Source organism: Vibrio sp. Vb0667 (assembly GCF_033391095.1).
On the sequence record NZ_JAWPOL010000020.1, the window covers coordinates 1 to 81,556 of the forward strand.

79 protein-coding genes, 1 riboswitch and 1 other annotated feature are annotated in these 81,556 nt (G+C 44.6%); of the genes, 37 read left to right on the forward strand and 42 right to left on the reverse strand.

Going from position 1 to position 81,556, the window contains the following annotated elements:
- Positions 1-121 precede the first annotated feature (121 nt).
- Positions 122-400 carry a 50S ribosomal protein L25 gene (gene rplY / locus R8269_RS16545; protein WP_005378066.1) on the forward strand — a complete coding sequence of 93 codons (279 nt, stop codon included), beginning with the start codon at positions 122-124 and terminating at the stop codon, positions 398-400.
- 147 nt (positions 401-547) lie between these two features.
- On the opposite strand, the gene R8269_RS16550 is transcribed toward rplY, so the two are convergent.
- Positions 548-1,063 (reverse strand): GNAT family N-acetyltransferase, encoded by a 516-nt coding sequence (locus R8269_RS16550; protein WP_033905116.1) that lies wholly within the window; start codon positions 1,061-1,063, stop codon positions 548-550.
- 751 nt (positions 1,064-1,814) lie between these two features.
- Between R8269_RS16550 and ushA the strand changes: the two genes are divergently transcribed.
- Together ushA and R8269_RS16560 are read left to right on the forward strand one after the other, a co-directional pair.
- A complete protein-coding gene (gene ushA, locus R8269_RS16555) occupies positions 1,815-3,503 on the forward strand; it encodes a bifunctional UDP-sugar hydrolase/5'-nucleotidase UshA (protein ID WP_042522004.1) in 1,689 nt (562 codons plus the stop codon).
- A 415-nt stretch (positions 3,504-3,918) separates the two neighbouring features.
- Positions 3,919-4,140 carry a hypothetical protein gene (locus R8269_RS16560; protein ID WP_005386686.1) on the forward strand — a complete coding sequence of 74 codons (222 nt, stop codon included), beginning with the start codon at positions 3,919-3,921 and terminating at the stop codon, positions 4,138-4,140.
- Between the two features lie 135 nt (positions 4,141-4,275).
- On the opposite strand, the gene R8269_RS16565 is transcribed toward R8269_RS16560, so the two are convergent.
- On the reverse strand, positions 4,276-4,524 hold the full coding sequence (locus tag R8269_RS16565; RefSeq protein ID WP_005378062.1) for a DUF1289 domain-containing protein: 249 nt from the start codon (positions 4,522-4,524) through the stop codon (positions 4,276-4,278).
- A 184-nt stretch (positions 4,525-4,708) separates the two neighbouring features.
- Between R8269_RS16565 and R8269_RS16570 the strand changes: the two genes are divergently transcribed.
- The 9 genes from R8269_RS16570 (at position 4,709) to R8269_RS16610 (ending at position 14,994) form a co-directional block, all read left to right on the forward strand.
- Positions 4,709-5,155, forward strand: a complete 447-nt coding sequence (locus R8269_RS16570; RefSeq protein WP_042522007.1) for an META domain-containing protein — start codon at positions 4,709-4,711, stop codon at positions 5,153-5,155.
- A 435-nt stretch (positions 5,156-5,590) separates the two neighbouring features.
- On the forward strand, positions 5,591-6,751 hold the full coding sequence (locus R8269_RS16575; RefSeq protein WP_042522009.1) for an ABC transporter substrate-binding protein: 1,161 nt from the start codon (positions 5,591-5,593) through the stop codon (positions 6,749-6,751).
- Between the two features lie 9 nt (positions 6,752-6,760).
- Positions 6,761-8,470 carry an ABC transporter permease gene (locus R8269_RS16580; RefSeq protein WP_186584331.1) on the forward strand — a complete coding sequence of 570 codons (1,710 nt, stop codon included), beginning with the start codon at positions 6,761-6,763 and terminating at the stop codon, positions 8,468-8,470.
- A complete protein-coding gene (locus R8269_RS16585) occupies positions 8,436-9,083 on the forward strand; it encodes an ATP-binding cassette domain-containing protein (RefSeq protein WP_186584333.1) in 648 nt (215 codons plus the stop codon). Before R8269_RS16580 ends, R8269_RS16585 begins: the two co-directional genes overlap by 35 nt.
- Positions 9,076-9,687, forward strand: coding sequence for a CDP-alcohol phosphatidyltransferase family protein (locus tag R8269_RS16590; protein ID WP_042522015.1), 612 nt, complete (start codon positions 9,076-9,078; stop codon positions 9,685-9,687). Before R8269_RS16585 ends, R8269_RS16590 begins: the two co-directional genes overlap by 8 nt.
- Before the next feature lie 123 nt (positions 9,688-9,810).
- On the forward strand, positions 9,811-10,290 hold the full coding sequence (locus R8269_RS16595; protein WP_005386695.1) for a glycine zipper 2TM domain-containing protein: 480 nt from the start codon (positions 9,811-9,813) through the stop codon (positions 10,288-10,290).
- 202 nt (positions 10,291-10,492) lie between these two features.
- A complete protein-coding gene (norR, locus tag R8269_RS16600; RefSeq protein WP_186584335.1) occupies positions 10,493-12,022 on the forward strand; it encodes a nitric oxide reductase transcriptional regulator NorR in 1,530 nt (509 codons plus the stop codon).
- A gap of 174 nt (positions 12,023-12,196) precedes the next feature.
- Complete coding sequence (gene hcp, locus R8269_RS16605; RefSeq protein WP_045626782.1) at positions 12,197-13,858, forward strand: hydroxylamine reductase; 1,662 nt, start codon at positions 12,197-12,199, stop codon at positions 13,856-13,858.
- 80 nt (positions 13,859-13,938) lie between these two features.
- Positions 13,939-14,994, forward strand: a complete 1,056-nt coding sequence (locus R8269_RS16610) for a hybrid-cluster NAD(P)-dependent oxidoreductase (RefSeq protein WP_104978993.1) — start codon at positions 13,939-13,941, stop codon at positions 14,992-14,994.
- Positions 14,995-15,207: 213 nt separating this feature from the next.
- Here R8269_RS16610 and R8269_RS16615 read toward each other — a convergent pair whose 3' ends face one another.
- From R8269_RS16615 to R8269_RS16625, 3 genes are all read right to left on the reverse strand, one after another.
- Positions 15,208-16,149: a class I SAM-dependent methyltransferase gene (locus R8269_RS16615; protein WP_054574036.1), complete on the reverse strand. Its 942-nt coding sequence runs from the start codon at positions 16,147-16,149 to the stop codon at positions 15,208-15,210.
- 31 nt (positions 16,150-16,180) lie between these two features.
- Positions 16,181-16,873, reverse strand: a complete 693-nt coding sequence (locus tag R8269_RS16620) for a TIGR01621 family pseudouridine synthase (RefSeq protein WP_054574035.1) — start codon at positions 16,871-16,873, stop codon at positions 16,181-16,183.
- An 82-nt stretch (positions 16,874-16,955) separates the two neighbouring features.
- Entirely contained in the window at positions 16,956-18,326 is a 1,371-nt protein-coding gene (locus R8269_RS16625) for a sodium-dependent transporter (protein ID WP_042522154.1), read from the reverse strand.
- 430 nt (positions 18,327-18,756) lie between these two features.
- Here R8269_RS16625 and cls point away from each other — a divergent pair, with 430 nt between their 5' ends.
- From cls to R8269_RS16645, 4 genes are all read left to right on the forward strand, one after another.
- Complete coding sequence (gene cls, locus R8269_RS16630) at positions 18,757-20,211, forward strand: cardiolipin synthase (RefSeq protein WP_017820861.1); 1,455 nt, start codon at positions 18,757-18,759, stop codon at positions 20,209-20,211.
- 211 nt (positions 20,212-20,422) lie between these two features.
- On the forward strand, positions 20,423-21,628 hold the full coding sequence (locus R8269_RS16635) for a cystathionine beta-lyase (protein WP_186584336.1): 1,206 nt from the start codon (positions 20,423-20,425) through the stop codon (positions 21,626-21,628).
- 248 nt (positions 21,629-21,876) lie between these two features.
- The gene (locus tag R8269_RS16640) at positions 21,877-22,782 is read left to right on the forward strand and encodes an esterase/lipase family protein (protein ID WP_005378107.1); all 906 of its coding nucleotides are present in this window, start codon (positions 21,877-21,879) and stop codon (positions 22,780-22,782) included.
- Between the two features lie 12 nt (positions 22,783-22,794).
- Complete coding sequence (locus R8269_RS16645) at positions 22,795-23,655, forward strand: lipase secretion chaperone (RefSeq protein ID WP_047100759.1); 861 nt, start codon at positions 22,795-22,797, stop codon at positions 23,653-23,655.
- 24 nt (positions 23,656-23,679) lie between these two features.
- Here the strand turns inward: R8269_RS16645 and R8269_RS16650 are convergent, their stop codons facing one another.
- The 7 genes from R8269_RS16650 to pspA all read right to left on the reverse strand — a co-directional run bounded on the left by R8269_RS16650 (position 23,680) and on the right by pspA (position 31,019).
- Entirely contained in the window at positions 23,680-24,246 is a 567-nt protein-coding gene (locus R8269_RS16650; RefSeq protein WP_017634671.1) for a DNA-3-methyladenine glycosylase I, read from the reverse strand.
- Between the two features lie 72 nt (positions 24,247-24,318).
- Positions 24,319-27,429: an efflux RND transporter permease subunit VmeI gene (gene vmeI, locus R8269_RS16655; RefSeq protein ID WP_017634672.1), complete on the reverse strand. Its 3,111-nt coding sequence runs from the start codon at positions 27,427-27,429 to the stop codon at positions 24,319-24,321.
- Positions 27,426-28,523 (reverse strand): efflux RND transporter periplasmic adaptor subunit, encoded by a 1,098-nt coding sequence (locus tag R8269_RS16660; RefSeq protein WP_005378112.1) that lies wholly within the window; start codon positions 28,521-28,523, stop codon positions 27,426-27,428. The genes vmeI and R8269_RS16660 overlap by 4 nt, the downstream gene beginning before the upstream one ends.
- 1 nt (position 28,524) lies before the next feature.
- Positions 28,525-29,556 (reverse strand): efflux RND transporter periplasmic adaptor subunit, encoded by a 1,032-nt coding sequence (locus tag R8269_RS16665; RefSeq protein ID WP_005378114.1) that lies wholly within the window; start codon positions 29,554-29,556, stop codon positions 28,525-28,527.
- Between the two features lie 161 nt (positions 29,557-29,717).
- Positions 29,718-30,107 (reverse strand): envelope stress response membrane protein PspC, encoded by a 390-nt coding sequence (gene pspC, locus R8269_RS16670; protein WP_017634673.1) that lies wholly within the window; start codon positions 30,105-30,107, stop codon positions 29,718-29,720.
- On the reverse strand, positions 30,100-30,333 hold the full coding sequence (gene pspB / locus R8269_RS16675) for an envelope stress response membrane protein PspB (RefSeq protein WP_005378117.1): 234 nt from the start codon (positions 30,331-30,333) through the stop codon (positions 30,100-30,102). The genes pspC and pspB overlap by 8 nt, the downstream gene beginning before the upstream one ends.
- A 14-nt stretch (positions 30,334-30,347) precedes the next feature.
- Complete coding sequence (pspA, locus tag R8269_RS16680; RefSeq protein WP_005378119.1) at positions 30,348-31,019, reverse strand: phage shock protein PspA; 672 nt, start codon at positions 31,017-31,019, stop codon at positions 30,348-30,350.
- A 232-nt stretch (positions 31,020-31,251) separates the two neighbouring features.
- Between pspA and pspF the strand changes: the two genes are divergently transcribed.
- The 6 genes from pspF (at position 31,252) to R8269_RS16710 (ending at position 37,703) form a co-directional block, all read left to right on the forward strand.
- A complete protein-coding gene (gene pspF, locus R8269_RS16685; protein WP_017820869.1) occupies positions 31,252-32,259 on the forward strand; it encodes a phage shock protein operon transcriptional activator in 1,008 nt (335 codons plus the stop codon).
- A gap of 205 nt (positions 32,260-32,464) precedes the next feature.
- Complete coding sequence (gene sapA, locus R8269_RS16690) at positions 32,465-34,084, forward strand: ABC transporter substrate-binding protein SapA (protein WP_033905101.1); 1,620 nt, start codon at positions 32,465-32,467, stop codon at positions 34,082-34,084.
- Complete coding sequence (locus tag R8269_RS16695; RefSeq protein ID WP_005378122.1) at positions 34,084-35,046, forward strand: ABC transporter permease; 963 nt, start codon at positions 34,084-34,086, stop codon at positions 35,044-35,046. The genes sapA and R8269_RS16695 overlap by 1 nt, the downstream gene beginning before the upstream one ends.
- Positions 35,033-35,920, forward strand: a complete 888-nt coding sequence (locus R8269_RS16700; protein WP_005378123.1) for an ABC transporter permease subunit — start codon at positions 35,033-35,035, stop codon at positions 35,918-35,920. Before R8269_RS16695 ends, R8269_RS16700 begins: the two co-directional genes overlap by 14 nt.
- Positions 35,920-36,915: an oligopeptide/dipeptide ABC transporter ATP-binding protein gene (locus R8269_RS16705; protein WP_005378126.1), complete on the forward strand. Its 996-nt coding sequence runs from the start codon at positions 35,920-35,922 to the stop codon at positions 36,913-36,915. Before R8269_RS16700 ends, R8269_RS16705 begins: the two co-directional genes overlap by 1 nt.
- Entirely contained in the window at positions 36,912-37,703 is a 792-nt protein-coding gene (locus R8269_RS16710) for an ATP-binding cassette domain-containing protein (protein WP_005393308.1), read from the forward strand. The genes R8269_RS16705 and R8269_RS16710 overlap by 4 nt, the downstream gene beginning before the upstream one ends.
- Before the next feature lie 82 nt (positions 37,704-37,785).
- On the opposite strand, the gene R8269_RS16715 is transcribed toward R8269_RS16710, so the two are convergent.
- Together R8269_RS16715 and R8269_RS16720 are read right to left on the reverse strand one after the other, a co-directional pair.
- The gene (locus tag R8269_RS16715; protein WP_005378129.1) at positions 37,786-38,175 is read right to left on the reverse strand and encodes a DUF2750 domain-containing protein; all 390 of its coding nucleotides are present in this window, start codon (positions 38,173-38,175) and stop codon (positions 37,786-37,788) included.
- Positions 38,176-38,243: 68 nt separating this feature from the next.
- Entirely contained in the window at positions 38,244-39,149 is a 906-nt protein-coding gene (locus tag R8269_RS16720) for a manganese-dependent inorganic pyrophosphatase (RefSeq protein ID WP_017634678.1), read from the reverse strand.
- 186 nt (positions 39,150-39,335) lie between these two features.
- On the opposite strand from R8269_RS16720, the gene R8269_RS16725 reads away from it, so the two are divergent.
- Entirely contained in the window at positions 39,336-40,550 is a 1,215-nt protein-coding gene (locus R8269_RS16725) for a putative manganese transporter (protein ID WP_005378133.1), read from the forward strand.
- A 77-nt stretch (positions 40,551-40,627) separates the two neighbouring features.
- Here R8269_RS16725 and R8269_RS16730 read toward each other — a convergent pair whose 3' ends face one another.
- The 4 genes from R8269_RS16730 to torE form a co-directional block, all read right to left on the reverse strand.
- Complete coding sequence (locus tag R8269_RS16730) at positions 40,628-42,367, reverse strand: glycoside hydrolase family 36 protein (protein ID WP_053303207.1); 1,740 nt, start codon at positions 42,365-42,367, stop codon at positions 40,628-40,630.
- A 198-nt stretch (positions 42,368-42,565) separates the two neighbouring features.
- Positions 42,566-45,028, reverse strand: coding sequence for a trimethylamine-N-oxide reductase TorA (gene torA, locus R8269_RS16735; protein ID WP_005378138.1), 2,463 nt, complete (start codon positions 45,026-45,028; stop codon positions 42,566-42,568).
- Positions 45,029-45,054: 26 nt separating this feature from the next.
- Entirely contained in the window at positions 45,055-46,239 is a 1,185-nt protein-coding gene (torC, locus tag R8269_RS16740) for a pentaheme c-type cytochrome TorC (protein WP_005378139.1), read from the reverse strand.
- A 50-nt stretch (positions 46,240-46,289) separates the two neighbouring features.
- A complete protein-coding gene (gene torE / locus R8269_RS16745) occupies positions 46,290-46,469 on the reverse strand; it encodes a trimethylamine N-oxide reductase system protein TorE (RefSeq protein WP_005378141.1) in 180 nt (59 codons plus the stop codon).
- Between the two features lie 462 nt (positions 46,470-46,931).
- Here torE and R8269_RS16750 point away from each other — a divergent pair, with 462 nt between their 5' ends.
- A complete protein-coding gene (locus tag R8269_RS16750) occupies positions 46,932-47,744 on the forward strand; it encodes an ABC transporter permease (RefSeq protein WP_137281860.1) in 813 nt (270 codons plus the stop codon).
- 366 nt (positions 47,745-48,110) lie between these two features.
- Positions 48,111-48,236, forward strand: coding sequence for a hypothetical protein (locus R8269_RS16755; protein ID WP_254903806.1), 126 nt, complete (start codon positions 48,111-48,113; stop codon positions 48,234-48,236).
- An 85-nt stretch (positions 48,237-48,321) separates the two neighbouring features.
- Here R8269_RS16755 and focA read toward each other — a convergent pair whose 3' ends face one another.
- A complete protein-coding gene (focA, locus tag R8269_RS16760) occupies positions 48,322-49,182 on the reverse strand; it encodes a formate transporter FocA (RefSeq protein WP_005378146.1) in 861 nt (286 codons plus the stop codon).
- A 299-nt stretch (positions 49,183-49,481) separates the two neighbouring features.
- Here focA and R8269_RS16765 point away from each other — a divergent pair, with 299 nt between their 5' ends.
- Positions 49,482-49,715, forward strand: a complete 234-nt coding sequence (locus R8269_RS16765) for a TIGR02647 family protein (protein WP_005387662.1) — start codon at positions 49,482-49,484, stop codon at positions 49,713-49,715.
- A 43-nt stretch (positions 49,716-49,758) separates the two neighbouring features.
- Here the strand turns inward: R8269_RS16765 and R8269_RS16770 are convergent, their stop codons facing one another.
- Positions 49,759-50,205, reverse strand: coding sequence for a PACE efflux transporter (locus R8269_RS16770; RefSeq protein WP_154204695.1), 447 nt, complete (start codon positions 50,203-50,205; stop codon positions 49,759-49,761).
- 89 nt (positions 50,206-50,294) lie between these two features.
- Here R8269_RS16770 and R8269_RS16775 point away from each other — a divergent pair, with 89 nt between their 5' ends.
- From R8269_RS16775 to R8269_RS16785, 3 genes are read left to right on the forward strand one after another with little or no spacing between them, the layout of a single operon-like run.
- Complete coding sequence (locus tag R8269_RS16775) at positions 50,295-51,173, forward strand: LysR family transcriptional regulator (protein WP_005378151.1); 879 nt, start codon at positions 50,295-50,297, stop codon at positions 51,171-51,173.
- 18 nt (positions 51,174-51,191) lie between these two features.
- Positions 51,192-52,019, forward strand: coding sequence for an NAD-dependent epimerase/dehydratase family protein (locus R8269_RS16780; RefSeq protein WP_017634682.1), 828 nt, complete (start codon positions 51,192-51,194; stop codon positions 52,017-52,019).
- Complete coding sequence (locus tag R8269_RS16785; RefSeq protein ID WP_104978978.1) at positions 52,016-52,654, forward strand: YdcF family protein; 639 nt, start codon at positions 52,016-52,018, stop codon at positions 52,652-52,654. The genes R8269_RS16780 and R8269_RS16785 overlap by 4 nt, the downstream gene beginning before the upstream one ends.
- 60 nt (positions 52,655-52,714) lie before the next feature.
- Here the strand turns inward: R8269_RS16785 and R8269_RS16790 are convergent, their stop codons facing one another.
- Both R8269_RS16790 and cysS read right to left on the reverse strand, forming a co-directional pair.
- Positions 52,715-53,293: a thymidine kinase gene (locus R8269_RS16790; RefSeq protein WP_042522050.1), complete on the reverse strand. Its 579-nt coding sequence runs from the start codon at positions 53,291-53,293 to the stop codon at positions 52,715-52,717.
- Between the two features lie 87 nt (positions 53,294-53,380).
- The gene (gene cysS, locus R8269_RS16795) at positions 53,381-54,763 is read right to left on the reverse strand and encodes a cysteine--tRNA ligase (protein ID WP_005378155.1); all 1,383 of its coding nucleotides are present in this window, start codon (positions 54,761-54,763) and stop codon (positions 53,381-53,383) included.
- Between the two features lie 202 nt (positions 54,764-54,965).
- Here cysS and R8269_RS16800 point away from each other — a divergent pair, with 202 nt between their 5' ends.
- From R8269_RS16800 to R8269_RS16815, 4 genes are all read left to right on the forward strand, one after another.
- Positions 54,966-55,460 carry a peptidylprolyl isomerase gene (locus R8269_RS16800; RefSeq protein WP_005378156.1) on the forward strand — a complete coding sequence of 165 codons (495 nt, stop codon included), beginning with the start codon at positions 54,966-54,968 and terminating at the stop codon, positions 55,458-55,460.
- A 60-nt stretch (positions 55,461-55,520) separates the two neighbouring features.
- Positions 55,521-56,258 carry a UDP-2,3-diacylglucosamine diphosphatase gene (lpxH, locus tag R8269_RS16805; RefSeq protein ID WP_005389817.1) on the forward strand — a complete coding sequence of 246 codons (738 nt, stop codon included), beginning with the start codon at positions 55,521-55,523 and terminating at the stop codon, positions 56,256-56,258.
- 98 nt (positions 56,259-56,356) lie between these two features.
- Positions 56,357-57,571, forward strand: a complete 1,215-nt coding sequence (locus R8269_RS16810; RefSeq protein WP_005378158.1) for an EAL and HDOD domain-containing protein — start codon at positions 56,357-56,359, stop codon at positions 57,569-57,571.
- Positions 57,572-57,651: 80 nt separating this feature from the next.
- Positions 57,652-58,167: a YchJ family protein gene (locus tag R8269_RS16815; protein WP_042522052.1), complete on the forward strand. Its 516-nt coding sequence runs from the start codon at positions 57,652-57,654 to the stop codon at positions 58,165-58,167.
- A 275-nt stretch (positions 58,168-58,442) separates the two neighbouring features.
- Here R8269_RS16815 and hisIE read toward each other — a convergent pair whose 3' ends face one another.
- The 9 genes from hisIE to tet(35) form a co-directional block, all read right to left on the reverse strand.
- Positions 58,443-59,078: a bifunctional phosphoribosyl-AMP cyclohydrolase/phosphoribosyl-ATP diphosphatase HisIE gene (gene hisIE, locus R8269_RS16820; RefSeq protein ID WP_005378160.1), complete on the reverse strand. Its 636-nt coding sequence runs from the start codon at positions 59,076-59,078 to the stop codon at positions 58,443-58,445.
- Positions 59,075-59,848, reverse strand: coding sequence for an imidazole glycerol phosphate synthase subunit HisF (hisF, locus tag R8269_RS16825; RefSeq protein ID WP_004749837.1), 774 nt, complete (start codon positions 59,846-59,848; stop codon positions 59,075-59,077). Before hisF ends, hisIE begins: the two co-directional genes overlap by 4 nt.
- Positions 59,830-60,567: a 1-(5-phosphoribosyl)-5-[(5-phosphoribosylamino)methylideneamino]imidazole-4-carboxamide isomerase gene (gene hisA, locus R8269_RS16830; protein ID WP_025766876.1), complete on the reverse strand. Its 738-nt coding sequence runs from the start codon at positions 60,565-60,567 to the stop codon at positions 59,830-59,832. The genes hisF and hisA overlap by 19 nt, the downstream gene beginning before the upstream one ends.
- Positions 60,568-60,579: 12 nt before the next feature.
- On the reverse strand, positions 60,580-61,194 hold the full coding sequence (gene hisH, locus R8269_RS16835; protein ID WP_017821716.1) for an imidazole glycerol phosphate synthase subunit HisH: 615 nt from the start codon (positions 61,192-61,194) through the stop codon (positions 60,580-60,582).
- Between the two features lie 26 nt (positions 61,195-61,220).
- Entirely contained in the window at positions 61,221-62,294 is a 1,074-nt protein-coding gene (gene hisB, locus R8269_RS16840) for a bifunctional histidinol-phosphatase/imidazoleglycerol-phosphate dehydratase HisB (protein WP_005378173.1), read from the reverse strand.
- A 69-nt stretch (positions 62,295-62,363) separates the two neighbouring features.
- A complete protein-coding gene (hisC, locus tag R8269_RS16845) occupies positions 62,364-63,404 on the reverse strand; it encodes a histidinol-phosphate transaminase (RefSeq protein ID WP_215810625.1) in 1,041 nt (346 codons plus the stop codon).
- Positions 63,405-63,422: 18 nt separating this feature from the next.
- A complete protein-coding gene (hisD, locus tag R8269_RS16850; protein ID WP_172563320.1) occupies positions 63,423-64,715 on the reverse strand; it encodes a histidinol dehydrogenase in 1,293 nt (430 codons plus the stop codon).
- A 5-nt stretch (positions 64,716-64,720) separates the two neighbouring features.
- Positions 64,721-65,617, reverse strand: coding sequence for an ATP phosphoribosyltransferase (hisG, locus tag R8269_RS16855; protein ID WP_005378180.1), 897 nt, complete (start codon positions 65,615-65,617; stop codon positions 64,721-64,723).
- Between the two features lie 53 nt (positions 65,618-65,670).
- Positions 65,671-65,808, reverse strand: a sequence feature (His leader region).
- Positions 65,809-65,988: 180 nt separating this feature from the next.
- On the reverse strand, positions 65,989-67,590 hold the full coding sequence (tet(35), locus tag R8269_RS16860; RefSeq protein WP_017634691.1) for a tetracycline efflux Na+/H+ antiporter family transporter Tet(35): 1,602 nt from the start codon (positions 67,588-67,590) through the stop codon (positions 65,989-65,991).
- Positions 67,591-67,699: 109 nt separating this feature from the next.
- Positions 67,700-67,882: riboswitch (Lysine riboswitch) on the reverse strand.
- A gap of 582 nt (positions 67,883-68,464) precedes the next feature.
- On the opposite strand from tet(35), the gene R8269_RS16865 reads away from it, so the two are divergent.
- Positions 68,465-68,872, forward strand: a complete 408-nt coding sequence (locus tag R8269_RS16865) for an H-NS family nucleoid-associated regulatory protein (protein ID WP_005378185.1) — start codon at positions 68,465-68,467, stop codon at positions 68,870-68,872.
- A 127-nt stretch (positions 68,873-68,999) separates the two neighbouring features.
- On the opposite strand, the gene R8269_RS16870 is transcribed toward R8269_RS16865, so the two are convergent.
- Complete coding sequence (locus tag R8269_RS16870; RefSeq protein ID WP_005378187.1) at positions 69,000-70,304, reverse strand: inosine/guanosine kinase; 1,305 nt, start codon at positions 70,302-70,304, stop codon at positions 69,000-69,002.
- Between the two features lie 117 nt (positions 70,305-70,421).
- Positions 70,422-70,691, reverse strand: a complete 270-nt coding sequence (locus R8269_RS16875) for a hypothetical protein (RefSeq protein ID WP_005378190.1) — start codon at positions 70,689-70,691, stop codon at positions 70,422-70,424.
- A 188-nt stretch (positions 70,692-70,879) separates the two neighbouring features.
- Here R8269_RS16875 and mnmA point away from each other — a divergent pair, with 188 nt between their 5' ends.
- The 3 genes from mnmA to purB all read left to right on the forward strand — a co-directional run bounded on the left by mnmA (position 70,880) and on the right by purB (position 74,156).
- Positions 70,880-72,004: a tRNA 2-thiouridine(34) synthase MnmA gene (gene mnmA, locus R8269_RS16880; protein ID WP_005378192.1), complete on the forward strand. Its 1,125-nt coding sequence runs from the start codon at positions 70,880-70,882 to the stop codon at positions 72,002-72,004.
- A gap of 10 nt (positions 72,005-72,014) precedes the next feature.
- Entirely contained in the window at positions 72,015-72,632 is a 618-nt protein-coding gene (hflD, locus tag R8269_RS16885; RefSeq protein ID WP_005378194.1) for a high frequency lysogenization protein HflD, read from the forward strand.
- A gap of 153 nt (positions 72,633-72,785) precedes the next feature.
- A complete protein-coding gene (purB, locus tag R8269_RS16890; RefSeq protein WP_186584338.1) occupies positions 72,786-74,156 on the forward strand; it encodes an adenylosuccinate lyase in 1,371 nt (456 codons plus the stop codon).
- Between the two features lie 133 nt (positions 74,157-74,289).
- Here the strand turns inward: purB and R8269_RS16895 are convergent, their stop codons facing one another.
- The 9 genes from R8269_RS16895 to htpX all read right to left on the reverse strand — a co-directional run bounded on the left by R8269_RS16895 (position 74,290) and on the right by htpX (position 81,508).
- A complete protein-coding gene (locus R8269_RS16895) occupies positions 74,290-74,823 on the reverse strand; it encodes a DUF3833 domain-containing protein (RefSeq protein ID WP_017821713.1) in 534 nt (177 codons plus the stop codon).
- Positions 74,823-75,416: a chalcone isomerase family protein gene (locus tag R8269_RS16900; RefSeq protein WP_017821712.1), complete on the reverse strand. Its 594-nt coding sequence runs from the start codon at positions 75,414-75,416 to the stop codon at positions 74,823-74,825. Before R8269_RS16900 ends, R8269_RS16895 begins: the two co-directional genes overlap by 1 nt.
- Complete coding sequence (locus R8269_RS16905; RefSeq protein WP_042522066.1) at positions 75,376-75,888, reverse strand: DUF2878 domain-containing protein; 513 nt, start codon at positions 75,886-75,888, stop codon at positions 75,376-75,378. The genes R8269_RS16900 and R8269_RS16905 overlap by 41 nt, the downstream gene beginning before the upstream one ends.
- 6 nt (positions 75,889-75,894) lie before the next feature.
- A complete protein-coding gene (locus R8269_RS16910) occupies positions 75,895-77,151 on the reverse strand; it encodes an SAM-dependent methyltransferase (RefSeq protein WP_042522068.1) in 1,257 nt (418 codons plus the stop codon).
- Positions 77,145-77,963 (reverse strand): DUF1365 domain-containing protein, encoded by an 819-nt coding sequence (locus R8269_RS16915; RefSeq protein WP_053307451.1) that lies wholly within the window; start codon positions 77,961-77,963, stop codon positions 77,145-77,147. Before R8269_RS16915 ends, R8269_RS16910 begins: the two co-directional genes overlap by 7 nt.
- Before the next feature lies 1 nt (position 77,964).
- Positions 77,965-79,275, reverse strand: a complete 1,311-nt coding sequence (locus R8269_RS16920; RefSeq protein WP_042522072.1) for an NAD(P)/FAD-dependent oxidoreductase — start codon at positions 79,273-79,275, stop codon at positions 77,965-77,967.
- A 12-nt stretch (positions 79,276-79,287) separates the two neighbouring features.
- Positions 79,288-80,013 (reverse strand): SDR family oxidoreductase, encoded by a 726-nt coding sequence (locus tag R8269_RS16925; RefSeq protein ID WP_186584340.1) that lies wholly within the window; start codon positions 80,011-80,013, stop codon positions 79,288-79,290.
- Positions 80,010-80,429, reverse strand: a complete 420-nt coding sequence (locus R8269_RS16930; protein WP_005378211.1) for a nuclear transport factor 2 family protein — start codon at positions 80,427-80,429, stop codon at positions 80,010-80,012. Before R8269_RS16930 ends, R8269_RS16925 begins: the two co-directional genes overlap by 4 nt.
- A 209-nt stretch (positions 80,430-80,638) precedes the next feature.
- Positions 80,639-81,508 (reverse strand): protease HtpX, encoded by an 870-nt coding sequence (htpX, locus tag R8269_RS16935; protein WP_005388085.1) that lies wholly within the window; start codon positions 81,506-81,508, stop codon positions 80,639-80,641.
- Positions 81,509-81,556 lie beyond the last annotated feature (48 nt).

An 81,556-nucleotide genomic window follows, 5' to 3' on the forward strand; every position in this document is an offset into this window, starting at 1 on the left:
TAAGTGGAATGATAGTATCCGCGCTCGCTTGAACAGTTCCTGTTTCAAGCTTTACCACGAACAACAAGGTCGCATTGTTGATTGTGAACATTTGATTTTTACTAATTTGAGAGTAAATACTATGAAATTCGAAGCAGTAGTACGTACTGAACTAGGTAAAGGTGCGAGCCGCCGCCTACGTCACGCTGGCAAATTCCCTGCAGTTGTATACGGCGGTGAAGAAGCAGCAGTAGCTATCGTTCTTAACCACGACGACATCGTAAACCAAATGGACAAGCCTGAATTCTACGAAGGCATCGTTCTAGTTATCGATGGCAAAGAAGTTAAAGTTAAGCCACAAGACGTTCAACGTCACGCGTTCAAGCCAAAAGTTGAACACATGGACTTCATCCGTATCTAATTCCCTACCAAGGAATTAATCGGATTAAATCCAAACCTTTTGCATAAAAGATAATCGGACTTACCAACCGAGACATCTACAAAATTTCAAAACCCCGGAGTCTTACCACCTCCGGGGTTTTACTATATTTGGCATATAGCATTTGATTTATGAACGGGCAATATACTTCACTAAAGTGAGATCGGTCAGCGTCATACTCTCAATCACTTCCGACTCTTCCTCTCCAGTACGCACAAAACCACACTTCTTGTAAAAGTTAAGCCCCTGTTGATTAGTATCCAGTGCTTTCAAACTGATCTGCATAACTGACGTAGAGAGCAAACGTGTCTCTAACTCATCTAACAGTGCACTTCCTGCTCCTTGCCCATAATGTAGCGGCGTAACGTAGCAACATGTCACTAATGCCGTTTTATCTTCGCTGGTGTGGTTAGGTAACTCGTAACTTAAAAAGCCAACAATTTCTCCTTGCCTCTCAACTACGATCAATTGGGCCAGTTGCTCCGTCATCACTCGCGCCCACATCCTTTCTCGACGCTCAATCGTAAACTGCTCTATGTAGCTCTTTGGCATTAATCCTTTATACGCCACCTGCCAAGAATCAACGTGTATCTTGGCGATTTGGGCTACCTCCTTTTTGAGTGCGTCCCTTACTGTGTATCTCATAAGCATCCTTTATTAGCGTTAACCATTTACAAATTCTTTTAACCCTACCCTTTAAACCAAAGCTCAAAGATTACAGCTACAGTCGCAACGCTTTACATTAATCCATTTCATTTTCATTAATTAAATGATAGTTCACATCATAATATTCGAAGAAGAACGATCCATTATTTACTTTTCATTTTGACTCATTAGGTTGAATCTATTTGTTTAAACACTCAAGTGTCAAATGCGGAATAAGCACGATAAGGTATCGGATGAGGATAAATAAACGATGCCTAAAGCATAAGGTTTCTAAACGATCGCAATTATAGTAAAGAGGTAAATACAATTTTTGATAGAGTTAGGCAGAATAAAGCCATGATCAAATGAGTTTAAGTTCTGTGCTGTTCATTATGCATACAAACCGAACCCCTCATCATTAGAGCGAAAATTTATAACGATTTGTGTCATACCTATTAGGGAAAACATAAACTTGGCAAAATTATCACCAAAATCAGCGTAATACTTCGCAAAAATGCGCATTGATTCACATAAACAACACACATTCAATTAACTACCTCACAAAAAATAGAGCTAGCTATATAAAATAAATACTAAATACCAATTCTGTTTATTTATAGACGTAGTTTGCAGGCTTATTAATTCATTGCTCCGATAGAAGTATAAATAAGAGATAGATCACTAAAGTTTCACATTAATTCCGTATATTTCACGCCGTAACAATAACAAAATCACAAAGAAAGGATCCCTTATGAAGTTTTCCAAATCTCTTTTGGTAGTGGCAGTGGGCGCTGCGCTAGCAGGATGCGGCTCAGACAGCGACAATTCTCCAGTAACCTGCGAGACTGCAGATTCTTGTACTAAGTTCACCGTTCTCCACACTAACGATAACCATGGTCGCTTTTGGCATAACAGCGACGGCGAATACGGCATGGCTGCGCGTCACACTTTAATCGAATCTATCCGCGCAGAAGTCGAAGCAAAAGGCGGTGAAACCATTCTTCTATCTGGCGGTGATATTAATACCGGTGTACCAGAATCAGACATGCAAGATGCGGTTCCAGACTTCGTAGGGATGAACCTACTTGGTTACGATGCAATGGCTGTCGGTAACCACGAATTTGATAACTCACTAGATATTCTCGATATGCAAGCCGAGCTAGCTGACTTCCCTATGCTGGCTGCGAATATCTATAAAAAAGATACAAACGAGCGTTACTTCGACCCTTACAAAGTATTTACTATCAACGGCCTTAAGATCGCTGTTATTGGTCTAACAACGCAAGACACTGCGAAGCTAGTCAATCCAGACAACGTATCAAACATCCACTTCGAAGACCCTCAAGTAGAAATCAAAAAGGTACTGAAGGAAATCGAAGAGAACGAAAAGGTAGACCTAGTATTTGCAACGACGCACATGGGTCACTACGAAGATGGTAAAAACGGTAGTGAAGCACCAGGTGACGTGAAACTCGCTCGCTCTCTTGAAGAAGGACAGCTAAACGCTATCATCGGTGGTCACTCGCAAAACCCTGTATGTATGGAACCAGGTACCAATGAGTATGCTGATTTCAAACCTGGGGATGATTGTGCCCCAGACCAACAAAAAGGCACTTGGATTATGCAAGCGCATGAGTGGGGTAAATATGTGGGTCGTGCTGACTTCGAATACTACGACGGCAAGCTTCACTTAGCGAACTACGCACTGATTCCTGTAAACCTTCTAGACGAAAACGATGAAGTTATCGGTGAACGAATTCAACAAGATGCAACAGTAAAAGCGTTACTACTGCCATACCAACAACAAGGTCAAGAGTTATTAGATGAGAAGATTTCTAATACGACGGGTAAGTTAGAAGGTGATCGTAACGTAGTTCGCTCTCAACAAACTAACCTAGGTCACCTACTCGGCGAGGCATACCGTACTTACAAAACGGTAAATGCTGACTTTGGTGTGATGAACTCTGGCGGCGTGCGTGATTCAATCCAAGATGGTGATATCACTTACCGTGACGTACTAACGGTTCAGCCATTTGGTAACTTCGTGACTAAAGCAACTATGACAGGTAAAGAAGTTAAAGAATACCTAGACGTGGTTGCGACGAAATCTGCAGGGTCTGGTGCTTACGCTCAACTAGATAACATCACTTTAGATGTAAATTGTGATGCTGGCTCAGTAACCATTACCGATATTAACAATAAAGGCTTCGATCTAAACGAAACGTACACATTCTCTGTAATCAGCTTCAGTGCTGCTGGTGGCGATAACTATCCAATCATCGATGTTCAATCTACACAGCTAACTGATGCATACGTTTTGCGCGAGTTCTTCGTAAACAACCCACAAATCTCTGCGGATAACTACGACAAGAACTTAGAGAACATCAAATACTTCAGTAATGGCCAACCAGTAAAAGGCTGTCCTGCAACTGGTAGCTAATACTCAACACCTTACCCCTGGCGCTAAGAGCTTTTACAAGCAATTTCGTCAGGGCTTTCCTTAAAACCGAAGCTTTGTGCTTCGGTTTTTTATTTTCGATAAATTACTGAAAACTCTCCACCTTCACAATATGTTCAAAAATTGTTCATTTGTGTTATTGACGCCCCTGTGTTGGGCTTCTATGTTTGATAAGGTCTTTTAAATATGCAGGTTCATCGGCTAAATTTCGCGAAACATTTTCAATCGCACAGTCAATGATTCTGAGAAAGATGTGAATGGCGTTACAAACACTGCTCTCAAACAATTTGTCTTTGGACTTCAAACGATGGTGATGTGCCTCCACGCGCACACTAATGAGCAGCGATCTGGACGTCAATGTGTTCAAACTGCTGCCATCGAGTTCTGGAGGTCAAAAATGAAACGAGCCAGCAATAGCTACAGACTCCAAATGATCAAAGAAGTAGTTACCCGTAGAGAGCGTGAAGCTTGTACGGATCCTATGGCGAGATACATTCATCAACTCATGGATGAACGCCCAACAAGTAAATTAGATGTTGAATTCAATCATCGATTTTCAGGAAATCACTTCGACGAACAAGCGGGAGGCTGGGTTAGCGACCGTTGGTCGATGAAATAACGCCAATTACCGCTTTATAGGGAAAATGGATAGGAGATTCCCGGTTCTTAAAGGACACCTTGCCGGACCGGGAATATGTAAAAGCCTAATCAGAACCGAAAGCGAAGGCGTAACCCCACAGACTGAACAAGAGTTCTAGAATAAGTCTTGTTGAGGCGATGACTCATCTTGAAGCTGTTCTGGCTTCGTCTTCCCTGCCAACATCTTTCTTCTGTACCTTTGACGACACAACTTAATAACGTGCAACTGCTGAGCGGGGGTTAAGTTAAGCCAATTAAACCTTTCCTCTCTCTTTCTCATACACCCCTTGCAATACCCTTTTTCATCGGAGGTACATACTCCAACACAAGGGCTTGGGACAGTAAAAAACTCCAGTTGCTCCATACTAAAACCGCTCTTTCCATATTAGGGCGTATTGGCCTAGTTTAAATAATGAGAAGATTAGTCAGCAACAAAACTTGCTATATGCTTCGTTATGTCAAAAACATACGAAACCATAACCTTATGCTGACAAAAACAGTGTTTTATTACTTATACTTACCGCGTTTATAAAAACGGAGTCTATAAAATGAAGCTTAGCCTAAAAACGTTAGTTACAGCAATCTCTCTCCCTGTTCTTATGACTGCTTGTGCTAGCAACGGTGATGATGTGAAAGAAATAACGGCTCAAGATTTGCAGCACCACAACTGGGAACTTGTTCAAGTTGATGGCAAAAATATCGTTCTAGACGAACACCAAAAAGCGGCTCGCCTAGAAATCGGTGAAAATCTAACCGCAAACGGCAACGCAGGTTGTAACAACTTCTTCGGTCAAGCCGAGCTGAAAAACAACCAACTACGCATCGAAAAAATGGGCATGACCATGAAGATGTGTATGGAAGATCAAATGAAGATCGAAAACGCAATGACACAAACACTATCTAACTGGAGCGATATCACGCTAACTACAGATGGTCTTGTTCTGAAAAGTGCCGATCACGAATTGACGTTTACACTACGTGACTGGGTAAACTAATCCCAACTAAGTAAACCAGATAGTATCTTAAAGCAGCCGAACGGCTGCTTTTTTTATATCGATGAATCGTTAGTCATGCATGCCAAAGTCATTTAAATGGCCAACTTTCTTTCTCTTTTCGCCCTCAATTCCATGCTTTAAACATCAATTTTGCTCTGTAAAACAACCTATTCATATCTCTGGGGACAATAATTTTCAATTACTTGAAAGAATATCCTCAAACAAACGGTCCGCTCCTAAAATGACACCAAATTTGTCCTTTCTTCGTTTTGCTTCACATTGAGAGTAATTCTTTGAATCAATGAGTGATTCCGTTTGGGATTGGCATTGATAATAGAGAGAGATGAATTACTATCCTTGTAACAGAGCGGAACGACTTGCGAAAACGTCAATAGAAACGAAAGCAAGCACCAAAAGACATAACACGGAATAGATATGAAAAAGCTACTCAGCAGCATTGGCATTTTAGCCACGACTTTTGCGACACCTTCTTTTGCCGATTCATCAGTGAATAGCGAATGGCAAAAAATCGAACAACAAGCCGACGGGCAATCCGTCTACTTTCATGCTTGGGGCGGAAGCCAAGAAATTAATCGCTACATACAGTGGGCGAGTAGAGAGCTAAAATCACGTTATAACGTGACGCTAAACCACGTTAAAGTAACTGATATTTCTGAGACCACTACTCGACTTATCGCAGAAAAAGCGGCAGGCAAAAACAGCGGTGGCAGTGTTGATATGGTTTGGATCAATGGCGAAAACTTCAAATCAATGAAGGACAACCAATTGCTATTTGGTCCTTTTGTCGAAGGTTTGCCAAGCTGGCAATATGTGGATAAATCTCTACCAATTGATGTGGACTTCTCCGAGCCAACAGAAGGTCTAGAAGCACCTTGGGGAGTAGGACAATTAGTGTTTATCCATGACGAGCAAACCCTCCATAACCCTCCAAAATCATTCGCAGAAATGCTGAGCTATGCAAAAGCGTTCCCGAATCGCCTGACTTACCCTCGACCACCAGAGTTTCATGGCACAAGCTTTATCAAAGCATTACTCATTGAACTGTCTAACAACGCCCCTGAGCTGCAACAACCAGTTACCGATGACACGTTTGAGCAAGTCACTCAACCGCTGTGGTCTTATCTAGATGAGTTCCATAAAGTCGCTTGGCGCGGTGGTAAGCAGTTTCCAGGCGGTACAGCAGAAACCCTTCAGCTACTAGATGATGGTCAGACTGACCTGGCGATTACCTTTAACCCGAACGCGGTTTTCTCTGCGCAGTCGAGCGGTAATCTTGCAGAGAGCACCAAAGCGTACGCAATGGACGCAGGAGCACTCTCAAATATCCACTTTTTAGCGATTCCTTGGAACGCAAATGCCAGTGCTGGTGCACAAGTTGCGATAAACTTTTTATTGAGCCCTGAAGCACAGTCTCGCAAAGGTAACCTAAACATCTGGGGCGACCCTTCGGTACTAAGCAACCAATACCTAACTGGTTCAGCCAAAAACACTCAACAATTCAAATCTATCGCTGAGCCACATCCAAGTTGGCAAGCGGCGTTAGAAAAAGAATGGTTGAAACGCTACGGGAATTAGTAAGAATCCATGTTAAGAGCGCTGTATTTAGTCATTATCGCAGTTTGTATTTTGCCTACCATTCCGGGACTACTTGGAGTGGTGGTCTCTGCGCTCGGTTATGTACCTCCTATCGGTCTACACCACTTTTCTTTTGATGGCTTCAATGCCGTCTTTGATTGGGAAGGTGTTTGGACATCCATCGGGCTTACTTTCTACTCCGCCATTTTCAGTAGCTACTTGGCTTGCTTCATCACGTTTGCCATTCTACAGGCGTCTTGGGGCAGCAAGTTTTGGCGAAAAATTGAAGTTAGCCTTTCCCCACTTCTCGCTATGCCGCACGTCGCGTTTGCAATTGGCTTTGCGTTCTTGTTTGCCCCAACTGGTATGGGCGTTCGTGTTCTCAACCAACTGTTTGGTTACGACCCGAATGCACAAACGGTGAATGACTTAGCATTGCTGATTAAAGACCCACATGCACTCGGTTTGGTCATCATGCTTGCGATTAAAGAAGTGCCGTTTTTATTGTTGATGAGTATTCCGATCCTTCAGCAATTGAAAGTCGATAAGGTTGAAAAAGTCAGTCACTCGATGGGCTACAGTTCGGCGCAAGTGTGGTGGAAATGCGTGTTCCCACAGTGGATAGCAAAACTGCGCTTTCCAATGCTGGCGGTATTGGCTTACAGTTTGTCCGTTGTCGATGTCGCCCTGATTATTGGCCCCACCAACCCGCCGACGTTTGCGGTTTTGGTATGGCAATGGTTTAACGATCCAGATTTATCGCTCCTACCAAGAGCGGCCGCTGGCGCAGTAATACTGTTTGCGATCGCAAGCCTTTTGATTGGATTTGCACGCTTAATGGAATGGTGTATTACCAAAGGCTTCAAACGCTGGCAGTACTCTGGTCGAAACGGGTTTCGTTTACCCGGTAAAACCCTATTTTCACTGGTCGCGCTACTTGCACTTCTAATGATTCCACTCATGGTGCTGTGGAGCTTTGCCCAACGTTGGCGCTTTCCAGATTTGCTCCCAAGCCGTTACAGCCTGCGTTTTTGGGAATACGAATGGCACAGTATTCTAGGGACTCTAGAACAAAGTATGTCAATCGCCCTAATCAGCGCGACTGTCGCGCTAGTTCTTGCTTTAATAGCACATGAGTATCGTCTCCGTTATCGCTGGCAGGTGCCCGGTTACATCATCGCCATCCCAATGCTGATTCCTCAGCTATCCGTGCTATTCGGTATGCAAGTAGTGACGCTGTACTTAAACAGTAATGCGTATTTCTTTTGGGTATGTTGGGCGCATATATTCTTTGCGTTCCCATTTATTTACCTCTCGCTAGACGGTCCGTGGCGCAGCTTCGATAACGGCTTAACTCGCGCCGCACTCAGCTTGGGTAAATCACCGATGCAAGCTTGGTTAAAAGTGAAACTGCCAATCCTCCTGCCTGCAATTGCATTCGCGTGGGCTGTCGGTATTAGTGTCAGCCTGGCGCAATACCTACCAACATTGGTGCTAGGGGCTGGGCGCATTAGTACCATCACAACCGAAGCCGTTGCACTATCCAGTGGTTTTGACCGACGTGTCACCGCTATTTACGCCATTTGGCAAGCTCTGCTGCCATTCTTGTTCTTTTCTTTTGCGATACTGCTTAGCCACTTGCACAGGAAGTATCGCCGCTTGTCTATAAAAGGTTTACTACTGAATGAGTCTTTGTCTCGAAAACCTCGCCATCCGTAAAACCAATGGCGACGCGCTTTTTTCAGCGTTCAACATGACCGTAGAAAAAGGTGAAATCGTTACCCTGATGGGGCCTAGCGGTTGTGGTAAATCCACTTTGTTGGATGCCATTGCCGGGCACCTATCCGCCGAGTTCAACTACTCTGGATCCATTACGCTTGATAACGAAAAGTTGGATGCCCTCCCTGCCCATAAGCGTCAGGTCGGTATTCTATTCCAAGAAGATTTGCTCTTCCCTCATTTAACGGTGTGGGAGAACCTTGCCTTCGCGCTACCAAACTCAATCAAAGGTGAAGAGCGTAAAGCTCACGCTATGCAAGCACTGAAGAACATTTCATTGACCAAACTAGCAGAGTCCTTTCCTGACCAAATTTCGGGAGGGCAACGTGCCCGTATCTCATTGACTCGTATGCTGCTAGCAAAGCCAAAAGTTGCGCTACTTGATGAGCCCTATAGCAAGCTGGATAAAAACCTGCGCGTGCAATTTCGCAATTGGGTGGTCGAACAATTGCAGCAAGCGAACATCCCTACTTTGATGGTAACGCACGATGAAGACGATATTCCTGATGGCAGCCGCTGCCTAAACTGGCCGTGGGAGACAAATCATGCTTGATAGCCTGAGTATAAAGCTCATCCGCAAACCGCTGGCACTCAGTGCGAAATATCTCGATAAATGTGGTATCACTGCAAATCAGACGACAGTGTTTGGTTTTGTACTTGGCTGTTTTGCCCTGCCGGCTTTGATCACCGAACAGTACTTGTTGGCGTTGCTGTTTATTTTGCTGAACAGAATCTGTGATGGGTTAGACGGTGCACTGGCGAGGATTCAAGGCATTACCGATGCGGGTGGTTTTCTTGATATCAGCTTAGATTTTTTGTTCTATTCGTTGATTCCTTTTGGCTTTGTGCTTGCCAACCCAGAGCACAATGCCGTTGCAGGCGCATTTTTGATTTTTTCCTTCATCGGCACTGGTAGTAGCTTTTTGGCTTTTGCCATCATGGCAGGAAAACAAGGCATCGATAATCCGGTATATAAAAACAAATCGCTTTACTACATGAGCGGCTTAACCGAAGGTACAGAAACCATTGGCTGCTTGGTTTTATTTTGTTTGCTACCGCAACACTTTGCCGTCATCGCGTATATCTTTGGCGCGGCATGCTGGTTTACTACTTTTACACGTATTTATTCAGGGTTTCATACGCTTAACGATCATTAATACTGCTTAGACAATCGCGTTTCCTTAAGGGACAGGCCGCTAAGCCACTGTTTTATAAAGCACCAAAACGCAGGTTAAATTGGGGTATATACTCTTTGAATGAAGAAACCATTCGGAGGCTATATGAAAAAACAGATCAATTTAGGCATGTTGCTCACCATTACTTGTGCGCTCGTGCTTGGCGGCTGTAGCTCACCTAACCCGTACGGAGATGCATACGGCTCATCCGACACTCGCAAAGTTCAGCAGGTTTACTACGGCACAGTAGAAAAAGTAGAACCCGTAACCATTGATGCCTCTACCCAATCCAATGCCATTGGCACCATCGCTGGTGCTGCCGTGGGCGGGATCTTAGGCTCAAAAGTTGGGGGCGGTTCTGGCTCGGATATCGCTGCCATTGGTGGTGGTCTATTGGGTGGCTATGCAGGCAGCAAAGCGGCTGAAGCAACCGCGAAAAGAAATGGCGTGAATCTGACCATTCGTTTAGAGGACGGAAAGATTATCTCTATTGTTCAAGAAGCAAATCCAAACATGATTTTCCAACCAGGCCAAGCGGTCCAAATCAATGTTTCTGGTAATGACGCCAGAGTCGTTCCTCGTTAATTCGGACGAACCAAACCTTTGGCCTGCTTTAATTCAAACACCTAATCCGCGCAAGCTTACATCACTGGCTTGTTAACTTGCGCGTTTCTTTTCGTATCAAACTTGATCGTCGTCAATGGAACATCAATCTCCCACACCTTTCGATGTTCAAATGACATCAAGTTGCTAGCATGAGCCCATTCCAGATAACTTTGGGCTTGTTATGACTCCGACTGTTGACCACGTATTCCTTAATATCGCGCTAAACCTCAGCTCAAATCGCTCTCACGAGCAGCAATATCAAAATCTCATTGATGGGGTCGCGCAAGTATTCCCATGTGATGCGAGCTGCCTGTTTATCTTCGATGAGGATGGGTTTCTAACTCCTGTCGCGGTAAAAGGCTTATCCAGCTCGGTCTTAGGTCGTCGCTATTTCCCCAAGGCGCACCCTCGCTTAGATGCCATTATTCATAGCCGTGAACCGGTGCGTTTCGATGCCGATTGTTCACTGCCGGATCCTTTCGACGGCACACTATTAACTGAAGACCAATGCATTGATGTTCACGATTGCATGGGCTTTAGCTTGTATGTCGAAGGCCAACTTGTTGGCGCACTAACGATGGATGCACTAACGGTGGGCGCGTTTGATGGCATCGATCCTGTCGCTATCGAAACCTTTGCGGCTTTGACCGCTGCGACATTGCGTAACATTGCTCAGTTAAAAGCGCTCAAAGCGCAAAACCAGAAGCAAAAAAGCGTCACTCAAACCCTTATCCAGCAAGCCCGTTCTCAACATGGTGAAATGGTGGGTTTGAGTCCACAGATCAACCAGTTACGAAACAACATTGCGACCGTTGCTCAATCAGATTACGCAGTACTTATCACAGGAGAGACCGGTACTGGTAAAGAACTGGTCGCGCACTCGGTACACGCGCAATCTCATCGTAGCGATAAGCCGATGATTTACGTAAACTGTGCGGCTTTACCAGAAGGTCTGGCTGAGAGTGAACTGTTTGGCCATGTCAAAGGCGCATTTACAGGTGCTAATAGCCACCGTGCCGGTAAGTTTGAACTGGCAGACGGTGGAACGATTTTCCTTGATGAAGTGGGCGAACTGCCTTTGATTTTGCAAGCAAAATTGCTGCGCGTAATTCAGCAAGGCGAGCTGCAACGTGTAGGTAGCGATCAGCATTTGATGGTCAATGTGCGCATCATCGCCGCGACCAATCGACAATTAGAAAAAGAGGTCGAATCTGGCACGTTTCGAGCTGACCTTTTCCACCGTTTGAACGTGTTCCCAATCCAAGTCCCCCCACTGCGTGCCCGTGACGGGGATATTCCCGTTTTAGCAGGATATTTGTTGGAAAAAGTACGCCAACAATTCAATGCACCCAATCTGCACGTTCATCCTAAAGTGTTGACTCAATTGGAATCTTCACCTTGGTACGGAAACGTGCGCGAGCTCGAACATACTTTAACGCGCGCGGCTTTGCACGCCATTCAACAAGGCGCAAGCACGATCATGCTTAACCATTTCGACACCTCATTGGCTCTCGGTGATGTAAAAAACACATCGCATTATTTACCCAAAGAAAGCCAACCAATGCGAGAACTGATAGAAAGCTATCAACGTGATTTAATTGAACATGCTTTAAGCCAAACTGGTGGCGTTTGGGCAAAAGCAGCGGAGTTTTTGCAAATGGATCGCGGGAACTTATATCGAATGGGTAAAAAGCTCGGGATCAATAAATAACCAACCACAAGAAGCCGATGTAATTAAGACATCAACCCCGTTGTCTTAATTACATCAACCACTCTCCTAAATCTGAAAAAATTCAATACAAATCAACAAGATAACAATTGGCACACATTCTGCTCTCTAGTGGTCAACATCACGACTATTAAAACAATCACTGGAGAACCCAATATGTTCTGTATTCAATGTGAACAGACAATTCAAACCCCTGCTGTTAAAGGTTGTTCTTTTGCACAAGGTATGTGTGGTAAAACTTCTGAAGTATCTGACCTTCAAGACGTGTTGGTTTACACACTGCAAGGGGTTTCTTTTTGGGCATCAAAAGCACTTGAATTCAACATCATTAACGATGAAATCAACCAATGGGCACCCAAGGCATTTTTCTCTACATTGACGAACGTAAACTTTGACCCTGAACGTGTCCTAGAGCTAACTTCTCAAGCGGCAACGTACAAAGCATTGCTAAAAGAGCAAGTAATGTCTGCTGCAACACTCGCCGATACCGAAGTTGCTGACATTCCTGCTGTTGCTCACTTTGAGCTACCAAATAGCGCAGAAGCGATCTTAGCTTTTGCTCCTCAAGTCGCGGTTAACCGTGGTAAGGACCAAGTACATGAAGATGTTATTGGCCTACGCCTACTTTGCCTATACGGCCTTAAGGGTGCCGCAGCATACATGGAGCACGCACGTGTTCTTGAGCAAACCAACAACGATATCTATGCCGAATACCATGAAATCATGGCGTGGTTGGGCACAGACCCTGAAGATCTTGGCGAACTACTTGATTGCTCAATGCGCATTGGCCTGATGAACTACAAAGTGATGGAAATGCTCGACCAAGGTGAAACAACGACCTTCGGCCATCCAGAACCAACCACGGTGAACGTCAAGCCAGTAAAAGGTAAATGTATTCTTGTTTCTGGCCATGATTTGCATGACCTAGAAAAAATCCTGCAACAGACTGAAGGCAAAGGTATTAACGTTTACACTAATGGTGAAATGCTGCCTGCACACGGCTACCCTGAGCTGAAGAAATACCCTCATCTCGTCGGTAACTACGGCAGCGCATGGCAAAACCAACAGAAAGAATTCGCAAACTTCCCTGGTGCAATCGTAATGACGTCAAACTGCTTGTTGAATCCAAATGTGGGTCAATACGCAGACCGTCTATTCACCCGCAGTATTGTTGGCTGGCCTGGAGTGGCTCACATCGAAGGTGATGATTTTAGCCAAGTGATTGAATGTGCTCTAGCGCAAGACGGTTTCCAACACGATGAAATCGAACACCACATCACGGTTGGTTTTGGTCGCAATGCACTGATGAACGCCGCCCCTGCGGTTATCGACCAAGTGAAGCAAGGCAACATCAAACACTTCTTCCTAGTCGGCGGCTGTGACGGCGATAAAGCAGAACGCAGCTACTACACCGATTTTACGGCTGAAGCGCCAGAAGACACGCTAATCCTGACCTTGGCGTGTGGTAAGTTCCGCTTCAACAAGAATACGTTCGGCGATATCAACGGCATCCCTCGCCTATTGGATGTGGGCCAATGTAACGATGCTTACTCTGCAATCCAGCTTGCACTTGCACTGGCGAAAGAGTTTGACTGTGACATCAATGAACTACCACTCACGCTTGTGCTTTCTTGGTTCGAGCAAAAAGCGATCGTTATCTTGCTAACGCTATTTGCATTGGGCGTGAAAGGCATTTACACAGGCCCTACTGCACCGGCATTCCTAACGCCAAACCTAATCGCCATCATCCAAGAGAAGTTCGATATGCGCAGTATTGGCAATGTTCAGGATGATCTAAAAGCCATCCTAGCAGCTTAATAAACTTGCTTGTTCGCGCCTCCTTACGCGGAGGCGCTCTCTATTTCGAACTAAAAATAGCCACAACCAAAGAGATTGTTATGTTTTTTGAATGGCAAGGTAACCAACCCGTCACACTCCGTTGCATCGACAAATACTTCGAAACACACGACACCGTCAGCATCAAATTGGCCGAACTAACCGAATCACTTCTGTTTCAGTTTAAGCCTGGCCAGTTTATTAACTTGGGCGTCGAAATTGATGGAAAAATGGAGTTTCGTGCCTATTCAATCAGCTCGATCAATGAAGACGATCACCTTCAACTCACCATCAAACGAGTATCTGGCGGTAAAGTATCGAACTACATCGTTGACTCGCTGCTGCTCGGTGATACCGTTCAAGCATTACCACCAACGGGCGAATTTAACTGCATTGACCATCCACCCGTTTTACGTGATGGCGAAACAAAAGCCTTGCTTATCAGTGCAGGTTGCGGCGTCACGCCCGTATTTTCGATGGCAAAACACTGGCTGAGTGAGCAAGATGAAAACGACAACGATGTGGACATCGCATTTCTTCATATCGCACGCAGCCCAGAAGAGACGATTTACTACGATCAGCTAGAAACGTTCGACGCTGTGTATCCCAACTTCCATTTAAAGCTGTTGCTTAAAAACCGCGAAGGAACGTCACACCCACAAGGTCGTTTGAATGCCGACTGGCTTAAAGAGCTTGTTCCTGATTTCAAACAGCGCACCGTTTACCTGTGTGGTCCAAGTCAGTTCATGCAAGATGTTCACGGCTATTTGAATGACCTTGGTTTTGACATGACGAACTTCTACCAAGAGAGTTTTACGCCAGCAACTGGCGCAGAAACATCGGTCTCCGATGAGACGGTTAACGTTTTTGTTCCTGATTTTGCTCAAAGCATCGATGCGCAAAAAGGTCAGGTACTGGCCGATGTGCTCGAAGGCGCAGGTTTACCATTAATCGTCGCTTGTCGAAGCGGAATTTGTGGCTCGTGCAAATGCAAGGTTCGTAAAGGCAACGTTTCTTCCACCAGCCTAGAAACATTGACGCCAGAAGAAATTGAACAAGGCTATGTGCTCGCCTGCTCATCAATCATCGAAGCGGATCTTGAAGTGCAGATCGGTTAATGCTGCTGGTATCGATCTTTTATTGTTTCCCGTCATTCCGACGAGCCTAGGCGAGGCCAGGAATCTAATATCAGCGTGTTAGGAATAACTCACTCTGATAATAGACTCTGAATCACACTCGCGTCTCGCTATTCAGATTGACGGGGTATCGCGGAGATGCCAGCCGTACTCAAACGGCTGGTATTATAGATAAGTACAACTTTCGTTTCGTCGTCATTGCTTCTCGCTAAACAGCAACACTTTCAATGCTGCTTCGCTGTCTACGTCCATAAACTCTGGTGGGTTATCCAGGCGCTCACGGAATGTCAACTCTGGCGCTTCTTCTTTCATGCTTTCAATCAAGAAGTCGCTTGTCACAGATGGTGAGTTCACACATGCCATCACTTGACCGCCTTCTGCCAACAAATCCGGCAATCGACGTAAAATCTTTTTGTAATCTTTAGTCAGCGCAAAGCTGCCTTTCTGGAACGAAGGCGGATCGATGATAATCAAGTCATACTGACCAGATTTCTTAATCTTACCCCACGATTTAAAGATATCGTGCCCCATAAAGCTTACCTGGTTGATGTTATGACCATTTAGCTTGTGGTTCTCACGACCTTTAGACAGCGACGCTTTTGCCATGTCGACGTTAACCACTTTATCTGCGCCACCCGCAATGGCAGCGACAGAAAAGCCACACGTGTAAGCAAACAAGTTAAGCACGTTTTTATGCTTCGCATTTTCCCGTACCCAATCACGACCGTAGCGCATGTCCAAAAACAGACCGAAGTTTTGGTTGCGGCCAATATCCAATTGGTATTTCAAACCGCTTTCTTCAACGACAGGGCGAGCGTCTAATTCACCGACAAGCACTTCTGAAGGCGCACCATCGGCATAACGGTGCTGAAGAACCATAGTACGACCTTGCTTGTCTGCCCACAGTGGTGATAGTGCCAACGCATTGAGGCCGCTTTTCAGCTCAGCGAGAAACGCGTCGTCGACTTCTTTAAACAAGTTGATGATCAACTGACCTTGTAACCAATCACAGGTAATTTGCTCTAAGCCCTCAAAACGACGGCCACGACCATGAAACAGTCGACGAATTTCGTTCGGAGCTTGCGCGAGCTCGGTTTCTAGATGCTGAAAAAACAGCGGAAGTTGTGATGCTTGCATCGAGTTCTCTTATTAGTTTTCTTTGTGACGGTTATTTGATCGTAGGCCAGTTCAGTTCCCAAGGGGAAAGCCAAGTATCCAAACCCTGAGAGACGATTTCACTGTGCCATTTGTTACCCAGCACTTGGTATTCTCGTGGGTCGCAAACAAAGCGATATTGCTCATCTCGGTATTGGAAGCAAAGTGAAAATGCATGCAGATAACCGCGATCAGCCTCATTGCCTGCATTGTAAATCGGGTCGCCAACAATACCTGAGCCAACCGATTTTAATGCCACGCGGATTTGATGCGTTTTACCAGTGTGTGGCTTACATAAAAATAGGCGCTCTCCGGGCTCTGCCGCAAGAGAGAAAAACTGGGTGACGGCTGGGTTATTTTTGCTGTTGACCAGCTTCCATGATGAACGGCGCGAACGCTCCATATCACCAACGACCAAACCTTGTTTCTTTTTCGGCTTTTTAGAGCCAATCGCCAGATAGAACTTTTCCACTTGGCGGTCAGCAAAAGCTTGCGATAACGCACTGGCCGCTTTGGCGTTGCGTCCGAGGAGCAGAATACCCGATGTCATTTTATCCAAGCGATGGATAAGATAGAGCTGCTGATCACCACTCTGCTTAGCCACTTCTTGCAGCAGCATTGTGTCGCCATCGTCTTTATGAACAGAGACGTTGGGATGCTTATTGATGATCAGAAAATCGGGATGGGTATGTAGAATATCGAACATAAAAAACTGGCTCCACGTTTGGAGCCAGCAGTATACATAAGTTATCGGACAAAGCTATCGAGGCTTGCCCCCAAGGTATTTGCTAAAGCTTCTTCGAGAAAATGCCAGCAAGACCAATGATTGCGATACCCAGCAGCATGATTTCACCTTTGCCACTATCAAAGCCAGACTTAATCCCCATGAAGGCAACAATAGCAATCGCAACAGGAATCAGGTATTTAACTAGGTTGTACCACAATCCAAATAGCGGGAAGGATACTTCGCCGTCATTAGTGATCTCTTTTTCTAGCTCAGCACGGCTTAGGCGCCATCCTGCAAAGATACAAACCAACATACCACCAACCGCTAAGAAGATTTTGTCCGTTAGCAAGTCGAAGATATCAAAGGCACCGGTACCAAACAGCGTTGGTCCCATTCCACCTAACGATAGTGACGCAAAAATACATAATGCCGCCATAACTGCACTTGCAGACAGAACTGCGTTAGAGCGCTTCATGCCTTTCTCGTCAATTAGGTAAGACACGACAACTTCCAATAGTGATACTGAAGAAGTTAATGCCGCCACCGTCAAACCGATGAAAAATAACAACGCGAATAGCAACCCAATCACACCGCCCATTTCAGCAAATAGCTGAGGAACGACAACGAATACAAGACCAGGGCCTGCCGCAGGCTCCATGCCAAAGGCAAACATTGCTGGGAACATAGCAACACCAGCAAGAATCGCGACACCAGTATCCATCGCTGTAACCATACCGGTTGTTTGAACTAGGTTCTCTTTCTTTTTCAGGTAAGAACCGTACGTCATCATACAACCCATACCTAAGCTAAGTGAGAAGAACGCTTGTCCTAGTGCAGCAAGAACCACGTTGCTGTCGACTTTAGAAAAGTCCGGCATGAATAAGAACTCAAGGCCAGCCATTGCACCTGGCAGCATCAAGCCTTTAACAGAAACAACGATTAGGATTAAGAACAGAAGCGGCATCAGAACCTTACCGGCTTTCTCAATACCACCCGAAATCCCTTTCATCACAATCATGACGTTAAGGAACAGGTAAACACCCATCCACATTAAAGGTTGAATCGGATCTGAGATGAAACCGCCAAAGCTGTCGCCAATTGCTTCTGGCGCGCTGAGTAGACCACCACCCACTTTAAAGATGTAGGCCAATGCCCAACCACCAACCACAGGGTAGAAGCCCATGATCAAAAGACCACTGAAGACTCCCATAACGCCAGTAAACGTCCAGCGTCGGTCAGTTGTTTTGAATGCACCTACGGCAGAAAGACCTGTCTTACGACCAATAGCGAACTCTGTCAGCATCACGCTAAAGCCGATAAAAATTACAAAGATAAGATAGATAGCAACGAATGCACCGCCGCCACTCTCACCTGCTGTGTAAGGGAATTTCCATATATTGCCTAAACCGACAGCGGAACCCGCTGCTGCCATTACGAAGCCTAGTTTAGACCCCCACGTATCACGTGGTGCTGCTGTATTAGTTGTAGCCACGCTTTTTCTCCAAAATTAGTTTGTTGTGTATGCATAGAGATAGGCGTCTAAAAAGTTTATGTAAAAATTATTGTACACTTATAAAATAAGCGTTCGACGCACTATGTCTAGAAAGTAAAGCAGCTCCCCTTTAAAATTGGAACCCCAAAAAAGTACATTTATCGCACAAGTGTCGAGTTACGCAGGTTAAATGCTGCTTTTTTGTTCAAAAGTTAAAGAATGACCTTATTTTTCACATTAAAATAACAGAATCAGCTGTTATGAAATTCGTTCCTCATATAAGGTCAATCCCACGTCTAAATGGGAAATCTATTCCCCCAACCCACTTTTATGCTTAATATCCTAGAAGGGCATATTACTCTGAGCGTATATGGACAAGTTTTATCACTTTCTTACTTTAGCTGGCATCGGGCTATATTGGTTACTGGTCGCAGGTGTGACCATTCGTGTCGTTTTAAAGCGCCGTGCAGTGAGCGTGTCTTTAGCTTGGCTAATGATCATTTATATCCTTCCCGTTCTGGGTGTCGCATGTTATTTCCTCTTCGGTGAACTGAACTTAGGCAGAAAACGAGCCGAACGTGCGAAAGAGATGTTTACACCATTCGAGAAGTGGTTCAGTCAGCTTAACGACTGTAACGCGCACAACCCAGAAACGATGGGAAGGCACATCTACCGAATTGATGAACTTTGTAACAACCGCCTTGGTCTTCCCGCATTGAGCGGTAATACATTGTCGCTGCAACAGTCACCTAATGAGATTTTGCATTCCATTATTGAAGACATCGAAAACGCGCAGAGCAGTATTCGAATGGTATTCTACATTTGGCATCCGGGTGGTTTGGCTGACTCTGTCGCTTCTGCACTTATCCAAGCGGCTAAACGCGGCGTAGATGTCAAACTATTGCTCGATTCAGCAGGTAGCCCGCGTTTTTTCAGAAGTCCTTGGTATCGAATGATGCAGGATGCTGGAATTGAAGTTATTCAAGCGCTAGAAGTGAAGATGTGGCGTATTTTCTTACGTCGTCTTGATCTTCGCCAACATCGCAAGATCATCGTAATTGATGATGAAATTGCTTATACAGGTTCAATGAACTTGGTTGACCCGGCTTACTTCAAGCAAAATAGTGGCGTTGGGCATTGGGTGGATATCATGGTTCGCATTACAGGACCAACGGTAAACGTATTGAGTGCCATCCACTGTTGGGATTGGGAAGTCGAAACTGGCGAACGTCATTTACCAAGACTACCTGAATGCAAGATCGATGAGAGTGAATTCCAACACCCTATTCAGGTTGTGCCTTCTGGCCCAGGTATGCCGGAATATCTGATCTATCAAGTATTAACATTGGCAATAAACCAAGCCAATCGCTCGGTACGAATCACAACACCATATTTCGTGCCCAATGCTGATTTACTCGAAACGTTAAAGATGACAGCACAACGAGGCATTAACGTTGAACTCATTATTCCCCATAAAAATGACTCTATGATGGTGCAATGGGCGTCACGCGCTTTTTATAGTGAGCTCTTGAGTGCAGGGGTCAAGATTTATGAGTTTTATGGTGGTTTGCTGCATACAAAATCTGTCGTAATTGACGACCAATTCTGTTTAGTTGGCACCGTAAACATGGATATGCGCAGCTTGTGGCTGAACTTCGAAGTGACCCTCGCCGTTGATGACGAAGAGTTCACCAAGCAAATGTCTTGGTTACAAGATAGCTATATTAAGCAATCTCACACTGTTGTATTGGAAGAATGGGAGAAAAGGAGCCTATTTTCTCGGTTCTTAGAGCGAGTGTTCTATCTCTTCAACCCACTCCTCTAATACCTCAAATACACAGGCTAAAAAACCTCCAGCGCAACATGCATCCTGCTGGAGGTTTGTTCTTTTAGCTCCCTATCTACACGATACCTCTCGACATCATTACCTGTTCATCTTGGCTGTTATTGGCTGATAGTTGACTTTTCCCTTGCATAACCTACGTCGTCCATGTTTTAAATATTCAAAACCGCAATATTTAAGACAGGGAACTTTTATGTCAGAGGGAAAAAAAACCAAACTCATTACCGCTGGCCGCGATAAAAAGTGGACAAATGGTGTTGTAAACCCACCCGTTCAACGCGCTTCAACCGTGGTATTCAATACCGTTGCAGAAAAGAACCAAGCCACCATTAATCGTGCAAACAAAACATTGTTTTATGGTCGCCGAGGCACCAACACGCACTTTGCTTTCCAAGACGCAATGGTTGAGATTGAAGGTGGAGCTGGTTGCGCGCTTTACCCTTGTGGAACGGCAGCAATTTCAAACGCCATCCTCTCTTTCGTTGAAACTGGCGATCACATTCTAATGGTGGACACTTGTTACGAACCAACTCGTGACTTTTGTAACACCATAATGAAGAAAATGGGCATCGAAACCACCTATTATGACCCAATGATCGGTGAAGGTATCCGAGACTTGATTCAGCCGAATACCAAAGTCCTTTTCTTGGAGTCTCCTGGTTCAATAACCATGGAAGTCCAAGATGTACCTACATTAGCGCGCATTGCCCACGAGCAAGATATCATCGTGATGCTTGACAACACATGGGGAGCAGGCGTGAACTTCTCTCCTTTCGAGCATGGCGTAGACATTTCCATTCAAGCGGCAACTAAGTATATTGTTGGACATTCAGATGTCATGCTAGGTACTGCTGTGGCTTCTGAAAAGTATTGGGATCAGCTTCGTGAACAAAGCTACCTGATGGGTCAGTGCGTTTCTCCTGACGACGCATACCTAGGTCTTCGAGGTATTCGCACGTTGGATGTTCGCCTAAGACAGCACGCAGAAAGCAGTTTAAAAGTCGCTCAGTGGCTCGCTTCTCGCCCAGAAGTTGATCATGTCCGCCATCCAGCTTTAGAAACAAGCCCTGGCCATGAGTTTTTCAAACGAGACTTCACAGGTGGAAACGGCTTGTTTTCATTTGTTCTCAAAACGTCTTATCCAAAAGCGACGACGGCTCTGCTTGATGGTATGAAACACTTCAGTATGGGTTACTCTTGGGGCGGTTATGAAAGCCTCATTCTAGCTAACGAACCTAAGAGCTTTAACAGCCTGAGAACCGTAGCTCACCCACACTTTGAAGGTACTTTGGTTCGTATTCATATTGGCTTAGAAGACGTAAATGACTTGATCGCTGATTTAGAGGCTGGTTTTGCGCGTTGTAATGCCTTAATGCTTGAAAAAGAAGCCTCTCTATAACAATGATTGAATCGCCCTGCATTGCGGGGCGTTTTTATAACCCTCTGACTTAATTAGAATTAACTAACATTCGCCCGAACCATTAATTAATGTTAATCATTTGTGTTGTTTTTCAATTGAGCAGTCACAGAATGAAATAATGTGCCATAAATAGGCTTTTCAAATTTAGAGTTTCTCTCCTACTTTTTATCATTCATAAGAGGTCATACCACAAGGAGATAGTTTTGAAACTCAAATTTATAGCGCTAATGCTTTTTACCTTAGTTACCGTCCCAATAACCTCCGTATACGCTGCAACAGGTTATACCCAAACCAAGTATCCGATTGTTCTGGTTCACGGTTTGTTTGGTTTTGATACCCTGGCAGGCGTTGATTACTTTTTCGGAATACCACATTCCTTAACAAAAGATGGTGCTAAAGTTTATGTTGCACAGGTATCCGCGACCAATAGCAGCGAAGTTCGAGGGGAGCAACTGCTTGCTCAAGTAGAAACCTTACTTGCAGCTACAGGCGCAGAGAAAGTCAATCTCATTGGTCACAGTCATGGTGGTCCAACAACGCGCTATGTTGCCTCTGTCCGTCCTGACCTAGTCGCATCAGTTACGAGTATAGGAGGCGTTAATAAAGGGTCTAAAGTAGCCGATTTAGTTCGTGGCACCGTATCTGAGGGTTCGGGGAGTGAGCAGCTCGCGGTAAAACTGGCGCAAGGTTTAACCACTCTTATTAATCTTCTATCAGGTGGTTCTGATCTCGACCAAGACCCTTTAGCCTCATTAGCAGCCTTGACCACGGAAGGATCATTGGCGTTTAACCAGCACTACCCAGAGGGAGTCCCTACCAGTGAATGTGGTAATGGCGACTTGCTAGCTTCAAATGGCGTTTATTACTACTCATGGACCGGATCATCCACTTTTACAAACGTTTTCGATCCGACTGACGCTGCCATGATGGTACTTGGCTTAGCCTTTGATGGGCCGAATGATGGCTTAGTTGGTGCGTGCAGCACACATTTAGGCAAAGTCATACGTGATGATTATCAAATGAACCATTTGGATGAAATTAACGGTCTACTCGGTATTCATCATCTTTTTGAAACCGATCCAGTCACGCTTTATCGCCAACATGCAAATCGTCTCAAACTTCAAGGTTTATAAGAGGTCATCACAATGAAGAAAGTCGCTCTCACCACTTTTATCCTGCTCTCGATATTTGGCGTGGGAGCGCTTTCTCTGTTGCAAAGCGACAAACAACAAGAGATAACCTCTAACCATTCGCCATCTCAGCAAGATATAGCCGCCGATGTCTCTTCCCCAAAAGATTTCTTCGAATATTCTCTTAGCCGGCTGGGCGAAGAAGATCTCGATACGATCAAAGCGGAAGTCAATGATGACACTTTAGCAAAGCAAACTCTGAATATTGATGCCAAACTTTTTCAAACCTACCTTTCCTACAAGCAAGCACTCTCTGCATTAGAGCCTTTTGAGCACAATCACCTAACGCTTGAACAGTTAACCATGCTGAATGAAGCAATACTGAACTTACAGCTTCAATACTTTAGCGAGGCGCAGATAACCCAATTGTTTGACGAAGAAAACCGACTTCGCCAACTTGCTTTAGAAAAGCTGACGATTAAAACACAGGCATCGGATATCGAGAGTCAAGAACACCTTCTCAATCAAGCGTTATCAGAACAACCGGATTACATACGAGAAAGTGAACGCAATAACGCATTAGCAAAGCAGCTCGAGCAAGCTTCTCAGCTTGATTCACAAGACAAGTACATCGCCCGTGTTGCTCTGGTAGGAGATGCCGGAGCGCAGAGGCTGCAAAAACTTGATGAGCAAAGAGAATCATTTGAGACTCAACTCGCCACTTACTTAAAGCAGCGTCAAAATATTCTGAATAGAGATTTTCTAGGGCAAGACGAAAAACAGGCAGAAATCATTGCTTTAAGAAAACAAAGCTTCGATGCCACTCAATGGCGTCGAATCGAAGCTTTGGAACGTATTCATGATAGCCAGAACTAACAACATTAGCTTAATAGCCAAACGTTACTTATTCTGCTTTTTAGGACATCCAACGATATGGTCATCCACCATGCCGACGGCTTGCATGAAAGCATAACAGATGGTTTCACCGACAAACTTGAAGCCTTTCTTTTTTAGGAATTTACTCATGGCTTTGGATTGCTCTGTCGAAACTGGCACGTCACTCATATGTTGCCATTGATTAATGATTGGTTCGCCGTCCACGAACTGCCACAACGCGTCTGATAAACTTCCGTATTCAGCAATTAACGCTTTGGCCGCTTTGGCATTACTGAAAACCGAGTTAATCTTTCCGCGATGCCTTACAACATCGAAGTTTTCCACGATGTATTCAGCGCGTTCTTCATTTCTTTGTTCCAACGCATCTAGATCGTAATTCTCGAACGCTTCTCTGTACCCTTCGCGCTTTTTAAGGATGGTGATCCAACTAAGACCAGCTTGCGCACCTTCCAAAGTAATAAATTCAAACAGGACTTGGTCGTCATATACTGGCACGCCCCATTCGGAATCATGATATTCGCGCTCTAATGGGTGATTCATCGCCCACGCACACGTTTTTTGTTCTGTCATTATTCTTCCTTAAAAAGCGCCTCTAACTGATGAGCTAGAGGCGCGATATTTTTCATCGTTATATCAGTAGCACTAAGCCTGTTTCGGTACTGCCACTTTATGGAACAAACGATACAACACTGGCACGACAATCAGTGTCAGGACTGTCGCAAAACCCAAACCAAACATAATCGTAACCGCCATTGGTTTGAAGAAAATATCTGGCAACAGTGGGATCATACCAAGGATCGTCGTGATAGCAGCCATACAAACGGGACGGACGCGACTTACCGCAGCATCAACGACCGCGTCATAAGCCTCTTTACCGGACTTCATTTCAATTTCAATTTGGTCCAGTAATACGATGCCATTTTTGAGCACCATTCCCGATAAGCTTAAGAAGCCGAGCAATGCCATAAAACCAAACGGCGTGTTGAGTGCCAACAAACCAGTGGTGACGCCAATTAACGCCAGCGGTACGGTAAGCCAAACAATGAGTGGCTCTTTGATAGAGTTAAATAGGAATACAGTGATCAAGAACATGAACAAGTACCCCATTGGCATAGTAGTAAACAGTGACTCTTGAGCATCACCTGAAGATTCGTATTCACCACCCCACTCTAAGGAATAACCTGGTGGTAATTGAATCGCTTCGATTTGGGGCTGTAAGCGTTTTTGCAATGTCGATGCGGTTTCTTCACCTAGAATATCAGGGTCTGCCATCACAGTGAGCATACGCTTACGGTTCTTACGTACGATGATAGGATCCTCCCAACGCATGTCGTAACCCATTGTGACTTGTTGAAGTGGGATAAACTCACTCTGTGCTGGACTCCATATTTTCATGCCTTCAATGTTACGAATATCAATACGTTCATCTTCAGGTAAACGAGCCACGATAGGCATGAGCGTCGTGCCGTCTCGGTAAAGGCCTATCGTCATTCCAGAGAATGACATGGACAAGAAGTCATCGACATCTGATTTGGTAATGCCATAGCGACGTGCCTGACTCTCGTTAAACTGAGGTTCAAGAACTTGGGTTCGTTCACGCCAATCATGCCTGATATTTGTTGCCTGAGGGTCGGCGTACATGATGTCCTTGACCTGAGCGGCTATCGTACGAAGGACGGTTGGATCTGAGCCAATAATGCGAGCTTCAATTTTTGCACCACCACCAGGGCCTAACTCAATCTGTTTGAGCTTGTAATTGATTTCTGGGTAGTTGGCTTTTAAATACTCTCGAAACTTCGCCATTAATGGTTTCAACGCTTCGTAATTTTCCATACGAGTGGTTATCTCACCATAAGCCGCATAACTTTTCTCTGGCGCGTACGTTAACATGAAGCGCTGTAAGCCTTTACCCGCGGTCGTCGTGATATGGTCAACATGCTCTTGCTTAGCTAACCAACTTTCTAACTCTTTAAGCGTTGTGTTGGTTGCTCGAATATCAGTTCCTTCTGGCATCCATACATCTAACTGAAAAATCGGCGTTGTCGAAGATGGGAAAAACGCTTGCTTCACAAAGGTGAACCCGTAAACACTTGCCGCTAATCCCGCAATCAGCACCACAACGGTAAACCAAGCACGACGCATACAAAACTGAAGAAACTTTTTATAAATAACGAAAATAACCCCGTTATATGGATCATTTTCTTCCCCTTCACCTTGTTTAATCTTCTGGCCTTTAAAGAAGATGTCAGCAAAGAATGGTGTCAACGAGATAGCGGTAAACCAGCTCAACATTAAAGAGATCAGCAGAACCGTAAATAAAGTGCCACAGTATTCGCCCGTCGAGTCTTCAGACAGTCCAATTGGCGCAAATGCAGTTACCGCAATCACAGTTGCCCCAAGTAATGGCCACTTTGTTTGGGTAACAATGTCGGTCGCTGCTTGGAGTCGAGTTCGCCCTTTTTGCGTACCAATCAAAATCCCCTCAACCACGACGATTGCATTGTCCACCAGCATACCTAACGCGATAACCAAGGCACCTAATGAAATCCGCTGCAAATCTATCGCGAGATACTTCATGAAAATGAACGTACCCAGCACCGTCAGCAGCAAGATTAAACCGATTAGTAGCCCAGAACGTAGCCCCATAAAGAACAGAAGTACGATAATGACGATACCGACAGCTTGAGCCAAGCTGACAACAAAACCGCTAACCGATTTATCCACCTCTTTAGGCTGACTGTAAATTTCCGAGATTTCGATACCGACAGGTTGTTGGTACTTTAGCTCGGCAAGGCGATGATCAAACGCTTTTCCGACTTCAACCACATTGACGCCTTCAGCAAAAGAAACACCCACGTTCAGTGCAAGGCTGCCGTTAAAATTAATAACATTACTCGGTACTTCTACATACCCGCGTTTTATTTCCGCCACATCTTTCAAGAAAATGAGCCCCTGAGCGCCCGACTCAGTAATCAACAAATCACCCAGCTCCTCCACACTCTGGAACTCGCCAGTCGGCTGAATTCTGATGTACTCGTCACCAATTCTGATCGCCCCTGCGTCAGAAACCACGTTTTGCGTCGAAAGAAGATTAAACACGGTATCCGGAGCAAGACCTATACTGCTCAGCTTTTTCATCGATACTTCGATGAAAACTTGCTCTTGCTGTTGCCCGGATACCGAAACTTTACTCACGCCATCAACCAGTTCGAGCTCTCGGCGTAAGTAATCGACGTAATCCAGTAGCTCTTTATAGCTATAACCGTCGCCAGTCACCGCTAACAAAATCCCGTAAACATCACCAAAATCATCGATCACTTGAGGTTCATTCACACCTGGAGGCAACGTCCCTTTAAGGTCGTTCACTTTACGGCGCAACTCATCCCAAATTTGTGGTAGATCATCAGGGCCATAATTGTTCTTCATCGTGACCGTGATTTGAGATAATCCCCGGCTAGAAATCGAATTTACTTCATCAACATAAGTAAGCTGCTGAATCGCTTTTTCGATTGGGTACGTCACTTCTTCTTCGACTTGTTGCGGTGTCGCACCAGGGTAAGAGGTCACTACCATCGCATCTTTAATAGTAAAAGCAGGGTCCTCAAGACGCCCTAAACCAAAGAATGCGGCGATACCACCAATCAAAAATATCAGTGCGACCATCCAACTGATGACGCGATTTCGGATGAAGTACGCAGCAATACCGGTCACATCATCATCACTTTGAGGCACTGATTTATTAAGATCGCTCATAGACCGGCCTCCTGCGTAGCCATTTCCTGTATCACTTCCACTTTCATGCCATCCCTTAATCGAGAAACACCGGCAATCACGACTTTGTCTTTGAGCATGAGACCATCAAGGATTTGAATGGACGTTTTAGATGCCTTACCTGCTCGCACCTGTTTGCGCGATACCGTATTGTCGTCATTCAGTACCCAAACAAATTTGTTTTCGCGCCCCAGCTCGTCACCATCCGCATTAAAAATGGCTTCGATAGGAACATTAATTCCTAGGTTGAGATCAAGCCCAACATTCTCGTCTTTAGAAGTTACCTCAACAGCCATACCATCTAGGATGTACTCTTCTTCCGGCATAGGAAGCGACAGTGTGACAGTAAACGTACCTGTTGTTGGGTCGGGTTCGGTTGTAAATTCTTTTACCGTCGCGTTATATTCGTTACCACTGGGCACGCGCACTAATGCTTTGATCGCGGTAAGCCTTTCTTCCGTTGGCGGTTGGTTCACATAGAGGCGGTCAGGAAGCTGAATCAACACTTCGACTCGCTCCAAGCTGTGAATATTAACGATATGCTGTCCGACTTGAACATTTTCGAATTGGTCGATATTAACTCGCGAAATAATCCCATCCACGGGCGCTTTTAAGGCAGTAAATGATAGACGAAGTTTGGCTAACTGAAGCTCAGCTAAGGCGATTTGTCGTTGTGCTGCAATTTCATCAAACTGAGACTTAGCTAATAGGCCTTTATCAACCAAAGGGCGTGAGCGGCGATACTGACTGTCGACAACAGAAAAACGCGCACTCGCATTATCTACATCCAACTCATAGTCAGTGGGATCTAGCGTTGCAATAACATCACCCTTCGTGACTTTGTCGCCCTCTTTTACCATGATGCGGCTGACTTCTCCTGCCACTCTGAAGCTCAAATGAGAGCGATCCGCTGCATTCGCAACCGCAGGGAAGTACAAGTTGTCATCCACCTTGTTTCCCGCTAATGACGTAACTCTAACTCGTGGCGTTTCGAGCTCTTTTTCTGGCGCCTTATCCCCACAGCCAACGAGAAAAAGCGTTGAAAGTAAAGTCGCTAGAGAGATGATTCCTTTCATATTACAACCCTCTTTCCTTAATCCACGCTCTTACCTTAATTCCGGGTTCAATTACACTGACACCCGAGATAATGATTTGGTCGCCATCGTTAAGCCCGGCTAACACTTGATTTTTGTCATTCATCTCAATTGCGGCTTTGGATACAATGCCTTGCTCATCGACACGCCAAACGTATGTTTTGCCGTTTTCTTCTAGCAACGCGGAGTTAGGAATCTTTGTCGCTCCTGCACTTTTGGACAGGAGGTAAGCATTGCCAGACATTCCCGGCAAAAGGCCAATTTCTGCTGGCCGCTCCATGACCATCGTGACTTTGTAACTGCCCGTTTTAGGGTCGGCTTCTGTATCGATTTCCTGAAAGGTTAAGTCAAAGGCTCGCTCGGGGAACGCATCAAATATCATTCTGGCAGAGACATCGCTCCCCTGCGTGTAACGATTTAGAAGATAGTCTGGGATTTGGAATATCACTTTGAGGAGTTGGTTGGACTGAATATTCATCACCCCTTCTTTCGCGGCAACATATTCATGGTTTTCTGCTGGAATGTACGAAATAGTTCCATCATATGGCGCGACAAGTTTGGTATACCTTAAGTTTGCCTTTGCTTGATTCCATTGAGCTTTTGCCGAGTTGTGGTTCGCTTTTGCCTCATCAAAATCTTGCTCAGATACTACTTGGTCTTTACGTAGCTTTTGGTATCGCTTGTATTGCACATCTGCGAGCAAAAAATTTGCCCGAGCTTGCTGTTCGAGCAGAGAATATTCATCTGGGTTTAATGACGCCAAAACATCACCTTTACTGACGACTTGACCTTCATTCACTTCTATCGTTTGAAGAAGCCCAGGAACTCGAAATGTCAGTACTGCTCTATCGCCAGCTTCCGTCGTGGCAGGAAAATGTCGCTCAAACTGGGCATTGCCAACAGATACTGTAAATAGCTTCGCAGGGCGCGATTCAGGTTCAGGAACAGGAGGAAGTTCTTTACCGCACCCCGACAAGACAGCCGAGATGGCAATAGGAATGAGCAATTTTCTCATTACATTCATCCATAAAAATTGGGGGATTATTTTTAAAGTAGATGAATTTTGAACGAACTTCCAGAGCAGAAAAGATTAATAGTGCTTTAAAATTAGTAATTTGTGATAAAAAAGCAGGCTTTATGCCTGCTTCAGTTAAATCTTCTTTGGATACAAAATGCCTAAAGTTTACTGAATTCTCTGTTCACCCTATATGTATCAGACGTAACATAAGCTTCCATGTTACGAATTTTGCCATCAAGACGGTCAAAATCCCTTTCCAACACACTGAGCAGTTGATCAGGGCTTTGCCCTTTCTGCCAAGGCTTACTTTTGAGCGTATGCTCTTGCTGCGCTCTGATATTTTCAGAATACGTTACTGGTTGCTTTTCTAACATAAACGCCATCGCGACGTACGCTAACAATACCAAAAACGTACCACCTAACAGCGCTGCAGAAATCACTACAATACGAATCAACCAAACTTCTGCACCAAAGTAGTTGGCAATACCGGCGCAAACACCGGAGATTTTGCCATTTACTGGATCACGATACAGTTCTCGATTATTCATACTTGCGTCTCCATGTTGGTGACTCAGCATCCAAGATGCGCTCCAATGTATCAACTCGGGACTGCATCGCTTCTGCTTTTTCAGATAGTACCTGAAGGCGCTCTAAATCCTGGCTCGACAGTGCACTATCTGTTTTGCGTTTGCTGCGATAGTGTAAGAAGAGCCATAGTGGAGCGACAAAGATTAAAAAGACAATCACTGGTCCTGCTATAAAAAATGCCGACATAAATGGCTCCTTTCTTATTTATCTTTCGATGACATCTGTTCTTTCAGTTTTGCCAACTCTTTTTCAATTTCGTCTTGTGCCTGCAACTCTGCAAACTCTTGTTCTAGCGATTTAGCATTACCGGTTTGAGCATACAGGTCTGCTTCCGCTTCCATTTCATCCACTTTACGTGAGTATTGCTCGAATTTCGCCATCGCTTCATTAGTACGGCTAGTGTGCAGGTGTTTTTGCACATCACGACGGTTAGATGCAGTTTGGTTACGAATTGCTAGTGCTTGCTGTTTTGCGCGCGTTTCAGCAATTTTGCTTTCCAACTTACCAATCTCGCCAGTAAGCTTATCGATCGTTTCTTCCACTAAGGTTTGCTCAGTGTGGAGGCCTTTAATCACTTGCTCTAGCTTTTGCTTTTCAATTAACGCTGCACGAGCTAGATCTTCACGCTCTTTAACTAATGCTAAGCTCGCTTTTTGGCCCCATTCGCCAATTTGCTCTTCTAACGTTTCAACCTTACGAGCCAACTCTTTCTTGTCTGCAATCGCTTTAGCCGAGTTAGTACGCACTTCAACAAGTGTGTCTTCCATTTCTTGAATGATAAGACGGATCATTTTTTCAGGATCTTCCGCCTTGTCCAGTAATGCACTGATGTTTGAGTTAACGATATCTGCAAATCGAGAAAAAATACCCATAACGGAACTCCTCTTTTTTCCTATTAAAACTCGACAAGGTGGTGATTAACCTTGTGTCTCCCTGAATATATAACAAGTAACGTGCCAACTTATAATTTTCTTTTAAATCAGAGTGTTATTCATTTTGTTGTCGTTACACACTATTGTGCTATGATGTTTTTCACCAACTGTTGGTGAAATTTACCAACTCTATCTCTAAATCATGGCTCGGCTGTTAAATAAGAAGGACTTTATGAAGCAAAACCTGATTGGTGAATCACCTGCTTTTCTCGCTGTACTAGATAAAGTATCACAACTTGCACCCATTGAGCGCCCTGTCCTCATCATTGGTGAACGAGGTACGGGTAAAGAACTCATCGCTCAGCGTTTGCATTATTTATCAAGACGTTGGGATAAACCACTACTATCACTCAACTGTGCGACATTAAGCGAAGGGCTAATAGATTCCGAATTGTTTGGACATGAATCCGGCTCCTTCACAGGCTCTAAAGGTAAGCATAAAGGGCGTTTCGAGCGTGCCGAGGGCGGTACTTTGTTTCTTGACGAGCTGGCGACCGCACCACTTTTAGTTCAAGAAAAGCTATTACGCGTCATCGAATATGGTGAATATGAGCGAGTTGGCGGTCATACCGCTCTCAATGCGGATGTTCGACTTGTTTGTGCAACCAATGCCGACCTACCAAAATTGGCAGAGCAAGGTGATTTTCGTGCAGATCTGCTCGACAGGCTAGCCTTCGATGTCATTATGTTACCGCCTCTTCGCGAGCGCAAAGAAGACATTCTCTCTTTAGCAGAGCACTACGCGATGAAAATGTGTCGTGAACTGCAACTGGAATACTTTGTCGGTTTTACCCCAAAAGCGCAGCAGTCGCTTATTGAATATGAATGGCCCGGTAACGTCCGCGAACTAAAAAACGTGATTGAACGTGCGATTTACCAACATGGTCTGAATGCTCACCCAATTGATGAACTGGTTTTCAATCCTTTTGAAACGGTTTGGCACAGCGCGCTTGGCCATAGTGCAAAACAAGCAGAACAACAAGAAGAGGAAGCATCAAGCAACACCATCCAATTCCCTCTAGACTATAAACAATGGCAAGAGGAACAAGATATCCATTTACTCAATCGTGCATTGGAAGAAGCCAAGTTTAATCAACGACAAGCAGCCGAGCTACTTGGCTTGAGCTATCACCAATTACGAGGGATGGTTAGAAAATATGGTTTGGTCGGACAAAGCTAACTTGACCGAGAGTACTCAATCAATACACGAGCTCGTGACTGCGCTCTAATTCGCATGCATTTATGGCATAACACCTTACAGTGTATGGATTTTATGTTTGGAGCGAGTTCACAAAGGTGATAAATTAGCGAGATCATTTTCGCTTGTTAGCTTTGAAAGAGTAAGATCAAACGAAACGAGCAAGATCCAATGAACATTTCATATTATGAATGCTTTTATAAGATTATCGCTGAGCCTTATTGGGATTAGCCTACTGACCGCTTGTGGCGATGAAATTGACCACAATGATATTCGCAAAGCTGGCTTTGTGTTTTGCGGACAAGGTAAGCCGACCACGTTTAACCCTCAGCTTATTGATAGCGGTATTACCGCAGAGGCTCTGAGCCCGCAGCTGTACGATACGCTGCTCACGCTCGATCCTAAATCACATCAGCCCGTGGCAAGCATCGCCGAGAGTTGGTCAGTAAATGAATCAGGGACGGAATACACGTTTAAGCTTAAACGTGGTGTTAAATTCCAAACCACACCTTGGTTCACACCCACTCGCCCATTGAATGCAAAAGATGTGGTATTTAGCTTCAAGCGAATCATCGATGTAGACCATCCTTTTCACCAAGTAGGTGGTGGTTTTTATCCATGGTTTGCAGGGTTAGATTTTCAAAACCTACTCCAAGACGTGGTTGCAATAGATGAGTATACGGTAAGGTTTACGTTATCTCAGCCAAACTTTTCTTTCTTGGCCAATATTGCCACCAGCCATGCGGTTATCTTGTCTGCGGAGTATGGACAGCAATTGGCAGCAAAAGATCATAAAGAAGAAATCGACCAACTTCCTATCGGTACCGGCCCTTATCAATTAAAAGAGTACCAAGTGAACGACTTGATTCGATTAGAGCGTCATTCAAATTACTGGAAGTCACCAGCAAAAATGGAACAAGTGGTGTTCGATATCTCTCACAGAGGGACGGGTACATTAGCTAAACTTTTAAGAAACGAGTGTGACGTACTCTCTTCACCTATTTCGAGCCAAATACCTGTCATTCAAGAAAATGACAACCTTGAGCTGACGGCTACACCAGCTAACAACGTTTCCTTTATTGCGATAAACACAGAAACCACCGCGCTGAGTGATGCTCGAGTTCGCCAAGCTCTTAACTTAGCGATCAACCGTCAAAATATTTTAGATTCGGTTTACTACGGAACTGGCTCCCAAGCTTATACCTTGCTACCACCTAATTCATGGGCTTATCAAAAAGACAGCGTAAAAATTCGTTATGACCGGAATTATGCATTGGCACTACTTCGAGATGCAGGCTACGAAGACGGCCTAGAATTGACCATGTGGGTACCACTTGAACCACGTGCTTTTAACCCAAGCCCTCGCAAGACCGCAGAGCTAATCCAAGCGAATTTTGCCGATATTGGGGTTAAATTAACGCTACTTACCGATGATAGGTTTGAACGTGTGGATTTGGAGAACATCAACGATATCGATTTACTTTTAACTGGTTGGATTGGTGATACCGGGGATCCTGACAACTTTTTCCGCCCTTTATTATCTTGCGAGTCTGACCGCGTTGGCCTTAACGTGTCCATGTGGTGTAACGATGACTTCGATTTCTTGCTCGATTTGGCTTTAGAAACTCAAGAACCGCGTTACCGTTTGAACCTATATCGCCAAGCACAGAACATTTTGAATCAAGAGTTCCCGGTTATTCCTCTGGCGCATGGCGTGCAGTTCCGTGTGCACGACAAATCGCTGACAGGCTTCAAATCAAGCCCTTTCAATGCCCAACCGTTTGATAGAGTTGAGAGAATTCACTGATGTTTTGGTATACCGTTCGACGCTTTAACCTATTTATCATCACTTTGATGATCCTTACATTAGTGGGTTTTTCTCTGCTGCGCCTTGACCCTCTCTCGCACTGGGCAAACGTTGATTTTTGGTCTGGCTGGCAAACTTACTTGATCAACCTTTCTCAACTCGATTTTGGCATAAGTAAAAACGGCAATGCGATTTACGACGAGCTCGCCGTTGTATTCCCAGCCACTTTGGAATTGTGTTTCTTTGCCTTTTTGGTGTCCCTTTTGATCGGCATTCCACTTGGAACCGTGGCTGGGATGAAGCAAGGTAAATGGCTCGATACCAGCATTTCATTCATGTCAATGTCTGGTTATTCCGCCCCAATCTTTTGGGTTGCTCTGTTACTTATCATGGTCTTTTCATTGGAATACCAACTCTTTCCCGTTGCGGGACGGTATGATTTACTTTACGAAATTGATCATGTAACCGGGTTTGCCATTATCGACGCATTCATGGCGAAAGGCGAATACCGCGCTCATGCACTGCAAAGCGTTATTGAGCATATGGTGCTGCCATGTTTGGTGCTCGCTTTGGCTCCAACCACCCAGGTTGTCGGACTAATGCGTTCCTCGGTAGCGGAAGTGATGAGCCAAAACTACATCCGTGCAGCGAGAATCAAAGGTCTTTCTAACCGCGAAATCGTAACTCAACATGTATTGCGGAATGCGATACCGCCTATCATTCCCAAAGTTGGTGTTCAACTTTCGAGTATGATTACCTTAGCTATCATCACGGAGTCTATTTTTAACTGGCCAGGTATTGGTCGTTGGCTTTTAGATGCGCTAGCAAGCCAAGACTATGCATCTATCCAAGCTGGCGTGATGGTACTTGCGACTTTGGTTCTTACCGCTAACATACTCTCGGATTTGATTGGCGCGATGATTAACCCTTTAGTTCGAAAGGAATGGTATGCTAACAAATAACGTTTATCAGGAAGAGCGTATTCCAACACAGTTTGAGCGTTTTTGGCGAAGCTACCGCGCCAACGGACTAGCCATGTTTGGCTTGTGGTGCTTGGTGTTTATCGTCCTTATTACCATTTTTGCCCCCCTACTTGCACCATTTGACGCCCAAGCACAGTCAGGTGAGTTGCTTGTGCCGCCATCATGGGCCCCAGCAGGAACGGTTGATTACTTTTTGGGGACCGATGACTTAGGTAGAGATATTCTTTCGCGCCTGATTATGGGCTCTCAGCTGACATTTGGCGCTGCTGTCGCCATCACCGCAATTGCTGCCGTTGTAGGCTGTTTAATTGGCGTATTGGCAGGTATGACGAAAGGCTTACTGTCGAGTACTCTCAACCACTTGCTCGATACCGTCATGTCGATCCCGTCGCTCTTATTAGCAATCATTTTTGTGGCATTTCTAGGCTTTGGTGGGTTCAATATTTTACTCGCAATCTGCTTGGCTTTGATTCCGCGTTTTATTCGCTCCGTTTATATAGCAGTCCACACCGAAGTTGAAAAAGACTACATAATGGCAGCACGCCTTGATGGCGCTAATGATTTCTACTTACTGTGGAGTTCAATTCTTCCTAACATTCTGACGGTCATTGCCGCTGAAATCACACTCGCGCTCTCTGCTGCGATTTTAGATATTACGGCACTGGGTTTTCTTGGCCTAGGCGCACAGGCACCAAGCACCGAGTGGGGAGCAATATTAGGTGACTCTGTCGAGCTTATTTATATTGCACCTTGGACAGTGACCCTACCCGGCCTGACCATCATGTTTACTGTTATTACCCTAAACTTAGTAGGTGAAGGTGTACGTCAAGCGCTTAATGCGGGGATCGAATAATGCCGTTGTTAGATATTCGACATTTGACCATTGAGATCGAAACACCTCAAGGGTTGGTCAAAGCCGTTGACCGAATGAGCCTAACTTTGAACGAAGGCGAAATTCGTGGTCTTGTAGGTGAGTCTGGTTCAGGGAAAAGCTTAGTTGCAAAAGCGATTGTCGGGGTAAGTAAAGATAACTGGCGCATCACCGCAGACCGTATGCGCCTTGGCAATATTGACTTGCTTCAGCTTACACCAAAAGAGCGTCGGCGCGTCATTGCTCGTGATATTGCGATGATTTTCCAAGAGCCTTCAACTTGTCTTGACCCTTCAGAGGAAGTCGGGCGTCAATTGATTGAATCCATTCCATCTCGCGCATTTGAAGGGAAATGGTGGGAGCGATTTAAATGGCGTAAAAAACAGGCCATCGCGCTTTTGCATAAAGTGGGTATTAAAGATCACAAGCGTTTAATGGGTAGCTACCCTTATGAACTGACTGATGGTGAGTGTCAAAAAGTCATGATTGCCATGGCGATAGCGACCAAACCAAAGTTGCTGATCGCAGATGAGCCAACCAACGACTTAGACCCGATTACTCAATCGCAAATTTTGCGTCTGTTGAGCCGCATGAACCAACTTAATAACACAACCATTTTGCTTATCGGCCACGACTTAGCGACCATAACACAGTGGGCAGGACGTATTACGGTAATGTATTGTGGTCAGTCGGTGGAGTCTGCCGATACCAGTAAAATCATTGCGGCACCCAAGCACCCGTACACCGATGCCTTGCTTAAAGCGATGCCTGACTTTAATGATTGGGTACCACACAAGCAAAAACTCCAATCCCTACCGGGCTCGATTCCGCCATTGCAGCATCTGCCTATCGGTTGTCGCCTCGGACCACGTTGCCCATATGCGCAGAAACAATGTGTAGAAATTCCACACACCAGACGAATTAAGAATCATAAATTTAACTGCCACTTTCCATTGAACACGGAGAAAAAGTCATGAGTGCGTTACTTGAAGTCGATAATTTATCGAAGCAATTTGTTACGCGCTCCCGTCTGTTCAAACGTCAGGTTAATGAGGCAGTTAAACCGGTAAGCTTTACTTTAGAGCCAGGACAAACTATTGGTTTTATTGGTCAAAACGGGTCAGGAAAATCCACACTAGCTCGTATGCTTGCTGGCGTTGTTGAACCAAGCTCCGGAGAGATCCGTGTGAATGGCGAACGATTGGAGCACAAAGATTACGCGACACGCTGCAAGCTCATCCGCATGATTTTCCAAGATCCAAACACATCGTTAAACCCACGTATCCAGATTGGTCGTATTTTAGAAGGTCCGCTAAAGCGAAATACCAACATGCCGCCAGATGCGCGCATGCAGCGTGTAAAGAACACCTTGCTCCGCGTAGGATTGCTGCCTGAGCACGCCTATTTTTATCCACAAATGCTAGCTGCCGGTCAAAAACAGCGCGTATGTTTGGCTCGTGCACTTATTCTTCAACCTTCCATCATTGTCGCTGATGAGGCGTTAAACGGTTTGGATATGGCAATGCGCTCGCAGATCATTAACTTATTCCTCGAGTTGCAAGAAGAGATGGGATTGTCATTTGTGTACGTGTCTCAGCATATTGGCATTGTTAAGCATATTACTGATAAAGTGATGGTGATGCATGAAGGTGAAGTGGTCGAGTTTGGCGAGACCAACCAAGTACTGACTCATCCCGAGCATCCTATTACTCAACGATTAGTCGAAAGCCACTTTTACAAAGCGCCAAGCCATCAAACAAAATAGCTTATCAAAGATGTAATCGTGCAAATGTAAAGAAGCCTGCTTTAACGCAGGCTTCTTTATTGCATGGGTACTAATCAAAAAACTAACGGCGGCTCGCTTGTTTGCGCAGTTCAAAATCAAACTCGTCAGGAAACAATACGACCCCTTCTTCATTTTGATTTGGGAATACAACAATCGATAGCTCGTCATCCTCTAGACCAGAGGTCCAACGGCTGTGCCACTTGTTTAGAGAGATCGCTTCTGGCTCGCAATCTTCCCAATCACCATTCGCCCATTGCAAAGCGAACTCTTCGTTTGGCCATACTGGTACACAATCATCATCTTCTGTATTTAACATGACACAGCCATGTTCGTCTTTCAGAATCCAAACCTTACGATTCGCCACAATCTCTTTTACGCAGTACTTTAAACGTTGCTCTTCGTTGTAGCGATTAATGGTATCCATCTGCTCTTGGGTCAGTTGCTCAGACATATTCGTCTCCTATTTCCCATAGAAAAATGCCCGCAGCTAGGCGGGCATTTAAAGTATATGCTAGAAAATTAAGCTAGCTCAGTTTGAAGCCAAGGCCAACCTTGCTTCTTACGACTTAGCGTGTTTTCCATCATTAGCATGCCGTCTTTTTCGTGCTTAACAAGCTTCTCAGCCCACTCACCTTTGTATAGAAGACGAGTTTGAGCAGTCGTGATGTCTGTTAGCATTACAGCAGCGAACGCTAGGTTATCTTTCTCACAACGAGATTCTAGGTCTGCTTCTAGTGCTTCGATCATACCGTCAACTTGCTCAAGAGTTGCAAGTTCAACTTGCCCAACCACTACGTCACGACCGTTGAATGGGTAACCTTTAAGGTCTTTCTCAACAAGCTCAGCCGCTGATAGACCTTCGATGTTTGTTTTAGCAATTAGAAGATCTTTAGTGAACGCGTCAACATCTTGTACGTCTGCGATTGCCGCTAGTTCAGCAACGGCATCTTTGTCTTTTTGTGTACAAGTTGGAGAAGCAAAACCTACTGTGTCAGATAGAATTGCTGACATCATTAGCTTAGCAATTTGTGGAGTAATCGCGTGACCTTCAATCTTGAACATGTTGAATAGAACAGTGTTGGTACAACCAACAGGCCAGATCCATGCTTCCATTGGGTTTACTGTCATCACGTCACCTAGACGGTGGTGGTCAACAATACCCGCAATTTCAGCTTCTGCGATATCGTCTGGTGCTTGTGCTAGATCTGAGTAATCTACTAGCCAAACGGTCTCACCCGCAACTGATGTGCGAAGCTCAGGAACTTCAGCGCCAGCAACTTCTAGGATGTGCTGAGTTTCACGGTTGATTTCGCCTTGGCGAATTGGCATAGCTTCAACGCCACGCGCTTTTAGAAGTTCAGTTGCAACGAGTGCACTACAAATACTGTCACTGTCTGGGTTCTTATGACCTACAACTAGAATCATGTTTCTTCCTATTCAAGTCAATTTTATACGCCGCCTAATACAGTTAATTAGGGCGTGTTTGCTCACAAAGGCCGATACTTTACCTGATTTCAGAGAGTTTGACACGAAGAAAAGTTCACAATGCTATTGCGAATAAATCTCATTTACATATAATGATAATTATTCCTATTTGCATTTGAGTAAACGATGAACGCGACCCAATTATTACACTCTGCACAACAGTTGTTTCAGCCTACTCAGTTTCGTTTAGCTTATAAGCGATTGCTGATCCCTATCGTCATGCTCATTTTGCTAGGCAATGAAAATACACGTGACGTAGCCGTACAGACGCTATCCGACTCATTCTGGGCAGTGTCATGCTATGTTGCTGCCACATTGGCTATTTATCATTATCTTTCAAACTTTATGTCGAAAACCAATCGAATTACCGAGCTCTACCATCGCTCGCGTAATCATCAGGTTTTCTTTGCTTCTTTATTGGGTGCTTTGCCTGGCTGTGGTGGCGCTATTGTTGTGACAACGCAATTTATTAGTGGCCGAGTGGGATTTGGTGCGATTGTCGCGGTACTTACTTCAACAATGGGTGACGCTGCCTTTTTACTTCTGGCCGCCAAACCAAGTGTTGGATTAGGCGTGGTTGGATTAGGCATTATCGTGGGTACTCTTTCAGGGTTAGTCGTTAATGCTTTTCATGCTGATAACTTTCTGCGACCAGAACCAAAAGAAGCACCTCAGACACATGCTTGTTGCCAACACCAGACAGACCGACACACGCCTCTTGAACAACGTGCAATCAATCTACAAGGCGCATTTTGGAAATGGCTTATTGTGCCTGCTAGTGTCGTTGCTGTGTTAATGTCTTTCCAAATAGATATTAATCAGTTGCTATCTTTGAAAGCCAACACCATTGAATGGCTGGGCGCTATCTTCGCGGTGATCACAATGTCATTATGGGCGATGACCAAAGAACTTGGCGATTATCAGTCAACGGTCTCTGAAGATGAAAAAATCGTGGACTCACACCCGATTCAAAAAGCAGCACAAGATACGAATTTCGTCAGTGCTTGGGTGATCGTTGCTTTTCTGGCGTTTGAGCTGACAACCTATTTTTCTGGACTCGACCTTGTAGAAACCTTTTCTCATTGGGGAATTTGGATGCCATTAGCTGGCCTAGCCATTGGTATGTTGCCTGGTTGCGGACCGCAAATTTTAGTCACTAGCCTATACATTTCTGGTGCAGCGCCACTTTCTGCGCAACTGGCCAATGCGATTTCTAACGATGGTGACGCCCTATTCCCCGCCATTGCAATGGCACCGAAAGCTGCTTTGGTCGCGACTATTTATTCGTCCATTCCTGCGTTTATTGTTGGATACGGGTATTACTTTTTATTCGAGTTCTAACGCCCAGAGCATCAAAACGAGAAAGGAGCCGCAATAGGCTCCTTTCTTGATCTTGGTATTGGGCGATTTACTTCACGTTATGCTGTAACGATCGCTTTCGCATTGAGCCCTTTATCCACGCTCACCATTAACAACTGGCAAGGTTCTTGGTTTAGCTTTTCCCCTGTCCAGTAATCATACCAGTCCACCGGTTGATCAGACGTCAGCGTAAATTCCATCGCTCCGTAACTCGCATAATTAAACAAACAATGGAGGTCATTCTTCGTCGTTAGTTTTAAAAACGCGTGATTTAAACTCAAAGCGGTAAACTTTGCAGATTGTTGGTTACGTTGTTGACGTAACATGAGCTTAGACAGTGTCTTCTTAGCAAACGGTGTAATCTCAGGGAGCGGGTCACCAGACAGCAGCAAACCACCACTCGCTAATAACACCGTGCGATGAAATTCATACTCTTCTCTGGATGCAGATTGATTAGCTAATGAAGTGAACGTGGCGCAATCCGGGTCAATTTGCCACAGTTTTCGGTGCTGCCAACTACGGTAAAAGGTTTCTTTGGCTATCTGTTCGAATCGACGACTATGACGCTCTACATCGTCAGAAACACGCATTGCATCCACAAGCCCCAGAGATGGCCACATTGGCGCGTTGCAACCTAAAAGCCACGCATCACCAGCGCCTTTGGCAATCGCTTCCATACCCATGCGGTAGGCTTCTACACCGGTGACACCCGATTGGCTTCGTTTACCTTTTAACGTGCCCCAGTAGTTTGCGTCTAATTTGAATAGCTCAACGCCCCACTCTTGACGCATAACAGAGACCACATGAGTTAGGTGATCTTGCACTTCAGGGTTTGAAGTATCGAGAATGTACCAAGGCGTGCATCGCCAACCACCGTATGTGACATCTTCTGCTTTAAGTAAGCTTCCATCTTTGTGGCGAACAAACCAATCTGGATGCTGTTTGAAGATCTCCGACTCAGGCTGAGCAATAAAGGGCGCCATCCAAATCGCCGGCTTTTTGCCTTTTGCACGGATACTATGAATGAGCTCTTTTACGCCACCAGAAAACTTATCTGATGGGGTTAACCAATCGCCCATAAAGGCTTGATAGCCATCATCCAGAAGTACCCACTCCAGGTCTTCGAGCTTATCTTGCATGCAATCAACGTTCTGCATGATGTTTTGCTCTGTCACGTCTGCGTAGTACGCGTACCACGAACACCAACCAACAGGCGCATCTTGTGTCACACCTTGGCGAACAGGATGATGCTTTGCAATCATCTCGCCATAGGTTTGATAAAGCTCGGACAGCGATTGACCACAGAGTACCGCCACGGATTCAAGTTGATTACTTTCCCAATCCGCCACTTGAGTCAACTCACCATCAATTGCGGCTGATAAAACCCAATGCCCATCACGCAGCACAACATCAAAATAGCCTGCAAAGCGATGACATGATGTGAAGCCAAATAATGTGTAGCCCGCTGAACCTTCCACCACTAAATAGTTGTAATAACGCTTAGGTGCATTTTTAGGGTAGATTCGATAAGAAGGATTATTGTCTGGGCAGCGACCAATATCAACGGGGTGATTGATCGTTCCCGCCGTTTGCGCCAACATTTGAAAACCATCCCCAATTACGTTGGCCTCGTGCTCGTACAAAAACGGCATTTCGAATAACACTTCACGGTCCGTAAAGGTTTTATTGTGAAGGCCAGCAAAAGAAAAATGTAATTGATTACCCTCGACTTCAACTTGGAAGTCATTGTTATTCACAGTGATCTCAGTGTGATTTGCTAATTGAATGCTCTGAGCCATAAAGAGTCTACTCACTTAATTATTATTGTTTAGCTTGGCGCATTATCTCCTGCTTGTCTCACCCAATTCGTTACCATCATCACGAATACCAGTCTCGTTTAACGTTATGAAGTTACTATTGAGACAACGCTCACTGAAATTTTGATAAAAAAATACCAGCCCTGAGGCTGGTATTTGGATTTATGCAAACTGCACTAATTAAGCAACTTCGATCGGACCACCAAATGAAGTGACTGGCGGCACTTTACCTGTGAACTTCTCGAAGTCTACGATACATGTGTTCGCAGAAGTCGCCTGTGCAAGCTCAGAAGAACCGATGTCTTGCGTTAGGGTGTTAGGATCACCGTAGGTACAGATTGCGCCTTCTTTCTCGTTTAGAGGACCGTACCATGCACCTTCTTCGATACGAATAACGCCACGTGGGTAGCTGTCAGTCAAAACAGCACCAGCTAACAGCTGACCACGACCGTTGAATACACGTACCAAATCACCATCTTTGATACCTTTTGCTTTGGCATCCGCTGGGTTGATGTAAACCGGCTCACGACCTTGTACCGCGTAAGTCGCGCGGAACTCTTCAGACTCACACATTTGAGAGTGCAGACGCTTGTCTGGGTGACAAGACTGCAACCAGAATGGGTATTTGTCTGAACCAGGGCCACCGTGTGAACGCTCTGATTTTTCGAACCACATTGGGTGCTCTTGACAGTGTTCGTAACCGTAACGGCCGATCTTACGTGATGTAATCTCGATGAAGCCAGACGGTGTACCTAGAGGGTTAAGCTCAGGGTCTTTACGGAAGTCCGCGTGACGAACCCAAGGTTTACCTTCACCGAAGTCTAGTACGCTCTTCTCCCAGAACTCATTGAATTCTGGCATTTCGAACTTACCTTCGTTCGCTTTCTTACAATCGTTGTATAGGCTTTCGATCCACTCCATCTCGCTCATACCACGAGTGTATTCTTCGCGGCGACCAAAACGCTGAGTTAGTTCACTCATGATTTGGAAGTCAGGCTTAGATTGGAACAATGGATCGACGAGACGATGCATCGCGATCAGACCTTTGTTCGAGTATGAACCGTATACGTCGATGTCGTTACGTTCCCATTGCGTACACGCCGGTAGAACGATATCTGAGAAACGACATGTCGCAGTCCAAGCAAACTCGATCGTTACAACCGTTTGAAGTTTGCGGAACGCTTTCTTCATGCGGTTACGATCTTGATGGTGGTGCCATGGGTTACAACCCGAGATAACCATCATCTTGAAGTCTGGCAGTTTCACTTTACCGCCGTTGTAGTTGATCTCTTTGCCAGGCTCTAGCAGACAGTCGATCCAACGTGCAACTGGGATAGTACGACTGTAGCCGTTAAAGTCGTTGTTATCCCACTTCGGTTTCATACCTTGGTCAAGGTTACGAGGGAAACCACCAGGGCCCGCGAAACCAGTAGAAGGCACACCGATACTTGAGTAGTGGTGACCGTAAGAGATACCACCGCCAGGTAGACCGATTTGACCAACCATTGCAGCAACCACAGCCGCTGCCCAGTATGGCTGCTCACCGTGCTCTTGACGCTGGATACACCAACCCATCAGGATCTGTGTACGACCGCTGACTAGCATGCGTGCGAATTCACGGATCTTGTCCGCTTTCACGCCACAAATCGCCGCTGCCCATTCAGGCGTCTTCTCTACTTTGTCTTTTGTCTTACCTTGAACGTATTGAATGAACTCTTCAAAGCCTAGACAGTAAGTATCAATGAACTTCTTATCGTACAGGTTTTCGTTGTACAACACGTGTGCCACAGCGAGCATGAACGCTACGTCTGTCAGCGGGTTGATGTACAAGTGATCGTTCTCTAAGTAGCGCTGAGTTTTGTTCTTCACTGGGTCTACAGATAGAACGTTGATCTCACCTTTCGCCACTTTTTCTTTTAGTTGTGCAAGGTACTTAAACGACTCATGCGTTTCACAGTTCCAACCTACTTGAAGGTTTTTCACTGGGTCGTTAGCCCAAAGAACGATGTTGTCAGAGTTTTCTAGGATCTCAGACCAAGACGTACCTTGTGCGTACACTTCGGTTGAACCTAGCACGTACGGCATAATGGTTTGGCCTGCACCCGTCGAGTAGTCACCTACTTTAGTGATGAAGTTGCCGTGCATACCTACTGCACGTTGCATGTGCGCTGTACAGTTGTTAAATGAACCCGTTTGGTTCCAACCTGTTTGACCTGCATGCAGCGCCCATGGGCCGTAGTCTTTTTGAATACGTTCTAGCTCACGGTAGAACAAGTCTAGCGCTTCATCCCAAGTTACTCGGATGAAACGGTTGTTACCGCGAGTATCTGCGCTGTATTTATGTTTCTTCAACCAATCTAGACGAACCATTGGGTAACGAACACGTGAAGGGCTGTAGATAATACCCTTAATGCCGTTCAACATTTCTGTTGGGTTTTTGTCTAGCTCTAGCGGCTTGATCTCTTGAACTTTACCCGCGTAGATGTGGGCGCGGAACGCGCCCCAGTGAGAACCGGTTACTTTCCAAGTACCTGTCGTCTCAACGGCATTTGCAGAGGCGGACGCCAATAAGCTAGGACCAATTACTGACGCTGCACTTGTGGTTGCTACACCTTTAAGAAAACTTCTTCGTGTAATAGCCATTTAAAATTACTCCAATCCGACGCTTATTAGTGGTGACCTTCAGCATAATCTGAAGAGTGTTTCTGTAGATACTTCAAGATCAGTGCTTCACTGTCTGTATCTAGGTTAACGAACGCCAACATACCGTCGAACATACCTGGCCAGGTGTTCGCGTCGAAGTGCGCTTCCGCAGGTTGAGTGTGACATACAGAACAATTGGTCTTGTAGGCTTCACGAGATTTTTCCCAAACAGGATTGATGTCGTTCAGCATAGACTCTTTCTTAATCCATACTTTCGCCGCTACTTTTTCCCAAGGAAGGCCTGTTAACTCATCCACTTTTTTCTCACCAGTCGTCACAATGTTGCTGTCTGTTGCTGCTTCTTTCATCAGAGACGCAGTCGCAATGTTCTTACCGAAGTCTTCTTGAATTACACGACCAAAACCTTTTGCTTTGCGCCAACCGTCAATTTCGATCTCAACAAACTCGCCTTTGTCTTCAAGAACTTTAACGGTCGATGCTGGATTAAGAAGACCAGCTTCTTTACTGCCTTGCGCATCAAAGTAAATTGGTAGGTGACGAACGCTCACGAGTTGCTGACCAACGCCGTAATCCGTGTTAGAAGTCATACCCTCTAGATCACCCACGATACCGCCAATGCTGTCCATGCCTGCTGGTAGGTTGTGCGCAATACCCTTGTGACAGTCAACACAGCTTTGATCTTTCTCAGCGGCTTGCTTCATTTGGATACGAGCGGTTGGAGACATTTGCTCGAAATCCATCGATTCGTAGTTGTGACAGTTTTTACACTCCAGAGATTTGTTTGCCGAGAAACGATCCCATTCGTGTTTAGCAAGTTCGATACGACGCTCTTCGAACACACCCGGTTCGTCGTAGTTGCCAAATACTTGTGCAAATACTTCTTTAGAAGCTTGCATCTTACGAGCGATCTTATCTGTCCAGTTATGTGGAACGTGACAATCAGGACAGGTAGCACGAACACCAGAGTGGTTTTTCCAGTGCACCGTTTCTTGTAGCTCAACGTACACGTTGTCACGCATTGTGTGACAACTAATACAGAATTCTTCTGTGTTGGTTGCTTCTAGAGCGGTGTTAAAGCCACCCCAAAAGATAACACCAGCAATAAAGCCGCCCATAGTCAGCACACCTAGGCTGATATGTACAGCTGGGCGCGTCATGGTACGCCACAGTTTAATGATTAATGATTTCATTATTTGCTCTCTTAAAATCTTTTCAAAAGTGTGGTTATGAGCTCACTGGCTTACATGCCGTGCGCGCCTGGAGGTCCAAAGAAGAAGACTTGCAACATCCAAACGATGAACCCGTAGCCGCCAACAAAGGCCACACTCAGAATTGGGAAGAGAACAACTGCAATGAAGAGGAACGACTTCCACTCCAGGGAGCGTTTTTCACCACTCTCAATTTTATTAACATCACTCATACATTTGCCTATTTTGTATCTAGTGTTATTGAAAAGCCCGCGTAACCAAGCTTAAGTTTTTTACAATCTCTAATGGAAAATGTTAGACCATACTAATAGTAGGGTTCAATCAAATAAGCGACCTCAGACCTTGTAATTCAACACTTTTTTGAGCTCATCCAGAGATATGATGGATTGATGTTATTTATTAAAAAACATGAACAGATGTGACAAAATAAGTCTTTTAAGGAGTTGTTAAATAACCAACATTTAAGAAACACCGATCACATTTAAATCGTAATTACCATGCCATAAATCGACTTAAAAACTCCGAAAAAGATAACCGTTTGTAAACAAAATGCTGCGTATTAATGTCTAAAATAGCACTCAAGGTTTACTTTAAGAACAGCAAAAAGTGCACATAGTGGTTCATATAAAGGGGAGGCTTAGATACAATTATTCGCGTATTTTCAAGGAGCGATTATGGATAACGTGGTGGATATAAGCTGGGTCAAACTGGCACTGTTTGGTTTGATTTTATTGGTCCCCTTCTTTATCAATGCCCGCTACAAATTAGGGATAGCAAAAGACACCATAATCAGTGTTATCCGAATGACACTTCAGCTCATATTGATTGGCGTGTATTTAGAATATCTTTTTCAATTGAACAGCTTACTTGTCAATATACTTTGGCTTGCCATCATGCTACTGATTGGTGCCAGCTCAATTGCGGGAAAAGCTCACTTACCTAAAAAGCCACTTATGCTTCCGCTACTAACGGGCCTTACCTGTGGTCTAATACCACTTCTGATAGCAATTACAGTAGGCTTAGTGCAACCATCCCCTATTTACAATGCGCAGTACATGATCCCACTTGCTGGTATGTTATTGGGTAACAGCTTGAGTAGTAATATCATCGCTCTTCAGAATTTGTTTACGGCTTTTGAGCAGAGACAAGCAGAATATGAGGCTGCAATCTCACTTGGAGCCTCTCCTCGCTACGCATCCTTCCCCTTCATTCAGGAGGCTCTTAGAAAGTCCCTTGCCCCGACTTTAGCTTCTATGGCCACTACAGGGCTGGTTACCTTACCGGGTATGATGACCGGTCAAATTCTAGGTGGCGCGAGCCCGATGGTTGCGATCAAATACCAGTTAGTAATTATGCTGGCTATTTTCGTCATGTTGAGTGCCTCCGTAACCATAACGTTAGAAATGACATTGCGCTGGGTACAAACCAAAGAAGGCCGAATCAAGATAAAAATCGAGCAACCCGAATCGACCAAAACTCATGGTTAGCTGGCGCTTGTGGGTAAAGACCGTTAAACAACTCATGTTGCCAAGTCGAACGTACTTATAACTGAATAACTCAACTATTCTTCGAGCACTCATCAAGACGCTTTCAGATGAAAAGTCAGGCAGAATTCTTTTTGATATAAGCCTCTAATTTTATGAAATTTTCTTTGCAAGTTTAGATACGCACGACCTTTGATACAGGTTATCCACAGAAAATGTGGATAAGCCCCCAAAACCCATACGCAACCAGAAACATAGCAACATAAGTGATCAATCGAATCGTCATGCATTGATCACGTGACTGACATGTTCTAATTTTATAGTAAAGGCAGTGACCACAAACTTGGAGAGACGTACATGGATGTCTTAATGATCAAAGAAAATTACGATGAACTCCTGTCCGATGCACCTCTGGATTGGCTCGTTCAAGAACCAAAGGAAGTAACTTCTCATTGGCTCCCAACCGATTTTGGCATCAACGAAGAGTTGATTTAGCATGACTCGACTTATTTGACATTTGCAGAGACAAATAAAAAGAAAGGCGAACCATCTGGTTCGCCTTTCTTGTGATCTTCTAAACTTATCGCAAATGGTTATCTTCATCGCGTAGATAAATCATCCAATACCACATGCCAACAAATACGCCACCACCAATAATGTTTCCTATCGTAACAGGAATTAGGTTGTTTACGATGAACCCCATCATGTTTAAGTCCGCGTAGTTTGCAATATCTGCCCCTGTCATTTGCCAAAACGCTTCTGGCGCAAAGTACTTAATACCAATCGCCATAGGTACTTGGAACATGTTCGCAATACAGTGCTCGAAACCTGCCGACACGAACATAGCTACTGGCAGAATCATGACCGCTATTTTGTCAGTTAATGTACGTCCACTAAACGTCATCCAAACTGCAATACAAACTAATACGTTACACATGATGCCAAGCGCAACAGCAGCAAAGAAACCATGATGTAATTTGTGTTGGGAGATCGCCATCGCGTTAAGACCAACTTGGCCATGATCAAACATATATTGCTTGGTAACTAGCATACAGGCCACGAGCAAAATGGCCCCAACCATATTGCCAAAGTAAACCACCAACCAGTTTTTGATAAGTGCTTGCCAAGAGATTTTTCCACTCGCACGCGCAACTAGTGTCAGCACAGAGCTAGTGAAAAGCTCGCCGCCAGTAACCACCACCAAAATCAAACCAAGGCTAAATGCCAGACCACCAATGAGTCGTGTAATGCCCCAAGGCAGCTCGCCTGCGCCTGTCGTTACTGTGGTATAGAAGATGAAAGCAATACCAATATGAAGCCCCGCAGAAATGGCGAGCAGAAAAGATTTGATTGGAGCTTTCGTTGCTTTGCCTACCCCCACTTCAGCCGCGCGTTCCGCAGCTTGTGGCGGTAATAGTGAGTCAAACTGATTAAAGTTCATTCTGGTGTAACATTTAGAAACATTTAAAGAGGCGCGGATAATCGCTCTATTTCCCTATTTTTTCAAGTGCTATTTGGCGTGTTTACTAAAATCGTTGTTATTGGGAGATCAAGCAATAAATAGCGCCTATCATTCGCTACCGTAAGTATCATTGATACTTAACAAGTATTCGGCCTTTCGAACAAAGATCCTGCGTTATATCAGCCTGATAGCGCCATACTTAACACTTCTTGTCGTTGAATGTTGCCCAACGCTACTTTTCAGACTAGCTTGGTAAAAAAAGCGCAAAGGAATCATTTATGAAATATTCAGCTGAACATATCGCCGAATTGAATCTACTTCTTCAGTTCGACCTAAGTAGTGCTGCAACTGGTATTAAAGTTCATACAGACGCGTCAGAAGAAATGCAGGCAGCCGTTGCTCGTCTATATAAGAAGCAACTTTGTACACAGCCTGACGGTGGTTATCTCACAGACGAAGGCATTGAAGTTGCAGAACATGCAGATAAGATTTTAAGAGTTTTGTCTGTGTAATTTGAACAAAAAACGCCACCGAACTCGGTGGCGTTTTTTAGTCCTATATTTTTCCTGTCGATGCCTGTGGCAATAATCGCTTTTTCATTTTGCTAAATGGTTGAACCTTGTCATACAACCAGTTAAAACCAGTGGCATAAAATAGGAAGAAAACGAGGAAGCCGGCTTCCAGCATTAGAGCTTGAAGAAGCGTAATTTCTAAGAACCAGGCAATCACAGGTAGAGAGATAAAGATCAATCCTCCCTCGAAACCAACAGTGTGTCCAAGCCGCATCGCTAAACTTCGCTCAGCTCGATTGTCACCAAACCACTTATCAAAATACAAGTTGTAGATGTAGTTCCATATCACGGTATACATGCTCAACCCGACCCCAACCAACGCGAGATCACTAGAACCCTTTCCAGTGATCAATGAAGCCGCTGGTACAATAATCGCGAGTGCGATTAACTCAAAAAGTACTGCATGAAAAATTCGTTCGTTACGAGTCATATTTCTCTGTCCAAATAGTTCTACTCAATGCTTAGAATTTTATCTACTATTTAGATAACCAAAAGTTAGATACCATCGGTTTAAGCGATATGTTTACCATCGAACAACTGCAAGCTTTCATTGCTACATCAGAAGCAGGATCATTTTCAGGAGCAGCTAGAAAACTGGGGCGAGCTCAATCTGTAGTGAGCCAGCACATCATGAATATGGAGATCGACTGTGGTGTTGAGCTTTTCGATCGATCAGGCAGGTACCCTAAATTAACTGAGAATGGCCTCGCGCTCGTACCTTATGCACAAGCAACAATCAGCCAACTCGACCGCCTAAACAATAGGGCATCGCAGCTCTTTTCCACGCCAACGAACAAATTAGTCTTAGCTATTGATGAAGGGATTCCTCTGACTCGCTTGCCGGATGTGCTAAAGAAGTTAGAGCAACGCTTTCCACACTTACAAGTTGAATGCTTAACGGCATCAAGCCCTGATATCATTGAATTGGTTAAGTCGGAACGCGCCACGACTGGGATTATTTTGAGTGATTTACAAATGCCAAGGCACATCGATTTCACCAATCTTGGCAATATTGCATTTGATGTCTATGTCTCTTCAACACATCCTTTAGCAAAGCAGCAAATCACTCACATTGATCAATTAAAACAACATCGTCAATTGGTCATACGATCCAAAAGTGCAGAGCCATGTGGTCTCAATCAAGCATTTAGCCCAGATATCTGGTACGCTGATAACTACTATATTTTGTTGGAATTGGCGAATAAAGGGTTTGGTTGGTGCTTTCTACCACAGCATTTAGTCGCGTATTCACCTAATACATTAAAAAAAGTTGGGGATGATTTCACAAAACTGGCTTGGCAAGTCAATGTTGACCTTATTCAGCACCAGAAATGGCATTCAGATCCCCTCCATCAACAAGCCAAAGCAGAACTGCTCAACCTATTCGGGCAGACATAAGTAAGTAGGAAGACCCAAATGGCAAATACATTGATCGTAGGTGCAGGCTGGCTCGGAACTCCGCTAGCAGAAACATTGATGAAAGATGGACACTATGTTGTCGTCACTCGTCGTAGCCAAACTCGATTAAAAGAGTTACCCACCTCATTAACTCACTCCGCATTGTTCGATTTCAATCAATTGAACGCCACAGCACGGCTAGATGAACTGCTCAAACAGCATCAAATTACGCACGTTATCGGCGCTTTTCCTCCAGGATTTCGTAAAGGACGCGGTCAAGAATATGCCCAGCAATGGCAAATACTTGCCAACGCAGCTAAGCAAAACAACGTTGAAAAACTTCTCATGATCAGCTCTACCACGGTTTACCCTAACCTTGCTTCCGATATGGAAGAAGCTGACGCGTCAATCTCTTTAGCAGCCGAAAGCCCTTATTTCTCTGACAATGCACGTATTATGCTTCAAGCAGAGCAGCATGTTATCGACTCGAATATTAGCTTTGTTATTCTGCGTTGTAGCGGATTAATCGGGCCAGATAGACACCCATCTCGCTTTGCAGCAAGGCTTCAACAAGTTAGTCGTAAAGCACCAGCTAATATGCTTCATCAAGATGATGCTGTCTCGGCTGCGAAATTTGCCTTAGGCAATTTAAGCAACCAAGTCATTAACGTTACGACACCTCATACTGTCAGCAAGGCTGAGTTCTACCAAGCTGCCATAAACAAAATCGGAAGTGAGATACCTCTTCCACCCGTCACAGAGCAAGCTGACAAGCGTATTCTTGCTGACAAACTACTCTCACTTGGTTATCGATTTCACTTCAATTCAACTTTGGATGCGCTATGAGACTCTATAGACATATAGAAACGCTTTGGGATTACATGCAACTCAAACATAAACTGAAGCCTGCGGACTGTTTGTTTGTGATGTGCAGTAATGATGTGCGTGTAGCGGAGCACGCTGCCAAGCTCTACCACCAAAAGTTGGCACCTTTGATTGTATTTTCAGGGGGTGAAGGTCGCTTCACAGATGGACTGTTTGAAAAAAGCGAAGCAGAAACCTTTGCCGAGATTGCAAAGATGTCGGGCGTTCCAAGTGAAGCAATTTTGCTCGAAACTGAATCCACAAACAGTGGAGAAAATGTTCGCTTTACTGAGCAACGATTAAAAGAGGAAGGAAAACAGTGTTCCTCGTTTATTCTGGTACAAAAACCGTTTATGGAGCGTAGAGCAATCGCGACATTTGAAAAACAGTGGCAGTCACCCTACACTCAGCTGCAAGTAAGCTCTGCGGCTCTTCCATTTTTTGAATACATTAATGAAGACATGCCATTAATGATGGTGCTAGAAGCACTAATGGAAGATTTCTCTCGCGTAAAAAGCTATCCAGAGAAAGGATTTCAAACCGAGCAGAACATCCCTCAGCAAGTCGAATCTTCTTACCAGGTTTTACTCGAGCGGTTTGGTTTTGACTTAGTCTAACTTTTTCTAACCGACAACAAAAAGCCACCAAGTTCGGTGGCTTTTCTGTATCAATACGGCTTATTTACCGAGCGCTTCTTTGTAATGTTGGCGGCATACGGAGACATACTTATCGTTACCGCCGATCGCAACTTGATCGCCTTCTTTAATTGCCACGCCGTGTTCATCGGTACGAATAACCATATTCGCTTTGCGGCCGCAATGGCAGATTGTTTTGAGCTCAACCAGCTTGTCTGCCCAAGATAATAGATACTTACTGCCTTCAAAAAGTTCGCCTAGAAAATCGGTGCGAAGGCCGTAACACAATACTGGAATATGCAACTTATCAACGACTTCAGTAAGTTGATAAACTTGTTCTTTCGACAAGAACTGACACTCATCAACAAGAATACAGTGACGTTTTTCAACCTCATTCAGATCTGCGATCTCTTGATACAAATTGGTATCCTGACGAAATAAATGTGCGTCAGATTGAAGACCAATACGAGAGCTCACTTTACCGACACCAAAACGATCATCTAGCGCAGCCGTAAAAATAACTGGCGTCATGCCGCGTTCTTGATAGTTGAAAGAGGATTGAAGAAGCGTTGTTGATTTACCCGCATTCATTGCTGAGTAATAGAAATACATCTGAGCCACAGAGCATTACCTAAAGTTAAAGTTTTAATTTATGGAAATGGAAAATAAAAGGGCTGAATTATCAGCCCTTTAAAAATGAAAATTCAATTACTTACGACGCCACGTTGTGCCTTCTGGACCATCTTCCAGAACAATGCCCATTTCGGTCAGCTTGTCACGAGCCATATCTGCATTCGCCCAATCTTTCGCAGCGCGAGAGTCATTACGCAGCTTGATCAGAGCTTCAATTTCAGCCACTTCATCATCGTTACCCGCATCACCTTTTAGGAAGGCTTCAGGATCTTGGTGAAGAATACCGATCACATCTGCTAGTTCACGCATTAGCGCACCGAGTTCGCTCGCTTTCTCTAGGTTTTCTGTCTTCAGACGGTTAACTTCTCGCGCCATGTCGAACAGTACTGAGTAAGCTTCTGGTGTGTTGAAGTCATCGTTCATCGCTGCTGTAAAGCGAGATACGTACTCTTCACCACCAGCAGGCGCAGCGTTTAGGTCTAAACCACGTAGAGATGTGTACAGGCGCTCAAGCGAAGCACGTGCTTGGTTTAGGTTATCTTCGCTGTAGTTTAACTGGCTACGGTAGTGACCAGACATTAGGAAGTAACGCACTGTTTCAGCATCGTAGTGACCAAGAACGTCACGGATAGTAAAGAAGTTACCTAGAGATTTAGACATCTTCTCACGGTCTACCATTACCATGCCGCTGTGCATCCATGTGTTCACGTATTGTGTATCGTGTGCACAGCATGATTGCGCGATTTCATTTTCATGGTGTGGGAACTGAAGGTCAGAACCGCCGCCGTGAATGTCGAAGTGGTTACCTAGGATTGAAGAGTTCATTGCTGAACACTCAATGTGCCAACCTGGACGACCAGGACCCCATGGTGACTCCCACGTTGGTTCACCCGGCTTAGACATCTTCCAAAGTACAAAGTCTAGAGGGCTGCGTTTTGCTGTTTCGATATCAACGCGCGCGCCAGCTTGAAGCTGATCAAGGTCTTGCTTAGAAAGCTTGCCGTATTCGTTGAACTTACCCACTTCAAACATTACGTCACCGTTATCTGCAACGTATGCAAAACCGCGCTCGATTAGCTTCTCAACCAATTCGATTATTTCAGCAATAAACTGTGTCGCACGAGGTTCAACGTCCGGACGTTTCATGTTCAGCGCATCAAAATCAGCGTGCATTTCACCAATTAAACGCTCAGTCAATGAATCGCAAGACTCACCATTTTCTGCGGCACGTTTGATGATCTTATCGTCGATATCTGTGATGTTACGTACAAACGTCAGATCGTAGCCCAAGTAGCGAAGGTAACGTGATACAACGTCAAAAGAGACGAAAGTACGACCATGACCAATGTGACAGAGATCGTAGATGGTAACTCCACAGACATACATACCGACTTTGCCAGCTGTAATTGGTTTGAATTCCTCTTTCTGTCTTGTGAGTGTGTTATATATCTTTAACATGATCTCTATCTATGATTGTGAATGAATAAAAGAAGATGAGTATATCAACTCCAACCTAGTTAGGTAATAGCAATTAACCGATAAAACGATAATCGGCTAAACTTCAAGCACAAAACGAAGAATTTCCTCTTCCTGAGTTTTTAAAGCACTAGAACTTAGGCTAGAATCTCGGGCCCAACACAACACAGTAAAGGAAAGTAGCATGATCACCCTTCACACTAATTTTGGTGACATCAAGATTCAACTAAACGAAGAGAAAGCGCCAGAGACAAGCGCAAACTTCCTTCAGTACTGCCGCGACGGTTTCTACGACAACACGCTTTTCCACCGTGTTATTGACGGCTTCATGATCCAAGGTGGTGGTATGGAGTCTGGTCTGCGTGAAAAAGCGACTCGTGCACCTATCAAGAACGAAGCAAACAACGGCCTAAGCAACAAAGTGGGTACACTTGCTATGGCACGTACTATGGAGCCGCATTCAGCAAGCTCTCAGTTCTTCATCAACGTAAACAACAACACATTCCTAGACTTCCGTAGCGAAAGCCTAGACGGTTGGGGTTACTGTGTGTTCGGTGAAGTAATCGAAGGCATGGACATCGTAAATAAGATCAAAGGCGTTAGCACTGGTTCTTACGGCATGCACCAAGACGTACCTCTAGAAGACGTAGTAATCACTGGTACAACAATTGAAGAGTAATTCTTAGGAATTATTTTTAAAAGATAAGTTAATGGGGAGGCATAGCTTCCCCTTATTTCTATGACGACATTATTTATTTCCGATCTTCACCTTACCCCATCACGTCCGGATATTACGGAATGTTTTGTGACGTTCATGCGAACAGAAGCAACAAAAGCTGATGCACTTTATGTACTCGGCGATCTGTTTGAATTCTGGATTGGTGACGATGACAACACCCCTTTTGCAGACCAAATCCGTGCAGAATTTAAAGCACTGACGGATGCGGGTGTGCCAACTTTTTTCATCCAAGGCAATCGAGATTTTTTACTCGGCAAACGCTTTTGCAAAGAAACCGGTATGACATTACTCGACGATGTCTGCACGATTGATCTTTATGGTCAAAAAGCCGTAATCCTACATGGCGATACGCTCTGCATTGACGATGTGAAATACCAAGAGTTTAGAAAAACCGTTCACAAGCCATGGCTACAATGGTTGTTTAACCGTATTCCTTGGTTCATTAAGAAGAAAATTGTCTCAAAAGTTCAATCCGATATTCGTGATGATAAAATGAGCAAGTCATTAGATATCATGGACGTCAACCAAAATGAGGTCGAGAAAGTAATGTCTCAGAACTGCGTCAACTTAATGATTCATGGTCACACACATCGCCCGAACACACATTTTTTTGACGTCGATGGCGTTAAAAAGACCCGAATTGTTTTAGGGGATTGGTATACGCAAGGCTCAGTTTTAAAAGTAAATTCTGATAGTTTTGACCTACAAACGAGACCGTTCATACAGAATTTGCGTTAAGCATGTAGAGCGTGTAGAAGATTCACGCTCAAGTCGTAGATATTTTGTAAAAAATCGCTATTATCATAATACTAAGTTAAACAGAACGAAGTACCTAATTGAAGTATTCTTACGTAGCTCGCCAACCGATTCTGGATAGAGAAAAACGAACCATAGGTTACGAACTCCTCTTTCGAGACGGCCCTAAAAATACCTTCCCTGAAGTAGAACCAGAGCTGGCTACTAGTCGACTGCTATCCGATCATTTTTTGTCGACGCATTACAACACATTAGGAAACAAACTTGGCTTTGTTAACTTTCCGCATCAAAGCTTGGTGAACTTGGTCCCAACTTTGTTCCCTAAAGAATCTCTCGTCATTGAAGTCCTTGAAGACTGCGAACCGACAGAAGAACTGTTAGAAGCCATCAAGCACCTTCATGAGTGCGGATACAAAATTGCTCTGGATGATTTTGTTCCGACGAAAGCTTGGAAGCGTTTTCTTCCATACGTTTCCATGATCAAGTTTGATATTAGACTTGTGCCGATTAAGAAAGCTGCCATTTTTATTCAGGCGTTGAGCCCATTTAAAATCGACTTTCTTGCGGAAAAGGTAGAGACCTATGAAGAGTTTGAGCAAGCCCTAGAAGCCGGTTTTAACTATTTTCAAGGGTATTTTTTTAGCAAACCTGAGATGATCCAGAAAAAACGGTTGAACCCCGCGTTTCTTACCGTCATCCAACTTTGTAAAGAGATTGCAGATAAGCCCATCGACTTCAATGAGGTTGAACGTCTGTTTTCGATTGATGTGACGCTGTCATACAAGCTGCTTACTTACGTAAATTCAGGCTATACATTAACGACTAAGATCAAATCGTTCAGACAGGCGCTTATTTATCTGGGTGAAGAGCGACTACGACGCTTTATTTCCTTAGTTGCAATTGCGTCCGTTCAAGAAGATAAACCTGACTCTCTTTACTCTTTAGCGATTCAGCGTGCACGAATGTGTGAACTGTTACTTAGTCAAATGAACACTAGGTATGACCCTGGGCAGGCTTTTTTGACAGGCATGTTTTCTTTACTCGGATCTTTGCTCGATCAACCGCTCTCTGATGTCATTGAAGATATCCCCGTTGACGAAGATATAAAACTCGCATTAACCAGTCGAAAAGGCGTACTTGGTCACTTACTTTCGATGACGATCGCCTATGAACAAGCGGACTGGGAGTTAGCCGAGCGATATTGCACCGTTCTTAAATTAACCGAACCTCAATTAGCAGACGCTTTTAATCAATCTACCGAGTGGGCTCAAGAACTGCTGTCTCAAACGCCCTAAATCGCTATAATGCCTCACCTCCAGCCTCGCAATTGTGAGGTTGTTTGTTTTTACCGCTTAATTAATCGAGATTTCATTTTATGGCTTCTTCTTGCCCTTGTGGATCTAACCGCACGTACCAACAGTGTTGTGAAATTGCCCACAACAACCATGCTGACGTCACCACTCCAGAGCAGTTAATGCGCTCTCGTTACAGTGCGCATGTGTTAGGTCTAGTCGATTACGTGGTCAACACTTATCATCCAATCTGTAATGCAGAAGAGCAACGTGAAGGCATTGCCCAATCTATCGACAGCGATTGGTGCAAACTTGAAGTTGTAAAAACAGAAGCTGGCAGTAATGACAATGAAGGCTTTGTAGAGTTTAGCGCTTATTTTGATGAAGACGGCAAACGCTACTGTATGACAGAGCGTTCCCGCTTTGTAAAAGAAAATGGGCTTTGGTACTACATTGACGGCACGTTTCCAGAAGAAGAGCTAGAAGAAGAACCAGAACAAGATCCTCGCCTAAACCAACCAGTGAGTAGCCTAAAAGTAGGTCGTAACGACCCGTGTATCTGTGGAAGCGGTAAGAAATTTAAGAAGTGTTGTGGGTAAGATCATCCACTCCTAGCTTATTGAGCTCGATTTAATTGGATTCTTGACTTCGCCTAGGTTCGTTGGAGTGACGTGAATATATGTACCTATTTGAAGTAAATAACTCTACTGCAAGTACCATTAGAAAATATACCGTCATTCTGAACAGCGAGGGACGAGCGTGATTCAGAATCTAATCGCCACCAGCACTGTTGCCGGTTTTTGCCCCGAATCAAGAACACTAAAGTAAAAAGCCCCTAGGCTCGAGAGCATAGGGGCTTTCACTTATCGCAAGCTTACTTATGACGCTCTTTCAGTTTATTCACTACGTCATTCATCGATAAGCCTTGGTCTTGAAGCAATACCATTAAGTGATAAATCAAATCTGCAGATTCACACACTAACTCCGCCTTATCGCCCGACGTCGCCGCAAGCGCGACTTCAACGCCTTCTTCGCCCACTTTTTGCGAAATACGCTTGGTGCCACGGGCATAAAGACTGGCAGTATAAGAGGAATCTGGGTCGGCACTCTTGCGGGCAGCCAATAGCTGCTCAAGTTGATGAAGCCACACCATTTGTGACTCCTCTTGAGGGTCCACATCCCAGCAAGTTGTGTTACCCAAGTGACACGTAGGACCAATGGGATTCACTTTCACCAGTAGCGTATCGTTGTCGCAATCGAGCTGCATGTTCACTAGTTGCAATACGTTGCCGGAGGTCTCACCTTTCGTCCAAAGACGCTGCTTGGTACGAGAGAAAAACGTCACTTGACCTGTTTCGCCCGTTTTTGCCAACGCATCTTGGTTCATATAACCCATCATCAGCACTTGGCTTGATTGGAAATCTTGTACGATAGCAGGTACCAGACCATCCACCTTTTCCCAGTTGATTCGCTCAACTAGCGAACTTACTTCGGCGGCTTTCACACTCATAGTCGTACCTCAATGCCTTGTTGTTTCAAATACTGCTTTAGTTCACCAATATTGATGACTTGTTTGTGGAATACCGATGCGGCAAGCGCGCCATCCACATTTGCTTTTTGGTATGCTTCCGCAAAGTGCTCCATAGCACCTGCCCCACCCGATGCAATCAATGGCACGTTACACACTTCACGCACCATGTTAAGTTGTTCAATATCGTAACCGTTACGTACGCCGTCTTGGTTCATCATGTTCAGTACGATTTCACCAGCGCCACGCTTTTGTACTTCTTGCACCCAATCACGTGTTTCCCATTGAGTTGCTTTGGTGCGTTCTTCATCGCCAGTAAACTGGTAAACCTGATACTTGCCTGTCTCTTTGTCGTAGTATGAATCGATACCAACGACGATACATTGCACACCAAACTTATCAGCAAGGTCAGTAATCAGTTGCGGGTTAGCCAATGCAGGTGAGTTAATAGACACTTTGTCTGCACCAAACTCAAGAATGCGCGCTGCATCTTCCGCTGATTTAATACCACCAGCGACACAGAAGGGAATATCAATCACTTCAGCAACGCGAGCGACCCAACTTTTGTCAACGACACGCCCATCACTTGAAGCGGTAATATCGTAGAACACAAGCTCGTCAGCGCCTTCTTCCGCATAACGCTGCGCCAGAGGAACGATGTCGCCAATGATTTCGTGGTTGCGGAACTGGACGCCCTTCACCACTTGTCCATCACGAACATCAAGACATGGAATTATTCGCTTTGCCAGCATGCAAATGCCTCCTCTGCTGTGAACTTACCATCTAACAGCGCACGACCAACAATCACGCCAGCAACACCGCTGCCTTTTAGCGCTTCGATATCTGCTAATGAACCGATGCCACCTGAAGATTGGAACTGCACTTGTGGGTATTGTTTACATAAGTCGATGTAAAGCTCAACGTTTGAGCCTTCTAGCGTACCGTCACGAGAAATGTCCGTACAAAGCACGTGCTGCAAACCTACCGTTAAGTAATCGTTGATCAGAGCTTCGATGGTCACGCCTGAGTCTTCTTGCCAACCAGAGATCGCCACTTTACGCGTACCGTCTTGATCGATGTTGATGTCTAGCGCGAGAACGATTTTCTCTGCGCCGTATTTTTCCATCCAACCTTTCACAAGCTCTGGCTGTTTTACTGCTGTTGAGCCAACGACAACACGCTGAGCCCCCGCTTCTAGCAGATCAATCACGTCTTGCTCTGTGCGCACTCCGCCACCGATTTGGATGTTCGCTGGCGTGCTTGCTAGTAGCTTTGCAATTAAATCAAGTTGACGTGCTGTCGTGTCTTTCGCGCCAGTTAAATCCACTAAGTGCAGCCAGTTAGCACCCGCTTGGTGGTACAAGTTGAACTGCTCTGCTGGGTCGACTTTGTACTCAGTTACTTGGCCGTAATCACCTTGATAAAGGCGAACCACCTGTCCTTCAATTAAATCAAGAGCTGGAATAATCACACTAAATCCCTTTTATAATTCTAAGAAGTTTTGAATAAGCTTCGCGCCCGCTTTTGAAGAACGCTCAGGGTGGAATTGCACGCCGTAATAGTTACCGCTTTGTACTGCTGCTGTGAACGGGTTGCCGTATTCACATTCCGCAATCGTGTAATCCCCAACAGGCATCGCAAAGCTGTGCACGAAGTAGAAATACTCTCCTTCTTCAATATCTTTGAAAAGTGGATTACCTGCTTTTGCAGAGACCGTGTTCCACCCCATATGCGGCAACGGCAAATCGCCAGTTTGTAGTAGCTTCACTTCGCCATCACAAAGTCCAAGACACTCAACTAACTCGTCGGCTTTCTGCCCTTTCTCTTGAGACACTTTGCCCAACAGTTGCATGCCTAAACAGATACCTAGTAATGGCTTTTCTACCTGTTTTACCAAGCTGATCAGATCGCGCTCTTCTAGGTTCTTCATCGCTTCGCTGGCGGTTCCCACACCCGGTAGGAATAGCTTATCTGCGGATAATACGACTTGCGGATCTTTTGAAATCGTTACGTCATAGCCTAGGCGTTCAATGGCAAACTTCACCGAAGAAACGTTGGCACAGCCAGTATCGATAATGACAACTTTCTGTTCTGTCACTGTTTTTCTCCTTGCTAACGTTAGCCTTAAAGCACGCCTTTACTACTTGGTAGCTCAGTGCCTTCTACTTTGATTGCTTGGCGTAACGTACGACCAAACGCTTTAAATAGACTTTCAATGATGTGGTGATCATTGTTGCCCGCAGAAGAAAGGTGCAACGTACACGCTAATGTGTCAGTCAGAGAGCGGAAGAAGTGAACCACCATCTCTGTTGAAAGATCACCCACTTGCTCACGACTAAACTGCGCGTCGAACTTAAGGTAAGGACGACCTGATAGGTCTAGTGCGCATTGCGCCAAACACTCATCCATTGGCAAGCTAAAGCCAAAGCGACCAATACCACGCTTGTCACTCAGTGCTTCCTTCAACGCTTGACCTAACGCAAGAGCGGTATCTTCCACTGTGTGGTGATCATCAATGTGCAGGTCACCTTCCACTTTGCACACCATTTGGAATCCACCGTGCGTCGCGATTTGATCCAGCATGTGGTCAAAAAAGCCAAGACCTGTAGAAATGTCATTACCGCCTTGCTCGTCAAGATTAACGAATACTTTGATGTCTGTTTCTTTTGTGGTGCGGACCACTTCAGCCACGCGCGCCTTCACTGTGAGATCTTTTAGGATCTGTTTCCAGCCCATGGTTTCTGGGTTGTATTGAATACCACGAATTGCCATGTTTTCTGCAAGTTGAAGATCGGTTTGACGATCGCCAATCACAACAGAGTTTTGGAAATCCACTTTGCCACCTTGAAGGTACTCTTTTACCAAGCCCAATTTAGGCTTACGGCAAGAGCAGTTGTCTTCATCAAAGTGAGGACAAATCAGCACATCATCAAATTTCACACCTTGAGATTCAAAGATCTCCATCATCATGTTGTGTGGTGCATCAAAATCAGCTTGTGGGTAACTGTCGGTACCCAAACCATCTTGGTTCGTGACCATCACTAGGCGGTATCCTGCATCCTGCAACGACAACAGGCTTGGGATAACAAATGGTTCCAGTTTTAGTTTATCTAAACGGTCTACTTGAAAATCAATCGGCGGCTCGACAATTAAGGTGCCATCACGATCAATAAAAAGGATTTTTTGTTGTTTGCTCACTCGAACTTCCTTATTGCTATTCTTTTGGCGCTCCCGCTATTGAGCGAGAGCGATAAATTCTGTCTCTATTTATGCGTAGTAGTTTCTGATAAATCCAAGCGTTTTTTCGCACTCGTCACGGTTACCCACACTGATACGCACACAGTTTTCAATTGGCGAGTTACGCAAAATAATGCCCGTATCCCAAGCCGCTTTGAAAAGGTCATCGCCATCTGGGAATTTCACCAATAGGTAGTTCCCCCACCCTTCAAACACTTCCAAACCCGGAATCATTGAAAGGCCAACTTGCAAGTAAGCACGGTTTGCATTCAAATCGAGAACTTGAAACTTCGCTCGTGCTAAACCAGCTTCCGAAAGCGCCTGAGTCGCAATTTCTGCCACTGGAACTGGGACTGGGTAAGGTGCGATAACTTTAAGAAGTACATTAATAAGCTCTTCGTTCGCAAGCGTAAATCCACAACGCAGACCTGCAAGCGCAAAAGCTTTCGACAGAGTACGCAGAATCGCAAGATTCGGGTATTGCGCCAGTAGGTCTAACGTTGACGCTTCTGGACAAAAATCGATGTACGCTTCATCCATCACCACGATTGCACGGTCTTTTGTCATCTCAAGCAGAGACACAATGTCCTCACGCTTAACCAAGTTACCCGTTGGGTTGTTTGGCGAACATACAAAAACCAGTTTCACGTTATCCAGATTAGCTTCGATGCCTGCAAGGTCTAGTTGCCAATCTGACGTTAGCGGCACGGTTTTGCGCTCTACACCGATGGTTTCTGCACTGATGGCGTACATACCGTAAGTTGGTGGGCAGTAAAGAATCGCATCTTCACCCGGCTCACAGAATGCACGAATTAATAACTCAATACCTTCGTCTGCGCCGCGAGAAGTCAGTGTTTGTTCTGGTTTCACACCAGCATACGCTGCGTAAGCGGAAATCAGTTCTTTCGGTTGGCATTCGCTGTAACGATTAAGACGAGCAAAGTCTGTTTTGTATTCATTGTTAAATGGTGATTCGTTGGCATTTAGCCATACGTCACCCGTACCACCGATTCGGCGAGCCGACATATAAGGGGTAAGCTGTTGGACTTGTTTACGCGCTAGCTTTTCCATCTCATTACTCTCTTATTCTTACTTACTTGCTAATTTTTCTACGCGGATAGTAACAGCACGTTTGTGAGCGTCCAGACCTTCCGCTTCAGCCATCGTGACTACCGTTGGTGCAAGGTTCTTTAAACCATCAGCAGAAAGCTCCTGAACCGTCATTCGTTTAGAGAAATCCGCCAAACCTAAGCTTGAATAAGTACGTGTGTAACCGTAAGTAGGAAGGACGTGGTTAGTCCCCGATGCGTAATCTCCCGCAGATTCAGGCGACCAATCCCCAAGGAAGATAGAGCCTGCATTATCAAGTAGAGGTAGAAGCTCACGAGGGTTCTTAGTCTGAACAATCAAGTGCTCAGGACCGTAGTAATTGGAAATAGAAACTGACTGCGTCATCGACTCGGAAATAATGATCAAGCTTGATGCCAGAGCCTTTTCTGCGATGTCTGCACGAGATAGCTCCTTAAGCTGACGTTGAACCGCATCCGTCACTTGATCAGCAATCACAGGAGAAGGAGTCACCAATACCACTTGAGAATCAGGACCGTGTTCTGCTTGGCTCAAAAGATCCGCAGCGATAAAGTCTGGATCTGCGGTTTCATCGGCAATCACAAGAACTTCTGATGGCCCTGCTGGCATATCAATCGCAGCACCGCGGAAATCATTGCTAACCTGTCGTTTTGCTTCGGTCACGTAAGCGTTGCCCGGACCAAAGATCTTATCTACTTTCGATACAGTCTCGGTGCCATAAGCCATTGCAGCAACTGCTTGGCCACCACCGACGTTATACACCTCATCAATGCCACACAGTTTCGCGACATAAAGGATCTCATCAGCGATTGGGGGTGGAGAACAAAGAACGACTTTACGACAACCTGCAATTTTTGCAGGAACGCCGAGCATCAAAACAGTCGATGGCAAAGGCGCACTGCCACCAGGAATGTACAAACCCACTTTTTGAATTGGGCGTGTTACTTGTTCACAAAGGACACCTGGCTGGGTTTCCACCTTGATCGGTTGCGGCTTTTGCGCTTTGTGGAACTTAGAAATATTGGCGTAAGCTTGCTCTAGTGCGCTCTTCATTGACTCTGACAAACGCTCTGACGCTGCCTTAATTTCCTGAGAAGAAACACGAATGGATTCAGGCTTAACACGGTCAAACTTTTCTGTCAGCTCAATAAGAGCAGAGTCACCTTCTTCTCGAACTTTAGCAATAACTTCGGCCACAGCAGTGGTGATATTGGCACCTTCTGCAATAGCAGGGCGCTCCAAAATAGAGTCTTGCTGATTCTCACTTAATGATTGCCAAACGACTGTTCTCATGATGCTTACTCCATCATTTTTTCAATTGGTAGAACGAGAATTGAACTTGCGCCCAACTCTTTCAGCTGTTCCATTGTTTCCCAGAATAGGTTTTCAGAACTCACTAAGTGAACAGCCATTTTCTGCTTATCTGCAGAAAGAGGAAGAACAGTTGGGTCTTCAGCACCTGGCAGTAGTGCTTTAATTTGATCTAACTTCTCTGCTGGGGCGTGAAGCATAATGTACTTAGATTCTTTCGCTTGCTGCACGCCTTGCATGCGAGTTAACAGCTTTTCGATTAGCGCCACTTTGTCTGCGTCGAACTCACCTGTGCGTTGAATCAATGTCGCTTTTGATTTGAAGATAATTTCAGCTTCTTTAAGGCCGTTCGCTTCCAGTGTTGCACCTGTAGAAACCAAATCAGCGATAGCATCAGCGAGACCCGCGCGAGGGGCAACTTCTACAGAGCCTGTCAGCATACATGTAGAGAATGGAACGCCGGCTTCATCCATGTACGCTTTTAGAAGTTGAGGATACGTTGTAGCAATACGCTTGCCAGCTAAGTCTTGTGGACCGTTGTACTCTTCGTCCTTGTCGATTGCGATAGATAAACGACAGCCACCAAAATCAAGTCGACGAAGCTGAACAAACTCGCAGGGTTCACCTAATGCTTTGCGGTCAAGGCGAACTTCTTCTAGTTCATTTTCGCCAATAAAGCCAAGGTCAACCACGCCATCCATAATTAAACCTGGGATGTCGTCGTCACGAACCAAGAGTAAATCAATTGGCATATTTTCAGAATGGACAACTAAACGCTCGCCCATTACGTTGAACTTTACGCCGCACTGTTTTAGTAGAGCTTGACTCTCTTTGCTAAGACGACCTTTTTTCTGAATTGCGATTCTTAAACGTTGTGTTTGCATTGCTTTGTCCCTATGCAAGATTTTGATATCTAAGTATTTTTCAAACTAATAAAACTAAAAAACCCTCGGGAGATTGAAGTCTCCCGAGGGTTTAAAATCTGCTTTTACTTTGATTTTACCTCCGGGAGTTTCCTGCCTCCCGGGTATGCGTACATCGCCCGAAAGACTAGATTGGGTGATGATGGTGATGAATGTTCATTACAAAATTACGCATACTTATTTCAAGGCTCTTCTCATTTGCTTTGTTACCAACAACACTAACCAAGCTGATTACTTTTTTCAACCCTTAATTTTAAAAAAATTCGAATTGTATAATACAAATAAAAAAGGAGGCCGAAGCCTCCTATAAATTTACTTTTTAAATCAGTGAATTACGCACTCTGGCAAGACGCTATTTTAGACTTTGAAAGCCATGACAAAATAGCGCAAACGATAATGAATGTTATCGACGCTGCAATGAACGAGAACGCTATTGAAGCAGTCATACCAAGGGCAATAAAGCCGACGCATGAAACAAGCGCGACTGATAATGCATAAGGTAGCTGTGTTGATACGTGATCAATGTGGTTACAACGTGCACCCGTCGATGACAAGATAGTCGTATCTGAGATTGGTGAACAATGGTCACCGAATACCGCACCAGCTAAAACCGCACTCAGCATCGGTAGCATTAGCGCTACGTCTGTTGCGCCAGCCATGTCTCCAGCGATTGGAAGCATGATGCCGAACGTACCCCATGAAGTACCTGTTGAGAACGCCATCAGGCCAGACAACAAGAATAGGATAACTGGGAGCCAATGAGGGTTGATATTGCCCTGCGCCATTGTCGAAAGGTAAGTACCAGTCTTCATATCACCGATAACAGAACCAATGGTCCAGGCAAATACTAAGATTAGAATCGCACCAAACATAGACTTAGCACCAATCCAAAGTGTACGTGCGATCTCAGCCATTGGTAGACCTTGCTTCACAACAGTAAACAGTGCAACTGCTAAGCCAAGCAAGCTACCGTAGATTAGTGATGTACCTACATCTGTATTTTCAAAAGCACCAAGAAGCGCAAACTCCTTACCATCAGCAGCCAATGCTTGGCCACCCGTGTAAAGCATTGAAGCGATAGTCGCGATAATCAGCGTCACGATAGGAAGTATCAAATCTGACACTTTACCCTTTTCACTTTCACGGATATCTAGCTCTTCGTTTAGGTCATGCGCTTCTTGCGAGTCATTTTCTTTGTCTTTATCAAAGCCACGACCTTGCGATGCAGAGATCTCATGCTCACGCATTTTACCAATATCAAGACCAAACCACGCAACAGCGAACACCATTAGCAGCGCAAAAACGGCGTAGAAGTTCATTGGGATAAGACGAACATATGCGCCAAGAGCCGAATACTCTGTGATCCCATGTGAGACTAAGATCCCGCCAATAATAGTAATAATGTAAGCACCCCAGCTAGAAGCAGGCATAATTACACACATTGGAGCAGCGGTTGAGTCTAGAATGTACGCAAGCTTAGCGCGAGACACATAAAAGCGATCGGTTACTGGGCGAGAGATCGCACCAACAGCAAGGCTATTAAAGTAATCATCGACAAAAATGAATACGCCTAAAAAGGCGGCAAGAAGTTTGGAGCCGCGTTTACTCTTCACTCGAGATTGTGCCCATTCAGCAAAAGCACGAGTACCGCCAGATAGCGTTAATAAAGCTGTTGTCATACCTAATAAGATTAGGAAACCAACAATGCTCATGTTCCAAGTGTTAATTCCGCCATCTTCAATAAAGACAGAAGAAACTTGAGAACTGACGTAACCTGCGGTGTCGCTGATAGACCAGCTATTAAGTAGCACCGCACCTAGCACGATACCTACACCCAAGGAAACTAATACACGTCGAGTCAAAATCGCCAAAGTCAAAGCGACAATAGGTGGCAATAATGAAACAGGAGAACTAGAAAAATCTATTAAATTCATGATCTTCAAAAACCAAAGTTTGGCTAGAGATCTACTGCAGACAAGTCACGTAGCATACGATACGTGCTCATGTTGAACTTAGCGACAGGGAAGCGAACACTCCACCCAACCCTACAGTAGCGCTCCATAGTTTAATGTGAATATATACTATGGCAGTGTTGTTCCTTTCAGATACAACCCCAGCAAGTAACTTTGATGAGTTACTTACTTCGGCAATCTTCGCCTTCCACTATTATTCATTGGCATCACCCCAATAATAGCTACTCTTCGAGACCGCGCCTCTACGGCAACAACAAACAATTAACCACTAACTGTACAAATTAACAACAAATTGTCTGCAATATTGCATCAGGTGGCAGCCATTGTACTTATGATGAGAGTCAATGCAACACATCAAACTAAATTAAACAAATAAATAATGACTGAGATAATTTATAAACCTTGCCTACTTCCATAAGTTTTGTGCAACTGAAATCACATCAATCATGTTATTTATGAAACATTATTACTACCTTAGAAATATCATGGTTTATCTTATATCAATAAATTAAGGATATATGACACAGCATTAAAGATGGATGCTTCATATTTTTAAGTAATAACTCAAATTTTTTTATAAAAAACCAAGCTGTCACTCTCTCTATACAATAATGATTGTTGATTTTAGTTCTCATCTAATAATGATTTATTTCGAGTGTAATAATATTAATTGCTTTAAAAAATAGTCAAATTTAAACAAAATCTTGATTTAGCATTTGCACATAAGGAAAAGATAAAGTTAAATATAAGGACTCTTTGTTTATTTATAGATTGGCATTATTTAATCGTAACGATAAAAAGTGCCCAACACATTAACCTTTTAATAGGAATCGTTATGTCAGAGCTGACTAAAACCCTTCTAAATATCCGTAGCCTTCGTGCATTTTCTCGTGAGCTGACTCTAGAACAATTGGAAGAAGCTCTAGATAAACTCACTACTGTCGTAGATGAGCGTCGTGAAGCAGAAGAAGCAGAACGCGCAGCACAAGCAGAGCAAGAAGCTAAGCTTGCAGAGATTGCTGAGAAAATCGCTCAAGACGGTATTGACGTAGAAGCACTTATTACTGCGCTATCTGGCGAAACTAAGACGAAAGGCAAAGCGAAGCGCGCACCTCGCCCTGCTAAATACAAATACACAGATTCAAACGGTAATGAGAAAACTTGGACTGGCCAAGGTCGTACACCTTCGGCGATTCAAGAGCAACTTGATGCAGGTAAATCTCTGGATGAGTTCCTAATCTAGATCCGTGCTATTTTTAAAAGGCTCCCATAGGGAGCCTTTTTTATTTAAACCATTACAAATAAAAAAGGCACGTTTCTTAATGTGCCTTTTACTTTAGTTACAGAATAGTTAATTAAATCGCTTCGTATTAACGTTCCCAGTATGCTTCTTCTAGGCTATCTTCTCGCTCAGGAAGTCCGCGCGACAATCGTGGTGAATGTTGCACGAGAACTTCGTAGCTCGCACGGTTTGCGTATTTGCAGACTTGAGAAAAAGAAGAGTAAGTTAAATACTCGTTACTGTGCTTGCTTGAATTAGGCACATTTTCTTTATGGTATTTATTTGCTGCCATATCATGAAGAACAGCAGATAACGCAGCATCACCTGCGCCATTTGTATTCTTAATTTTTTCTGGGCCACCCATATATGGCGAGATATGCGAGTACACTTTTATTGGCGTCTCGCATGAGTCTTTTTTCGCCGGACGACTGAATTCATAACGATTAAATTCAGCAATTGACCCTGGAAGTAATGGCAAAGAAGTTTCGCGCTTCGCGCTATCCTCCGTATACCCAGCCATAAATAGACCTACAGGACCCGCCGTGCACAATACTAGATCAGCCCACTCCAATGTTTTATCAGACGCAGCAAGTGGATCAGATTCCCCCGTCAGTGCTTCTGCTTCATCTTCATTCATCGCAACGACTGAAACGTTATCTCGAATGAATTCTTGCCAATATTTAGGGTCATCTTGAATAACAAACTTTGTGCCTAAAGTCAGAACAACAGGCACATCATTCTTTTTCGCGTACTCAATTGCTTTCATTGTTGCTTCCGGCATTGGGTCGCCGTCTTTGCAACGTACTAGATATGACGTCAGTACAAGTGCTGATGCATTTTTAAAGATTTTCTCTGGAATGCTATCAGGATGGAGTTGGTTCATTTGCCCTTCGCTGATAGCAAAAGTACGTTCACCGTCTTCTGTGATAAGAGCAAAACAACGGCCAATTGCACCATCTACACCTTGTAGGTAGTTCAAGTCCATGCGGCTTGATGTATTACAAAGATAACGGTAACCGTAGCTGCCAATCTTAATATCCTGGCTCATCACTCCAAGTAGTGTGGAGCGGTCATCCGCTAGCACGGAGTAGTTATGTAGCGTGTTACCAATTGTACCGCCCGCATACTCATTGGTAATCAAGTTCTCTTCTTTCAGTTGCTGGTATAACTCTTCTGCTCTTTCGTCATCGATAACCAGAGAGTGACCTTTACTCAGACCGTACTTTTCAATCACATCCGTTGTAACTTTTGCTTCAATATCAACCAAGGTTTGGTCAATACCAATGATGTGAGTGCGCGTCATCTTCTTGCTTTCTTGTGCTTGGCTCACCAGCGGGTCACGAGCATGAACAGGAAAATAGTGCTTCGATTTGCGTTGTCCAGGAAATTTCATATTGTCAGTCTGAGTAAGGGGATAAAAAGGAGAGCGGATTCTATACCGCTAATAATAAAGCAGCAATAAAAGCGATTATAGCAAACGTTTGCTGACAGCTTTTTTCTTTTAGGTGGCTTATTCACCTTCCATAAAGCTGAGATCTGGTAGTTGCTCAAGGTGCTCGCTATAACGCTTTAGGTTGAACTCACCTTCATTCTTCATTACATCAAAAATCTCAATTGACATCGCACATGCCATCATCGCAACCGCATCTTCACGTGGTGTGCCAGTCATCATTAAACGCATAAGGGTTTCTTTTACTTTAAGCGGGTTGCCATCTTCGAGCTGATTTTCCACAATTTCAATCAACTCACTTTCTTGCATAAATTGGTTTTCTTCTGTCATTTGGTGTTTCCTCTTGGATTTTGGCCAACTATGCCATATATACCTCTTCTATACTTGCGAAATTACTCGTTCGAATCTTTGTTGAAGAAAAATCCAGCGAAACGAATTGTGATTTCGATCTCGGATCTGTCACCGGTCTGTGGATTCTGATAGAATCTGCATCCCGTTTATTTAAGTGGTGTTTAGTAATGTCTGATAACAGCCAAAAGAAAGTCATCGTCGGTATGTCCGGCGGCGTTGATTCATCTGTTTCCGCGTATCTTCTAAAGCAGCAAGGCTACCAAGTAGAGGGCCTTTTCATGAAGAACTGGGAAGAAGATGACAACGAAGAATATTGTACAGCGGCAGAAGATCTTGCTGACGCTCAGGCAGTATGTGACAAGCTAGGCATCCACCTACACACTATCAACTTTGCTGCCGAATACTGGGATAACGTATTTGAGTACTTCCTTGCTGAATACAAAGCTGGCCGTACTCCGAACCCTGACATTCTTTGTAACAAAGAAATCAAGTTCAAAGCATTCCTAGAATTCGCTGATGAAGTACTTGATGCTGATTACATTGCAATGGGCCACTATGTGCGTCGCTCTTTCCCAGAAAATGGTGAAAAACCACAGATGCTACGTGGTCTAGATGGCAACAAAGATCAAAGCTACTTCCTGTACACATTAAGCAACGAGCAAATCGCACGTAGCCTATTCCCTGTTGGTGATCTAGAGAAGCCAGAAGTGCGCCGCATTGCGGAAGAACAAGATCTAATTACCGCTAAGAAGAAAGACTCAACTGGTATTTGTTTCATCGGTGAACGCAAGTTTACAGAATTCCTCGGTCGCTACCTTCCAGCTCAGCCTGGTAATATCGAGACTCCAGAAGGCGAAGTGATTGGTCAACACCAAGGCCTGATGTACCACACACTTGGTCAGCGTAAAGGTCTACACATCGGTGGCCGTAAAGGCGGCGGTGGTAACGAGGACCCATGGTTCGTTGGTGAGAAAGATCTAGAACGTAACGTTTTGATTGCTGTTCAAGGTAAAGACCATCCAATGTTGAAATCAGAAGGTCTACTTGCATCACAACTTCATTGGGTAGATCGTGAGCCAATTCGCGATGTTATGAAGTGCACAGTGAAAACTCGTTACCGTCAGGAAGATATTCCTTGTACAATCATCCCTATCGATGATGAAAACATTAAAGTTATCTTTGACGAGCCACAAATTGCTGTAACTCCAGGTCAATCAGCAGTGTTCTACAAAGGTGACGTGTGCCTAGGTGGCGGCATCATCGAGCAACGCATTAAATATTCTCAAGCTTAGGAGTCGTTACGTGGCGAATACACTTTATGACCGTACTATCGCTTTCGCTGGGATTTGCCAAGCTGTTGCTTTAGTTCAACAGGTAGCGAGAAACGGACATTGTGATCAAGATGCTTTTGAAACATCAATCAACGCTATTTTGAGCACGAACCCTGCTAACACAGTTGGCGTATTCGGTCGCGAAGCCGATCTAAAGCTCGGCCTAGAATGCTTGGTTAAAGGGATTGATAGCACACCATCAGGCAGTGAAATTACTCGTTACATTATTAGTTTAATGGCGTTAGAACGTAAGTTAAGCTCTCGTAACGATGCTATGTCTCAGCTTGGTGATCGTATTCAAATGGCCAAGCGTCAGTCAGAGCACTTTGAGCTACTAGACGATCAAATGATCAGCAATTTAGCGAGCATCTATCTGGATGTCGTTAGCCCTATTGGCCCACGCATTCAAGTAACGGGCACGCCATCTGTACTGCAGCAGACGGCAAGCCAACACAAAGTTCGTGCGCTGTTGTTATCTGGCATTCGTAGTGCAGTTCTTTGGCGTCAAGTTGGTGGTAAGCGTCGCCACCTAATCTTCGGGCGCAAGAAGATGGTAGAGCAAGCACAAATCCTTCTTGCTCGTCTGTAGTAAAATATCAAATAAGCAGCTCGCGTTTATCGCGAGCTCATTTTTTTCGACTAAAACAAATCTCGCGCAAACGTTTGCGCAATATTCGTGACAATTGCCACAGTTATTGGTATAAAGCTCACGAAATTTAGAAACCCAATTCAGGAGAACATCATGGAACTGTCAGCATTGACTGCTGTTTCACCAGTAGACGGCCGTTACGGAAGCAAGACAATTGCGTTACGCGAAATTTTCAGTGAATACGGTCTACTAAAGTACCGTACTATCGTTGAAATCCGCTGGCTACAAAAGCTTGCTGCTACTGCTGAAATTGCAGAAGTGCCAGCGTTTAGCGCAGAAGCAAACCAATTCCTAGACGACCTTGCTGCAAACTTCTCTGAAGAAGATGCACGCCGTATCAAAGAGATCGAGCGTACAACTAACCACGACGTAAAAGCGGTTGAGTACTTCCTAAAAGAGAAAGTAGCAGACGTTCCTGAACTGCACGCAGTAAACGAGTTCTTCCACTTCGCATGTACTTCTGAAGACATCAACAACACATCACACGCTCTAATGCTTAAAGAAGCGCGTGAGAACGTGATTCTTCCAGAAATCCGTAACCTAATCGACGCTATCAAAGCACTAGCAGTGGAATACCGCGACATTCCTCTTCTATCTCGTACACACGGTCAGCCTGCTTCTCCATCTACTATGGGTAAAGAAATGGCTAACGTGGCGTACCGTATGGAGCGTCAATTCAAGCAAATCGAAAACGTTGAGATCCTAGCGAAAATCAACGGTGCAGTAGGTAACTACAACGCACACCTTTCTGCTTACCCAGAGCTAGATTGGCACAAGTTCTCTGAAGAGTTCATCACAGAGTCTCTAGACGTAACTTGGAACCCTTACACAACTCAAATCGAACCGCACGATTACATCGCTGAGCTGTTCGATGCTATCGCTCGTTTCAACACTATCCTGATTGACTTCGACCGTGACGTTTGGGGTTACATTGCACTAGGCCACTTCAAGCAAAAAACTATTGCGGGTGAGATCGGTTCTTCAACAATGCCTCACAAAGTTAACCCAATCGACTTTGAAAACTCAGAAGGTAACCTAGGTCTTGCGAACGCTGTATTCGGCCACCTAGCACAGAAACTGCCTATCTCTCGTTGGCAACGTGACCTAACTGACTCAACGGTTCTACGTAACCTTGGTGTTGGTGTTGGCTACGCTATCATCGCTTACACTTCTACGCTTAAAGGCATCAGCAAGCTAGAAGTAAACCGTGAAGCGCTTCTTGCTGAACTAGACAAGAACTGGGAAGTACTAGCAGAGCCAGTACAAACAGTTATGCGTCGTTACGGCATCGAGAAGCCATACGAGAAGCTGAAAGAGCTAACTCGTGGTAAGCGTGTAGACGGCGAAGCAATGCGTAACTTCATCGACGGTCTTGAGCTTCCTGAGCACGAGAAAGCACGTCTGAAAGAGATGACGCCAGCGAACTATATCGGTCAAGCAATCGAGCTGACAGATAAGCTGTAATCCTCCTGTAACGACCAGATACCTAAAAGGTTGACGCGAAAGCGTCAACCTTTTTTAGTTAGGAGAGTTAGGTCGGGAGAAAATAATTTTAGTTATATGGAATGGATTATTAATTGAAGATCAGCCCCATTTGTTATGGCAGCTTTTGGAAGAACAAGGTTATTGTTCCTACTTCCACACCAAACTTTTTTATTTTCGTTAGATTGAAAACGTGTCTGTCATCCTGACGATAAAGCCAATCATCAAAAGCAACCGTCACTGATGAATCCTCCATTTGTAGCTCAAAGTCATATTGCCACTGTAGCGCATTGCCCTGCTCTTCCCCTGTTGCCACACCTATAATATCGTCTGCCTTACCTTCATAACGACCGTCTTCTAATCTAGTGATAACCCAAATTCGCTGGTCCACCTCTCCGTCATCAAACACGAAGTCTTCCACCAGCGTCAGCGTATCACCCGCTACAGTACCCACTATATCGACTTCAAAGCGACGCGTTTGCTGTCCGGTATAATCTTGCACCATCCCCCACGCCTTTATGTCGCCTTCGAAATAACCGAATACGTCAAAAGTCGGTTTAGAAGAGCGGTAATTATCAATGTCTGCGGAACATGCCGAAAGAAAAACAGCTGCCACTAAAGTCGCTGATTTAAAAATTCGTTTAAACACTATCTAACCTGCCCTATCAATTGTTTTCGGAGTTTCGGAAATTCTGTGTTGGGTGATAACCATATAGCCAAAAATGCATCGTTCATTCGTTCGTCTTCAATGATGCCAACGTTCTTTACTTGCACGTCCCCAACCTGCTTATAAAAAAGCTGACCAGATTTTCCATCTGTTAGATAAGTAAGCTCGTCACCTTTTTGAATATCAGGAAACATACGATCGAGCTCGCTGATCCAAGCTTTTCGATATGAGTCCGTAAAACCCAATTTCGCCCACTGCTCATCCGTCACATCAAGCAGCTGTTGCTTACTGATGTCTCTCTTGTAATTAATTTCCAACGCAAGGGGATGTGGCGATACGTCATCGCTTACGATGAACTTTCCATCAGGCGCTTTTAATCTTGAGTGATAAATATCGAAGATGAACCAAGTAAGTTGGGCTTCTCCAACAGTTTTCCATCCCTTCCAATTCGCAATGTTGCTAGCAGCTTCGCTGTTTCCAACAGGTTGAGCTTGCAGAGCAAAAGAGCCAGTTACTATTACCAACGCAAGCAGCCTAGTCAGTCTCTGAGTTAAGTCTCTCTTCAAGCTTTTCATTTCCGTACACCTTGAGTATCAAGAGCATCATGACGCACCATTCGACAAACAACATTGCCAGTGTAGCGCCAGTGCTAAATCCAAATTCAACGGCTTGGAGCTTATAGCCAGCAAAGTAGCTCGCTGTTCCTCCGAGTCCGCCTACTATTGATACGTAGGTTTTTGGGAAACGGTACAAAATTGACTTGAGTTGATAGGCATACCAGGCGAACAGAATCCAAAGGCACAAAAGCCAAAGGGGTAACCATTGAGTGGCAAACATGAAAATTGAAAATTGCTGATTTAATGTATCAAGCACGAGACCAATCGTGGCGATAACACCAATACTTTTGAGCGAAGATGCGTCAGTTTTCAAACAATATAGTAGGGTTGCCAAAGTAAGGAATAACGTCACCCATTGCCATTGATAGGTTCCAAGCACCGCTGCAAACCAGCAGAGTTGGAACCATGTCGAAGCAAGAAACACCTTCATAACGAACTACGGGCGTTGAAACGTCATGTGAACGGCACTGATCGTGCGAGCCAAAAAGCCACCTTCACAGTAGCTCAAATAGTAGCGCCACATACGCACAAAGCGGTCGTCGTAGCCAAACGAGCGCACTTCATTCTCTGCTCGATTAAAACGTAAGTGCCATTCGTTCAGCGTCTTGGCGTAGTCCAAACCAATATCGAACAAGTCTCGCGTCACTAAGTCACTGTACTTTGTTGTTGCTTGGGTTAGTGAGGTTACCGACGGTAAAAAACCACCCGGGAAAATGTACTTTTGGATAAAGTCGACGTTGTTACTGTAGTAATCGTAACGCTGATCGGCAATCGTAATCGCTTGAATCGCCATCAAGCCACCAGTCTTCAATAAAGACTCACAGACCTTAATGTACGAAGGCAGGAATTGTTTGCCCACAGCTTCAATCATTTCAATAGAAACGAGCTTGTCATAAGTGCCAGTTAAGTTACGGTAATCTTCTTTGAGTAGTGTGATTTTATCTTCTAAGCCACGCTCTTTGATTTTTTGCTCCGCATACGCGTGTTGCTCTTCAGATATCGTTGTTGTGGTGACCTGACAACCGTATTGTTCGGCCATGTAAATCGCCATAGCGCCCCACCCTGTGCCAATTTCAACAACATGATCAGTGGGCTTCAGCTCAAGTTGCTGACATAGACGATCCATTTTGTTGATTTGAGCCTGCTCTAGAGAGTCATCCGCATGATTGTAAAGCGCCGAAGAGTACAGCATATTGGTATCAAGGAACGCTTCGTATAGGTTGTTACCCAAGTCGTAATGCGCATGGATATTTTTACGTGAGTTCTCTTCAGAGTTTCTGTTTGACCAATGACTGAACTTGTACAGTATTTTAGTCAACCAACTGCCTTGCTCTTCGAGTTTATCTAGAGCACGCATGTTAAGGGCCATCAGTTTCATTAATGAGGTTAAATCGGGGCTATCCCACCACCCATCCATATAAGCCTCACCAGCAGCAATACTGCCGCCCTGCAAGATCCGTGAATAAAAGCCTGGATGTTTTACCTCTATAGTAGCGACAACAGGTTGACCACTGTACTCCCCATTTGGCGCACTAAAACGCTCGCTTCGCTCTGTCGTTTCCGTCTTAAAACTTTCAATAACTGTTAAGCAGCCGATTTCCATTTTTTGCAGACATTGAAAAATAACTCCGCGAGCCGCTTTTTGCGTTGTCGTCAATTTACGCGGCAATGTCATAGAACTAGTATTTAACATGCAGAATTCTCCTTGTGCTTTTTATTTTTTTTGTCTGTTTTTTCAGTATCGGCTTCTATTTCTTCATGCGTTGAATATTTAGGATGAGAATAAAAAGGTGCGCCTTTCACCCAAAGTTTTAATGCGTGCCAATAAATACCAACCATTACTTTTACCGTTTGTATTGGTGTAACGATCAAACACCTCAATAAGGTTTTACTTGAAAGTGGCTTGGCTTTCATAACCATGGTGGCATCAAAGTGTTTCTCTCCTTTGTGACATTCAAGATGAATATTCAACTTGTCTGTCAAAGGTTTAATTCTCCAGCGGTATAGTTGGTCAATCGGGTTGAATGGCGAAACATGAAATGCTTTATTTTGTTCCCAACCAAACTTTTCTTCTTCTTTATCTGCTGACACCACGTAGTAATGTCGTTCATTCCAAGGAGTGTTACTCACCTCTGCGAGGAGATACTTCCATTCTCCTTCCTTGTTATAAACGTAGTAGAAATTAACGGGGCTGAAATAAAGTCCTAGATAACGCAAGTGACAGACTGCGACTACCTTGCCAGTACAGCGAACACCTGTCAGTTCTTCAATTTTGCTGTGCACTGCCGACTTGACGCTACCTTCACCAATGTAATCACTGCGTTTGAAGCGTGCCCAATGCCACCAACGCGAACCAAAACCCCATACTTTTTTCTCTAAAGCATCGAGCTCGTCTACATCGATGGCGGGCATAAATAAAGAGTAGTTCAACTCATGATTCACAGGCGTGAATCGACGGTGACGAACGTTGCCTATAAACAATCGGCTGTTCATTTGGCTATCCATATCACGCTGCGCCTTTTTCGAAAGGAACCACATTTTGTTCGCGGTACTTTTCTTCTATTTCTTTCACAACATCAAGCGCGCTACGCACGCCATCTTCATGAAAACCGTTGTACCAATAAGCGCCGCAGAACCAGGTACTTTGTTTGCCCTGTATCTCATCTTTGCGCTGCTGCGCTGCAATAGACTCAGTGGTGAATACTGGATGATGATAAGTGAACGAACGCAAGACTTTATTTGAGTTAATTTGCTCAGTACTGTTCAACGTTACACAAAACGTGTGCTCTGATTGAATATGTTGAAGAATGTTCATGTTATAAGTGAGCGAAGGGAGGCGTTGCTGTTCCTCTTCACTGCCTTCCAATAGGTAGTTCCATGATGCCCATGCTGCCTTACGTTTTGGTAGTACGGCAGAGTCGGTATGAAGAACAACTTCATTTGCTTGGTATGTCATATCCCCCAAGATTTTCTGCTCAATTGGGCTAATATCCTCTAGCATTCTCATTGCTTGATCACTGTGACAAGCTAAGATAACGTCATCAAACCAATGCGTTTCTCCGCGAACTTGAACGCCAACCCCTTTTTCGTTGCGAACCACTTTTTCGACAGGACTATTAAGACGAATACTCTCGGCAAAGCCTTTGGTCAATGGTGGAATGTATGAACGTGAACCTCCTTTAATCACATACCATTGTGGCCGGTTAGTCACATCTAGCAGACCGTGGTTGAGGAAGAAACGTAAGAAGAACATAAGAGGGAATGCGCGCATGTCAGCTAAAGTCGACGACCAAATCGCAGCACCCATCGGTAATATGTAGTTATCGGTAAAGAAAGCACTGAATTTGTGTTCATCAAGGAACTCACCTAACGTCTGAGAGTGCGTGGATTGCTCGCTAGCGAAGCGCTTGGCAAGTTTATTGAAACGAAGTATCTCGAAGATAAATCGATAAAATTTAGGGTTTGCCCAGTTACGTTTTTGAGCAAACAATGTCGACACTGTGTGGCCGTTGTACTCTAGTCCGTTCCCATCATTTCTGACACTGAAGCTCATTTGAGTCGGCAGACCTTCAACGCCAATCTCGCTCATCATTTTAATGAAATTAGGGTACGTACGATCGTTATAGACGATGAACCCAGTGTCTATCGCGTATTCTCTACCATCAAGGCTCACATCAACGGTTGCAGTATGGCCACCAATGTAATCGTTCGCTTCAAATAGCGTTACATCATATTCTTTATGCAAGTAATAACCACAAGTAAGGCCAGAGATTCCCGTTCCCACAATCGCTATCTTCTTTCTTCCTGCTGTTTTCATTTTTATTCCTTTTTATGATACGAGTTTAGCAGTTAGGCGAGCTTGCCAACTGTATGGAAGTAACGAGATAAAACGTAAAATACTGGTAAATCTCGCTGGGAAATAGATATAGGTCTTGTTGGCGGCTAACTGCTTCCTGATAGAGTCCGACGCTTGCTGAGTAGAAATGATCATTGGCATTTCGAAGTCGTTTTTGTCAGTCAACGGCGTTTCAACAAAACCAGGAAACACCGTTACCACATTGATCCCTTTCTTTTTCAAGTCGACGGCGAGCGTGCGTGCAAAATAACTGACTGCCGCTTTGGATGCGCCGTAAGCTTCAGCACGAGGCAGTGCCACTTCTGATGCGATAGAGCCAACAATAACAATGCGGTGCCCTCTCTCTAAATGCACTTGGCAGCCTTCAACGCAGTTGGCAACACCGACAACATTTACGTTCATCACACGCGCCATGAGTTTCGCGTCGACCACTCCCTCATCCATGTACTCACAATCGCCTGCGTTAAAAACCCATGTGTTTGGCGTAAAGGGCAAATTAGAGAGCGCCTGCTGAGTTTCCTCATAATTTGTCACATCAAACTGCAATGTATGAATTTTGGAAGAAACTGCCTCCAGTTCTGCAAGAACATCTTGATTCCGACCACAAGCAATCACATTCCATTCTGAGGTCGCGTAATCTAGGGCAAGCTGTCTTCCTATTCCGGAGGTGGCGCCTGTGATTAAAATGGTGTTGTTCATTGTCCTAACCTCTGCTTGATGGTTTTAACGACTGAACCAAGTAATGGTAAATGCTCATAGAGCATCTCTCCGAGATCAAAATAGTCTCGGTGATAAATGACCTGACCTTCGCTAAATTTGAGGTGCGAAACACCATTGACGAGAATAGGCGCACCCTTCTGAAGTTTGGGATGCTGAAGGTCCATTGTCCAAGTTAGGAAGCCTGTATCTCCGACTTGTTGATGCTCATGGATTACAAAATCACAACTGATGACGTTGGCATATAATGAGGTGAAATAATCCGAAAGTGCTGGCCATCCTTCTAAACGATGCGCTGCGTCCTCAAATACTACATCTTGGTGATATATATCCTTAAGCAGATGTAAGTTCGCTTTGTTGAGCTTTTGATAGATATTGCCAACAGACTGTATGTCCATTTTTTACTCCTACACGCCCATTAAGTTGTACAAAATTATTATATGTACAAGATAGTTCATTCCTCCAAAGTTGTACAAAAATAATTTTGTATAACTTTATTTCTGTAAGTAGTACGTGATGAAGTTCGCACGCGATCAATCGGCGAAAAAAAAGGCTTGGTCAAAACCAAGCCTTTTCAGCAGATTAACAATTATTTAAGTAGGAACAATTAGTATTGCTGGCCTCGCAACGCTGCAATACGTTTATCTAGCGGAGGGTGGCTCATTAGTAGCTCAGTCAGCGACTGCTTGCCATTGATACCAAACGCCATCATGGTGCCATCCAGTTGAGATTCATGACTCACCTTCAAACGCTCTAGAGCCGCAATCATTTTTTCTTTGCCAACGAGGCGCGCAGCACCTGCGTCCGCGTGGAATTCGCGATGACGGCTGTACCACATAGTCAAGAAGCTAGCTAGGAAACCAAATACCAGTTCAAGCACCATGGATACGCCAAAGTAAACCATCATATTTGTACCTTGGCCTTCTTCATCATCGTTCGATGCCACGATATTGGCAATAAAGCGTGATAGGAAGATAACAAACGTGTTCACGACACCTTGCATCAACGTCATCGTGACCATATCACCATTTGCAATATGGCTCACTTCGTGTGCAAGTACTGCCTCTGCCTCATCACGAGTCATATTGTGTAAAAGACCGGTAGAAACTGCGACAAGAGAGTCATCTCGTTTTGCACCTGTCGCAAATGCATTGATGTCTGGTGAATCATAAATAGCCACCGTTGGCATACCAATACCCACTTGTTGAGCTTGACGACCCACAGTTTCGACTAACCAATGCTCCGTTTCGTTGCGCGGGCTTTCAATGACCATACCACCAACCGAGCGTAGCGCCATACCCTTTGACATCATCAACGAAATAAATGCGCCACCAAAACCAAATACAGCAGCCATTACAAGTAAACCTGACAGACTGCCTGGTTGCATTCCAGTTACAGCGTAAACAATATTCAGAACAACACTAAGCACTAGCACGACAGCTAGGTTAGTTGCTAGGAATAACATAATTCGCTTCATTACTTTTCTCCGAGGAAGCTTATCGTTTTTTTAAAACGGATTGTTATA

What these genes read in the sequence shown, in the direction of transcription:
- rplY (WP_005378066.1), top strand. Translation starts at nt 122, where the DNA reads ATGAAATTCGAAGCAGTAGTACGTACTGAACTAGGTAAAGGTGCGAGC.
- R8269_RS16550 (WP_033905116.1), bottom strand. Translation starts at nt 1,063, where the DNA reads ATGAGATACACAGTAAGGGACGCACTCAAAAAGGAGGTAGCCCAAATC.
- ushA (WP_042522004.1), top strand. Translation starts at nt 1,815, where the DNA reads ATGAAGTTTTCCAAATCTCTTTTGGTAGTGGCAGTGGGCGCTGCGCTA.
- R8269_RS16560 (WP_005386686.1), top strand. Translation starts at nt 3,919, where the DNA reads ATGAAACGAGCCAGCAATAGCTACAGACTCCAAATGATCAAAGAAGTA.
- R8269_RS16565 (WP_005378062.1), bottom strand. Translation starts at nt 4,524, where the DNA reads ATGGAGCAACTGGAGTTTTTTACTGTCCCAAGCCCTTGTGTTGGAGTA.
- R8269_RS16570 (WP_042522007.1), top strand. Translation starts at nt 4,709, where the DNA reads ATGAAGCTTAGCCTAAAAACGTTAGTTACAGCAATCTCTCTCCCTGTT.
- R8269_RS16575 (WP_042522009.1), top strand. Translation starts at nt 5,591, where the DNA reads ATGAAAAAGCTACTCAGCAGCATTGGCATTTTAGCCACGACTTTTGCG.
- R8269_RS16580 (WP_186584331.1), top strand. Translation starts at nt 6,761, where the DNA reads ATGTTAAGAGCGCTGTATTTAGTCATTATCGCAGTTTGTATTTTGCCT.
- R8269_RS16585 (WP_186584333.1), top strand. Translation starts at nt 8,436, where the DNA reads ATGAGTCTTTGTCTCGAAAACCTCGCCATCCGTAAAACCAATGGCGAC.
- R8269_RS16590 (WP_042522015.1), top strand. Translation starts at nt 9,076, where the DNA reads ATGCTTGATAGCCTGAGTATAAAGCTCATCCGCAAACCGCTGGCACTC.
- R8269_RS16595 (WP_005386695.1), top strand. Translation starts at nt 9,811, where the DNA reads ATGAAAAAACAGATCAATTTAGGCATGTTGCTCACCATTACTTGTGCG.
- norR (WP_186584335.1), top strand. Translation starts at nt 10,493, where the DNA reads ATGACTCCGACTGTTGACCACGTATTCCTTAATATCGCGCTAAACCTC.
- hcp (WP_045626782.1), top strand. Translation starts at nt 12,197, where the DNA reads ATGTTCTGTATTCAATGTGAACAGACAATTCAAACCCCTGCTGTTAAA.
- R8269_RS16610 (WP_104978993.1), top strand. Translation starts at nt 13,939, where the DNA reads ATGTTTTTTGAATGGCAAGGTAACCAACCCGTCACACTCCGTTGCATC.
- R8269_RS16615 (WP_054574036.1), bottom strand. Translation starts at nt 16,149, where the DNA reads ATGCAAGCATCACAACTTCCGCTGTTTTTTCAGCATCTAGAAACCGAG.
- R8269_RS16620 (WP_054574035.1), bottom strand. Translation starts at nt 16,873, where the DNA reads ATGTTCGATATTCTACATACCCATCCCGATTTTCTGATCATCAATAAG.
- R8269_RS16625 (WP_042522154.1), bottom strand. Translation starts at nt 18,326, where the DNA reads ATGGCAGCAGCGGGTTCCGCTGTCGGTTTAGGCAATATATGGAAATTC.
- cls (WP_017820861.1), top strand. Translation starts at nt 18,757, where the DNA reads ATGGACAAGTTTTATCACTTTCTTACTTTAGCTGGCATCGGGCTATAT.
- R8269_RS16635 (WP_186584336.1), top strand. Translation starts at nt 20,423, where the DNA reads ATGTCAGAGGGAAAAAAAACCAAACTCATTACCGCTGGCCGCGATAAA.
- R8269_RS16640 (WP_005378107.1), top strand. Translation starts at nt 21,877, where the DNA reads ATGCTTTTTACCTTAGTTACCGTCCCAATAACCTCCGTATACGCTGCA.
- R8269_RS16645 (WP_047100759.1), top strand. Translation starts at nt 22,795, where the DNA reads ATGAAGAAAGTCGCTCTCACCACTTTTATCCTGCTCTCGATATTTGGC.
- R8269_RS16650 (WP_017634671.1), bottom strand. Translation starts at nt 24,246, where the DNA reads ATGACAGAACAAAAAACGTGTGCGTGGGCGATGAATCACCCATTAGAG.
- vmeI (WP_017634672.1), bottom strand. Translation starts at nt 27,429, where the DNA reads ATGAGCGATCTTAATAAATCAGTGCCTCAAAGTGATGATGATGTGACC.
- R8269_RS16660 (WP_005378112.1), bottom strand. Translation starts at nt 28,523, where the DNA reads ATGAAAGGAATCATCTCTCTAGCGACTTTACTTTCAACGCTTTTTCTC.
- R8269_RS16665 (WP_005378114.1), bottom strand. Translation starts at nt 29,556, where the DNA reads ATGAGAAAATTGCTCATTCCTATTGCCATCTCGGCTGTCTTGTCGGGG.
- pspC (WP_017634673.1), bottom strand. Translation starts at nt 30,107, where the DNA reads ATGAATAATCGAGAACTGTATCGTGATCCAGTAAATGGCAAAATCTCC.
- pspB (WP_005378117.1), bottom strand. Translation starts at nt 30,333, where the DNA reads ATGTCGGCATTTTTTATAGCAGGACCAGTGATTGTCTTTTTAATCTTT.
- pspA (WP_005378119.1), bottom strand. Translation starts at nt 31,019, where the DNA reads ATGGGTATTTTTTCTCGATTTGCAGATATCGTTAACTCAAACATCAGT.
- pspF (WP_017820869.1), top strand. Translation starts at nt 31,252, where the DNA reads ATGAAGCAAAACCTGATTGGTGAATCACCTGCTTTTCTCGCTGTACTA.
- sapA (WP_033905101.1), top strand. Translation starts at nt 32,465, where the DNA reads ATGAATGCTTTTATAAGATTATCGCTGAGCCTTATTGGGATTAGCCTA.
- R8269_RS16695 (WP_005378122.1), top strand. Translation starts at nt 34,084, where the DNA reads ATGTTTTGGTATACCGTTCGACGCTTTAACCTATTTATCATCACTTTG.
- R8269_RS16700 (WP_005378123.1), top strand. Translation starts at nt 35,033, where the DNA reads ATGCTAACAAATAACGTTTATCAGGAAGAGCGTATTCCAACACAGTTT.
- R8269_RS16705 (WP_005378126.1), top strand. Translation starts at nt 35,920, where the DNA reads ATGCCGTTGTTAGATATTCGACATTTGACCATTGAGATCGAAACACCT.
- R8269_RS16710 (WP_005393308.1), top strand. Translation starts at nt 36,912, where the DNA reads ATGAGTGCGTTACTTGAAGTCGATAATTTATCGAAGCAATTTGTTACG.
- R8269_RS16715 (WP_005378129.1), bottom strand. Translation starts at nt 38,175, where the DNA reads ATGTCTGAGCAACTGACCCAAGAGCAGATGGATACCATTAATCGCTAC.
- R8269_RS16720 (WP_017634678.1), bottom strand. Translation starts at nt 39,149, where the DNA reads ATGATTCTAGTTGTAGGTCATAAGAACCCAGACAGTGACAGTATTTGT.
- R8269_RS16725 (WP_005378133.1), top strand. Translation starts at nt 39,336, where the DNA reads ATGAACGCGACCCAATTATTACACTCTGCACAACAGTTGTTTCAGCCT.
- R8269_RS16730 (WP_053303207.1), bottom strand. Translation starts at nt 42,367, where the DNA reads ATGGCTCAGAGCATTCAATTAGCAAATCACACTGAGATCACTGTGAAT.
- torA (WP_005378138.1), bottom strand. Translation starts at nt 45,028, where the DNA reads ATGGCTATTACACGAAGAAGTTTTCTTAAAGGTGTAGCAACCACAAGT.
- torC (WP_005378139.1), bottom strand. Translation starts at nt 46,239, where the DNA reads ATGAAATCATTAATCATTAAACTGTGGCGTACCATGACGCGCCCAGCT.
- torE (WP_005378141.1), bottom strand. Translation starts at nt 46,469, where the DNA reads ATGAGTGATGTTAATAAAATTGAGAGTGGTGAAAAACGCTCCCTGGAG.
- R8269_RS16750 (WP_137281860.1), top strand. Translation starts at nt 46,932, where the DNA reads ATGGATAACGTGGTGGATATAAGCTGGGTCAAACTGGCACTGTTTGGT.
- R8269_RS16755 (WP_254903806.1), top strand. Translation starts at nt 48,111, where the DNA reads ATGATCAAAGAAAATTACGATGAACTCCTGTCCGATGCACCTCTGGAT.
- focA (WP_005378146.1), bottom strand. Translation starts at nt 49,182, where the DNA reads ATGAACTTTAATCAGTTTGACTCACTATTACCGCCACAAGCTGCGGAA.
- R8269_RS16765 (WP_005387662.1), top strand. Translation starts at nt 49,482, where the DNA reads ATGAAATATTCAGCTGAACATATCGCCGAATTGAATCTACTTCTTCAG.
- R8269_RS16770 (WP_154204695.1), bottom strand. Translation starts at nt 50,205, where the DNA reads ATGACTCGTAACGAACGAATTTTTCATGCAGTACTTTTTGAGTTAATC.
- R8269_RS16775 (WP_005378151.1), top strand. Translation starts at nt 50,295, where the DNA reads ATGTTTACCATCGAACAACTGCAAGCTTTCATTGCTACATCAGAAGCA.
- R8269_RS16780 (WP_017634682.1), top strand. Translation starts at nt 51,192, where the DNA reads ATGGCAAATACATTGATCGTAGGTGCAGGCTGGCTCGGAACTCCGCTA.
- R8269_RS16785 (WP_104978978.1), top strand. Translation starts at nt 52,016, where the DNA reads ATGAGACTCTATAGACATATAGAAACGCTTTGGGATTACATGCAACTC.
- cysS (WP_005378155.1), bottom strand. Translation starts at nt 54,763, where the DNA reads ATGTTAAAGATATATAACACACTCACAAGACAGAAAGAGGAATTCAAA.
- R8269_RS16800 (WP_005378156.1), top strand. Translation starts at nt 54,966, where the DNA reads ATGATCACCCTTCACACTAATTTTGGTGACATCAAGATTCAACTAAAC.
- lpxH (WP_005389817.1), top strand. Translation starts at nt 55,521, where the DNA reads ATGACGACATTATTTATTTCCGATCTTCACCTTACCCCATCACGTCCG.
- R8269_RS16815 (WP_042522052.1), top strand. Translation starts at nt 57,652, where the DNA reads ATGGCTTCTTCTTGCCCTTGTGGATCTAACCGCACGTACCAACAGTGT.
- hisIE (WP_005378160.1), bottom strand. Translation starts at nt 59,078, where the DNA reads ATGAGTGTGAAAGCCGCCGAAGTAAGTTCGCTAGTTGAGCGAATCAAC.
- hisF (WP_004749837.1), bottom strand. Translation starts at nt 59,848, where the DNA reads ATGCTGGCAAAGCGAATAATTCCATGTCTTGATGTTCGTGATGGACAA.
- hisC (WP_215810625.1), bottom strand. Translation starts at nt 63,404, where the DNA reads ATGGAAAAGCTAGCGCGTAAACAAGTCCAACAGCTTACCCCTTATATG.
- hisD (WP_172563320.1), bottom strand. Translation starts at nt 64,715, where the DNA reads ATGAGAACAGTCGTTTGGCAATCATTAAGTGAGAATCAGCAAGACTCT.
- hisG (WP_005378180.1), bottom strand. Translation starts at nt 65,617, where the DNA reads ATGCAAACACAACGTTTAAGAATCGCAATTCAGAAAAAAGGTCGTCTT.
- R8269_RS16865 (WP_005378185.1), top strand. Translation starts at nt 68,465, where the DNA reads ATGTCAGAGCTGACTAAAACCCTTCTAAATATCCGTAGCCTTCGTGCA.
- R8269_RS16870 (WP_005378187.1), bottom strand. Translation starts at nt 70,304, where the DNA reads ATGAAATTTCCTGGACAACGCAAATCGAAGCACTATTTTCCTGTTCAT.
- R8269_RS16875 (WP_005378190.1), bottom strand. Translation starts at nt 70,691, where the DNA reads ATGACAGAAGAAAACCAATTTATGCAAGAAAGTGAGTTGATTGAAATT.
- mnmA (WP_005378192.1), top strand. Translation starts at nt 70,880, where the DNA reads ATGTCTGATAACAGCCAAAAGAAAGTCATCGTCGGTATGTCCGGCGGC.
- purB (WP_186584338.1), top strand. Translation starts at nt 72,786, where the DNA reads ATGGAACTGTCAGCATTGACTGCTGTTTCACCAGTAGACGGCCGTTAC.
- R8269_RS16900 (WP_017821712.1), bottom strand. Translation starts at nt 75,416, where the DNA reads ATGAAAAGCTTGAAGAGAGACTTAACTCAGAGACTGACTAGGCTGCTT.
- R8269_RS16905 (WP_042522066.1), bottom strand. Translation starts at nt 75,888, where the DNA reads ATGAAGGTGTTTCTTGCTTCGACATGGTTCCAACTCTGCTGGTTTGCA.
- R8269_RS16910 (WP_042522068.1), bottom strand. Translation starts at nt 77,151, where the DNA reads ATGTTAAATACTAGTTCTATGACATTGCCGCGTAAATTGACGACAACG.
- R8269_RS16915 (WP_053307451.1), bottom strand. Translation starts at nt 77,963, where the DNA reads ATGGATAGCCAAATGAACAGCCGATTGTTTATAGGCAACGTTCGTCAC.
- R8269_RS16920 (WP_042522072.1), bottom strand. Translation starts at nt 79,275, where the DNA reads ATGAAAACAGCAGGAAGAAAGAAGATAGCGATTGTGGGAACGGGAATC.
- R8269_RS16925 (WP_186584340.1), bottom strand. Translation starts at nt 80,013, where the DNA reads ATGAACAACACCATTTTAATCACAGGCGCCACCTCCGGAATAGGAAGA.
- R8269_RS16930 (WP_005378211.1), bottom strand. Translation starts at nt 80,429, where the DNA reads ATGGACATACAGTCTGTTGGCAATATCTATCAAAAGCTCAACAAAGCG.
- htpX (WP_005388085.1), bottom strand. Translation starts at nt 81,508, where the DNA reads ATGAAGCGAATTATGTTATTCCTAGCAACTAACCTAGCTGTCGTGCTA.